Raw genomic sequence first — 111,852 nt, 5'->3', positions numbered from 1 at the left:
TCTCGCGGACCTTCCCGAGGCGGCCGGGGCCCCCTTGCTCGGCACCGTGCCCGAGGGCGCCGGACGGCTGGCGCCCGCCGACTTCCGTACCCGAGCGGCCGGCTGGCTCGCCCCGGCGCTCGGCGGCGTTTGGAGTATCTGATGGCTGTGTTACGGGCCCGCCTCGGGCAGCTCGTCGTGGACTGCGCCGACCCGGGGCGGCTCGCCCGCTTCTGGGCCGGGCTGCTCGGCGGGCGCCCGGTGGTGCGGGACTCCTCGTGGTCGTACGTCGATCCGCCGGGCGCGCCCAGGCTCGCCTTCCAGCGCGTACCGGAGGAGAAGGCGGGCAAGAACCGGCTGCACCTGGACCTCGCGGTCGAGGACGTGCGCCGGGCGCGGGCGGCGGCCGTGCGGCGCGGGGCGCATCCCGTGGGTGCGACCGTGACCGACGCCCAGGGGACCTTCCAGGTGATGCGCGACCCCGAGGGCAACGAGTTCTGCTTGGTGGAGTCCGCGGACGGGTGAGCGGGCGCGGCGCGGGGACAATGCGGGTAACGCGACGGCTGCCCGCCCGCAGGCTCAGGAGGTCCGACATGGCGCAGCGCACCAAGATCGCCCCGGATGCCGTGCACCACCCCGTGTTCGCCCGCTTCTACGCGCGCTACAGCGAGGCGGTCGACCTCAGAGCCGGGATCGCCGAGCACCGCCATGAACTGCTCGACGGGCTCTCGGGGCGCGTCATCGAGATCGGCGCGGGCAACGGGCTCAACTTCGCGCACTATCCGGCGGCCGTCTCCGAGGTGGTGGCCATCGAACCGGAGCGCACGCTGCGGCAGGCGGCGGTCCGCTCGGCGCTCCGGGCGGAGGTTCCGGTGGATGTGGTGCCGGGTGCGGCGGAAGCCCTTCCGGTCAAGAGCGAGGCCTTCGACGCGGCGGTCGCCTCGCTGGTGCTGTGTTCGGTACGGGACCTCTCCAGGGCGCTCGGTGAGATCCGCCGGGTGCTGCGCCCGGGCGGCGAGCTGCGGTTCTTCGAGCACGGCCGGGCGGACGGCCGGGTGCTCGCGACAGTGCAGCGCGGCCTGGACCGCACGGTGTGGCCGCTGCTGTTCGGCGGCTGCCACACGGCGCGCGATCCGCTGGGCGCGATCGAGGCGGCGGGCTTCGAGATCGCCGGCTACCGCCATGTGCGGGTGCCCGCCAAGGGCGTCGCATCCCCGTCCTCGCCGTGCGTGCTCGGGGTGGCGCGGCGCCCGGCGCTCGGCCCGGACGAATAGGAGCCCGGGTCCGAGCGTGGCGCGTGGCCCTTACATCCGCCTCCCCATACCGGGCCCCTCGACGGATGGCGACGGCTCGGCCCCGCCCTCTACTCTCTTATGCGGTACGGGAGTTGGAACGGCCATGACGCCACAATCGGGGAGGCGGCCTTGTCCACACCTGCAACGGCACACGCGTACGGCACGCAGCCCGCGGGGCCGGTCGCCGCGCGGGCGCGCGCACTCACCAAGGCGTACGGCAGCGGCGAGACCACGGTGCTCGCGCTGGACTCGGTCGACGTGGACATCGTGCGGGGCGCCTTCACCGCGGTGATGGGTCCTTCGGGTTCGGGGAAGTCGACGCTGATGCACTGCCTGGCCGGGCTCGACACCGTGTCGGCGGGGCAGGTGTGGCTCGGGGACACCGAGATCACCGGGCTCAGGGACCGGGAGCTGACCCGGCTCAGGCGGGACCGGATCGGCTTCATGTTCCAGTCGTTCAACCTGCTGCCCACGCTCACGGCGGCCGAGAACATCACGCTGCCGATGGACATCGCGGGCCGCACCCCGGACCGGGCGTGGGTGGACCGGGTCGTCGACACGCTGGGCCTGCGCGACCGGCTGGGGCACCGCCCGGCGCAGTTGTCCGGGGGCCAGCAGCAGCGGGTGGCGTGTGCGCGGGCGCTCGCGTCCCGGCCCGAGCTGATCTTCACGGACGAGCCCACCGGCAACCTGGACTCGCGGGCCGGCGCGGAGGTCCTGGCGTTCCTGCGGGAGGCGGTGGACAGCCTGGAGCAGACCGTGGTGATGGTGACCCACGACCCGGGCGCCGCGGGCCACGCCGATCTGGTCCTCTTCCTGGGCGACGGCCGGATCGTGGACCGGATGGAGCGGCCCACCGCGGAGGCCGTCCTGGAGCGGATGCGGCTCTTCTCGGGTGCCCGGGCGAATCCCGGCGGCGCCCCGGACGACATGCTGCGGAAGAGCTGACCGGCCGTGCTGAAGGCGACCCTGCGCGGTTTCCTCGCGCACAAGGGACGGCTCCTCCTGTCCGCTCTCGCGGTGGTGCTCTCGGTGGCGTTCGTGGCCGGTTCGCTGATCTTCTCGGACACCGTGGCGCGCACCTTCGACCGGCTCTTCGCCTCGACGTCGGCCGATGTGACCGTGTCGCCGAAGAAGCAGATCGACACCGCGCTGCCGTCCGGCGAGACACCCACCGTGCCGGCCTCGCTCGCCGCCCAGCTCGCCCACGTCGACGGCGTCGCGGCGGCCCGCATCGACGCGGCCGTCTCCGGCATCACCGTCATCGACGCCCACGACAAGGCCGTGGGGCCGACCACCGGCGGACCCACGATCGCCACCAACTGGTATGTCACCCGGCGCAGTCCGGTGAAACTGACGAGTGGTCACGAACCGCGCGGGCCCCATGAGGCGCTGCTCGACAAGGACACCGCGGACAAGAAGAAGGTGCGGATCGGCGACACCCTCACCGTGCTCGCCGGGCCCGGTTCGTTCAAGGTGGGCGTGGTCGGGATCGCCACGTTCACCACCACCAACCCGGGCGCGGCCCTGGTCTTCCTGGACACCCCGACCGCCCAGTCCCGGCTGCTCGGCAGCGCGGACGCGGCGACCGGCATCTCGGTCGACGCGGCCCCGGGCGTCAGTGACGACGTGCTGAAGCAGCGCATCGCGGACCGGCTCGGCGGACGGTACGAGCTGAAGACGGCGGCCGAGCAGGCGACGTCGGACGCCGCGCGGCTCGGCGGGTTCCTCGATGTCATCAAGTATCTGATGCTGGGGTTCGCGGGCATCGCGGTGCTCGTCGGGATCTTCCTGATCGTCAACACCTTCTCGATGCTGATCGCCCAACGCACCCGTGAACTGGGCCTGTTGAGGGCGCTGGGCGCGGACCGCGGGCAGGTGCGCCGTTCTGTCCTTCTGGAGGCGCTGCTTCTCGGACTGGTCGGTTCGACGCTGGGTCTCGCCGCGGGCGTCGGGCTGGCCGTGGGGCTCATCGCGCTGATGAGCCTGTTCGGGATGAACCTGAGCGCCGCCGAGATGGTGTTCAACTGGCCGACGCCCGTGTCCGCTTACGCGGTGGGTGTCGGCGTGACGTTCGTGGCCGCCTATCTGCCGGCCCGCCGGGCGGCCAAGGTCTCCCCCATGGCCGCGCTCGTCGATGCCGAAGTGGCGGGTGCCGGACGGCCGTTGCGGGTACGGGCCGTGGTGGGTGCGCTGCTCGGCGCCGCCGGAGCGGCGGCCCTGGCGGGCTGCGCGGCCGCCGACAAGGCCTCGACCGCCTCGTCGCTGCTGGGACTTGGCCTGGTGCTCACGCTGATCGCGACCGTCGTCGCGGGTCCGCTTCTGGTGCGGCCGGTGATCCGGGTGCTCGGCGGGGCGTTCCCCACGGTGTTCGGCCCGGTGGGCCGGATGAGCCAGCGCAACGCCCTGCGCAACCCGCGGCGTACCGGAGCGACCGCGTCCGCCCTCATGGTCGGCATCGCCCTGGTCACCGGGCTCTCGGTCGCCAGCACCTCGATGTCCAAGTCCTTCGACCAGCAGATCGACCGGGTCCTCGGCGCGGACTTCGTCGTCCAGAACGCCAATTTCCAGCCGTTCCCGCAGGAGATCACCGAACGGATCCGGGCGACGCAGGGCGTGGGCACGGTGGTGCGCCAGCGGTTCGCGCCCGTGCGGGTCACCCTGCCGGACGGCAAGAAGGCCGACACGACGGCGTCCGGCTACGACCAGCGGCTCGACGACGTGGCCCATCTGACGTACGCGGGCGGCGGCACCGCACAGGCGCTCGCCGCCGACGGCCTCGCGATGGACAAGACGTACGCCCAGGACCACGGCGTGCGGATCGGCGACTCGCTGCCCGTGCTGTTCTCCTCCGGGCAGCAGGCGCGCCTGAACGTCGCGGCTCTGACCGACATGAACGGGGGCAGCGGCGGGTTCGCGACCGAGGGCGCCCTCTTCATGGGCCTGTCCACGCTTGAGCGGTATGTGCCCGGCGGCCAGGACGCCGCCGTGTATGTGAACGCGGCGAGCGGCACGTCCGCCGACCGGCTGCGCGCCGCGCTGAAGACCGCGCTGAACTCGTATCCGCAGGTCCAGGTACGGGACCAGAGCGACTACAAGAAACTGGTGCACGACCAGATCGCGGTGCTGCTCTACCTGGTGTACGCGCTGCTCGGCCTGGCGATCGTGATCGCGGTGCTCGGGGTGGTCAACACCCTTGCCCTGTCGGTGGTCGAGCGGACCAGGGAGATCGGGCTGCTGCGGGCGATCGGGCTCTCGCGGGTGCAGCTGAGGCGGATGATCCGGCTGGAATCCGTCGTGATCGCCGTCTTCGGCGCACTGCTCGGGCTCGTCCTGGGCATGGTGTGGGGGGTGGCGGTGCAGCAGGTGCTCGCGCTCCAGGGCCTCACCGCGTTCGCGGTGCCGTGGTCGACGATCGTCGCGGTCGCGGTGGGCTCGGCGGCCGTCGGCCTGGTGGCGGCGCTGCTGCCCGCCCTGCGGGCCTCGCGGATGAACGTGCTCGCCGCCATCGCTCACGAGTGACTCCCCGTCCATGGAGGAGAGTTGATGATCCGTCCGTTCCGTTTCGCTGTGAACATGGTGACCCCGGCGGTGGGCGGGGAGTGGCGCAAGCGCTGCCGCCGGGCCGAGGAGCTCGGCTACGACGTGATCCAGGTGGCCGACCATCTCGGCATGCCCGCGCCGTTCCCCTCCGTGGTGGCCGCCGCGTACGCCACCGAGCGGCCCCGGGTCGGGCCCTTCGTGCTCAACGCCGCGTTCTGGACGCCGGCGCTGCTTGCCCGCGAGATCGCCACGGTGGACGCGCTGACCGACGGGCGCCTGGAGGTCGGGCTCGGCACCGGATACGTACGCGAGGAGCACGAGCGGGCCGGGGTCGCGTGGCGCACGCCGGGCGGCCGGGTCGACCATCTCGCCCGCACGGTACGTGAGTTGGAGCGCTTGCTGGGCGACGAGGCACACGCCGGGCAGCTCGTGCAGCGGCCCCGGCCTCCGCTGCTCATCGGCGCGAAGGGCGACCGGATGCTGCGGCTGACCGCCGAGCACGCGGACATCGCCGCGTTCACCGGGGCGCGGACCTCGCCCGTCGACGGGACGCTCACCGTCATGAACGCCGACGACCTGGCGGAACGGGTCGCCACCTACCGGAGGTTCGCGGCCGGGCGCGAGACTCCGGCCGAACTCAACCTGCTGATCCAGTGGGTGAACGTCACCCGGGACCGGCGGGCCTCGGTGCGCGAAGCCCTGCACCGCCTTCCCTATCTGACCGAGAACGAGATGCTCGACCTGCCGATGCTGCTCATCGGCACGGTGCCGCAGATGGCCGACCAGCTGCGCGCCCAGCGCGAGCGCTACGGCTTCTCCTACCTCACGGTCCTCGACGCGTACATGGAGGAGTTCGGGGCGGTGATCGAGGAGCTGCGGGGCGAGTGAGCGGACGCCCGCGTCGATCGGGGTCCGTATCGATCGGCGTCCACATCGATCGACCCGCGTCGATCGGGGTCCCTGTCGATCGGCGTCCGTATGGCAAAACGGTTCGCCGCGGGTCGCGGCCCGGTGGTGGGATGAACTCCATGAACGACTTGCGCATCCGGGCCGCCGGGCCCGAGGACCTGGACGCGGTCCTCGCCTTCTGGAAGACGGCCGCCGAGGGCACCAGCATCAGCGACGACCGCGAGGGCGTCGAACGCCTCGTGGCCCGCGACCCCGAGACGCTGATCCTGGCGGAGTCCGACGGCGATCTGGTCGGCACGGTGATCGCGGGCTTCGACGGCTGGCGCTGCCATCTCTACCGCCTCGCCGTCCACCCGGACCACCGCCGCAGGGGCATCGGCGGGGCGCTGCTCGCCGCGGCCGAGGACCGGTTCGTCGCGCTCGGCGGGCGTCGCGCGGACGCCATGGTGCTCGTCCGCAACGAGCTCGCGCAGCACGCCTGGCAGGCCGCCGGCTACGGGCCCGAGGAGCAGTGGCGCCGCTGGGTGAAGCCGCTGGGCTGAGCGGGGTCTGAGCGGCTGGGCCCGCTCCTCTTTGCCAATGCTTTACCATGGGTGAACCTCTACCCATCGACTGAAAGGTGTGAGCGTCCGCCCATGGGCGAGCCTCCCAGTACCAGCACCGCCGCGCGACACCGCGCGCACCGCCTCCCCCTGGCCGATCATGGGACGGAGGTGACCCGATGACCGAAGTGCTCCTCCTCCTGGCGGCCGTACTGCTCTCGCTGGTCTGCGCGGTCTTCGTCGCGGCCGAGTTCTCCCTCACCACCGCCGAGCGCAGCGATCTGGAGCGGGCCGTCGAGCGCGGCGAACGAGGTGCCTCCAGCGCGCTGAAGGCCGTACGGAGCCTCACCTTCCAGCTGTCCGGCGCCCAGCTCGGCATCACCGTCACCGGCCTCGTCATCGGCATGATCGCCAAGCCGTCGATCGCCAAGCTCCTGACCGGCCCGCTCGAAGCGCTCGGCCTGTCCGCGACGACCGCGAGCTCGGTGGCCCTGGTGCTCGGCATGGTGCTCTCCACCGTGTTCCTGATGGTCGTCGGCGAGCTGGTCCCCAAGAACTGGGCGATCTCCTCGCCGCTCGCCGTCGCGAAGGTCGTCTCGGCCCCGCAGCGCGCGTTCAGCGCGGCCTTCCGCCCGCTGATCAGCCACCTCAACACCTCGGCCAACCACCTGGTGCGCCGCTTCGGCCTGGAGCCCGCCGAGGAGCTGGCCTCCGCGCGCAGCCCGCAGGAGCTGGTCGCCCTCGCCCGGCACTCGGCCAAGGAGGGCGCCCTGGAGGCGGACACCGCCGAGCTGTTCGTGCGGACCCTCAGCCTCGCCGAGCTCAACGCGGAGAACGTGATGACGCCCCGCGTGCAGGTCACCGCGCTCGACATCCAGGCCACCGCCGAGGACGTCGCGAACGCGACCCGCGCCACGGGCCTGTCCCGCTTCCCCGTGTACCGGGGCAGCCTCGACTCGGTCGTGGGCATCGCCCACATCAAGGACGTCCTCGCGGTGCCGGCCGAACGCAGGCGCCTGTATCCGGTCACGTCGCTGCTGCGCGAGCCGCTGCTCGTCCCCGAGACGCTCACCGTGGACCGGCTCCTCGACCAGCTGTACGGCAGGCGCACCATGGCCGTCGTCATCGACGAGTACGGCGGCACCGCGGGCGTCGTCACCCTGGAGGACATCGTGGAGGAGGTCGTCGGCGAAGTGCGCGACGAGCACGATCCGCACGAGACCCCCGACCTCGCCCCCGCCGGACAGGACGCCGACGGCCGCACCCTGTACTCCGCCGACGGCGCCGCCCGCGACGACCAGCTCGCCGCGATCGGCCTGCGCGTGCCGGACGGACCGTACGAGACCCTCGCCGGACTGGTCGCGACCGAACTCGGCCGGATTCCGACGGTCGGCGACCGCGTGGACCTGGCCGGCTGGCGCATGGACGTCGTCGACGCGTCCGGCCGGCGCGCGGCCCGCGTCCTGCTGCACGCACCCCTGAACCCCGAGGACGACAACGAGGAGGCCGGCCGGTGATCATCGCGATCCAGATTCTGATCGGCCTGGCGACCCTGGTCGTCAACGCCTTCTTCGTCGGCGCCGAGTTCGCCCTGATCTCGGTGCGCCGCAGCCAGATCGAACCGCTCGCCGAGGACGGCAACCGCCGCGCCCGCAGCGTCATCTGGGGCCTGGAACACGTCTCGGCCCTGATGGCCGCGGCGCAGCTCGGCATCACGCTGTGCACCCTGGTGCTCGGTGTGGTCGCCGAACCCGCCATCGCGCACATGGTCGAGCCGGTCTTCGACGCGGTGGGCGTGCCGACCGGCCTCATCCATCCCGTGTCGTTCGTGCTCGCCCTCGCGGTCGCCACCTATCTGCACATGCTGCTGGGCGAGATGGTGCCGAAGAACATCGCACTGGCCGAGCCCGCGCGCACCGCGCTGCTCCTCGGCCCGCCGCTGGTGACTCTGGCGCGGGCGCTGCGCCCGGCGATCTTCGCGATCAACGCCTTCGCCAACACCCTCCTGAAACTGCTCAGGGTGGACGCCAAGGGCCATGTCACGGCGACCTTCTCGGACGACGAACTGGCCCGCCTGGTGACCGACGCGGGCGATGCCGGGCTCCTCGACGACCGGGCGGCCGAGCGCCTGCACGACGCCCTTGAGCTGGGACGACGGCCCGTTCAGGACGTGGTCGTGCCGCTGGACAAGGTGGTACGGGCCGAGGTCGGCACCACCCCGGAGGAGCTGGAGCGGCTCGCCGCGAGCTCCGGTTTCTCGCGCTTCCCGGTCGTCGACGAGGACAGCCGGATCCTGGGCTATCTGCACGTCAAGGACGCCCTGGACGCGGCGCCGCGCGAGGTGGCCTTCCCCGTCGCAGCGCTGCGCCCGATCGCCCGGGTGCGCGCCGCGACCCCGCTCGACGACGTCCTGACCGCGATGCGGCGCAGCCGTACGCATCTGGCGGCGGTCCTGGGCGAGGAGGGCAAGCTGGCGGGCCTGGTCACCATGGAGGACGTGCTGCGGGAGCTCGTGGGCCCGCCGGCGGCCGCGGCCTAGCCCTGACGGCTGCTTGGTTGTTCGGCTGCCGAGCCGCTCACGCGGCGGGTTTGGCGGGAGCGGCCGGGCTCGTGGTCTCGGTGAGACCCGGGCCCGGCTGCCCCAGCTGCGAGGAGCCGACGGCCATCAGGACGGCGAGCACCGCGGCCATGCCCGCGGTCGCGAAAGCCGCGGTCCAGTGGACGTCGAGGAGGTTGGTCGCGCCGGCCGTCAGGACGGCGGCGAGCGCCTGGGCGAAGGTGCGGATGGCACGCTCGGCGGTGGCCTTCCAGAAGGCCGCGGTGAACAACATCGACGCTCGCTCTCTCGACGGCCGGTTCCGGCCGGGTTCCATAAAAGTTGATGTGTTCCTGGCATACCGCGGAACGGGCCCCGCCGAAAGGGCCTGGTCGGCCTCCTTGTGATCACGGTCCCCACGAGGCATTCGATGCCCCCGGACCGCCGTGGCTACCGCGCGGTACGATCGCTCCGCCATGGAGATGAATGCCTCATACACCAGCTTTGCCGCGATCGGGGACTCCTTCACGGAGGGCATGTCCGACCGGCTTCCCGACGGCTCCTACCGCGGCTGGGCCGATGTGCTCGCCGCCCGCCTCGCGGCCCGCACCCCCGGCTTCCGGTACGCGAACCTGGCCGTGCGCGGCAAGCTCATCGGGCAGATCGTCGAGGAGCAGGTGGCCGCGGCGGCCGCGCTGCGCCCGGACGTCATCACCCTGGTCGGCGGCCTCAACGACACCCTGCGCCCCAAGTGCGACATGGGCCGGGTACGCGGACTCCTCACGGAGGCGGTCGAACAGCTCGCCCCCGCCTGCAAGCACCTGGTCCTGATGCGCAGCCCGGGCCGCAACGGCCCGGTCCTCGACCGCTTCCGCCCCCGCATGGAAGAGCTCTTCTCGTACGTCGACGAACTGGCCGGGCGGCACGGCGCGTTGGTCGTCGACCTGTACGGCGCGCCGGTCCTCGGCGATCAGCGGCTGTGGGACGTGGACCGGCTGCATCTGACCGCGGAGGGGCACCGCAGGGTGGCCGAGGCGGTCTGGCAGACGCTGGGCCTGGACGCCGAGGACGACTGGCGCTCGCCCCTGCCGCCCGCGGTCCGCCCCGGCTGGGCCGCGAGCCGGACGGCCGACCTGCGCTTCGCCCGCCGGCACCTGGTGCCGTGGATCGGGCGCCGCGTCACGGGCCGCTCTTCCGGCGACGGCCGCAGCGGCGCCCACTTCGACGCCGCGCGGGGGCAGGCTTTCTGGGTCACACCGGGGGACACGGCGGCTCGGGGGCCGGTGCCGGAGTGGGTCCGGGCCGAGGACTGAGCCATCGTCAACGGGGCCTCCCCGGGCCGGAGTTGTGGGTTCGGCGGCTTGCGCCGGGCACGACCGGGAGTGCGCAGGCCCGCCGCCCGTCACCCTGCCGCGCTCGGCTCCGGTACCCGGGCCGCGAGGAACCGGGTGGTGCGCCGGAGCCGGAAGCCCAGGGACTCGTACAGCCTGATGGCGGTGGTGTTGGTGGCCGCGGTGTGCAGGAACGGGGTTTCGCCGCGCTCCCTGATGCCGAAGGCGACCGCGCGGACCAGGCGGGAGCCGAGGCCCTGGCCGCGGAACGCGTCGTCGGTGCAGACCGCGCTGATCTCGGTCCAGCCCGGCGGGTGCAGCCGCTCCCCGGCCATCGCGATGAGCCGGCCCTCGCGGCGGATGCCGAGGTAGGTGCCGAGCTCCACGGTGCGGGGCAGGAACGGCCCGGGACGGGTGCGCTCCACGAGGGCGAGCATCTCGGGCACGTCGTCCGCGCCGAGCCGTACCGCCTCCTCGTCGGGGCGGGCGTCCACCGCCTCGTCGACGAGCTGGACGCCCTCCAGGTCGAAGGTGATCTCCCAGCCCTCGGGCAGCGCGACTCGCACCCCGGGGAGCGCCACTTCCGCGCCGGGCCCGGCGAGCGCGGCCAGGTCCGCCCAGTCGCCGGCGTCCGGGTCCGCGGGCAGCCCCAGCCAGGGCGACACGTCGGTCTCGTAGCGCAGCACTCTGCCGCGGACCTGGGCGAACCGCGCGTGCGGCCCGGTCAGCGAGGCGTACGCGGGGTTGTCCAGCGGGTGCGCCGGGGTCTCGGTGCGGACGGACGCGTCGGGCATGATCTCCTCGCTCGGAGTCTCGGGATCGCGGGATCTCGGCACAGGGCAACGCCGGATGCGCCCCTGAACGTCGGGGGCGCCTCTCCATGAAAGATCCGATTCCGGTCACGCATTCCCTGACGAGCCGGATTGTTCACAAGGCGGACATGATCCCGGGTGCGCGTCCAGTGATCGTTCTTGGCATCCTGTGAGCATGTCGTCCCCCGCGCTCATCGACCTCGTCGACCAATTGCTCGCCGGCTCAGGCCCCTTGCCGATCGTCGCCGCCGGCGACCCCGTGCTGCGCCGGCCCGCCGAGCCGGTGGACGGCCGCCTGGACCGCAAGCGCCTCGACCGGCTGATCGAGGCGATGCGCGAGACCATGCTCGCGGCCCCGGGCGTCGGCCTCGCGGCACCCCAGGTGGGCCTGCCGCTGCGGCTCGCGGTCATCGAGGACGCGGCGGAGGTCTCCGAGGAGATCAGGCAGGCCCGCGGCCGCGTCCCGCAGCCGTTCCGGGTCCTGATCAATCCGTCCTACGAGCCCGCCGGCCCCGGCCGGGCCGCGTTCTTCGAGGGCTGCCTGAGCGTGCCGGGCTGGGGCGCGGTCGTGGCCCGGCACGCGAACGTACGCCTGCGTGCGCTCGACGAGCACGGCCGCGCGGTGGACGAGGTGTTCACCGGCTGGCCCGCCCGCATCGTCCAGCACGAGACCGACCACCTCGACGGCACGCTGTACCTGGACCGCGCGGAGCTGCGCTCACTGTCCTCGCGGGAGGCGATGGCCGACCGCTGGGCCCAGCCGACCCCGGCCGCCGCGGCCGAGGCCCTCGGGTTCGAGCTCGGCGACGGCCACGAGGGGTGAGAGCAGCCGTCACCGCGAGCCGACTTCCCGTGCCGCTGTGTGAGCGGCGCCCCCTCCCCCGGCAGCGAGGCATCGTCTCGTAGCAAGGCACAAACCGGGGTGGGGCGCTGGCCTGCAGAAATCGCCAGTAGACTCTGGACACGTGACTGCTGTGTCTGCGAAGCCTCGCATCCCGAACGTTCTGGCCGGCCGCTACGCCTCCGCGGAGCTCGCCGTCCTCTGGTCCCCCGAGCAGAAGGTCAAGCTGGAGCGCCAGCTGTGGCTCGCCGTGCTGCGTGCCCAGAAGGACCTGGGGATCGAGGTGCCCGAGGCCGCACTCGCCGACTACGAGCGCGTCATCGACCAGGTCGACCTCGCCTCCATCGCCGAGCGCGAGAAGGTCACCCGGCACGATGTGAAGGCCCGCATCGAGGAGTTCAACGCGCTCGCCGGCCACGAGCAGGTCCACAAGGGCATGACCTCGCGCGACCTCACCGAGAACGTCGAGCAGCTCCAGATCCGGCTCTCCCTCGAACTGATGCGGGACCGCACGGTGGCGGTCCTCGCGCGCCTCGGCAAGCTGTCCGGCGAGTACGCCGAGCTGGTCATGGCCGGGCGCTCGCACAACGTGGCCGCGCAGGCCACGACGCTGGGCAAGCGCTTCGCGACCGCGGCCGACGAGCTGCTGGTGGCGTACGGCCGCCTCGAGGACCTGCTCGCCCGCTACCCGCTGCGCGGCATCAAGGGCCCGGTCGGCACCGCCCAGGACATGCTGGACCTGCTCGGCGGCGACGCCTCGAAGCTGGCCGACCTGGAGCAGCGCATCGCGGGCCACCTCGGCTTCGCCCACGCCTTCACCTCGGTCGGCCAGGTCTACCCGCGCTCCCTCGACTACGACGTGGTGACCGCGCTTGTGCAGCTGGCCGCCGCACCGTCCTCCGTCGCCAAGACGATCCGCCTGATGGCCGGGCACGAGCTGGTCACCGAGGGCTTCAAGCCCGGCCAGGTCGGCTCGTCCGCGATGCCGCACAAGATGAACACCCGCTCCTGCGAGCGCGTGAACGGACTGATGGTCATCCTGCGCGGCTACGCCTCGATGACCGGCGAGCTGGCGGGCGACCAGTGGAACGAGGGCGACGTCTCCTGCTCGGTGGTCCGCCGGGTCGCGCTGCCCGACGCGTTCTTCGCCTTCGACGGTCTGCTCGAAACCTTCCTCACGGTGCTCGACGAGTTCGGCGCGTTCCCCGCCGTCGTCGCCCGTGAGCTGGACCGCTACCTGCCGTTCCTGGCCACCACGAAGGTCCTGATGGCCGCCGTCCGCGCCGGGGTGGGCCGCGAGGCCGCGCACGAGGTCATCAAGGAGCACGCCGTCGCCTCCGCCCTCGCGATGCGCGAGCAGGGTGCCGAGCGCAACGAGCTCCTCGACAAGCTGGCGGCCGACGAGCGCATGCCGCTCGACCGCGCACAGCTCGACGACCTGATGGCCGACAAGCTGTCCTTCACCGGCGCGGCCGGCGACCAGGTCACCGCCGTGGTCTCCCGCATCGAGGAGATCGTCAAGCAGCACCCCGCGGCCGCCGGCTACGCCCCGGGCTCGATCCTCTGATCCCGCACCCGTGCTGAGCCCCGAGGAACTCCGGGCCGCCCGCGACACCGTCATCCCCGACGTGATCGCGGGCGGTCTGTCCGTGCTGTTCTGCGGCATCAACCCGAGCCTGATGTCGGGCGCCACGGGCCACCACTTCGCCCGCCCGGGCAACCGCTTCTGGCCGGTGCTGCACCTGTCCGGCTTCACCCCCAGGCAGTTGAAGCCCGCCGAGCAGGGCGAGCTCCTCTCGTACGGTCTCGGCATCACCAATGTGGTGGCCCGGGCCACCGCGCGGGCCGACGAACTCGACGCCGAGGAGTTCCGCGAGGGCGGACGCCTGCTGGCTGCGAAGGTCGAGCGGCTCCGGCCCACCTGGCTGGCGGTTGTGGGCGTCACCGCGTACCGCACGGCTTTCGGTGACCGCCGGGCCCAAATCGGCCCGCAGGAGCACACGATCGGCGCGACCAGGGTGTGGGCACTGCCCAATCCCAGCGGGCTGAACGCTCACTGGACCGCGCAGACGATGGCCGAGGAGTACGGGCGGTTGCGCGTGGCTGCCGAGGGGGGCTTCGGCTAGGCCCGTGGCTCCCCCAGCTGCGGTACGGATCTTCGGGTGTGGGCCGTCCGTGGCTGGTCGCGCAGTTCCCCGCGCCCCTTTCGGGGTGCGCCTCCCTGCGAGGGGACTACTGCCCTGCTCGCTAGGGCGGGTCCACCTCCGTCACCGTCACGCTCAGGTCCCAGCCCGGGCCCTCCGCCTCCAGGTCGAGGCCCACGGCTATCCATCTGCCCTCGATCCGCCACAGGTTCAGGAAGTCGAAGCCGACGGCGAACTCCGCCCAGGGCTCCGGTATCTCCTCCCCCGCGACCAGCCGGGCCTGGGCGCTCCAGAGGCTGATCCACTGCGGTTCCTCCCAGCGTCGGGTGAGCTCGGCCACCAGGGCGTCGTGGTCGGCGACGCATTGGGCGCGTTTCTCCAGGCGTTCCGTCAGGTCCTCCCATTCCTCCTCGTCGGCGCTCAGGCATGCGGAGTGATATCCCGGGCCGCTCACTTCCGCGCCGCTTCGGCTGCGCTTCGCGGGGAATTCCCGCGAGCGCAGCCGGTCGATGTGCTGGAGATACAGAGCGGTGGTCATGTCGTCAGTAAACCGCCCGGCACTGACAATTGGCGTCCCGTCAGCCGCTGGACGGCTGCCATCCGGTCAGGCGTCTCGGCGCCGCAGCGCCCACCAGCCGGCGGCCGTCGCAAGCACCGTCCAGGCCGCCAGGACGGCCATCCCGCTCCACGGCCCGAGCGTGCCGGCCGGGTCCTGGAGCAGGATCTGCTGGCCCGCCCGGTCCGGCAGGAAGTCGGCCGCGCCGCCGCCCTGCGACATGTCTCCCACCACGAACGGGAGGATCAGGAATAGTGGCACGAGCAGGCTCAGCGCGCCGGTGACACTGCGCAGGAGGGCGGCGACTCCTGCCGAGAGCAGGCTGATCAGAGCCAGATAGAAGGCGCAGCCGACGACGGCGCGCAGCGCGCCCGGGTCCGCGATGCCTATGCCGAAGCCCCGGTCCATCAGGGCCTGGCCGCCGAGGAAGCTGATCAGGCTGGCCACCAGGCCGACCGCGAGGACGCATCCGCCGATCACCGCGAGCTTGGCGCCGTAGAACAGCGTTCTCTTGGGCACGGCAGCCAGGGATATCCGGATCCCTCCGTTCTTGTATTCACCCGCCATGGCCATGACGCTGAAAATGATCGCTGCCAACTGCCCGAAATTCAGGCCGTAGTAGGAGAACAGCACCGGGTCGAAGTCCGTGCTGTCGGGCTGTGGGCGGCCGAGCGCGGCGCAGATGAGGAGGGAGAGGCCCGCCGTCGCCACGGGGACGGTCAGCAGGGAGCCCACCAGGGAGCGCAGCGAACGGATCTTGATCCACTCGGTGTGGAGTACCGCGGGGAACGACATGGCCTAGGCCTCCTGGGTCTGGGGGGCGCGGGAGGATGCGTACTCCGCCTGGTCGGCGGTCAGATCGAGGTAGGCCTGCTCCAACGTGCCTTCCTCATTGGCGAGTTCGAGAATGGGGATGCCCTCGCGGGCGGCGATCGGGCCGATTTCGTCGACGCGTGCGCCCTCCACCGTCCAGAGTCCGTCCTCTGCCTGGACCGGGTCGAAGCCCTTGCCGAGCAGGAGCGTCCGCAGCCGGGCACCTTCGGTGGTGCGCAGCCGGACCCTGGGCCGGATCCGGGAGTCGATGAAGTCCTGCATCGGGGTGTCGGCGAGGAGCCGGCCGCGGCCGAGGACGACCAGGTGGTCGGCGAACGAGGCCGTCTCGTTCATCAGGTGGCTGGAGACGAGCACCGTCCTCCCCTCCCGCGCGAGGCCACGCATCAACTCCCGTGTCCAGATGATCCCTTCGGGGTCCAGGCCGTTGGACGGCTCGTCCAGGATCACCACCGCCGGGTCGCCGAGCAGGGCGGCCGCGATACCGAGCCGCTGCCGCATCCCGAGCGAGAACGTCTTGATCCGGCGGCCCGCGACCCCCGCGAGCCCGGCTTCCTCCAGGACCTCGGCCACCCGCCGCACCGGTATGCGGTTGCTCGCCGCGAGGGCCAGCAGATGGCTGCGGGCCGTGCGGGAGCCGTGCGCGGCCTGCGCGTCGAGCAGGGCGCCCACTTCGCGCAACGGCTCAGTCAGGTCCGCGTACCGGCGGCCGCCGATCAGTGCGGTGCCGGACGTCGGCCGGTCGAGGCCGAGCAGGATACGCAGGGTGGTGGACTTGCCGGCACCGTTGGGGCCGAGGAAGCCGGTCACCCGGCCCGGCTCGACCGCGAAGGTGAGCCGGTCCACGGCTCGCGTGGTGCCGTACTCCTTGCGGAGCTCTTGGACGTCGATCCTTGTCATGCCCCAAGCGTCGCCGTCCGCGCAGGTCAGCCGCCTCCCCCGGCCGGGGGGAGCTTCTCCCCCGCACGGGGGAGCCGGATCGATCACCGCGCTGGGACGATGAGCGAATGCATCGCTCACTTCGCCCGCTGGCCCGCCCGGTCACCTACACACGCTGGCTGCATCTGCTGATCCCGATCGCGTTCGTGGCGATCTGGCTCTTCATCGACATGCAGCGGGTGTGGGTCCTTGGGCTGCTCGTCGTGCCGCTCGGGCTGATACCGGCGGTGCGTCTCGAAGAGGGCATTCAGGCGCAGCTCCTGCTCACTCCCGGCGAGCGCGGCCGGCCGGACGCCTCGATCGCGGCCGCGCCGTCGGCCACCTGGCGCGACCGCTGGCGGACGGTGCTCTGGCTGGAGGCGCGGCTGATGCTGTCCGGCGTGACGATCGCGGGCACCGTCTGGCTTCCGGCGTTGTCCGTGGACCTGGTCGCGCGGGGTTTCGGTGGGCCGCCGTTGGTGTTCGGACAGATCGCGCCCTGGCTGCCGCCCCACGGCTGGCTCGTGCCGCTCGCCCTGGTGCCGCTCGTCGTCATGCTGGCCTGTCTGGTGGCGGCCGGGAACCTGATCACCTTCATCGCTCGTAAGCTGCTCGGGCCCTCGGCCACGGAGCGGCTCACCGCGCTGGAGGAACGGACCGAGCTGCTCCTCGAACGCAACCGCATGGCCCGCGAGATCCACGACTCGATCGGCCACGCGCTGACCGTCGCCGTGGTGCAGGCGGGCGCAGCCCGTGCGGCCGGGGATCCAGCCTTCACCGATCGGGCGCTGGCGGCGATCGAGGAGACCGGCCGGGCCGCCCTGGAGGACCTGGAGCGGGTGCTGCTCGTCCTGCGCGAGACGGGCCTGCCGGCCAGTCAGCGCCCCACACTGCTGGAGGCCGACCGGCTCATCGAGTCGGCCCGCGGCTCGGGCGCCGCTGTCGACTCGGAGTTCTCCGGCCCGCTGGATCAGGTGCCCGGTCCGGTGTCGCGGGAGGGGTACCGGATCCTGCAGGAGGCACTCACCAATGTGCTGCGGCACTCGGGACCCGTACCCATACGGATCCGAATGGCCGTGCTGGGCAGGCGACTTGAGATGGATGTGACCAATCCGCTGACGGGGGCGGCGCCCGGTGGAAAGGGAGGCAGTGGTCTGCGCGGAATGCGGGAGCGGGCCGCGCTGCTCGGAGGGGAGGCGGAGACGGGGCCGCATGAAGGCGAGTGGCGTGTGCGGGTGCGGCTGCCGCTGGACACACTGATCTGACACCGGGGCGAGGCAGGGCCCGGCACCCGGCCGCGATGGCCCGGCGTCTGGTCCGGCGTTGTCCACAGGCCCCCGGGCCCCCTCTGGCCTGCGGCTAGGCTGGCCGGATGCCGGTAACCGTACTTCTGGTCGACGACGAACCCCTGGTCCGCGCGGGTCTGCGGGCCGTGCTCGAAGCGCAGCCCGACATCGAGGTGGTGGGCGAGGCGGCCGACGGCGCGGCCGTGATCCCGCTGGTGCGGCAGCTGCGGCCGGACGTGGTCGCGATGGATGTGCGGATGCCGCTCCTGGACGGCATAGAGGCGACGCGGGCAGTGCTGCGCACGGTCGAGGACCCGCCGAAGATCCTGGTCGTGACGACCTTCGAGAACGATGAGTACGTGTACGAGGCGCTGCGGGCCGGGGCCGACGGTTTCCTGCTGAAGCGGGCCCGGCCCGCCGAGATCGTCAACGCGATCCGGCTGGTGGCGGAGGGCGACTCGCTGCTGTTCCCGGCGGCGGTGCGCGCGCTCGCCGCCGAGTACGGCAACGGCGCGGCGCGCACGGCGCTCGCCGAGGCGGCGCTGACCGACCGGGAGGCCGCAGTGCTGCGCCTGATGGCGCGGGGACTTTCCAACGCGGAGATCGCCGCCAAGCTCATCGTCGGCTCGGAGACCGTGAAGACGCATGTCAGCGCGGTGCTGGCGAAGTTGGGCGCCCGGGACCGCACGCAGGCGGTCATCGCCGCGTACGAGTCCGGTTTCGTGGCCCCGGGCTGATGCGCCCCCGTTACCGGCCGCCGCTCGCCGTACACCTGACCAGCGAGTACGATCCGGCAGACACGCGCACGAGCTGAGAGGACACACGTTGGGGCGGCTGACCGGCGGGGACCCCTCTCTGCTGCGGAGGATCAATTCCGCGGTGGTGCTGCACGCCCTCAGGGGTGCGGAATCTCCCACGCTGACCGATCTGACCCGGATCACGGGTTTGTCCCGGCCGACGGTCGAAGGCGTGGTCGACGGCCTGATGGAGGCCGGGCTCGTCGTCGAGTCGGCCCCCGAGGAGGGCGAGGCGCGGCGCCAGGGCCGGCCCGCGCGGCGCTTCCGGTTCCGGGCCGAGGCGGGGCATCTGCTCGGCATAGAGATCGGCCCGCACCGGGTGGCTGCGCTGCTTTCCGGTCTGGACGGCCGGATCTTCGGCGCGGGTTCGCGCGAGGTGCCGGAGACGGCATCGGCCGACGAGCGTCTCGAACGGGTCCGGATGACCGTCGCCGATGTGCTGCGCCGGGCCGGTGTGGCGCGCAGTTCGCTGCGTGCGGTCGGCGTCGGCAGCCCGGGCATCGTCGAGGCCGACGGCACCGTGCGCCTCGGTACCGCGCTGCCCGAGTGGACGGGCCTGCCGCTGGGCGAGCGGCTGCGGCGTTCCTTCCGCTGTCCCGTACTGGTCGAGAACGACGCCAACGCCGCGGCCGTCGCCGAGCACTGGAAGGGTGCGGCGGCCGACTCCGACGACGTCGTCTTCGTCATGGCCGGCCTGAGCCCGGGGGCGGGTTCGCTGATCGGCGGCCGGCTGCACCGGGGCTTCGGCGGCGCGGCGGGCGAGATCGGTGCGCTGCATCTGCTCGGCCGCGATGTCACCCCCGAGAAACTGCTCTCGACGACGGACGAGCCACTGCACCCGCTGGACGAACAGGCCGTCGCCGATGTGTTCGCGCTGGCCCGGCAGGGCGATGCGCGGGCCCAGGCCGCGGTGGAGCGGTTCCTTCAGCGCCTGGTGCACGATGTGGCCGCGCTGGTGCTCGCCCTCGATCCGGAACTGGTCGTCGTGGGCGGCTGGGCGGCCGGCATCGACGGCGTACTGGAGCCGCTGCGCAGGGAGTTGGCGCGTTATTGTCTGCGGCCGCCCCGGGTGGTGCTCTCGATGCTGGGCGAGGCGGTGGTGGCGACCGGAGCGCTGCGGCTCGCCCTCGACCACGTGGAGGAAGAGCTGTTCGCCGTCGAGGGAACGGTGACGGCGCGGCGCTGAGGCGCCTCAGGTCCGGTGACCGGCCCGAGGTTCCTCGCGCCGAGCACCGGACGGGGTCAGGAGGCCTGGCGCTGCTGACCGGGGTGGTTGATCTCCACGTCGACCGAGTCGCCGAAGGTGAGGCGGCAGGTGTCCGCGCGGTAGGTGGCGACGGAGACGGCGGCGGTGCGGCCCTCGGCGAAGTACCGGGTGGTCACGACGAGGACGGGGGCGCCGGGCAGCCGGTCGAGTTCCTTGGCGTCGTCGGCGCGCGCCGAGCCGAGTTCGACGGCGCGGTCCTGGCCTTCGAGTTCCAGGCGCTGCAGTTCGCGCAGGACGGCACGGCCGCGGGCCGGGCCCGAGGGCACGTCGATCGCGGAGAGCTCGGGCACGGAGCCGACCGGAACATAGAGGAGCTCGGCGGCGACGGCCTGGCCGTGGGCGACCCGGGTCCGGCGGACGGTGTGCGTCTCCTCGCCGGTGGCGGTGTCGAAGAGGCGGGCGACCGCGGCGGGCGGCACGGCGACCGTGGCATCCGCGGTCTGCCAGGCGTCGCCGGGCGCACCGGGCCAGTCGTGCTGGGCGGTGGAGACCGAGACGGCCGTGCGCGGCGGGGCGACGGTGGTGCCGACGCCGCGGCGGCGCTGGAGCCGGCCTTCCAGTTCGAGCTGTTCCAGTGCCTGGCGGAGCGTGGCGCGCGCGACGCCGAACCGGGCCGCGAGGTCACGCTCGTTGGGCAGGATCTCGCCCACCGCGAAGTCCGAGTCGAGCGCCTCGCTGAGTACCGTCTTGAGGTGCCAGTACTTCGGTTCCGGCACCGATTCCAGCTGCGTGGTCCCCACCCTGATCCTCCGCAATCGCCGTGTCCGCGGCGGCTTTCCGTGCCCTTGTTTATTAAAGGTTCCTGCACTAACTCTGCGACCATAGGGCGGCCCACCCCCTTGGTCAAGACCAATCCTCGTTCCGTTACGGAGCGCGCACGAGGGTTGCCGCAGAGCGTTCACATGACGTTCGCGCCCCGGTGACGACCCCACTGCGCAAGGCCCCGGGGCGACGGCCGGGGCCCGGGAAAAGTCGCCGGCCCACCGAGATGTCCGATATGCCTCTTGAACTCCAAGCTACCGAGCGGTAGTTGTTGCTGACAGGGCGTCTAAGCGTGGATCCCAGGACAGGGAGCAGCCCCATGACCGCAGAGGTCTCGTTCGCGATCGACACTCCCCTGGGGAGCCGCTCCACCTCGGTCACCTACCGGCGCGCGGGCACGGGCGAGCCGCTCCTGCTGCTCCACGGGATAGGCCACCACCTGCAGGCCTGGGATCCGGTCTTCGATCTGCTCACCGCCGACCGCGACGTGATCGCGATCGACCTGCCGGGCTTCGGTGCCTCGCCCGCGCTGCCGGAGGGCACCGCCTACGACCTCTCCACCGTCGTCCCGATCCTCGGCGCGCTGTGCGAGGCCCTCGGCATCGAGCGGCCGCACGTCGCGGGGAATTCCCTGGGCGGCCTGCTCGCCCTGGAGCTGGGGCGCGAGAAGCTCGTGCGGTCCGTGACGGCGCTCTCCCCGGCCGGCTTCTGGACGCCGTCCGAGCGGCAGTACGCCTTCAATGTGCTGCGGACGATGCGGCTGGTGGCGAAGGCGCTGCCGCTCCCGGTCATCGAGCGGATGTCCCGCACGGCCGCCGGGCGCACCGCGCTGACCAGCACCATTTACGCCCGGCCCGGCCGTCGTTCGCCGGAGGCCGTCGTCGCCGAGACGCTGGCGCTGCGCACCGCGCCCGGCTTCGGGCAGACCCTGGCCGCCGGGCAGGACGTCCTGTTCACGGACGACGTGTCCGGGGTGCCCGTGACCGTCGCCTGGGGCAGCGGGGACCGGCTGCTCCTGCGCCGCCAGGGCGTCCGCGCCAAGCACACCATCCCGGGCGCCCGGCTCGTGCGGCTGCCCGGCTGCGGCCACGTCCCCATGAACGACGACCCGGCCCTGGTCGCCCGGGTCATCCTGGACGGAAGCCGCCCGGCCGGCGAGGTTCCGTCCCGCCCGGAGACTCAACTCGCCTGACCTCAGGACGACTTCGGGCTGCGCACCGCGAAAGCGTCAGGCGTTGGACCACGCGCGCTTGCAGAGCACGAGGCGGTACCCGTCCGGGTCGGCGACGGTCACGCCCCATTCGTTCCAGTACGGGTTCGGCGACCGGACGCGTATGCCGCCGTGCTCCACCAGACGGTCGACGAGCTCTGCCGGGACCTCCTCGTCGAGGTAGACGACGAGGAGGTCCTCCTCGGTGGGCCGGGGTTCGACCGGGTGGCCCGCCTCGCGGACCAGCTCCAGGTGCCAGTCGGCGTCCGGCCACCCGAGCATCAGGAGGTCGTGCCCGTCCGCCTCGGCCCGGTAGACGACCTTCAGGCCCAGCCCCTCGACCCAGAAGCGCTCGGCCGCCGCGAGGTCGAGGGACGGCCTGGCGATGCGGATGTGTGAACGGCCGCCGATAGGCATGCGGTGCTCCTCATTCCCTGGTCCGCCCCGTCGGCGTCCCGTACACGCAACCTAGTCAACGAAGATCGACGGGTCGATCGTTCCTTGGTCCCGGTCCGCTCGGCCTAGGCCGGTTGTTCACCCGGAGTTCGCGCCCGCGCCGCAGCCGGGCAGTAGGCATGGCAGGGCACCCAGCGACCAACCTCCCCAGGAGGCGACACCGATGCCCAACCGCCGTACCGTACTGAAGGGTTCGCTCGCCGCGTCGGCGGGTCTCGCCCTGCCGACCGGGCTCGCCGCGGCGCCCGCGTTCGCCCGCGCCGGCCGCCCGAGCGCCTCCTGGGGTGTGCAGGCCGGCGACATCACCGCCTCGTCCGGGCTCATCTGGGCGCGCTCCGACCGCCCGGCCCGGATGGTCGTGGAGACGTCCGCGACGGAGTCCTTCCGGCGCGCCCGCAGATGGCAGGGGCCGCTGCTCGGGCCGGGTACGGACTTCACCGGTACGACGTCGCTGCGCGGGCTCCCGGCCGGGGAGCAGATCCACTACCGGGTCACCCTGTCCGACCCCGACGACCCGCGGCGCACCGGCCGGCCGGTGTGCGGCACCTTCCGCACCGCGCCCGCCAGCCGGCGCGACGACGTGCGGTTCCTGTGGTCCGGGGACATCGCGGGGCAGGGCTGGGGCATCAACCCGGACATCGGCGGCTACCGCGTGTACGACGAAATGCGGCGCCTGGACCCGGACTTCTTCCTGTCCAGCGGCGACAACATCTATGCCGACGGCGTGATCCTGCCGAGCGTGACGCTGCCCGACGGCCGGGTGTGGCGCAACATCACCACCGAGGAGAAGTCCAAGGTCGCCGAGACCCTCGCCGAGTACCGGGGGAACTTCCGCTACAACCTGCTGGACGAGAACGTCCGCGCGTTCAACGCGCAGGTGCCGTCCATCGTGCAGTGGGACGACCATGAAGTTCGGAACAACTGGTACCCCGGACAGATCCTGGACGACGCGCGCTACACGGAGAAGAACCTCGACGTGCTCGCGGCCCGTTCGCGGCGGGCGTTCAGCGAGTACTTCCCGATCTCGACGCTGGGGACCGGCGAGCGCGCGGGGCGGGTGCAGCGCGTGCTGCGGCACGGGCCGCTCCTCGATGTGTTCGTGCTCGACATGCGGACGTACCGCGACGCCAACTCGCCCGGCCGGCAGCCCGACGACCGGGTCGGCATCCTCGGCGCCGAGCAGCTCCAGTGGCTGAAGCGGGAGTTGGCGAGGTCGCGGGCGGTGTGGAAGGTCATCGCCGCGGACATGCCGCTCAGCCTCGTCGTCGTGGACGGCGCCACCGACTTCGAAGCGGTGTCCCAGGGCGACCCCGGTGCGCCGCTCGGGCGCGAGCTGCAGATCGCCGAGCTGCTGCGGTTCATCAAGCACCAACGGATCACCGGCACGCTGTGGCTCACCGCGGACGTGCACTACACGGCCGCCGAGCACTACGACCCGTCGCGCGCCGCGTTCAAGGACTTCGCCCCGTTCTGGGAGTTCGTGTCCGGGCCGCTCGCCGCGGGCGGCTTCCCGCCGGACAAGGTGGACGGCACGTTCGGCCCCCGGCAGGTCTTCGTGCAGGCTCCCACCAAGGCCAACGCCTCGCCCATGGAGGCCCCGCCGAACTTCGGCGAGATCGAGATCGACGGCGGCTCCGGCGAGCTGACCGTACGGCTGCGGGCGCAGGGCGGTTCGGTACTCTTCACCCAAGTGCTGCAGCCCGGGCTCGTAGGTCAGTGATCCCGGACCCGGTGACGGGCAGGCCGGAACGCGGAGACGCACACTCCAGGCCACATCCGGCAGAAAACAGCCAAAAGAGCATCAGAAGCACACTTAACCCGTCAGTCACAAAGCGTTCGTGATCACGCAACAACGCTGAGCCACAGTGATGCCATGACTGATGTGCAAGGACAGCTGTCCCACAAGCAGGCCCGCCGCCGTCACCACTGGCGGCGGGACCTCGTCGAACTCGCCGCGCTGTTCACGGCCGTCGCCGTCGCCGACGGACTCGCGAACATGGTCGCGCACGGCCCCGACGGACCGTTCCTGCTGGTCGCCTCGGCCGTGGCACTGATCGCCACGGCGGCGTTCCACACCTGGTGGGCACGCCGCCACAGCCATGCCCCGCCGCTCCCGGATACCGGCGATACGGGCGATACCGACGGCCCGGCGGCCGGCGGCGACCCGGCGAGCGACAGCGCGCGCCGCGAGACGGCGCTCTGGCGGATGCGGACGACCGTACGGGACGAGCCGGGCAGCCTCGCCGCACTGTGCACCGCGCTCGCCGGGCACCGCGTGGACATCCTCACGCTCCAGACGCACCCGCTCGCGGACGGCACCGTGGACGAGTTCCTGCTGCGTACGCCTGCCGAGCTGTCGGGCGCCGCACTGGCCCGGGCGGTCTCCGCGGCGGGCGGCCACGACACCTGGACAGAGCGGGCCGACGCCCACGACCTCGTGGACGCGCCGACCCGCGTCCTCGGTCTCGCCACCCGCACCGCGCTCGATGCGGCCGAACTCCCGCTCGCGCTGCGCCAGTTGCTCGGCCGCTGCACCATCCACTCGCTGCCCGCGGTCTCCCTGACCGGCCGCCCCACCGGCGAGACGGCCCCGGTCGAGGGCGTACTGGAGTCGACGACCATGCGGCTGCGCGACCCGAACGGCGGGGCGATCACCATCGAGCGGCCCCATCTCCCGTTCACCCCCACCGAGTTCGCCCGCGCCCGGGCGCTCGTGGAGCTGGATGCCCGGCTCGGCCCGCGCGTGCCGCGCAGCGAGGACGTCCTGACGCTGCCCGAGGGCAACGAGATCACGGTGCGGCGTGCGGACCAGAGCGACATCGAGGCCGCCAAGGCCATGCACGAGCGGTGCTCGGACCGCACCCTCGGCCTGCGTTACCACGGCCCCGTCGCCGACGCCGACCGCTACCTCGGGCACCTGCTGAGCCCGCGCTACGGCCGCACCCTCGCCGTACAGACCGCCTCCGGACGCCTGGTCGCGCTCGGCCACCTCCTGTGGGACGGCGACGAGACCGAGGTGGCCGTGCTCGTCGAGGACTCCTGGCAGCGCCGCGGCATCGGCTCCGAACTGCTGCGCCGCCTGGCCGACCTCGCCGTCGAGGCCCGCTGCGACAGCGTGTACGCCGTCACCCAGGCGTCCAACACCGGCATGGTCGCGGCCATGCGCGGGCTCGGGCTGCCCCTGGACTACCAGGTCGAGGAGGGTACCTTGGTCGTGACCGCCCGCCTCGACAAGACGGCCCCGATGAGCTCCGCCGGTCGCCGCGGGGGCTTCGAACAGCGCTGAGCAGTCCGGTTCCCGGCGGCCCGGTCAGGCGTTCCGGCAAGATTGGTGGTGACGCGGAGCCCTCACTTGGAGAGGATGTCCGCATGTCAGTCACTTCCAGCAGCGCGCTGCCCCGCCAGGTCGCCGACGCCTACGTCGACGCACTCATCGAACTCGACCCGATCACCGGGAGCTATCTGGGCGTCAGGGCGAGCCACGCCCTCCTGCCCGACTTCTCCCCCGCAGGACAGTCGGCCGTGGCCGACCTGGCGCGCACCACACTCGCCCGCCTCGACGAGGCCGAGCGGCAGCCCGGCGCCGACAGCGACGCCGAGCGCCGCTGCGGCCGGCTGCTGCGGGAGCGGCTGACCTCCGAACTCGCCGTCCACGAAGCCGACGAGGGCCTGCGTACGATCAGCAATCTGCACTCGCCCGCCCACAGCGTCCGGATGGCGTTCACCATGACGCCGACCGAGACCGAGGAGGACTGGCGGGCGGTCGCCTCCCGCCTTCGCGCGGTGCCCGCAGCCATCGAGGGCTACCGCGCCTCGCTCGAACTCGGCCTGGAACGCAAGCTGTTCGGCGGCCCGCGCGCCACCCACACCGTCATCGGCCAGCTCGGTGAATGGATCGACACCCGCTTCTTCGAGGAGCTCGCCGCGCCCGGCCCCGAGGCCCTGCGTGCCGAGCTCGACTCGGCGGCGGGCGAGGCGTCCGCGGCTCTTGCCGCACTGCGCGACTGGCTGCGCGACGTGTACGCGCCGGCCATCGAGGGATCCGCCGACACGGTGGGCCGCGAGCGGTACCAGCGCTGGTCGCAGTACTACAACGGCACCGCCCTCGACCTGGACGAGGCGTACGCGTACGGCTGGTCCGAGTACCACCGGCTGCTCGGCGAGATGAAGACCGAGGCCGCCAAGATCCTGCCCGGCGCGGGCCCCTGGGAGGCGCTGGCGCACCTCGACGAGCACGGCACGCACATCGAGGGCGTCGACGAGGTCCGCGACTGGCTGCAGTCCCTGATGGACGAGGCCATCGAAGCGCTGGACGGGACGCACTTCGAACTCGCCGAGCGGGTACGGAAGGTGGAGTCCCGCATCGCGCCGCCCGGCGGCGCCGCGGCCCCGTACTACACGGGCCCCTCCGAGGACTTCTCGCGGCCCGGCCGCACCTGGCTGCCCACCATGGGCGAGACCCGATTCCCGGTGTACGACCTGGTGTCGACCTGGTACCACGAGGGCGTGCCGGGCCATCACCTGCAGATCGCGCAGTGGGCGCACGTCGCGGACCAGCTCTCCCGCTACCAGGCCACCGTCGGCCACGTCAGCGCCAACGCCGAAGGCTGGGCGCTGTACGCCGAGCGCCTGATGGACGAGCTGGGCTTCCTCACCGACCCCGAGCGCCGGCTCGGTTACCTGGACGCGCAGATGATGCGCGCCTGCCGGGTGATCATCGACATCGGTATGCACCTGGAGCTGGAGATTCCGGCGGATTCTCCGTTCCACCCGGGCGAGCGCTGGACTCCGGAGCTGGCGCACGAGTTCTTCAGTGGCCACAGCAGCCGTCCGGCGGACTTCGTCCGGAGCGAGCTGATCCGCTATCTGTCGATGCCGGGGCAGGCGATCGGCTACAAGCTGGGCGAGCGCGCCTGGCTGCTTGGCCGCGAGAACGCGCGGGCCCGCCACGGCGACGCCTTCGACCCGAAGGCCTGGCACATGGCGGCCCTCTCGCAGGGCTCGCTCGGTCTCGACGACCTGGTCGACGAGCTGTCCAAGCTCTGAGGCACCGGCGGGGCGGTCCGGTGACCGGGCCGCCCCGCTCCCTCGGTGCCCACGGCGTTCAGCAGCCGCAGTCGTCGGAGTCGACCGGCGCGGTCAGCGGGTCGGCGGCACGCTTCTCGCGCCCCTCCCACGTCTCGAACTCGAAGCCCTCGCGGACCCAGTACTCGAATCCGCCGAGCATCTCCTTGACCTGGAAGCCGAGTTCGGCGAGCGCGAGGGCCGCGCGGGTGGCACCGTTGCAGCCCGGGCCCCAGCAGTACGTGACGACCGGCACGGACTTGTTCAGGAGCTGCTCGGCCTGCTCGGCGATCAGCGCGGTCGGCAGGTGGACGGCGCCGGGCACATGGCCCTGGTCCCAGGACGCGGTGGAGCGGGAGTCCAGGACCACGAATCCCGGGTCGCCCACGACGGCGAGCCCCGAGGCCACGTCGGAGACGTCGGCGTGGAAGACCAGGCTGGCGCGGAAGTAGGCGGCGGCGTCGGCGGGGGCGGCCGGGGCCACGCGCAGGACGGGATTGGCGGGGGCGGTGAGCTGTGTCGTCATGGCTGAAAATCTATGTCCCGATGATCAACTCCGGGAAGGTCCGATCCCCGGAACATCTCTTGATCCGCCGGGGATTTCACGGTTGTGTGGGCGGCATGACCGCGTATTCCCCGGACGCCACCGACTGGCGCATTCTGGAAGCCCTCCAGCAGGAAGGCCGGGCCACGTTCGCCGAGCTGGCCAGGACCGTCTCGATGTCGGCGAGCGCCGTCACCGAGCGGGTACGTCGCCTCGAAGAGGCCGGGGTGATCGCGGGCTACACGGCCGTCGTCGACCAGGAACGCCTCGGCCGGCCGATCCTCGCCTTCGTGCGGCTTCGCTATCCGAACGGCCATTACAAGCCGTTCCACGATCTGGTGGACGCGACGCCGGAAATCATGGAGGCGCACCATGTGACGGGGGACGACTGCTTTGTGATCAAGGTGGGGGCGCGGTCGATGAGCCATCTCGAGGAGATCTCGGGGAAGATCGGGGCGTTGGGGTCGGTGACGACGAGCGTGGTGTATTCGTCCCCGCTCCCGCGGCGGGCGATCGGCCGCTGATCGGGGGGCGGGGGTGCCCCTGGGACTCCGCCCCAGACCCCGGTCGCGCCTCAACGGTGCTCGTCCTCAAACTCCCCCAAGATCTTAAGGGCCTGGGGGTACCCCATGACGGGCTAAAGATGCCGGTGCTGACCAGAATCGACACTGCCAGGGGCGCGGGGAACTGCGCGACCAGCCACGCACGGCCCGCAGCTGAAGCACCACCCATGGCGATCCGCAGCCGAACCCACCCACCCCCGGAGGCCACGCGTCGGAGCCGCAGAATGTCACAGCGGGAAGGGGTGGGGAGGGACCTACGGGGTCTGGGGCCGAGCCCCAGCGGCCACTCCACGCAGCCGCACCGACGACCCCGCGCGGTCCTTCACCACCTCCAGCTGCGCCGGGATGCGGCGCCTCAGGTCACCCACGTGGCTCACGATCCCCACGCTGCGGTCCCGCTCTCGCAGCGAGTCCAGGACGTCCAGCACCTCGTCCAGGGTCTGGTCGTCGAGGCTGCCGAAGCCCTCGTCGATGAACAGCGTGTCGAGCCGCACCCCACCCGCCTCGTCGGTGACGACATCGGCCAGGCCCAGGGCCAGCGCGAGGGAGGCGAAGAACGTCTCGCCGCCCGACAGCGTCGCGGTGTCGCGCTCGCGGCCCGTCCAGGCATCGACCACGTGCAGCCCGAGGCCCGACCGCCCCCGGCCGCCCCTCACGTCGGAGTGGACCAGCGTGTACCGCCCGCCCGACATCCGCTGGAGCCGGGCCGTCGCCGCGGCCGCGACCTGTTCGAGGCGCGCGGCAAGGACGTACGACTCCAGGCGCATCTTGCGCTCGTTGTCGGCGGAGGTGCCCGCGGTGAGCCCGGCGAGGCGGGCGACCCGCTCGTACTCCTCGCGCAGCGGGCCGATCCTGCGGGTCTCCTCGGTGGCCCGGCCGCTCAGAGCGTGCAGTTCCGCACAGCGGGACCGGGCCGCAGAAAGGGCCGAAACGGCTTCCCGCAGGGCCCGTTCGGCCGCCGCGGACTCGGCCTCCGCCTCAGCGGTGCGGGCCGGCGCGGCAAGACCGGCCGCGGCCGTCTCCGGCTCGGCGAGGCGCGCGGTGACCGTGGCCCGCTGGTGCTGCCATTCGTCGAGCCGGTGCTGGATGTCGCGCTGGCCCCGCTCGTCGATCAGGGCGGCCGATGCCGCGGCCGGGGTGTCGAACCCGGCCCGGAACGCCGCCTCCGAGAGCCGTCCGTCGGCCTCCTTGAGCCGCTCGGCGCTGTCCTCGACGGCGCGCACCGCCTCCACGGCCTCGGCGAGGATGGCCGCCCGGTGTTCGAGCAGCCCGGCCTGCTCGGCGACGCTGGCTGCACCCGCCCGGACGTCGCTCAACTCCCGCTCCAGAACTGCCTGTTCGCGATCCAGGGCTTCGCGGCTCGCGGTCCGGGCGGCCATGTTCTGCTGTGCCGTGCGCTGGGCGTTCAGGCGCCTCTCGTACTCTCCCTCCGCCGAGGCAAGCGCCAGCTGAGCCTCGTGCAGCCCGGCCGCCGCGCCCCGCGCCGCACCGTGCGCACGCTGCAACTCCCCCGCAGCATCGGACAGTTCGGCCACGCTCGCCGCGCCCGCCTCGGCCCGCGCACCGGCGAGCTCCTCCCGTACCAAGGACAGGGCGGCCTCAGCTTCGGCGCGGGCCCGGTCGGCGTCCCGGTATGCCTGCTGCGCGGCATCCTCCGTCGCGCGGTCGATCTGGCCGGTGCCGGGGCGGGCGGGCGCGGGGTGGTCGGCCGAGCCGCACACCGTGCACGGCTCCCCCTCGCGCAGCCGCGCCGCAAGCTCGGCCGCGATGCCGCGCAGCCGCTCCTCGCGCAGCGCGAGCCAGTGTTCGTGTGCGGCGTTGGCGGCCTCGCGGGTGTCGGCATGTCGCCGGTCGGCCGCGGTCAGGCGAGCCTGTAGCGCATCGCGTTCGCGGGCGGCCGCGAGCCGCCGCTGGGCCGGTTCGAGCTGTCCGGCGAGCTGTTCCGCGCGGGTCGCCGCTTCGTGGGCGGCATCGATCCGCTTCTGGTGGCCGAGCCGGGCGGCCTCCCAGCCCGCGAGCCATGCCGCGGTGTCGGTGAGGGCGTCCTCGTCGGCGCGGGCCTGCCGGTCGAGGCGGGCGCGCTCGTCATCGATCTCCGCACTGCGGCGCTCGGCCCGGCGGGCGGACTCCAGCGCGCCGAGATCCTGGCGCATCCTCCGCTCCAGGGAGGCGAGTTGATCGGCTCCGGCGTCGGCGAGGTCCGGGTGCAGCCGGGCGCGGGAGCGGTCCCGCTCGGCGGTGGCCGTGCGGTGTGCACGCTGGGCCTGCTCCCGCCATTCGAGCGCGGGCGAGACCAGTTCCGCCTTGCGGGCCGTGTCCAGGCGGGCCCGCAGTGCGTCCTGTTCGGGGCGGCGGGCCGCCAGCTCCTCGGCTCTGCGGGCAGCTTCCGCGTACCGCTCCTGGAGGGCGGCCAGCTGCCGGGCCTCTTCGGCGATGCGGCGGGCCGCGGCCTGCCTGCTTTCGGCGGCGGACACGGCGGCCGAGGCGATGTCGAGGCGTTCGTGTGCGCCGCCGCGCGCGACGGCCGCCCACTGCAGGACGGCCGAGGCCAGGCCCGGGTCGCCGGGCCGTGCGTCGGGCAGCGGCCATGCGCGCGCGTCGGTGCTGTCGCCCGCGGCCTGCGCCATCCGCTGGGCGATGGCGAGCAACTGCTCGTCGCCGTCCTTGACCTGGCGCTCGGCGGTCTTGCGCAGCTCGGCGAGGCGCTCCTCCACGGCGGCGAACCGGCGGGTGTCGAAGAGCCTGCCGAGGAGGCGTCCGCGCGCTTCCGCGTCCGACCTCAGGAACTTGGCGAACTCCCCCTGCGGCAACAGCACGACCTGGCAGAACTGCTCCCGGCTCATCCCGATGAGCCGGCCGAGCTCCTCGCCGACCTCCTGGTGCGAGCGGCTCAGCGCCTGCCAGGCGCGGTCGGCCGGGTCGTACTCGCGCAGCCAGGTCTGCGCCTTCTCGGTGGTGAAGCCGATGCCCTTCTTTTTGGGCCGTTCCTGCTGCGGGCGCCGGGTGATCTCCAACCGCCGCCCGCCGACGGTCAGTTCGAGCAGCACCTCGGTGAAGACGTCCTGCGCGGCATGGTCGCTGCGCAGGGGGGTGCCGGGGCTCTGGCGGGCGCCGGGGACCGCTCCGTACAGGGCGAAGCAGACCGCGTCGAGCACCGAGGTCTTGCCCGCGCCGGTCGGGCCGTGCAGCAGGAACAGGCCCGCGGCGGACAGCGCGTCGAAGTCGACCTCCTGGCTGCCCGCGAAGGGGCCGAAGGCCGTCACGCGCATGCGGTGCAGCCTCACCGGGCCACCTCGCGCACGCCATCGTCCACGCGTACGGCGTCGAGCGCCCCTTGCAGCACGGTGCGTTCCTGGGCGTCCGGGCCGCTGCCGCCGCGTACGTGCGCCACGAAGTCCTCCGCGATCTGCTGGTCGCTGCGACCGCTGAGGCGCTGCGCGTACGAGGCCTGCGGATCGCCGTCGGCCCGCTCGGGGTCGAAGGCGAGGCTCAAGGTGTGCGGGAAGCGCGTGCTGATCCGGGCCATGGCGTCGGCGGGGCGCTGCACGTCGGTCAACGTGGCCTCCACCCATGCCTGTTCGTGGCGGGACAGCGCCGGGTCTTCGAGGAGTTCGTCCAGGTGTCCCCGGATACGGGCGAGGGGGCGGGGCACCGGGCAGTCGATGCGTTCGGCGGTGACCGCTCCGTCGGCGGCGAGGTCCACCAGCCACATGGACTTGCGGTGGGCGGCTTCCGAGAAGGAGTAGGCGAGCGGCGAGCCCGAGTAGCGGACCCGGTCGGTGATCACCTGACTGCCGTGGAGGTGGCCGAGGGCCACGTAGTCGACGCCGTCGAAGACGCCGGCGGGCACTGCGGCGACTCCCCCTACGGTGATGTCGCGCTCGCTGTCGCTCGGCTCGCCCCCGGCCACGAAGGCGTGCGCGAGCACGATGGACCGGGTGTTTTCGGGGCGGGTCGCGAGGTCCGCCCGTACGCGCTCCATGGCCGCGGCGAGCACCGCCTCGTGCCCGGCCTTCGGCGCCGCCAGTTCGTCGCGGACCAGGGCGGGTTCCAGGTAGGGCAGCCCGTAGCAGGCCACGTCGCCGATCATGACCGGTGTACCGCAGCCCGTCGGGTCGGTCCGCAGATGGATCCCGGCCCTCTCGATGAGGCCGGCTCCGACGCCCAGCCTGCGCGCCGAGTCGTGGTTTCCGGAGATCATCACCGTGGGCACACCGAGATCGGCGAGGCTGTGCAGGGCCCGGTCGAACAGGTCGACGGCGGCGAGCGGCGGCACCGCCCTGTCGTACACGTCCCCAGCCACGAGCACCGCGTCCACACCTCGGTCACGTACCGTCGCCACCACGTGGTCGACGAACGCCGCCTGAGCGCCGAGCAGGTCGACCCGGTGGAAGGACCGGCCCAGGTGCCAGTCCGAGGTGTGCAGGAATCTCATGATCCCCGAGGGTAACGGTGGGGTCTGACAACACGGGCGGTAACCGGGACATCCGCCCGCTCCGCCCGCCTCGGCTCTCCCATGCCGCTGCCGCCGGGCTTACGCATCCCCGTACGCCTCTCCGCCCAGCTCAAGGGTCGCGGTGCCGGCGGTGGCGTCGGCGAGCCAGGCGCGGAAGCCCTCGACGTCGGCCTCGGGGAGCCCGATCTCGATGGTCACGGCCTCCGCGTACCGCACCTCGTGCACCGCGCGGCCGGTCGCCCTCAGGTCGTTCTCCAGCTTGCCCGCGCGCTGGTGGTCGACAGTGACGCTGGCGAGCCGGAACCGCCGGCGCACGATCGTGCCGAGCGCGTCCAGGGCCTCGCCGACGACACCCCCGTACGCCCTGATCAGACCGCCCGCGCCGAGCTTGACCCCGCCGTAGTAACGGGTGACCACGGCGACGACGTACCGCACCTCGCGCCGGGTCAGCATCTGGAGCATCGGCACGCCCGCGGTGCCGCCGGGTTCGCCGTCGTCGCTCGCCTTCTGTACGGAGGCGTCGGCTCCGATGACGTACGCGAAACAGTTGTGGCTGGCGGTCGGGTGCTCCTTGCGGATGCGGGCGACGAACGCCTGTGCCTCCTGTTCGGTCGCGGCGGGGGCGAGCGCGCAGATGAAGCGCGACCTGTTGATCTCGCTCTCGTGCACGCCCTCTCGGGCGATGGTGCGGTACTGCTCCTGCATCCGCCCACCCTATGCGCCTGTTCCGCCCCGGCCGACCGGGGCGGAACAGGCAGCGGCGGCTACCGCGTCAGGAGCGCGTCGGCGACCGCGGCCGGCACCGGCGCGAGCGGCGCGGGCCGGGTCGTGAAGGTGCCCCGGCCCTGGGTCCGGCCGCGCAGCCGGGAGGCGTACCCGAAGAACTCGGCCAGCGGGACCGCCGCCGTGATCACCGCGGAACCGGCTCCGGTGGTGGACGCCGACACCTGGCCGCGGCGCGCCGCGAGGTCACCCAGGACGCCGCCGACGCCGTCCTCGGGCACGGTCACCGTGACCTCGACGACCGGTTCGAGCAGCCCCATCACGCTCGCCCGCAGCGCCTCGCGCAGGGCGAAGCGACCGGCCGTGCGGAACGCCATCTCCGAGGAGTCCTTGGAGTGGGTCGCCCCGTCGGTGAGCGTGACGCGCAGGCCCGTGACCGGGTGGCCGCCGAGCGGGCCCTCGGCGAGGGCGTCGCGGCAGCCCGCCTCCACGGCGCGCGCGTACTCCTGCGGCACCCGGCCGCCGACCACCGTCGACCGGAACTCGAATCCCACCCCTTCCATCGGCTCCACATCGAGGACGACCTGCGCGAACTGCCCGGCCCCGCCGTCCTGTTTGACATGCCGGTGGACGAGACCGGTCACGCCGCGCACGACGGTTTCGCGGTACGAGACCTGAGGCCGGCCGACGCCGACCTCCACGCCCTGGTCGCGCCGGATCTTCTCCACCGCGACCTCCAGGTGCAGCTCGCCCATGCCGGAGAGGACGGTCTGACCGGTCTCCGCGTCGGACCGTACGACCAGCGACGGGTCCTCCTCGGCGAGACGTGCCAGCGCCGCGGCGAGCCGGCCGGTGTCGGTGCTGCGCTTGGCCTCGACCGCGACCGACACCACGGGTTCCGCCACCGAGGGCGGTTCGAGGAGCACGGGCGCGTCCGGCGCGCACAGGGTCGCGCCGGGCCGGGCCGACTTGAGACCCACCACGGCGACGATGTCGCCCGCCATCGCTTCCTCCCTCTCCTCGTGCCGGTCGGCCTGGACGCGCAGGATCCGGCCGACGCGTTCGACGCGGCCGGTCGCCGCGTCACGTACGGAGTCACCCTTGAGCAGGGTGCCCGAGTAGACCCGCAGATAGGTCAGGCGCCCGCGCGCGGTGGCCGCCACCTTGAAGGCCAGCGCCGTGAACGGCTCCGCCGGATCGGGCGCCCGCTCCTGCTCGACGCCGTCGACGGTGCCGCGTACGGGCGGCATGTCGGCGGGCGACGGCAGGTAGGCGAGCACCGCGTCCAGGAGGGGCTCGATCCCGCGGTTGCGGTAGGCCGAACCACCGAGCACCACCACGGCGTCCCCGCTCAGGGTCAGCTCGCGCAGGACACGGACCAGGGTCTGCTCGGTCAGCGCCGAAGCCGCGCAGAACTCCTCCAACGCGTCCGGATGGAGCTCCGCCACCGTCTCCTCAAGGAGGCGGCGCCTTCGTGTCGCCTCGTCGAGCAGTGCCCCGTCGACCGGCCCGCTCGTGCAGGTGTCGTCGTGCCACCGCAGAGCGCGCATGCGCACCAGGTCGACGACGCCGGTGAACCCGTCCTCGCGTCCGATGGGCAGCTGGACCACCAGGGGTACGGCGCCGAGCCGCTCCCGGATCGAGGCGACCGCCCTGTCGAGGTCGGCGCCCGCCCGGTCCAGCTTGTTCACGAAGGCGATGCGCGGCACGCCGTGCCGGTCGGCCTGTCGCCAGACCGACTCGCTCTGCGGCTCGACTCCGGCAACGGCGTCGAACACCGCGACGGCCCCGTCGAGCACCCGCAGGGACCGCTCGACCTCGTCGGCGAAGTCGACGTGGCCCGGGGTGTCGATGAGGTTGATGCGATGCCCGTCCCAGCGGCAGCTCACGGCCGCCGCGAAGATGGTGATGCCGCGGTCGCGTTCCTGCGCGTCGTAGTCGGTGACGGTCGTCCCGTCGTGCACCTCGCCCCGCTTGTGGACGGCACCGGTCGCGAACAGGATCCGTTCGGTGACGGTGGTCTTGCCCGCGTCGACGTGGGCGAGGATGCCGAGGTTGCGGACGGCGGAGAGGGACGTGGCGGCGAGAGGTCGCGTGTTGGTGCGCATGGCCTGAGGCCTTTCGAGTGCTTTCGCTGAGGAGCCCAGTGATGAGACGGACTGGGCGAGCCGGCAGCGCGATTCAGGACGACGGGAGCCCGGTCGACTCAGCCGTGACGGCAGGTCACAGCTGTGCCGGAAACAAAGGGATCTGACGTTGCGTCACAGAAATCCGGTGAAGGCCGCGCAGCCGTCACCGAGCGATGCGAGACACCAAAATCACGTCGTAACGGGACGAGGGAGCAATGGCCGCGGTGTGCTGCGTACGCATGGCCCGGCTCCCCTTCTCTTCGCTCGTTCGCTCGCGCACTCGTGTGCACGGGCCTGCTCAACAGCAGAGCGCGTCGCCTTGTCGGCGGCACGCAGAGCGAGTGTAGGGAGGGGGCCGGGGAGGGGGCACCGGGTTTTTCGCGGCGTTGGGCGCGAGCCGTGGTGCACCGGGTGGCGGGCGCGCGTCCGCGCGGGGGCCCGACGCCCGGGGCCCGGTCCAACGGGCCGCGATCGCAGGGGCGTTGACTCCAATGAACCTCCGGACTACCTTGAGCCCGCTCGCAAAGTTCCCGTATCTGAGCAATGTTCAGGTGGTTGAACCAGATAACGAGATCGTGCCCCTCCCCCACCGCCCGCGCACCCTGACGTGAGGACGAGCGATGCCGCTGGATCGCAGAGACGTACTGCGTCTCGGAGCAACTGCCGCTACGACCGCCGCGGTCTCCTTCGGGCTCGGCGAGCCCGCGACGGCCGCGCCCGGGGGCGCGTCGGACGCCCCGGACCACGCAAAGATCGTGGCCGCCTACCGCACGCTCCAGGTCGGCACGGGCCGGGTGTCGTCGAAGCGCGACCGGGCCGTGGCAGCCCTGGACGAAGTGGCGCTCGGCTATCACTCGGCCATGGATGTGACCCGCGACCAGCTCTGGCCCGATCTGCCGACGGGCCCCGGCAGCACCTACTTCCCCATCATGTACTACCGCTTGCGGACGATCGCGGTGGACTGGGCGACGCCGGGCTCCGCCCTCTCCGCCCGCCCGGAGCTGCCCGGGCGCATCGTGACGGCGCTCAACACCCTCTGGCGCACGCAGTACAACGAGCACACGGCCGAGATCGGCAACTGGTACTCGTACGAGATAGGCGTGCCCTACTGGCTGCTCCAGACCGTCGTGGCGCTCGGAGACCGGCTGCCCGCCGCCGACCGGGAAAGGGTCCTGCGCCCCGTGCTGCGCTTCGTCGCCGACCCCAACCGGCGCACCGCGACGGCCGGGTTGGTGGAGACCGGCGCCAACCGCGCGGACAAGGCGCTGATCACCGTGGTGTCCGGGGCCCTCGCGGGCGACGCCGGCCGGGTGGCAGCGGGCCTCGCGGCGGTGACCGACGCCGCGGGGCAGGGAGCGGCGGACCTCACCAAGCGGTCGACCGAGGGCGACGGCTACCGCACCGACGGCTCCTTCATCCAGCACGAGGTGGTGCCGTACCCGGGCCACTACGGCCTGGTGCTGCTGAGCGCGATCGCCGCACTGACGTATGTCACCGACGGAACCGGCACTCAACTGACCCCCCGGGTAAGGGCGATGTTCGAGCAGTCGGTCCCGGATGTGTACGCGCCGTTCCTGTTCGCCGGGTCGATGATGGAGCCGGTCCGCGGCCGGATGCTGTCCCGGCAGGGCGAGACCGGGCATGACGCGGGGCACCAGTTCATCGCCGCGGTGGTGCTGCTCGCCAGGACGGCGGCCGAGCCCGCCCGCTCACGCCTCGCCGGTCTCGCCGCGCGGTGGATCGCCGAGGGCACGTGGGCGCCGTACCTCGATGTGGCGGACCTGGTGCGGTTCTCGGGCGGGCTGCAACCCGTCGGGGTCCCCGAGGTCGAGTTCGCCGAACAGCTCACCGCGCCGTGGCCCGGATCCGCCGCCCCGCTCGCCCATCGGGTGTTCCCGCAGATGGACCGCATGGTGCACAGCACGGGCGGCTGGTCGGCCTCGCTCGGTGTCGCTTCGAAGCGGATCTGCCGGTACGAGTCCATCAACGGCATGAACCTGCACGGCTGGTACACGGGCGACGGCGTCCTGTACACCTTTCTGCCCGGGCAGCAGGGCCATTACAGCGACGCGTACTGGCCCACCATCGACGCCACCCTGCTGCCCGGCACCACCGCGCGGGACGCGGCCCCGCCCCCGCTCCTCTCCGACCCTCCGCGGACCACCACGTCGTACGCGGGCGGGGTGCGCTTCGACGCCCAACACGGCGCGCACGGGCTTGACTTCGTGTCGCAGGACGGCGCCTTGTCCGCGCGGAAGTCGTGGTTCTTCACCCCGGACGCGGTGATCTGTCTCGGCGCCGCGATCACCGACGCCTCGGGCGCCCCGGTGCGGACGGCCATCGAGAACCGGAACCTGGGCGAGGGGGGCGCCGCCCGGCTCCTGGCCGACGGCAGGCCCGACACCTCGCCGCTCGGCACGACCCGGACCGTGACCGGTGCGCGCTGGCTGCATCTGGCGGGCACGGCGGGATACGTCCTGCTCGACGGACCCGGCCGACAGCCGGTCACGCTGCTGCGCGAGGACCGCACCGGCAGCTGGCTCGGCATCGACACCGGCGCCAACACCCATGGCACGCCCGTCCCTTGCACCCGCCGCTACCAGAAGATCGTCCTGGACCACGGGCCCCACCCGGCCGACGCGAGCTACGCCTACGCCGTACTGCCCGGCGCCTCGCCCGCCCAGACCCGCCGGGCGTGCGGCCGCTGGGCCGTCCTCGCCAACACGGCGCTCGTTCAATCGGCGCACCTGGACGGTCAGTTGACGGCGGCGACGTTCTTCGCCGCCGGGGCCGTCGAGCGGGTCCGCGTCTCCGGTCCCGCGGCGATGATGTGGGGCCGCACCGCACACGGGTGGACCTTCACCCTCTCGGACCCCACCCAGACCCAGGACACCGTACGCGTCACCGTCGACGGCCCGGCCCGTCGCATCCTGCACGCCGACGCGTCCGTCACCGTGGTCGCCACCCATCCGCGCCTGGTGGTGGACGTCAAGGTCGCCGGGTCGTTCGGGGCGACGCACACGTTCATGGCGGGCTGAGCGGCACCCGCGTGCGCCCTCGGGGTGTCGTACGTACATCGACGCCGGCCGGCGCCTCGACTTCGTCAACGACCTGGCGGAGGACCTCGCGGACGGCCGGCTCACCATTCCGCGCGAGACGCTCGACCGGTTCGGGGCCCCCGGGCGGCCGGGAAAGGCACGGGCCTCCTGATGGGGGCGGCCCGGCCCTCGGTGCCGGGGGCCTTGGGGGTGCTGCTGCGGGAGTACGTCCAGGCCCGGCGCCTGCGGCAGAGCCTCGGCCTGCGGGAGACCGCGACGACGAAGTAGAAGGAATGCCGTCCACGGCCGCGGGCGTTTCACCCATGACCGTGGACACCCCATCCGAGGAGATCTCCGTGCAGTCCGAGCAGGACACCATCCGCAAGATACTCACCACCACCGGCGACACCTGGGCCATAGTCGGGCTGTCCTCCAATGAGCGGCGCGCCGCGCACGGCGTCGCCGACGTGCTTCAGCGCTACGGCAAGCGGATCGTGCCCGTGCACCCCAAGGCCGAGACCGTGCACGGTGAGCAGGGGTATGCCTCGCTCGACGCCATTCCGTTCCCGGTCGATGTGGTCGACGTGTTCGTCAACAGCGAGCTCGCCGGGGACGTGGCCGATCAGGCCGTGGCCATCGGCGCCAAGGCCGTGTGGTTCCAGCTCGGGGTCATCGACGAGGACGCGTACGAGCGGACCCGGGCCGCCGGGCTCGACATGGTCATGGACCGGTGCCCGGCGATCGAGATCCCCCGACTGGGCTGAGCGAGGAGGAATCCGGCCGCGCATTCGACGAGTGCGGGTATGTACCACTGAATCGCACACGCTCATACTGTCGCCTACCAGACCTACGGGGAGGCACCAGTTGGGGGAGCTGATTCGTACCAGGGACGGGCGCGACTTAGCGGTCGAGAACTACGGGAACCCGCAGGGCAGGCCGGTGTTCCTGTTGCACGGCACCCCGGGGAGCCGGCTCGGTCCGGCGCCCCGCAGTGCGGTGCTCTACCGCCTCGGCGTCCGCCTCATCACGTTCGACCGGCCGGGTTACGGCGATTCGGACCGGCTGCCGGGGCGCCGGGTCGCGCATGCGGCGGCCGATGTGGAGGCGATCGCCGACGCGCTGGACATCGGCGAGTTCGCCGTCGTGGGGCGATCAGGTGGCGCCCCTCACGCACTCGCCTGCGCGGCGCTGCTCCCCGGCCGTACGGCGCGGGCCGCGGCCTTGGTGGGGCTCGCGCCGCGCGATGCGCAGGGGCTCGACTGGTTCGAGGGGATGACCGAGTCCAATGTGCGCGAGTACATCAACGCGGCGGCCGGGAAAGGGCAGTTGACGACGTCCCTGGAGATGCGGTCGATCACGATCAGGGCCGATCCGCGCCGTTCGGTCAACGACATGCGGCCCGGGCTGCCCAAGCCGGACCGGGGCATCGTGGCCGACGCCGGCATCCGGGCGATGCTGGAGCGCAACTTCGAGGAGGGGCTGCGCAGTTCGGCCGACGGCTGGGTGGACGACGTGATGGCGTTCAGCACCGACTGGGACTTCCGCCTGGAGGACATCCACGCGCCGGTCCTGCTGTGGCACGGCGAGCAGGACGTGTTCGCACCCGTGCAGCACACCCGATGGCTGGCCGAGCGGATTCCCGGCGCGCAGATGATCGTCGAGCGCGGAGCGGCACACTTCGGCGCGCTGCGGGCGCTCACCCGCGTGCTGAGCTGGGCCACTCGGTGAGCATGCGGGGATGAACCGGGGAGTGCCCGGGCCCGTGGGCCCGGGCACTCCCCCTCCCGCTCACACCGGCTGCGGCTCCAGGTCCCGGTTGATCCGGCGCCAGGCGCGGGCCGCCTCGGCGATCGGATGGTCCACGCCCAGCTGCTTCGCGGCCGGTTCCAGGATGGAGGAGCGCAGCCGCTGGGCCTCCTCCTCGCGGCCGGCCGACCGCAGGGTGATCGCCAGGTTGGACCGGCAGGCGAGCACATCGGGGTGGGTCGGCGCGAACCGCTCCAACAGGCCCTTGAGCGCGGTCCGTTCCCACCGTTCGGCGAGATCGGGGCGGCCCATGTCGCCGTACGCGTTGGCGAGGTTGATCGCCGCACAGAGCGTGAACGGGTGGCGTGCGCCCAGGACTTCCTCAAGGGCCGCCCGCACGTCCTCGCCGCCCCGCACCGCCTCCTCGGCCGCGCCGAGCCCGCGCTGGTAGATGTAGACGTTGTTGCGGCAGGCCAGGGTGAAGGGGTGCTCCTCGCCCAGCGTGCTCTGGTAGCCCTCCAGCGCCTGGACGGCGAGGTCGAGGGCGGCCTGCTTGTCGCCGGTCGCCGAGAAGTCGGCCGCCAGGTTGAGACAGCAGGCCAGCGCGTCCGGCGCCTTGGTCCCGTACCGTCCGCGGTAGCGGTTGTACGTTTCCTCGGTCAGGCGTTTCGCCTCGTGCGGATGGCCCGCCTTGCGCAGGGACACCGCGAGGCTCTTGGCGGTGCGCAGCGCCTCGGGCACATCGGCGTTGAGGACCCGTTCGAACGCCGACACCACTTCCCGGAGCACCTGCACCGAGGCCGCGTACTCGCCGCTCTCACGCAGGTCACGGGCCAGGTGGCCCTTGGTGGTGAGGGTGAAGGGGTGCTCGTCGCCCAGTAAGGCGCTGCGGCGCTCCACCGTCTCCTCGTCCAGCCTGCGGGCCGCCTCGCTGTCGCCGCTGAGCCGGTAGTCGATGGCGAGGTTGTTGGCGGCGATCAGGGTGCGCGGGTGGTTCTCGCCGAAGATCTGCCGCAGGCCGTGGTAGATCCTGAGGTCGCGGGTGAGGGCCTCGTCGAACCTGCCGAGCGCGCGCAGGTCGGCGGCGAGGCTGCCGGTGGTGATGAGGATGCTGGGGTGGTCGTCGTTCGGGTGGTCCTTGTGCAGGACGCTGATCTGGCGGGCGAGGGTGTCCTCGTCCATCGCCCGGGCCTCCTGGTACTTGCCCTGGGCGCGCAGCGCGTTGGCGAGCTCGAAGCGGATGTTGAGGGTCTGGAGGTCGTTCTCGCCGAGCTCTCGCGTCCAGACCTTGTTGAGCTGGGTGCCGAGCACCCGCGCGCTCTCCAGCTCGCCGCGCTTGAGCAGGTAGCGGATGCGGTCGACCATGAGCTGGCGGACCTTCTCCTCGTCGCAGTCGGCGATGCCGGACGCGCTCAGGTGCGGCCAGATCAGCTCGAAACTGGGCCAGCTCTTCGGGTCGTTGACCGGGTTGTCGCGGTCGACGCCCTCGACCGGCCGGGCCTCGGCGAGGATGCGGTGGACCTCGTGCTTGGCGGTGTCCACCTGCTCGTCGGAGAGGCCGGCCCGCACCGCGGCCTGGACGAGCCGGTGCACCTGGATGCTGCTGTCCGCCGGGTCGACCTTGGCGAGCGCGAACCGGTTCAGGGTCTGGATGACCTTGCCCAGCATGTACCGCTCGCGCAGATCGGGGTCGTACGGCAGAAGGGACTCGAACATCGAGTCGCTGCCGATCAGGCGCATCGAGATGGGCTCCGCGGAGAAGAACGAGCAGAGCTCCAACAGACGTACCGCGGCCTTTGATTCGTCGCGCAGCCGACTGATCGAGATGTTCCAGGTCGCGCCGATCTGCTCCGAGTAGTCCTCCGGCTTGCCGAGCGAGAGGACCTTGGTGCTCTGCTCCTTGAGCTGTTCCACATAGGCGTCGACGGGGGTCGCGGTCTCGGCGAGCCAGGCGGCCGCGACCTCGACCGCGAGCGGCAGGTCGCCCACCGCGTCGGCGACGCGTTCGGCGTCGGCGGTGGGGAGCTTGGTGACCCGGCGGCACAGGTGCTCGACGCTCTCGGCGCGGGTGAAGACCTCCACCTCGATGGCCTCCACCTGCGTCGAGGCGGGCTTGTTGCGGCAGGTGGCGAGGATGTGGCCGTACGTCTCGCCGGAGATCGGCTCGGTCTCCTCCGGGAGGAGCTTCAGCGCCCGGTCCAGATCCTCGACGTTGTCGAAGATCAGCAGCCAGCGGGAGTAGGGCGCGCCCCGCCGCAGCGCCTGCATGGCCGCGCTGGCCGCCTCGGCCACGACGTCACCGGCCCTGAGGTCCATCTCGGCGGCCAGCTCGGCCAGCGAGGACACCACCCGGTCGGGCTGTTCGGCCTCGATCCACCACACCAGGTCGTAGTCGGCGCGGAAGCGGTGCGCGTACTCGCGGGCCACCTGGGTCTTGCCCACGCCGCCGAGCCCGTACAGGACCTGCGGGAAGCGCTGGGCGGAACGGCTGTCGCCGCGCAGCTGGTCGCGCAGCTTCTCCAGGACGGAGGTGCGGCCGGTGAACCAGGCGTGCCGGGGCCGTACGTTCCAGATCTTGGGCACGCTGCCCGGATAGCGCGGCCCGGCAGGCCCGGCGGTCAGCGCGGTGACCGCCTCGGCCCGGTCGAGCGCGTGCAGCACGGCGGCCCCCGCGTCGCTCTCGTCGAGGCGTACGAGGTCGATGAGGCCGCGGCTGCTGAGCGGCGGGCTGAGCCGTACGTCACCGACGCGCACCGGCAGTATCTGGCGCCGCCCGCCGGCCGCGTCGAGCCCCGCGCCGGTCTCCCAGAAGCCGCGGGCGCGCTCGGTGTTGAGGTAGGCCTGCGAGACCACGGGGATGACGCGGTATCCGACGCCCGAGGTGAACTCGGCTTCCACAGCGGCCGCTTGGGGGGTGCGTACATCGATCGGCACGACTTGGAAGCCGCCGATCGTCAGCACGTGCACCAGCCAGTCCGCCCACATCTGGTCCTCGGCGACATGGGTGAGGACCACATTGGACGGCGGCATGGGCCTGCGCCGGGTGTAGGCGGCGACATGGGTGAGCCGGTCGGCCTCGTCGATGGGCGGCAGCGCGTTCACCACACCGCCGGTGAGGACGGAGGTGAGCCGTTCGCAGGCGCTCAGCATGGAGCTGCTGACGTTGGGCGCGTCGCCGAAGGTGGCCAGGATCTCTTCGTAGGCGTAGAAGGGGCGGTAGGGAACCTCCACCGTGCCCCAGTAGTTGCCGAGTTCCTCGGTGCTGAGGCCGCTGGGGAAGCCGGGGAAGCTCTCGCGGGCGAGCGCCCGTCCGGCGTCCGCCTTCTCCTTCTCGCCGTCGTCGATGCGCATCGGGACGGGCAGGATGCGGATGCCCCGCTCGTGGTAGCGCTCCTCGATGTCGCGGGCCACCGCCGAGGCGCCGTCGATGCTCTGGTCGCTCAACGTGAAGCAGACGACGAGGACTTCGGGCATCTGGACGGTGCAGATGTCGGCGATGTCGCTCAGGCCCGTACGGCTGTCGATCAGGGTGTAGTCGTAATGGCGCTGCATGTCGTCGCGCATGGCGTCGAAGAACTGGCCGCCGCCGAACCGCTCGTGGAAGTCGTCCCAGTCCATCTTGCCGACGATGGACGGGTAGTCGCGGTTGCGCCGCCCCGCCGAGAGGAAGTCCAGGCTGCCGCCGTGCGGGAAGTTCCAGTTCAGGGAGGTGGCGTGGGGGCGGACCCGGGCGTAGTCACGGTGCCAGTCGGGGTCGCGGTCGGCGGGGCGCCGGGCCTCGTCCTGGTAGTCGGTGATCAGGTTGATCAGGCCCGGGGTCGCCTCCAGGTCGGCGAGGTCGAGGAAGGGGTGGAAGAACCGGTGCAGGCCCGGCGCCTCCAGGTCCCAGTCGACCGCCAGTACCCGGTATCCGTTGGCCGCCAGGATCCATGCGCAGTTGGCCAGCGCCATGGTCCTTCCGGTGCCGCCCTTGTACGAATAGAACGTGACGACGGTCCCGTTGCGGTTCTCAGTCATCTGATGAGCCCTCCGCCTTATCACCGTTGTTCTTGTCCTGGTCCGTGCTCTGACCGCGGCCACCGGGGCCACTGACGCCGTAGCCGATGCCGCGCGGAAGCACCCGGGGCATCGGCCCACCGCTTCCGGGCGGTGGATAGGTCGGCGCGTTGGCCTCGTAATGTCTGACCGCCGCCTTCACGGCCCCCGGGATCGCCTTGCTGAAGGCTTCCAGTGTGGGCAGTCCGGCGCTCGGCGTGCGGTGTCCGTCGCTCTCGTCGACGCGGGTGGCGAGGGCGGCGTCGGTCTGCCGCGACAGCTCCTCGTCGCGCTCGCGCGTCTGGGGGTCGGCCTCGTTCCCCGGAACCAGGACGCTGATCCACGGCCGGGGCGTGGCACACAGCCGGGTCATCAGGTCGCGGCGGCTCCGGGCGTCCAGGGCCCAGCGGTCGAGCAGCAGGAGACCGGGCCCTCCGGGCGGGTCGGAGTCGAGGAGCCGGTGGGGCTCGGCCTCGAAGTCGCTGAGGTGCACGGTGTATTCGTCCAGGCCGCGTACGACGTCGACGGTGTGGTCGGCCAGCGGTCTGGAGGAGGCCGGATGGTACGGGTTCCAGTCGAGGGCCTCGGATCCGTAGCAGTCCGGGCTGCGTCCGGTCGGGAGGGTGGCGCGCGAGCAGGCCAGGACGGAGACCTCCAGTTCACGGGCGGGCTCGCCGGCCGGACCGAAGGCGGCCGGCACCTTCGCGTAGTCCTGGTGCGGGTCGCCGGGTTCGAGGCGGATCTGCTGGGCGACGCTCACGATGCGTTTGGCGAGCTGGTAGACGGCGCGTTCGTACTGGTCGCGCAGGTAGTTGAGCTTGATGAGCCCGTAGAAGCCCTCGTCGGCGTACTCGTCGCCGAAGGTGGCGTGGTTGAACTGGAGCCGCTCGGCCGGCTGCGGCAGCTGCCTGGTCGGCACGGGCACCCAGAGAGCGGGCACGATTCCGGTGACGGGGTTGCTGTTGTTGTGACTGTTTCGGGTCTGGGCGGCGGCCCGGCTGGAGAAGGCGAACCACTCCCGGCCGCACTGTTCGCTGAGGAAATAGCGCGGCGAATAGAGCGGCACGAACACCTTGCAGAACGCCAGCGCCTCCGAGAGCCGTTCCTGCCATCCCTCGCCGGGCTGCATCTGCTGGTCCATGAAGCCGGCGCTGCCGGCCGGCAGGGACGTCAGCTGCATCACATGGGCGCAGAGGTCCCGGAAGAAGCGCTCCACCCAGAGGTTGGGGTTGCGCTCCTTGGGGTCGCTCTTCGGCGTGTGCGCGTAGCTGAGGAAGAAGTACGGCTTCTGCTCGTCGCCCCCGGCCCCCACTGATCCCTGCACCACTGTCTCCCCCGGTCCAAGTGGATGGGTCCTCAGTGTAGGAACGGAGGATTCTCCGGCGGAACAGAACGAACAAACCCAATGGTTGATCCACTCACGGAGTTCCGATCAGATCATGACCGAAATCATGCGTAGCTCAGTGAGTGGATCAACCAATTAGCGGGAGAATTCGCTCAATTCGAGGGGGAATTCACTCAGCGCGAGGCTTCGACGCGGGCCTTCCACTCGGCCCGATGGCGCTTCGCGGAGCCGGCCGCGGCCGTGAGAGCCGCCCCCGAGACGGGTTCGTCCAGCCAGCCGCGCACCGTGTGCCCCATGCGCCCGACGAAGCGTTGCCCCAGGTCGGTGAGGGTTCCCGAGCCAAGCAGCTCCTCGACGGCCTCCGCCGTCTGCTGCCGCCAACGCGCGAACTGCGCCTCGGCCGCGCCGCGTTCGGAGGTCCCCTCCGCGGTCCGCCGGCGCACCCGCCAGAAGTCGGTCACCGCGATATGGGCGTACGTTCCCTGGAGCAGCCCGCCGATCGGCCGCGGGTCGTCGCGCCAGGGGGCGTAGTACAGGTTCCGGTCGGCCGTGTCGTACAGGTCGACGGCGTCGAGGACCGCGGCGAGCTTCACGTGCTGGAACTCGTGGACGATCAGCAGGGCGAGCAGGTCGGGCGAGGAGGGCCTGGCGGCCCCGATCGCGCCCCAGGCCTCCTTGCAGGCGGCGCTGACGTTGCTGCGCTCCTGTGCGTGCAGCGGGGTGATCAGACGCAGCCCCGCGGCCACGCCGTCGGCGTAGGCGGGCAGTTCGTGCCGGATCAGGGACCAGGCACCGGTCAGGTCCTCGGCCCACAGCTTGGCCTCGTCGGCCGCGAGCCGCCCGGAGACGGGCCACTTGTGGCAGTCCCGCAGCGGGTCGGTGTCCTCGATGGCCACGCTCCAGCCCTCGCCCTCGAAGAGGCGCACGGGGTGCCAGCGCGGCGTCGGCCCGTCCAGGCCTTCGTGCCAGCCGATGTCGAGCCGCCCGGAGCCGGCCCGCACGGTGAACCCGTCGGCGCCCGCGGTCACTTCGGCGTCCTCGGCCCCGCCGTCGAGCCGTACGCTGCCGAGCCCGGGAAGCCGCAGGGCGCCGCCGCGCAGCGGTACCGTGACGCTCCGGCCGAGCCGGGCCCGCAGCACCGTGGCGGCCGCGATCTCGGCGAGCCCGCCCGCGGGCGCCGCCCTGCCTTCGAGCACGCTCAGGGCCCATGGCCTGGTGTAGGGGTGGGCGAGGACCGCGTCGAGTTCGGCGGGCACCTCGGCGTCCAGGTCGGTCAGGAGCTCCCAGGCCCTGGCGCCCTCACGGTCGGAGAGGGCGATGCGTTCGCTGACGGCGGCGAGCAGCTCCTGGTTGATCTCCAGCTGGGCCGCCGCGAGGCGCGCGACGGTGTCCGCGCCGCCGAAACCCGCGGCCAGGGCATCGAAGTCTCCCTGATCCAGGGGCAGTTCGGCGGATGTCGGCGTCGGTGCGGGCACGGCCGCCTCCCGGTCTCGGATGGTGGTGACCAGTGCCAGCAGGTCGGGGCAGAACACGGAGGGGTTGTCGAACTCGTTGCCGGTGCGATAGCGGTGGGCGTAGAGGCCGCCCCCGCAGGACTGGACGACCGGGCAGCTCCGGCACTGCGCGCAGAGCTGCCCGATGCCCTGCTGGCGGGCCAGCATGCCGGGGTGTTGGAGCACGTCGTCGAGCGAGTGCGTGAAGACGTCCATGCCGGTGGCCGGGGCCCCGTCGTACGCCGTCTTGAGGCTGTCGGCCTGCTCGAAGGTGCCGTCGGTCTCGATCACGACGAGGTCGGCCGGGGCGAGCCCGAGCGATTCCGTCAGGCTGCTCTCGCCGCGCAGGGTGCGCAGCACGGAGTCGAAGATGCGGACCGGGACGGGGCGGCCCGCCGCGTCCCAGCGCCGGTAGATCGCGTCGAGCCAGTCCGCGTACGGGGTGGCCGCGCCGCCGGGGCGGGGCGGCGGGGTGTCCCACGTGGCGTGCGGGAGGAGGAAGTCGATGCGGGGCGGCGAGAGTGCGACGAGCGCGTCGTAGACGGCGACCGGGTCGTTCTCGACGTCGATGGTGCAGAGCAGCCCGGCGAACAGGCGCCGGTAGCGCGGGCGGTTGAGGAGCTCAACCGCGCGGATGACCTTGGCGTGGCTGCTGCGGCCGTCGGCGTAGCGGCGGTGGCGGTCGTTGGAGACCTTGTCGCCGTCGAGGGACACCCCGACCTTGATGCCGAGTTCGAGGAAGAGCTCGCAGAACTTCTCGTCGAGGAGCACACCGTTGGTGTGCATGCGCAGATCGAGAGCGCTCACCGTGTGCAGCGCCCGCTGGAGTTCCTCGGCGGCGCGCCGGATCCGGTCGGGTCCGGCGAGCAGGGGCTCGCCTCCGTGCAGAACGACGTGGACGGTGGGGAGTTGGTGACGCCTGGCGTGCTCGGCGATCCGGTCCGCCACTTGCGCCAGGATGTCCTCGGAGACGGCTCGGGGCCGGCCGCGCCAGCTCGTGTCCGCGTGTTCATAGACGTAACAGTGATCGCATGCCAGATCGCAGCGGCTGTGCACCTTCAGCACAAACTGGGACAAGGCAGGCTGAATCGGCCGGTCCATGGGGTGAGTCGTTCCGCCCGTCAGAGCGCCGACTGGAAGGCGGACGTACCGGGGACGCCGGCGCTCCCGCCTGCTGTCATCACCCTGGCCAGGCTCGCCGGAGCTTTCCCGGCGCCCTGCGCCGCTGCCCGCTTCACCAGCGGCAGCCGCCCGCTGGCCGGCCTGTGGGGGGCGGGGCCGGGCCGTTCGGCCGCCGAGACGAGAGCTTCCACGTGAGCGCCTTTCGGATCGTAGCGCCGTTGTCGCAGCAAGGTCTTTCTGGATCACTGCGCAGAAAACGGCTCATAGAACATTGCATGGGCTTTTCACAGGTCGTGCAATTCGGCCGCACGCCGTGCCCATGTGCGCTCATGCGCCACGAGCGACTGGTCCGACCACTGCCGCCTCCCCGGGACACCACAACTGCGTTGGCCCGTGCCCAGGTTCGGCGTTGGCGCCAAAACCACCCACACGAGTGGTTTCGTCCGAGATGAACTCCGCTTTCGTCGCCCCCTCAGTCGCGAGAGTGACGATAGTCAGCCTCCACCCGACTCGGCCCTGAACACCAGATACAAGGCCAAAATCGTCCAGAACCGATCACGGCGCGCGCCCCGGGGGCACACACCGGCTCACGTTCGGGCTCGGTCTCCCCCTCCGCAGCTCTCTTACAAGCGTACGGCCATGAGGCCAACCGGCCGTACCGGCAAAGGGGTTGATCGGCTCAGCGATCAAAGGGAACCGAGATGGCCATCGTCATCACGACCGGCTCGGCACCCCGATTGCCGTATGTGTGCGGCGCGTTGGCCTCGAACGATGCCGAATGGCCCGCCGGGACGGGGTGGTCGACGCCGTCCACGACGAGGGTCAGCGTGCCGTGCGTCACATGCAGCAGTTCAATCGTGCCGGCCGGATGCGGGTCCGACGCACTGGCGTCCCCCGGCATCAGACGCCACTCCCACATCTCCAGCGGGCCGGGCGCCTCGGTCCCGGCGAGCAGCGCGCTGTAGCTCCCCTGCTCCGTGGACCAGAGCCGGACGACCTGCTCGGGCGGCACGATGCGGACCTTGGGCCCGCTCTCGTAGTCGAGCAGGGTGGTGATGCTCACGCCGAGCGCGTCACCGATCTTCACCACGGTGCCCACACTGGGATTCGTCCGGGCCTGCTCGATCTGGATGAGCATGCCGCGGCTGACCCCGGCGCGGGTCGCGAGCGCGTCCAGCGTGAAGCCGCGCTCGGTGCGCCAGCGTTTGACGTTGCGGGCCAGTGACTGGGTCAGCAGTTCGAGGTCCGACACATTCCGTCCATCAGGTGGGCCCCAGAGAGGCCGTCCAATATTTTTGATGACAGGGTTCAATATGGTGCACTACGGTGGAGTGCACCCCACTGAATCCCCTGTGTCACTGCACTGTACTGCGAGGCCCCCGATGACAGCACTGTTCGCCCTGGCCACCAGCCTCCTGTGGGGCTTGGCCGACTTCGGCGGCGGGCTGCTCACCCGGCGCATACCCGCGCTGACCGTCGTGGTCGCCTCCCAGTCGGTCGCCGTGGTCGTCCTCGGCGCGGTCGTCGTCGCGACCGGCGGCTGGCACGAGGCGGGCCCGCAGCTCTGGTTCGCGGTCGCGGCGGGGGCCGTCGGCCCGGTCGCCATGCTCAGCTTCTACAAGGCCCTCGCACTCGGCCCCATGGGCGTCGTCTCGCCGCTCGGCTCGCTGGGCGTGGCGGTGCCGGTCGGCGTCGGGCTCGTCCTCGGGGAGCGCCCCGGCTTCCTGCAGTTCGCCGGGATCGCGGTGGCCGTGGTGGGCATCCTGCTCGCGGGCGGCCCGGAGTTCCGCGGCGCCGCGGTGCGCCGCCAGGCCATCCTGCTCACGCTGCTCGCGGCCTTCGGCTTCGGCGCGGTGATGGCGCTGATCTCCGAGGCGTCCACGACCGTGACCGGGCTCTTCCTCGCGCTGTTCGTGCAGCGCGTCACCAACATCGCCGTCGGCGGCAGCGCCCTGTACATCTCGGTACGGCGCGGCGCCCGCGCCCTGCCCGAGGACGGCGGCCTTCGCCTGGTCCGGCTCTCGCTGCCCGCGCTGGCCTTCGTGGGCCTGGCCGACGTGGCCGCCAACGGCACGTACTCGATCGCCGCACAGCAGGGCCCCGTCACCATGGCGGCCGTGCTCGCCTCGCTCTACCCCGTGGTCACCGCCCTCGCGGCGCGCGGGGTCCTCAAGGAGCGACTGCGCGTGGTGCAGGCGGCGGGCGCAGGTCTGGCCCTGGTCGGCACCGTCCTGCTCGCGACCGGCTGATCAGGCCTCTTCGGGCGTCAACTCCGCGATGGCGAGCAGCTGTTGAGGGGTGACGCCCTCGGGGATGGGCACCGGCGCGGGCGTGCGCAGCGGCGGCTGCCAGCCGTTCTCCTCGTCCCAGGTGCGGACGATCCTCGCGGGGGCCCCGGCCACCACCGCATGGTCGGGCACCTCACCGCGTACGACCGCGCCCGCCGCCACGACCACGTTGCGGCCGAGCCGCGCGCCGGGAAGCACCACGGCGCCCGTGCCGAGCCAGCAGCCGGGGCCGATCTCGACCGGCTCCATGCGCGGCCACTGCTTGCCCACGGGCTGGTGCGGATCGTCGTAGCTGTGATTGGTCGAGGTGATGTAGACGTACGGGCCGCAATACGTGTCCGAGCCGATGGTGACCGTCGTATCGGCGATGACATGGCTGCCCCGGCCGAGCACGACCCCGTTGCCCAGGGTCAGTATCGGATCGGCACCGAGGTCGAGACCGGGCATCATCCCGGCGGTCAGGGTGACCTGTTCGGCGATGATGCAGTGGTCGCCCAGCTCGATCCAGGGCTCGCCGAACACGGTGCCCTGCGGGAAGGCGAGGCGGGTTCCGGTGCCGATCCGGCGGAAGCGCAGCTTCCCCGGGTGTTCGGCGGTGACCGCACCGGCCTCCTTGATCAGGCCCCAACCGCCGTGGACCGCGCGGGAGGCGAGCCTGCGCCGCCAGGCGGTCAGCGATGAGAACGTGTTTCTGTTCTTGGGCACCCGCACACGGTACTCATCGCCGACCCGGCCGATCAGGGCCGACGCCTGTGATCTTCCGCTCAGCGCGGGCTCAGCCGCCGTGCGCCGTGCGGTGGTCCTCGGCCAGGCCCAGGTACATCAGGGCGTTGACCTTGATCCCCTCGCGCTCCTCGTCGGTCAGCTCGCGCCGCACCTTCGCCGGTACGCCCGCGACCAGGGAGCCGGGCGGCACGACCATGCCCTGCGGCACCAGGGCGTGCGCCGCGATCAGCGAACCGGCACCGATCCGGGCCCCGTTGAGGACCGTGGCGCCCATGCCGACCAGGACGTCGTCCTCGACGGTGCAGCCGTGAAGGACCGCGTTGTGCCCGACGGTGACCCGCTCGCCGACGGTGACCGGGAAGCCCGGGTCCACGTGCACGGTGCAGTTGTCCTGGATGTTGCTCTCGGCGCCGATCACGATCGGCCCGCAGTCGGCCCGCAGGACCGCGTGGTACCAGACGCTCGCGCCCGCCCCGAGGCTGACCTCGCCGAGCACCACGGAGGTGGGTGCGGTGAATGCGGTCGGGGCGATCTCGGGTGTCTTGCCGCCCACTGCCACGACCAACGCCTGCTCTGCCATGCGCCACTCCTTGTACGGACCCTGTACGGATTCCATCGCGCCGGGTGTCACGCTAAGCGACCGCGCCTGGGCCCGCGCGGCCGGGGGGCCGCTTACGATCGCGCGATGGCACTCTTGCGGATCGCCCGCCGCACGCACCTCACTCCCGCCGAGGCGTGGCGTCGGCTCACCGACTGGGAACGGCACGGCGACAGCGTCCCGCTGACCCGGATCGTCGTGAGGACCCCGCCACCGACCGGCGTGGGCACGGTCTTCGTGGCCCGCACCGGCCTCGGCCCCGTGGGCTTCGACGACCCGATGGAGATCACCCGCTGGCAGCCACCGACCGAGGCGGGCCCGGGCGTGTGCCGCCTGGAGAAGCACGGCCGCGCGATCACGGGCTGGGCCGAGATCGAGGTGGGTGCGTCAGGGCCGGGATCGTATGTGATCTGGCGGGAGGACCTGCGCGTACGCGGACTTCCGCGCGCGTTCGACGGGTTGACGGCGCGGACCGGCCGGATGGTGTTCGGCCGGGCGGTGAAGGTACTGCTGCGGGACAGAACTCCCTGAGGGGCGCGACTTGTGCGCTTCCGAACCCGCTCAAGGGCGTGGGAACCTGCACGGCGGGCCCAGTGGAACCCCTTGGGAGCGCGGGGCACTGCGTGACCAGTCACGGACAGCCCGCGGCCGATCCACTCCCGGCGGAAGCAATCAGTCCGCGGCCGGAACCTGATCCGGCGCGGAATCGGCCTCGGCCTGAGCCATGGACTTCTTCGCCCGGTTCTTGACCACCAGCATCGACACGACGCCGATAAGGAGCGCAGCGACCAGACCCAGGTACGAGAAGTTCTTCAGCCAGGACTCGGCGACGATGCCGACGTAGTAGATGACGGCCGTCGTACCGCCCGCCCAGCAGATCCCGCCGAGGACGTTGGCGATGAGGAACTTCCAGTACGGCATGTGCAGGACGCCCGCGAGCGGGCCCGCGAAGATGCGGAGCAGGGCGATGAAGCGGCCGAAGAAGACGGCCCACATGCCCCACTTCTGGAAGGACCGTTCCGCCATGGCGACATGGCCCTCGCTGAAGTGCTTGGGGAACTTGCGGCCGAGCCAGGCGAGCAGCGGCCGGCCGCCCTTGCGGCCGATCGCGTAGCCGATCGAGTCGCCGATCACCGCTCCCGCCGTGGCGCAGGCGCCCAGCACGACCGGATTGATGTGGCCCTGTTGTGAGGCGAGCAGTGCCGAACTGACCAGGACGATCTCGCCGGGCAGCGGGATCCCGAGGCTTTCGACCCCGATGACCAGCGCCACCAGAAGATAGACACTGACGGCGGGGATGTTCTCCAGCCACTCCTGGATGTGCAACGCCGCTTCCTCCCGCTCGCACCGGGCCGGAGCCCGGCGTGCGCCCCCCTGGCGCACGCCGGGAAGCCTACCCGGTCAAGGTCGGCCGGCCGCTGAGCGCGATCGGACCCGGCCACGGCCGACGAGCCGCGGTTCGCGCGCCGAGACACCCACGCTCACCTCGCGCGTTCCGGTGCCGAGCACCCAGCCGTGCCGCTCCGGGTCCCACGAGGACAGCGAGCGCGCGGAGATCCGTACGGTCACCCGCTGCTCGCGGCCGGGCTCCAGTTCCAGGCGGCGGTAGCCGGCCAGGGCGCGGCGCGCCTGGTCGAGGCGGAGGTCGGGCGAGGGGCCGAGGTAGACCTGGGCGACCGTGGTGCCGGTGCGGCGGCCGGTGTTGCGGACGGTGAAGCCGACCGCGAGCCCGTCGCCGTCGGGCCGCACGCTCAGGTCCGCGTACTCGAAGGTGGTGTAGGAGAGACCGTGCCCGAAGGGGAAGAGCGGGGTCACGTCCTCGGCGTCGTACCAGCGGTAGCCGAGGTGGATGCCTTCGGAGTACTCCTCGGTGCCGTCCACGCCGGGGTAGCGGCGCGGGTCCCCGGCCATGGGGTGCCGGTCCTCGGAGACGGGGAAGGTCTGGGTGAGCCGCCCGCCGGGGTCGCAGTCCCCGAACAGGACGGCCGCGGTGGCCTCGGCGCCCTCCTGGCCCGGGTAGTACATCTGCAGTACGGCGCCGACGCGGTCCAGCCAGGGCATGGTGGTGCACGACGAGGTGTTGAGCACCACGGTGGTGCGGGAGTTGGCGGCGGCGACCGCTTCGATCAGCTCGCCCTGGTGGCCGGGCAGCGCGAGGGAGGTGCGGTCGGCTCCCTCGGTGGCGTCCTCGTACGCGAAAAGGACCACGCTGTCGGCCGCGCGGGCGGCGCGCACCGCCTCGGCGACGTCGGCGGCCCGGGTGGCTCCGGTGGTGCGGCGGAGCCGGAAGAGCTGGCCCTTGTCGCGGCCCTTGGCGGTGATGGTGAGCCGGTGCGTCCCCGCGGTGAGGTCCAGGGTGCTGCGGCGGACGGTGAGCCCGTCGGGTGCGGCGCCGATGAGTCCGCCGGCGAACAGCTCGCCGAGGCCGGGCGCGGGCGGGAAGAGTTCGGTGCCGTCCAGGAGCACCTTGGGGCGGTCGCCGGAGTAGTGGATGCAGAAGGTCCACTCGTCGGCCTCGTCGACAGTGAGTGTGCCGTCGTACGTCCAGGTGGCGCCCGGGGCGACGCCCTGGCCCTCGAAGTCGGCGCCCGCGGTGGTGCCGGGGAGCGGCTTGCCGAAGAGGTCCTCGCCCAGTGCGTAGCCGACGCGGGCGCCGTGGCCGGCCCGGGCTCCGATGGCGTCGAGGGGGCTCTGCGCGTGGTCGGGCACGACGTGGGCGCTGCCGCCGCCGCTGACGAACGGGATGGTTCCGGTGGGCCCGATGACGGCGATGGTGCGGGCGGAGCGGCCGGTGAGGGGGAGGGTGGCGTGCCGGTTGTGGAGCAGGGTGGCGCCGGCCTTGGCGACCTTGAGCGCGGTGCGTGCTCCGGCCCGCGGGTCGCGGCCCGGCCGTGCGGGAGCGCTCCCGTCGAGCAGCCCGAACCGGTCCATGACGGACAGGATGCGGCGTACGGAGCGGTCGACGAGCGCCTGGGGGACGCTGCCGTCGAGCACGGCCTTCTTGAGTGCGTCGGCGAAGTAGTTGCCGCTGGGCATCTCCATGTCGAGCCCGGCGGTGAGGGCGGCGACCGTGCTGTGGGCGGCGAACCAGTCGGTCATGACCCAGCCGTCGAAGCCCCAGCCGTCGCGCAGGATGTCGCCGAGAATTGGCTTGTTCTCGCAGGCGAAGGTCCCGTTCACCTTGTTGTACGCGCCCATCACGGCGCCCGCTCCGGCGGCGACGGCCGCTTCGAAGCCGCGGAGTTCGAGCTCGCGCAGGGGCTGTTCGGCGATCCGCACGTCGATGGACATGCGGTCCTTCTCCTGGTTGTTCAGGGCGAAGTGCTTGACGGTGGCGACGAGGCCCTGGCTCTGGATGCCGCGGATCTCCTCGGCGACCAGGTCCGCGCCGAGCAGCGGGTCCTCGGAGAAGGTCTCGTAGTTGCGTCCGGCGTACGGGGTCCTGATCAGGTTGACCATGGGCGACAGGAGGACGTCCTGGCCAAGGGCGCGGCCCTCGCGGCCGATGACCTCGCCGTACTCGCGGGCGAGCGCGGGGTCGAAGGCGGAGGCGAGCATGACCGGGGCCGGCAGCGCGGTGGCGTGGGCGGTGACGCGGACGCCGGCCGGTCCGTCGGCGAGTCTGAGCGGGGGGATCGAGAGCCGGGGCACACCGGGGACGTAGCCGGCCTGACCCAGGTTCCCGGGGTCGTCGGCGCCGTGCAGGAGCGCGACCTTCTCGTCCGGGGTGAGGCGGGCGATCAGCGCTTCCACCCTGCGGGAGGCGGGGGTGGTGGAGAGCGCGCGAGCGGGGGCGGCGAGGGTGCCGGTCGCGGCCGCCGCGACCGTGACGGCGCCGCCGAGCAGACGCAGTGCTGACCTTCGGGAAACGGTGTCGGGCATGGACCGTCACTCCTTTGTGTGCGGGCACGACGTGGTGGACCGCGGCACAGCAGGCGGCGGGCCGGCGTTCGACCTGTGAACGCACTATGCGTCACGACCGAGTTGACACCCCGTCAGGCGCCACGAGGCGCCGGGAAACGTAGGACCGTCCGGTGGAAGAGTCAATGAAGGCGACGAGGCGGCCGTCAGGACATGGAAAAAGGCGCCCCGGCCGGAGCCGGGACGCCTTCGGGTTCCGTAGCCCCCGCTACGGGGTGATCAGGAGTTGGGGCGCAGCGTCCACACAACGGTCATCTCGCCGGTCACGGCGCCGTCCGCGCGCTGGATCTCGATGACGACGGGGAACTCGGGGCGCTGTCCCGCGTCGAGTTCGGCCACCACGTCGGCGATCGGGCGGCCAAGGGTCGCGGTCGCGGTGACGACGCCCATGGCGAGCTTCTTGTAGCCGATCTCGGCCTTGACGGCGAGCGGCACGGCCCGGTTCATCTGGTCGCCGAACGCGGCGATGACGATGGCGCCACTGGCGGACTCGGCGAGCGTGAACATCGCTCCGGCGTGCGGTCCGCCCACGTGGTTGTGGTAGTCGGGCTGGTCCGGCAGCTCCACCACGGCGCGCTCGGGGGTGGTCTCCAGGAACTTCAGGTTGAGGGTGCGGGCCATGGGAACGGTCGCGGCGAGCATCTCGCCCACGGACATCTGATCAGCGCTCATGGAGCCGATGTTACCCATGGGTAGCCATCATTGGCCATCCCCTGGCGGGGGCGGCCGTAGCAGGAGCGGGAGTGCACCTCTATGGTTACTGGCCATGTGGCCAGGACAGCAGCCGCCCGGGGGCGAGCAGAACCCGCAGGATCCGAATCAGAACCCGTACCAGCAGCCGGGGTACCAGCAGCCGAACCCCTATGCGCAGCCGGGGCAGCCGCCCACGCAGCCGCCGGGGTACCCGCCGCAGGGTTACCAGACGCCGAACCCGTACCAGCAGCCGACGGTGCCGCAGTACCCGGTGGGCAGCCCGCCCGGGCCGCCTCAGCCGCCGGAGAACAACGACAAGAAGAAGACCACCCTCATCGCCATCATCGCGGCCACCGCCGTGGTCGTGGCCGCCGCCGTGACCGGCGTGGTGGTCCTCAAGGACGACGGCAAGAGCGACACCAAGGCCGATGGCAAGGACAAGAAGTCGCCCGCGGCTTCGTCTCCGGCGGCGCCGTCCTCCCCGGCCGCCAACCCGCGTGGCGCGGGCGCCCAGGTCCAGCCGGTGATCGCGGGCTGGAAGGTCGTGGTGAACCCCACCAAGGGCGACGCCTTCGACGTGCCGCCGGACTGGGAGGTCGACAGCCCCGGCATGAGCGTGGGCTGGTCCGACAAGGCGGACCCCAACGGGTTCGGCGGCATGATGATGTCCTCCCCCGCGTACTACAAGTCGAAGTGGTGCACCGCCAAGAACGGCAGCGGCCGTGATGTGAACACCGCTCTCGCCCAGATCGGCACCAAGGGCGCGAACGGCGCCAAGTCGACCGACGAGGCGGCCGAGCAGGCCGACGACTGGCTGTACTACGCCTACACCCAGCCGGACAAGAACCACATCACCTCCGAGAAGCCGGTCCCCTTCACGACCAAGTCGGGCCTCCAGGGCAGCGTGGTCCGCGCCAAGACGACCGGCGTGAAGAAGACGGACAAGTGCACCACCGAGGGCCAGTCCGTGCTGTTCGGCTTCAAGACCGCCAAGGGCGACCTCGCGGCCTGGAGCTTCATCGCCAACACCGGCGTCCCCGGCGCTGTCGACGAGGACACCATCCAGAAGATCCTCAGCACCATCCGGCTCGTGCCGGTCACCGACTCCGGTTCCTGAGGCGCACGGCTTACGCGATCCGGTCCTGAAAGGGACCGGGTTCCTGCCGCGGGCGAGGCCGCAAAACCGTTTGCCGCCACGGGGTGGCGGCGGCGATAGTCCCTCGGTGACTTCCGCCGCCACCCCTTCGCCTACGCGCCGCCCCTCGTGGGCGGGCCGCAACTACACCCTGCTGACCGCGGCCGCGGTCGTCACCAACCTGGGCAGCCAGGGCGCGCTGATCGCGGCGGCGTTCGCGGTGCTCCAGTCCGGCGGCAGCGGTGGCGACGTGGGCCTGGTCGCGGCGGCCCGCACCGTGCCGCTCGTCCTGTTCCTCCTGGTCGGCGGCGCGCTGGCCGACCGGCTTCCGCGCCACCGGGTGATGGTCGCCGCCAACACCCTCAACTTCCTTTCCCAGGGCGCCTTCGCGCTCCTCGTCCTGACCGGCGACCCGAAGCTCTGGCAGATGATGGCGCTCACCGCGCTCGGCGGCGTGGGCCAGGCGTTCTTCGGCCCCGCCTCCGAGGGCATGCTCATGTCCAGCGTGAGCGGCGTGGAGGCGGGCCGTGCCTTCGCGTTCTACCGGATGGCGATGCACGGCGCGGGCATCGGCGGGGCTGCCCTGGGCGGCGCGTTGATCGCCGTGTTCGGCGCGGGCTGGGTGCTCGCGATCGACGCCGCGGCCTTCGCGGTGGCGGGCGCGCTGCGGGCCTTCCTCGACGTGAGCCACATCCCGCCGCGCGAGGCGGGCAGCGGCATGGTCTCCGATCTCCGCGAGGGCTGGCGGGAGTTCATCACGCGGCCGTGGCTGTGGTCGATCGTGGTGCAGTTCGCGGTGGTCAACGCCGTGGTCGCGGCGGCCGAGGCGGTGTACGGGCCGCTGGTGGCCCGCGACGAGCTGGGCGGGCCGGGCCCGTGGGGGCTCGCACTTGCCGCGTTCGGCGTCGGCACGTTCTGCGGCGCGCTCCTGATGATGCGCTGGAAGCCGCGCCGACTGCTGCTCGCGGGCAGCCTGTGCGTCTTTCCGCTGGCCCTGCCCTCGGCGGCGCTCGCCGTGCCGCTGCCGGTGGGCGCGCTCGCGGCGGTCATGCTCGTGACGGGCGTGTCGATCGAGGTGTTCGGCGTCTCCTGGATGACCGCGCTCAACCAGGAGATCCCGGAGGAGAAGCTCTCGCGCGTCTCCGCCTACGACTGGCTGGGCTCGATCGCCATGGTGCCGCTGGCCACCGCGCTCGCCGGGCCCGCCCAGAGCGCGGTCGGCCGCACGTCCGCGCTGTGGGGCTGCTCGGCGCTGATCGTGCTGCTCACCGCGGCGGTCCTGTGCGTGCCGGACGTACGCCGCCTGACCCGGCGCGCCTCGGAACAGGTGGCCGCGGGCGGGCCGGAGGTGTCAGCCGATGCCGAAGGCACCGTCGGGCGGCTCGGGTGAGGGCTGCGCGTCCGCGTCGCCGACGGGCTGCGCGTCCGCGATGAAGCGGCGCAGCGAGTCGCCGTGCTCGACCCGGGCCGGGAAGGCGTCGCCCGCCGTACGCCGGGCAAGCGCCGCGACATCGAGGGGGCGTGCCGAGGCGAGCAGTACGGCATTCCCGAAACGCCGACCGCGCAGCACCGACGGCTCGGCGATCAGCGCGACCTCCGCGAACACCGCCCGGAACGTGGCCAGTTGGGAACGCAGGAACGCGAAGGGCGCGCCGTCCGCCAGGTTGGCCGCATAGATGCCACCGGGCTTCAGGACGCGCTCGGCGACGCGCGCGTACTCGATCGAGGTGAGGTGGGCGGGCACCCGCGAGCCGCCGAAGACGTCCGCGACGAGCAGGTCGGCCGAGGCGGCCGGCGCGCTCTGGGCCCAGGCCCTGGCGTCCGCCGCGTGCAGGGTGATCCCGGTGCCCGGGGGCAACGGCAGGTGTTCGCGGACGAGTTGGAGGAGCGCGCGGTCGGCGTCCACGACGTCCTGCCGCGAGCCGGGCCGGGTCGCCGCGACGTAGCGGGGCAGGGTGAGCGCCCCTCCGCCGAGGTGCAGCACGTCGAGCGGGGCGCCTTCGCCGGCCGCGCAGTCCACGACATGGGCGAGCCGGCGCACGTACTCGAACTCGATGTACGTGGGGTCGTCGAGGTCCACGTACGACTGAGGGGCGCCGTTCACCGTCAGGAGCCAGGCGCGCTGCCGGTCGACGTCGGGCAGCAGTTTGGCGGTGCCCCAGTCGACCTCCCGGACGACGGGTATCGGTTCGGCGCGCGGGTCGTCGTTCACCGTCCCATTGTGCCTTTGCCCGGCAGATGTCAGGAGTTCGGATCTCCTGGGCGTGCGCCCGGCGAACGGGTAGCGGTTCGCCGGGCGGTGTGCGTCAGGCCCAGAGTGCCTTGACGGCGTCGACGTGGGCGGCGGCCTGGGCGAGGCCGGCCCGGGCGGCCGGGGCACGCCGCGCCGGGTCGAGGCTGCTGCGCCCGAAGGCCTTCTTGGCCGCGGCGTCCGGAGTGATGAGCACGGCCTTCGCGCCCGCCGCGGTGAGCTTCGCGGCCTGGGCCGCGGGGGAATCGAGCGGGCCGCCGCCGGCCGGGCTGGGCGCGATGATCACGACGCGGCTGCAGCCGGCCGCGAGGTGGGCGTTGGCCGTGGAGTGCAGCCCGCCGTCGATCCACTTGCACCCGTCGACGGTGACCGGCGGCCAGACCAGCGGGACCGCACAGCTCGCGGCGACCGCGTCGACGAGCGGAACACCGCTGTCCTTGTCGAAGACCCTCAGCTCGCCGGTGTCCGCGGCGACCGCGGTGAGCTTCAGCGCCCGCTCGGGCCACTCGTGCGTGAGCAGCCGCGCGGCGATGACCGCACGCCGGTCGGCCTCGCTCGGGGTGTCCGCGGCGAGCGCCATCCGGCCCATCTTCGCGCCGTAGTCCTCGGGCGTACGGGAACCGATCACGGCTCGCGCGTACCGGAAGAGCTTGCCCGCACCGAGGTGGCCCGCGATCTCCCCCTTGGGGTCGGCGAGTTGACGCTCGTACAGTTCGGCGAGGGATATCCGGCGCGCGCTCGTGTTCACGCCGACGACCGCGCCCGCCGAGCTTCCGACGATGAGATCCGCGTCGGTCAGGTCTACGCCCGCCACGGCGAGGCCGTGCAGGATGCCGATCTCCCAGCCCACTCCGGTGAGGCCGCCCGAACCGAGTACCAGTGCAGTGTCCGTCATGATCGCAGTGTGCCGGAACGCCGAAGGCCCGCCTCCCCCGGGGTGTTGGGGAAGGCGGGCCCGCTGGTCACAGGACCGAACTCACCGTTCCGGCGCCGACGGTGCGGCCGCCCTCGCGGATGGCGAAGCCGAGGCCCGGCTCCAGGGGCGTGTCGCGGCCGAGCTCGACGGTCATGGTGACCGTGTCGCCGGGCCGGGCGACCGCGAGCTCGCCGAGGTCGACGTCGCCGACCACGTCCGCGGTGCGGATGTAGAACTGCGGCCGGTAGCCGGTCGCGACCGGCGTGGAGCGGCCGCCCTCGCGCGTGGAGAGGACGTACACCTGGGCGGTGAACCTCCGGCTCGGCGAAACGCTGCCGGGCTCGGCGACCACGTGGCCGCGGCGGACCGCGTCGCGTGGCACCCCGCGCAGGAGCAGCGCGACGTTGTCGCCGGCCTGCGCCGACTCCATGGGCTTGCCGAACGTCTCCAGGCCCGTGACCACCGACTCGATGTCCGCGCCCAGGACCTGCACGCGGTCGCCGACCCGCACCGTGCCGCGCTCGACGGCTCCGGTGACGACGGTGCCGCGCCCCGTGATGGTGAGCACGTTCTCGACCGGCAGCAGGAACGGCGCGTCGACATAGCGCTCGGGCATGGGCACATAGGTGTCCACGGCGTCGAGCAGCGCGCCGATCGCCTCGGTCCAACGCGGCTCGCCCTCAAGGGCCTTGAGCCCGGAGACCCGGACGACGGGCACGGAGTCGCCTCCGTATCCGTGCGCGGACAGCAGCTCGCGCACCTCGAGCTCGACGAGGTCGCTCAGCTCGTCGTCCCCCGCGTCGGCCTTGTTGAGCGCGACCACGATGTGGTTCACGCCCACCTGCCGGGCGAGCAGGACGTGCTCCGCGGTCTGCGGCATGATCCCGTCGAGCGCGGACACCACGAGGATCGCCCCGTCGAGCTGGGCGGCGCCGGTGACCATGTTCTTGACGTAGTCGGCGTGGCCCGGCATGTCGACGTGCGCGTAGTGACGGGTGTCGGTCTCGTACTCGACGTGCGCGATGTTGATGGTGATGCCGCGGGCGGCCTCCTCCGGGGCCCGGTCGATCCGGTCGAACGGCACGAACGTGCCGCTGCCGCGCTCGGCGAGCACTTTGGTGATGGCGGCGGTCAGGGTCGTCTTGCCGTGGTCGACGTGGCCCATCGTGCCGATGTTGAGGTGGGGCTTGGTGCGTACGTATGCCGTCTTGGGCATGGCTGAATGTCCCTCGCGTGGTCGCTGAGCGTGCTGGGACCCCTGAATCCGGCCGACCCTCCCCGTACGGGGTCCGCCGGACTTTCCGGGAAGGGTCAGCTTCGGGCGCCGCCGAAGGGCGCTGCGGCCGTGAATGCGCAGGCCGCTGTGAAGACGGCAGCCTTCGGCGCGTCCGCGACTGCGGACGGCGCTGCGAGGAAGGCGTACCTGGACATGTCGCCGATCATCCCTGGTGGGCGACGGCGCGTCGAATGGTTTTCGGTGGGCGGGAGTTGAGGCGCCGGGCGACGCCTACAGGTTCTTCAGCGCCTCGCGCACGGACAGCGGCGACAGGCGTTCCCGCTCTGCGCTCACGAAGGCGCGGACCGCGCCCGGGTCGGTCTTGGCGTACTCGCGCAGGCTCCAGCCGATGGCCTTGCGGATGAAGAAGTCCGGGTGCGTGCCGCGGCGCAGGCAGTACTCGAAGAGCCGGTCGGGGTCGGTGCCGTCCTTGTAGGCGAGCTGGTGGAGCAGGGCGGCGCGGGCGATCCAGAGGTCGTCGTCCTCGATCCACTCGTCCATCACGGCGGCCAGCTCGCCGTCGGCGGCTACGAGCGGGCCGACGACGTGGGCGGCGAGGTGGTCGACGGTGTCCCACCAGGAGGTGGTGGCGACGAGGTGGCGGGCGACCGGCAGGAACCCGGACGAGCAGACCCGGATGTGGCGCCGCAGGTAGTCGACCGCGAAGTAGTGGTACTCACGCTCGGCCAGCTCCCAGCACCGCAGCGCGACAGCTGCGCAGTCCGCTTCGGCGGGCCGGGGGAGCCCGTCGAGCACCGTCCGCGACAGCGCGCGCCGCTCGGGGGTGCGAATGCCGAGGAAGGGGGCGATGCCCTTCATGTACGCGACCATCTCGGCGGCCCGGTGCGGGTCGCCGCCCCCGGGATAGACCCGGACGAGCCGTCCGAGCACGTCGTCGGCGAGCGGGCTGCGGGGCGCGCGAGGGGGCATGGGATCACGGTACGGGGCGAGTGCGCAGGGCTCGCCGCAGGCCGCCGGCGGGGCTCGGGCACAGGCTCTTACGACGGGCAACCGTCCGCGTCGGTTAGTCTCCCCGGATGCTGGAGCCCGCCGTCCGCCCGTCCCCCGGCCTCGCCGCCCGCTGTACGAGAGCAGTGCTCTCGCCGTGGGCCCGGCTCGGGCTGCTCGTCGTGGTGCTCACGGCTGCCGGAAGCGCGGTGCTGGTCCTCCAGCCTCAGCGGCTGCTCGCCGACGGCTGGCCGCCGCAGGTGGGCGGAGCCGGTGCGGTCGTCCTCTTCGCGGTGGCGTACGGGCTGTGCACGGCGGCGTTCGTGCCGCGCCCCATCCTCAATCTGGCCGCCGGGGCACTCTTCACCACCTGGGCCGGATTCGCGTCCTCGCTGGTGGGCACGGTGCTCGGCGCGGGCATCGCGTTCGGGCTCGGCCGGGTGCTCGGGCAGGACGCGCTGCGGCCCCTGTTGCGCGGGCGCTGGCTGAAGGCGGCGGACGGCCAGCTCTCACGGCACGGGTTCCGCTCGATGATGGCGATCCGGCTGTTCCCCGGCGTGCCCTTCGCAGGCGCCAACTACTGCGCTGCGGTCTCGCGCATGGGGTGGACGCCGTTCCTCCTCGCGACGGGCCTCGGCTCGGTGCCCAACACCCTCGCGTACGTCGTCGCGGGCAGCAGCGCCTCGTCGCCGACCTCACCGGCCTTCCTGATCGCGATGGGGTTCATCGTGCTGAGCGGCGCCGCGGCCGCCGCGGTGGCCTGGCGCAAGCGGCACGGGCTGCGGCGGCGGTAGGACACAGGCCCGGCGAGGTTCACCGGAATCCGGAGCGCCACGCTTCCCGCAGTCCTCGCCGCGTCAACCATCCGTTAACCCATGGCCGTTACCGTGCCCCTCGATCCGCGCAAGATCGCCGATGCGGCCGCGCCGCACCGGCGCTCCGGCCGGTCCCCGTCGTGCCGAACGGCCGTGGCCCCGACCCTCTTGGATGGCGCAGTAACCCATGTCTTGGTTCGAATCGTTCATACTCGGGCTCGTCCAGGGGCTTACGGAGTTCCTGCCCGTCTCCTCCAGTGCTCATCTGCGGCTGACCGCGGCCTTCGCGGGCTGGCAGGACCCGGGTCCGGCGTTCACGGCGATCACGCAGATCGGCACCGAGACGGCCGTCCTCATCTACTTCCGTACGGACATCGCGCGGATCGTCTCGACCTGGTTCCGCTCGCTCACCGACCGCTCCCTGCGCCGTGACCAGGACGCGCGGATGGGCTGGCTCGTCATCGTCGGCTCGATCCCGATCGGCGTGCTCGGCATCGTCCTCAAGCACCAGATCGACACCTCCTTCCGCGATCTGCGGGTCATCGCCACCACCCTGGTCGTGATGGGCGTCGTGCTCGGCATCGCCGACCGGCTCGCGGCCCGCGACGAGTCGGGCGGCCGCCACCGGGCCGCCAAGGAGCGCAAGTCGCTGCACGAACTCAGCACCAAGGACGGCCTGATCTACGGCATCTGCCAGGCCATGGCGCTGATTCCGGGCGTCTCGCGCTCCGGCGCCACCATCAGCGGCGGCCTCCTCATGGGCTATACCCGCGAGGCGGCGGCCCGTTACTCCTTCCTGCTCGCAATCCCGGCCGTGCTTGCCTCGGGGGTCTTCGAGCTGAAGGACGCGGGCGGTCCGGGCCAGGCCCCGATGCTTCCGACGCTGTTCGCCGCGGTCATCGCCTTCGGCGTGGGCTATGCGGTCATCGCGTGGTTCATGGCCTTCATCTCCAACAAGAGCTTCATGCCGTTCGTGGTCTACCGCATCGTGCTCGGCATCGCCCTGTTCGCCCTGATCGCCGCCGGCACCCTCAGCCCGGACGCGGGCGGCGGCCTCTGACTCACCTGATGCGTACGGGAGTTGGCGACCTCAGTCCGCCGACTCCCCGGGGCCGCCCCCCTTGACGTCCTCCGCGCGCAGCGCCAGGTCCTGGAGCACATCGGCCGAGGTCACGTCCTGCTCGCCGGAGTCGTGGACCTGGGCGAGGGCCACGAACGCGAGGCTGAACGCGGCCACGAGCTGGCGGATGGCGCCGCCGACCTCCCTCGCCACGAGGGTGGCCATCTCCTGCGGGGTGGCCTCGGCCGGGATCTCGATGTGCGGCATCGTCTCGTTGAGCAGAGCGGTGACGATGCCGATGTCCGTGCCCCCGGCGCCCCGTTCGTCGTCCTGCTCGATGCGGCGGCGGTAGTCCCCGGCCTCGGTGAGAATGCCGATCACTCGCTTGAGAACCTCGCTCTGCTCCATGCCGCGAGGATAGGCGGCGGCGTCCGTCCGGCGGCCGGACAACGCCCCGGCCGCGCCCGGCAATTGCCGCGCCAGGACGCCGCGTGTCCGGATCTCGCCCCCTGGGAACCGCTTGGTTCCGGGCCTCCCGCCTCGCTCAACTGCTTCATGTTGGCTGAGAGTTCCCACTCCGTGGCGGTGGGTCACCTCATGGCCGTAGGGTTGTCCCCATGCCCCCGACTTTCGACCGCCGCTCGCTTCGCCCTGCCGAGGTGGTGAACGCGGAGATCCGCTCGCTGTGGGAGCGGTCCGACGGACGCCTCTCACCCGAAGAGGAGGAGCGCTACCACTGGCTCCTGGTCGAGTGGGCCGCTGCCGTACGCGGAGACGCCGCCCAGGCGGCCTGACTTCGGGCGGGCCAAACGTCCCGGACCCTGTGATCTTGACCACCCCGCACCGCTCCCACCTGGGGTTCGGCGCGTTCGGCGGGGGCGGTTGTCCGACCGGACCCGTAGCCTGGTCGCATGTCTTCCTCCCCCGAGCGGCCCGGCCCCGCGCCGACCGACGCGGATGCCGCCAACGACGCCATCCGTGCGCTCGTCGACGGCGCGGACGAGCACTGGCCCGCGGAGGAGTACGAGCGGCTGCTCGCCGAGTGGGCCGCGGCGGTGGGCGAAAGCGCCCCGGTCGCGGCGGGAGCGTCCTCGCGCCGACGGGCCTGAGCCGTCCGAATTCCGGTTGCTGTGGCCCGCGTCACGGTGTTGGAGTGGCCGGATGGACACCAGTACTTTCGGCACCGATGACGAGTTGCTCGCGGTTTTCGACCGGCAGATGCGGGAGAACGCCCTTCCCGACGGCCCCGGCGCGATCGTCGAGCGGACCGGCGATGTCGTACGGCAGGTGGGTCCCGGCCATGTGTGGAACGGCATCCTCTGGTCGGACCTGACCGCGGCGAACGCGGACGCGGAGATCGCGGCACAGGCCCGCCACTTCGCCTCACTCGGCAACGAGTGCGAGTGGAAGCTGTACGGCCACGACTGCCCCGCCGACCTCGGCCGGCGCCTCCTCGCGGCCGGATTCGAGGCCGAGCCCGAGGAGACCGTGATGATCGCCCGGGTCGCGGACCTCCCCCTCGACGTCGAGCCCGCCGACGGCATCACCCTGCGTCCGGTGACCGACGCGGCCGGAGTCGACCTCATGACGTACGTCCACGAGCGGGCCTTCGACAAGGACGGCGCCCGGTTCCGCGCGCGCCTCCTCACCCAGTTCGCCGAGGCCCCCGACACCGTCACGGCGGTCGTCGCCATGGCCGGGGACATGCCGGTGAGCGCGGCCCGCATGGACTTCCACCCCGGCACGGAGTTCGCCAGTCTGTGGAGCGGCGGCACTCTGCCCGAGTGGCGCGGCAAGGGGATCTACCGCGCCCTGGTCGCCTACCGGGCCCGCATCGCCGCCGAGCGCGGCTACCGCTATCTCCAGGTCGACGCCTCCGACCAGAGCCGCCCCATCCTGCAGCGCCTCGGCTTCACGCCGCTGACCGTGACGACGCCGTACATCCGTCGGCCCTGAAGGCGCTCAGCCCCGGCCCTCGAAGGCGCCGTGCCGACCCGCCCCCGCCGCGAACCTCGCCGCTCCCTCGGCCGCCTCCCCGAGCGCGTGGGCGCCGTGCCGCACCTCGCCCAGCAGGGCTTCCGGTTCGCCGAGGCCCTCCTGTTCGAGCAGCGACATCCGGTCGTGGCGCAGGCACGTCTGCGGGAAGGCGGCGATCTCGGCGGCCAGCTTTTCCGCGGCGGCACGGGCGGTGCCGGCGGGTACGACCCGGTCGGCGAGGCCGATGGCGTGCGCCTCGGCCGAGTCCACCGGCCGCCCGGTGAGGACGAGGTCCATGGCGCGGCCCGCCCCGATGAGCCTCGGCAGCCGTACCGTCCCTCCGTCGATCAGGGGCACGCCCCAGCGGCGGCAGAAGACCCCGAACACGGCGTCCTCCTCCATCACCCGCAGATCGCACCACAGCGCGAGTTCCAGGCCGCCGGCCACCGCGTGCCCGGCTACGGCCGCGATCACCGGCTTGGAGAGCCGGAGGCGGGTGGGGCCCATCGGGCCGTCGCCGTCCTCCGCGACCGTGTTGCCGCGTTCGGTGCCGATCGCCTTGAGGTCGGCACCCGCGCAGAACGTGCCTCCCTCCCCCCAGAGCACCGCCACCGCGGCCCGCTCGTCGGCCTCGAAGGCGCGGAAGGCGTCGGCCAGGGCCTTCGCGGTCGGGCCGTCCACCGCGTTGCGCACGCCGGGCCGCGAAAGGATCACCGTCGTGACCCGGCCGTGCCGTTCGCTGCGTACCACCGGAGCCGTCTCATGAGTCATGGCGCCAGCGGTAGCACGGGGCGCCAACCAGCCACAAGTGCAGGACTCTTGGCGTACCGGGCCCGCTGGCACAGACTGAGCCGATGACGCAGCGCGTGGACCTCGGGACCCTGCTCGACCGTTTGGCCATCGACGAACTCATCACCGCGTACGCCGCGGCCGTCGACGACGCGGACTGGACCGCCTACCGTGCCCTGTTCGCCGCCGACGGCCGCGCGGACTACCGCCCGGCGGGCGGCATCGAGGGCCCGGCCGAGGAGGTGGCCCGCTGGCTCGCCGAGACCATGCGGCTCTTCCCGGTCCGCCAGCACCTGATCACCAACCGCCTGGTGACCCTGCAGGATCTCGGCGGCTACCCGGGCGACCGCGCGGAACTGCGTGCCGACTACCTCAACCCGATGTGCCTGGGCGCCAACGGCGACGGCAGCCCGCCCGCGCCCGACTTCGAGTCCGGCGGGCGCTACACCTTCTCGCTGGTCCGCACGGACGCGGGCTGGCGGCTGAGGTCGGTGACCGTGCACGAGAAATGGCGGCGGATGTCGGGGGCGCTCGCCGGGGGCTGAGCGCGCGGGCCGGACGCGCCGGGCGCCGGGCCGTCTGTGCGCGGCGGCCCCTGACCTGCACACTGGCAGGAGAACCCAACTGATCACGGGGGCGGGCAAGGAGGCGCTGCATGCGGATTCCGGTCGGCCGTCACACACCGCGTCCGAGCGATGCCCGGTGGCGCGGCGCGGCCGCGCTGCTCGCCGGGGCGCTGCCCTCACTGGCCTTCCCGGCGCCCTCGCTGTGGTGGTTCGCGTACGTCGCCCTCGTGCCCTGGCTGCTGCTGATCCGGTCCGCCGGCAGCGTCCGGCGGGCCGCGCTCGACGGGTGGCTCGGCGGCATCGGGTTCATGCTGGCGGTGCATCACTGGCTGCTGCCGAGCCTCAACGTCTTCATCGTGGTCCTGGCCGCTCTGCTCGGGCTGCTCTGGGCGCCGTGGGGCATCCTGGTGCGCTCGACGCTGGGGGGCAGGCCCTCCGTGCCGCGCGCGCTGGCCGCCGTCGCGGTGGTGCCCTCGGGCTGGCTGATGGTGGAGCTCGTCCGGTCGTGGCAGGGGCTCGGCGGGCCGTGGGGGCTGCTCGGCGCGAGCCAGTGGGAGGTCGCTACGGCGCTGCGACTGATGTCGGTGGGCGGGGTGTGGCTGGTGAGCCTGCTGGTGGTGGCGGTCAACATCGCCGTCACGCTCTGTGTGGCCCTCCCCTCTGTGCGTACCGCCATGGTGTCCGCCCTCGTGGTGTGCGCGCTCACCACTGGAGCCGTGTGGATGTGGGCTCCGCACATGCAGCGGGACGGGCAGATCAGGGTCGCCGTGGTGCAGCCCGGTGTGATCGAGAACGGCGACGCCCGGTTCGCCCGCAGCGAGGCGCTGACCCGTGCGCTGGCCGGGCAGCACGTGGACCTCGTCGTGTGGGGCGAGAGCAGCGTCGGGCAGGATCTGGCGGCCCGGCCGGATCTGGCCGCGCGGATCGCGGCGCTGTCCAAGGACCTGCACGCGGACATTCTGGTGAATGTGGACGCCCGCAGGTCCGACAAGCCGGGGATCTTCAAGAGCTCGGTCCTCGTGGGGCCAGAGGGACCGACCGGGCAGCGCTACGACAAGATGCGGCTCGTTCCGTTCGGCGAGTACATCCCGGCGCGTTCGCTGCTCGGCTGGGCGACCTCGGTGGGCAAGGCGGCGGGCGAGGACCGGCAGCGCGGCACGACGCCCGTGGTGATGACGCTGCCGGACGCGGTACGGGTGGGGCCGCTGGTGTGCTTCGAGTCCGCGTTCCCCGACATGAGCCGTCATCTGGTGCGCATGGGCGCCCAGTTGCTCATCGCGCAGTCCTCGACCTCCACGTTCCAGGACACCTGGGCGCCGGCGCAGCACGCCTCGCTGGCCGCGCTGCGCGCCGCCGAGACGGGCCGTCCGACGGTCCATGCGACGCTGACCGGCATCAGCGCGGTCTACGGCCCCGACGGCGGGCGGATCGGCCGGTGGATCGGCACGTCCGCCAGCACCTCCGCCGTGTACGACGTGCCGCTCGCCACCGGCACGACGCCCTATGTGCGGCTCGGCGACTGGGCAGTGTACGGGGCACTGGCCGTGCTCGCCGCCTTCTGCTCGGCCGAGGGCGCGCGAGCCCTCAGGAGGCCTGCTCCAGGGCCTCCCGCACCACCCTCTCGCACAGCTCATGAGTCGCCAGCGCATCCTGCGCACTGAGCGTCTTGCCCGCCCGTACGGCGTCGAGGAAGGCGAGGACGGACTGCTCGATGCCGCGCTGGCGGGCGACCGGCACCCAGTCGCCGCGGCGGCGCACGGTCGGCTGGCCCTTGTGGTCCACGACCTCGGCGAGGTTGAGAACCTGGCGCTTGGTGTCCTGGCCGGAGACCTCCAGGATCTCCTCGGTGGAACCGTTCATCCGGTTCATGGTGCCGATCGCGGTAAACCCGTCGCCGGAGAGCTGGAGGACCACGTGCTCCATCAGCCCTTCGCGCACGCGGGCCCGTACGACGGTGTGCTCGATCGGTCCCGGCACCAGGAAGCGCAGCGTGTCCACGACATGGATGAAGTCGTCGAGCACCAGGGTGCGCGGGTCCTCGGGGAGCCCGACGCGGTTCTTCTGCATGAGGATGAGCTCGCGCGGATGGTCGGCGCACTGCGCGTAGCCGGGCGCGAGCCGCCGGTTGAAGCCGACGGCGAGGCTGACGCCGCGCTCCTCGGCGAGCGCCACGAGCCGCTCGGACTCGGCGAGTTCGTACGCCAGCGGCTTGTCGACATAGGTCGGTACGCCCGCTTCGAGCAGCCGGGCCACGATCTCCGGGTGCACCGCCGTCGGCGCGTGCACGAACGCGGCGTCGAGGTCCTGCGCGAGCAGCGAATCGAGGTCGGTGTGGCGCTGCGCCTGCGGTATGCGATGGGCGGCTGCCACCGCGGCGAGGGTGGCCGGGGTGCGGGTCTGCAGATGCAGCTCCGTGCCCGCCAGCGTGGTCAGAACCGGCAGATAGGCCTTCTGCGCGATGTCCCCGAGTCCGATGCATCCGACCTTCACGGGGTCTCCTTCTGCCGACGGGTGTCCAGCTTCCTTGCCTGGTCAGCATACGTGCGCCGGGGCGGCTGCCAGGTGGCGATATCCGCGAAGGAGCGGAGCGCGAAAGCGGGGCCGAGCGCGGAGACCGCACGGATCAGGGTGTTGCGGACCGCGATGGCGACCGGGTCGCGCAGCATGGTGAGCCGCGCGGTCCGGTCCGCTTTGCGGACGATGCCCATGGTGCGGGGCAGCCGCTCGGCGCTGTAGCGGGCGAGGCCCGTGGCGAGGTCACCGTGCGGGTCCGCGTGGTGGGCGAGCACGATGGCGTCCTCGATGGCCTGATTGCCGCCCTGGCCCAGTGTCGGCGCCATGGCGTGGGCGGCGTCGCCGACGAGCGCGACCCGTCCGCGGTGGTAGGCGGGCAGGGCCTCGGCGATCCGGTGGACGTCGTTGCGCAGCACCGGGACGCCCTCGGCCGCGTCCAGGACGGCCGGGACCGGGTCGTGCCAGGTGCCGAACAGCCGCCGCAGCTCGGCCGGTTCACCGTCCGCGGCGCGTCCGCCCTGCGGCGTCCTGGCCGCCGCATACGCGTAGAGGCGTCCGTCCTTGAGGGGCTGGGTGCCCCAGAGGCGGCCGGGCCCCCAGGTCTCGTGCGGCGCGAAGGGCCGCCCGGGGTCGGGCACCACGACGCGCCAGGCGGTGAACCCGGAGTACACGGTGCCGGGATGGACGGGGAACAGGGCTTTGCGCAGAGCGGAACTGATGCCGTCGGCGCCGACGACCAGGTCCGCCTCGATGTCCCCCTCGGTGGTGCGGACCACCGCAGGGCGGTCGGCCGCCCCGCGGTCGACCAGCTCCGCCGACTCTCCGGTGCGTACGGTCCGTTCGGGGAGCGCGGCGGAGAGGGTGGCGATCAGGGTCGCCCGGTGCAGCAGGACCATCGGGCCGCCGAAGGCATCGGCCGCGGCCTGCGGGTCGGTGCGGGAGAGCCATCGGCCGCTCGGCGTGCGCAGCCCGCCCTCCCCCTGCCAGGCGGCGAGCGCCCGGATGTCGTCGCCCAGGCCGATGACGTCGAGGGCCCGCTGGGCGTTGGGAGCGAGCCCGATGCCCGCGCCGACCGGCTTCAGCTCCGGCGCCCGCTCCAGAACGGTGACCCGCCAGCCGCGCCGGATCAGGGCCACGGCGGCGGTGAGCCCACCGATTCCGCCGCCGACGACCACCGCGCGAGGTGCCCCGTTGCCGCTGTACACGCCCATGACGCCCCCTGTCGACTACGCCTGTAGTGAGATGCTCACGTTACTACAGCTGTAGTCGGCGGGATAGATTGGACCCCATGGCCGCACGTAACCCGGGCACCTCCCGTGCCGAACTCATCGCCGACACCGCGCTCGCCCTCCTCACCGAGCGGGGCATGCGCGGCCTGACACACCGGGCCGTCGACGAGCTGGCGGGGCTGCCGCAGGGCTCGACCTCCAACCAGGCCAGGACCCGCCGGGCACTGCTCGAAGCGGCGGTCGGGCGGCAGGCCGAACGCGAGGCCAAGGTGCTCGTCCCGGCCGAGATGCCGGCACCCGGGAGCGGTCTCGACGAGCTGGCCGGCGCGCTGGCCCTGTCTTTGCACCGCTACCTCACCGACCACCGCGAACTACTCGTCTCCCGCTACGAGTTGGCCCTGGAGGCGACCCGGCGTCCGGAGCTGCGCGCGTACTACGACGCGGCCGGGCGGCAGTTCAGGGCACCTCTGGTGGCGCTGATGAAGGCCGCGGGATCGAGCGCGCCCGAACGCCACGCGCTCTCCCTGATCTCGTTCAGCGAGGGCCTGATGTTCTCCTGTGCGGCTGGTTCCTACCACGCCGAGGTGCCGTCCGAGCCGGAGATCCGGCTCGGCTTCGCCGAGCTGCTCCGCGGGATGCTGGCGGGACCGCCGCTGCGATAACCGTTGGCCGTGGGTCGAGGCCGTCCGCGAGGATGACGCCATGACGACCTCCGAAGTACCGCCGGCCGAGACCGCCGAGCGCAATGAGCCCGCACTGGACGCCACCGAGCGGGCGATGCTCGACGGCTGGCTGGAATACCACCGCGAGACGCTGGTGTGGAAGTGTTCCGGGCTCACCGACGAGCAGCTCAAGCAGGCCGCCGTGCCGAGCTCGACGCTCACCCTGCTCGGCCTGCTGCGTCACCTGACCGAGGTCGAACGCTGGTGGTTCACCACGGTGTTCGGCGGCGAGCCCGATGTCTGGGTGTACGGGACCGAGGAGGACCCGGACGCCGACTTCCACTTCGGCCCCGACGACACCTACGCGGACGCCCTCGCCGGCTGGCAGCGCGAGGTCGCGACCGCCCGCTCGCATGCGGCGAAGCACGACCTGGACGACCTCAGCGTCGGCACCGCCCGGGGCGGCCAGCACTTCAATCTCCGCTGGATCTACACCCACATGATCGAGGAGTACGCCCGCCACAACGGCCACGCCGACCTGATCCGCGAGGCGGTCGACGGCTCGACGGGCGAATGAGTCCGGGGAAACATGGAGGCGGCCGGGTCACTCGTGCGGGCCATTTGTAGGCCCGTACTATCGCCCAACTGCCGCCACAGCCAGCAGAGTTGCCAGATGCACCGAACCAGGAACGCGCTGAAGCTCATGACGGCCGTGGCGGCTCTCACCGTCTGCGGATGCGTCTCGGGCTGTGTCTCCGTCGACGCCCGGACCACGCCCACCCAGCCATCCGCCGCCCCGCCCGCCCGGCCGCCGGGCGGGGGCGCCCCGCAGACGCAGATCGTCCAGGCCCCGGCCCGCGAAGCCCTGGACTCGGCCATGCCGCCGGACGCCCCCTCCCCTTCGCCGCCCCCTCCGCCGAAGGCGGAGCAGCCGGACGCGCCCCGCCCTCACCGCCACCCCCGGACCGATCAGCCCAGGCGCCACCCCGCCGCCCCCAGGAAGAGGCACCCCCGGCCGGCCCCCGCGCCGCCCTCCTCGGGCGACATCTGCGCGCTGGGCGAGGGGTACGGCGGCTGGCAGCCGGACAGCCCCGAGGCCCGCATCTGCCATGAGGCATACGGCAATTGACGGACCGTCATCCGGCGCGCCACCGGCGGCCCGTCACACGGCGTCCAACTGCCTTTCGAGCCGCCGCAGCGCCTCGCGGATGCCGTTGCCGTACGCGTCGTCGGACAGCGCGTCCAGGGCCGCGTGGGCCCGGTCGAGGTGGAGCCGGGCCTCCTCCGGGCGGTGCAGCTTCAGATAGTCGGCGGCGAGATTGAGGTGGAGCGAGGGGTAGAAGGCCCGCACCGCGAGCGAGGCGTGGTGCTCGGTCAGACGCTCCTGGCTCAGGCCGTCGGCCGCCGCCAACGCCCTGAGGTCCCAGGCCAGTTCGTCCCCGGCGTCGTCCTGGGCGTCCGCCATGTAGTGGGCCAGGGTGCAGCGGTGGAGCGCGTCGCCGTCCTCGCCGAGCTCCGTCCACAGGGCGCCGAAGCGGTTGCGGGCCTCCTCGCGGTCCCCGCCGTGCAGCAGCATCATCGCTTGCCCGATCCGGGTCATCACGATGTCCCCCGGGGCTTCCTGCATGTCCGTCACCGCTGTCTCCACCCGTCGTCACGAAAGCCGATCGTCTTCGACGCTAGCCGCCGCCACTGACAATGGGCCTCAGGCTCGGGCGGGGACCCGGGCCTGTCAGCCGGACGCCGTCACCACGCCCGGCCGATGGTCCCCCTCGACCGGTCCCCCTCAGCCCAGGTTCGGCACGCGCCAGTCGATCGGGGCGTGGCCCTGGGCCGCGACGGCCTCGTTGATCTGCGTGAACGGGTGCGAGCCGAAGAACTTCTTGGCCGAGAGCGGGGAGGGGTGCGCGCCCTTGACCACGACGTGGCGCTCCTCGTCGATCAGCGGGAGCTTCTTCTGCGCGTAGTTGCCCCACAGCACGAAGACCGCCGGGTCGGGCCGCGAGGCGACGGCGCGGATCACCGCGTCGGTGAACTTCTCCCAGCCCTTGCCCTTGTGCGAGTTGGCCTCGCCGGAGCGCACGGTGAGCACCGCGTTGAGCAACAGCACGCCCTGCTGCGCCCACGGCATCAGATAGCCGTTGTCCGGGATGTCCAGGCCGAGCTCGTCGCGCATCTCCTTGTAGATGTTGCGCAGCGACGGCGGCGTCCTGACGCCGGGCCGCACCGAGAAGCACAGGCCGTGTCCCTGGCCCTCGCCGTGGTACGGGTCCTGGCCGAGGATCAGGACCTTCACCTTGTCGTACGGCGTCGCGTCGAGGGCCGCGAAGACCTCCTCGCGGGGCGGGAAGACGGGGCCCTTCGCCCGCTCCTCCTCGACGAACGCGGTGAGCTCCTTGAAGTACGGCTTCTGGAGCTCCTCGCCGAGGACGCCCTGCCAGGATTCGGGCAGCATGGCGATATCGGTCACGTCAACAACCTCCGTGGGACATTCGGTTACCGCACCCTCGGTGCGGATTTCCGAACCTACCGGGAGCCACTGACAACGCCGTCCGCGCCCGCCCCTACCAGCTGGTCTTGCGGTGCAGCTCCCACATCTGCATGACGGTCTGCGGGTCCATGGCGCGCTCGCCGCCCGCGATGTCGTCGCTCGCGGCGATGTAGAGCTTGCCCTGCCACAGGGGCAGCAGCCGTACGTCGTCGACGAGGATGTCCTGGGCGCGCTCGAACTGCTTGCTCACGGCGCCCCGGTCGGAGATCTCGCGGGACTGCGGGATCAGCTGCGTGGTGATCTCGCGCGGCTCGTACGGCGTGCCGACCGCGTTCTCCTTGCCGACGAACGGAGCGATGAAGTTGTCCGGGTCGGGGAAGTCGGGGAACCAGCCGCGCCCGAAGACGGGGAATTCGCCGGCCTGGAAGCCCTCGGTGTACGTCTTCCAGGGGCGGCTGTCGAGCGTGATCTCGAAGAGGCCCGAGGCGTCGAGCTGCCGCTTGAGTTCCTGGAACTCCGCCGCCATCGAGGAGCCGTAGCGGTCGGTGGTGTACCAGAACGTGAGCGGGACCGGGGCGGTGATGCCGGCCTTGCGCAGGATCTGCTTCGCCTTGTCGACGCTGGGCGAGCCGAAGGTGTCGAAGAAGCTGGTGGTGTGCCCGTTCACGCCGGTCGGGACCATCGAGTACAGCGGTTCGGCGGTGCCCTTGTAGACCTTGGCGACCAGGGCGTCGCGGTCGACGAGCTGGGCGACCGCGCGGCGTACCGCAGGGTTCGCGGCCTCGGGGTCCTTGGGGTTGAACACCAGGAAGCGGATCTCGGTGCCGGTGTTCTCGACCAGTTCGAGCGGCTTGCCCGCGGCCTTCTCGTTGCGTACGTCCTCGACCTCGTCCGCGGTGATGCCGCGGTAGGTGACGTCGATCTGCTTGTTCTTGAGGGCGTCCACCATGGTCTTGGAGTCGCGGAAGTAGCGGATGGTGACGCCGTCGTTCTTGAGCTGCGCGAAGCCCTGGTAGCTGTCGTTCTTCTTCAGGACCGCGCGGTCGCCCGCCTTGTACGAGTCGAGCGTGTACGGGCCGGAGCCGGTGAGCCCGCCGTCGTCGCGGAGCTTGTCGGCCGGGTAGGCCTTGGGGTCCACGATCGACATCGCGGGCGCGCCGAGCACGTAGGGGAAGGTCGCGTCGGGTTTGTTGAGGTGGAAGGTGACGGTCAGATCGTTGTCGACGCTGACGTGGTCCAGGCTGCTGAGCAGCCCCTTCGGACCCGCCTTCACGTTGATCTTCACGATCCGGTCGATGGAGTACTTGACGGCGTTCGCGTCGAGCGTGGCTCCGTCGGAGAAGGTCATTCCCTTGCGCAATGTGCAGGTGAACGTGCGGCTCGACTTGTCCTGGAACTCGCAGGACTTCGCGGCATCGGGCTGCGGGGCGCTGCTGCCGGTCGGGAAGGCCACGAGCGTCTGGAAGACATTCCGGTACAACTCCCACGATCCGTCCCAGGACGCGGCCGGGTCGAGCGTGCTCGGTTCGCTCGTCGTACCCACTGTTATCTCCTGCTGCGCCTGCGAACCGCCCCCCGAGAGCAGTCCGCAGCCGCCGAGCAGGGATATGGACGCAAGGGCCGCCATGGTGCGCCGGCAGATGGTCCGCTTGAACACGTGCACGCTCCTCGATCGGCCATGGGTCGGCAGACCATACCGCAGTGCCCCGCCGAGTCGACCGACCGTCTCAGCAGGGCACTTTGGAATATTCAGGAGCAAATCCGCTCAGGGTTCGCGGACTCCTCGTGTCAGTGGACTCCGGCGTTGAGGAACAGCCCGCCGTCGACGACCAGCGTCTGTCCGGTGACCCAGTCCGACTGCTCGGAGGTGAGGAAGGCCGCCGCCCCGCCGATGTCGGCGGGCACGCCGAGCCGGCCCAGCGGGTAGGCCGCGGCGGCCTCCGCCTCGCGGCCCTCGTAGAGCGCCTGGGCGAACTTGGTCTTGATCACGGCCGGGGCGATCGCGTTGACCCGGACCACCGGCGCGAACTCGTGCGCCAGCTGGAGGGTCAGGTTGACCATGGCCGCCTTGCTCATGCCGTACGCGCCGATGAAGGGCGAGGCGGAGACGCCGGCGATGGAGGCGATGTTGACGATCGCGCCGCCGTTGTCCTTCTGCCAGGCCTTCCAGGTCTGCTGCGCGAAGCCGAGCGCGGAGATCACGTTCGTCTCGTAGACCTTGCGCGCGACGTTCAGGTCGAGCTCGGCGATCGGGCCGAACACCGGGTTCGTACCGGCGTTGTTGACCAGGAAGTCGACCCGGCCGAAGGCCTCCATGGTGCGCTCGACGACGGCCGCCTGGTGGGCCTCGTCGGCGGCCTTGCCCGCCACCGCGATGACCCGGTCGGAGCCGAGCTTCTCGACGGCCTCCTTGAGGGCGTCCTCGCCGCGTCCGGTGATGCACACCCGGTCGCCGCGGGCGACGAGCGCCTCGGCGATGCCGTAGCCGATGCCGCGGCTGGCTCCGGTGACCAGGGCCACCTTGCCCGACAGTTCAGGAAGTTCAGTCATGTCCCTTGCCCCTGGCCCTAGTTGAGCGGTCCGCCGGCCACGTACATGACCTGGCCGGAGACGAAGCCGGCGGCGTCGCCCGAGAAGAAGGCGATCGCGTTGGCGATGTCCTCGGGGAAGCCGACGCGCTGGACGGGGATCTGGGTGGCGGCCGCGGCCTGGAACTCCTCGAAGCCCATGCCCACCCGGGCGGCGGTCTGCGCGGTCATCTCGGTGACGATGAAGCCGGGGGCGACCGCGTTGGCGGTGATGCCGAACTTGCCGAGCTCCTTGGCGAGGGTCTTGGTGAAGCCCTGCAGGCCGGCCTTGACGGCGGAGTAGTTGGCCTGGCCGCGGTTGCCGAGCGCGGAGGACGAGGAGAGCGAGACGATGCGGCCCCACTTGGCGTCCACCATGTGCTTCTGACAGGCCTTGGCCATCAGGAACGCGCCCTTGAGGTGCACGTTCATCACGGTGTCCCAGTCCGACTCGCTCATCTTGAAGAGGAGGTTGTCGCGCAGCACGCCCGCGTTGTTGACGAGGATGGTCGGCGCGCCGAGCTCGGCCGCCACACGCTCGACGGCCGCCTCCACCTGGGCGCTGTCCGACACGTCGCAGCCGACGGCGATGGCCCGGCCGCCCGCCGCGGTGATCTTGTCGACGGTGTCCTTGCAGGCCGCCTCGTCGAGGTCGAGTACGGCGACGGCCCGGCCCTCGGCCGCAAGCCGGACGGCGGTCGCGGCGCCAATGCCCCGCGCCGCCCCGGTCACGATGGCGACACGCTGCTCGGTGGTGGACATGCTGTTCTCCTCGCCCTGGGATCCGCGGCCCTCAGTCACTGAGCAACCGCTTAGTAGCTTCAGCAGACGAGACGCTAGAAGCCCTGGCACCCGGTGTCAACGGCCCACGGATCCCCCGGCGCATGTCACACCCCCGCCGGGGCGGAATTCAGCGCACCAGGAGGTCGAGCAGCCGCTCGGCCTCGGCCGCCGGATCGGCGGTCAGGCCGGTGTGCACGGGGCCCGGCTGGACGACCGTGGAGCGCGGCGCGATCAGCCAGCGGAACCGGCGGCCCGCGTCGTCGCCCGCCGCCTGCCCGGCACCCTCGCCGCCGCCGCAGACGCCCTCGACGGCGCGCAGCGCGGCCCGTACGCCCACCACGTCCGCGGCCGGGTCGAGCGCCTTCAGCTTCGCCTCGTCCAGATGGGTGCGCGCGGCGACGAAGGAGTGGGCGCGGCAATAGACCAGCACGCCCGCGTTGAAACATTCACCGCGCTCGACACGTGGCACCACGCGCAGCAGCGCGTACTCGAAGACATCGCGCTTGCTCAACGGTCGTCGTCCTTCGTGCTGTTCTCGGCGTTCTGGGCGTTCTTTGTGGGGTGCGGCCACGGCTTGATGTGGTCGGTGAGCCAGCCGGGAGGCTGCGGCGCCTTTGTCTTCACCGGCGTGTCAAACGTGATCCGCTCGTGGATGTCGGCGGCTCGGGCGAGCAGCGGCTCGACATAGGCGCGCCGCAGCGCGTCGGTGGTGTCGAACCCGGGCTCGTCGACCAGCCACTCGCACGGCACGAGGGCCGCGACCTCGGTCAGGAGCTGTTCGGTCACCAGCGGCGCGAGCTCGGCGGCAGCGGCGGCGATGTCGGGGCCGAACGGCGCGAGCGCGTGGTCGGAGGCGTTGTACGGCTTGGCCGCCGAGGCAGCGGCGCCCGGCCAGCTGTGGTGCCAGATCATCGTGGCGCCGTGGTCGATGAGCCACAGGTCGCCGTGCCAGACCAGCATGTTGGGGTTGCGCCACGACCGGTCGACGTTGTTGATCAGCGCGTCGAACCAGACGACCTTCCCGGCCTCGGCCGCGTCCACCTGGTAGGCGAGCGGGTCGAAGCCGAGCGAGCCGGGCAGGTAGTCCATCCCCAGGTTGAGGCCGCCACTCGCCTTGAGCAGCTCCTGCACCTCCTGGTCGGGCTCGGACAGGCCGATGACCGGGTCGAGCTGGATGGTGACCAGTTCCGGGACGCGCAGCCCGAGCCGCCGGCCGAGCTCCCCGCAGATGACCTCCGCGACGAGCGTCTTGCGGCCCTGGCCGGCCCCGGTGAACTTCATGACATACGTTCCGAGATCGTCGGCCTCGACGATGCCCGGAAGCGATCCGCCCTCACGCAACGGCGTGACGTACCGGGTCGCGGTGACTTCAGTGAGCATGGGCACAGGCTACTTCGCGGCAATCGGGCGCTCGCTCCCTTTTCCTCCCGGCCCGGCCCCGCCCGGTTCATGAGAAGTGGCCGGATCGCTGAACGCCCCGCGCGCCCCTCCCGTACACCCTCACGCAGCTAGGCGTCGTACATCGAGAGGACAGTCAGCATGAGCACCGAATCGCAGTCCGTACCCGTGCAGGTTCCGGCGCGCCGCACCGTCATCGCGTGCGTCGGGGCGGCCGGGCTCGCCGCCGCGCTCACCGCGTGCGGGGGCGGCGGCTCGGACGACGCGAAGCCCGCCGGGGACGGGGCCGGCAAGGACGCCGGGGGCGTGCTCGGCAAGACGTCGGACATTCCGCAGGGCGGCGGGAAGATCTTCGCCGCGCAGGGCGTCGTGGTCACCCAGCCCACCGCCGGCCAGTTCAAGGCGTTCTCGGCGAAGTGCACCCATCAGGGCTGTGCCGTGTCGTCGGTGTCGGGCGGGACCATCAACTGCCCCTGCCACGGCAGCAAGTTCGACGTCGCGGACGGCAGCGTCAAGGGCGGCCCCGCGCCGTCCCCGCTGCCCGCCGCCGCGATCTCCGTCGAGGGGGATTCGATCAAGCTCGCGTGACGCGGCGGGCCACCCTGAGGCAGCCCAGGATGTCGTCGGTGGCGGCCACCGTGGCGACCAGGGCGAGGGTGTTGCGGATCATCGCGGGGGTGTAGTCGGCCGGCACCCCCGCGATCGCGTCGGCCGCGACGACCGCCGTGTAGCCGAGGTTGACCGCGTCGAAGACCGCGTTGGGGATCGCCACGTTCGCCGAGACGCCGGTGACGATCAGGGTGCGGCAGCCGAGGTTGCGCAGGAGCGGGTCCACGTCCGTTCCGGCCACCGGTGAGAGGCCGTGCAGGCGGCGTACGACGATGTCCTCGTCGGCCACCTCGATCGGTTCGGCGATCCGCACCGCCCGTGAGCCGGAGTACTGCTGCACGGGCAGCCGTTCGGCGGCCCGGAACAGGCGCGCGTTGCGGTTGGCCCCGCGCCCGTCGGGGCGGCGCTCCGCGACCGCGTGCAGCACCTGGACGCCCGCTTCGTGCGCGCCCGCCACAAGGCGGGCCACGTTGTGCAGCGCTCCCGACTCCCGCGCCACCTTGGCGAGTTCGGGCAGCGCACTGTCCGCGCCGACCACGCCCTGCTGGCACTCCACGGTCATCAGGACCGTGGAGGACGGGTCGAGCTGTTCCGCGAGGAGTTCCTTCGTCGCCATGGCGCCGGAGGCTAACCGCCATTGCGCAACGAGGGAAGAGCGCGCCATGATTCCTGACGGACCGTCAGAATGCCTGCACGCAACCGTGGAAGGGATGGCGCGGATGACCGTCACACAGCGCCGGGGCCGCCGGATCATGATGACCGACGAGGAGCGTGACGCCTTCCTCGGCGAGCAGCGCACCTGCCGGGTCGCCACCGTCTCGGCCGACGGGAGGCCGCACGTCGCGCCGCTCTGGTACGTCTGGCACGGCGGCTCGCTCTGGCTGTACTCGATCACCCGCAGCCGCCGCTGGACCCAGCTCGGCAAGGACCCGCGCGTCGCGGTGGTGGTGGACGACGGCACGGAGTACGGGGAACTGCGCGGGGTGGAGCTGAGCGGCAGCGTCGTCCCGGTCGGCGAGGCCCCGCGCACCGGCGAGCCGTGTCCTGAACTCGCCGATGTGGAGCGGCTGTTCGCGGCGAAGAACTTCGGCCTCGAGGAGATGGTCCACGACGGGCGGCACGCCTGGCTGCGGCTGACCCCGGACACGGTGGTGTCGTGGGACTTCCGCAAGCTGGGCGGCGACTTCGCGCGGTAGCCCTCAGGCGAGCCGCTCCCCCGCCGCCGCCAGCGCGTCGACGGCCGCCCGGATCGAGGGCCTGCGGTCGGCGTCGGCGCGCCACACCGCGTACACATGGCGGCTCATCGCGTCGCGCACCGGAACCACCCGCACCCCGTCGGGGATCGGGCCACGGCCCAGGCGCGGGGCGATGCTGACGCCCAACCCGGCTTCCACCAGGGCGAGCTGGGTGGCGTGTTCGCGGGCCACGTGGGCGATTCTCGGCTCGATGCCCTTGCCCCGCAGCGTGAACATGAGCCACTCGTTGCAGAACTCGCCCTCGGGCCAGGTGATCCACTCGTCGTCGGCGAACTCCTCCAGGTCCACCGCCTCGCGGCCGGCCAGCGGATGCCCGGCGGACAGGGCGACGTCCGCGAGGTCGTCGAGGACCGCCCGCTTGGCGAGCCCGTCGGGCAGCGGCAGCGGCTTGTTGTACCAGTCGAGTACGAGCGCGAGGTCGAGGTCGCCGAGCAGCACGCCCCGCACCGACTCGTCGGCCTCCAGTTCGTCGGAGCGGACGGCGAGCTGCGGATGCTCGGCGCGCAGCGAGGCGAGCGCGGCGGGGAAAAGACCCCGGGCGGCGGTGGCGAACCCGGCGATCCTGAGCTCGCCGACGACCCGGCCGCGCTGGGCCTCCAACTCGGCCTGGGCGACCTGGACTTGGGACAGGATGCGCGAGGCGTGATCGGCAAGCAGCCGGCCGGCGTCGGTGAGCCGCACGCCCCGCCCGTTCTTGGCGAGCAGCGGCTGGCCGGCCTCCCGCTCCAGCTTGGCGAGCTGCTGGGAGACGGCGGAGGTGGTCACGTGCAGGGTGTCGGCCGCGCCGCCCACCGAGCCGTGCCGGGCCACCGCGTCGAGGGTGCGCAGGCGCTCCAGATTCAACATGTAAGCGATGCTAACCGATCGTCCGCATACTTTCTCGCTTGTGCTACGTAGTTCTCGGCCTCATCCTGGTCGTCATGAGCACCACCGCCCCGTCCCGGGCCACCTCCCCCGCACCGACCTCGACAACGGTCCCGCGCCGTCCCGCCCTCGACTGGCGCATCCGGTTCGCGGCGCTCTCGCTGATCTGGGGCTTCAGCTTTCTGCTGATCAAGGTCGGCACGGACGGCTACGCGCCGTTCCAGGTCACCTTCGGACGGCTGCTGTTCGGCACGCTGGTGCTCGCCGTGGCGATGGCCGTCAAGCGCGAGCGGCTGCCGCGCGGGCGCCGCACCTGGCTGCACCTCACGGTGGCGGCGCTGCTCCTCAACGCGGCGCCGTTCTCGCTCTTCGCGTACTCGGAACTGACGATCCCCTCGACGCTGGCCGGCATCTGCAACGCGACCTCGCCGCTGTGGGGCATGGCGCTGTCCATGGTGGCGCTCTCCGAGGACCGGCCGACCCGCCGCCGGGTCGCGGGGCTCGGCCTCGGCTTCCTCGGGGTGCTCACCGTGCTCGGCGCCTGGCAGGGCTTCCACGGTCTGGACGTCACGGGCACCGCGATGGCGCTGCTCGCCTCGCTCTGCTACCCGGTCGGCTGGATCTACGTCCGGCGCACGCTGGCGGGCAGCGGCCACTCCAATCTGTCCCTGATCGGCTCGCAGCTCGGCGTCGCCACGCTCCAACTGGCCCTGGTCACCCCGCTGTTCGCCGGGTTCCCGAGCTCCTTCCCGCTCGTCCCGCTGCTCGCGGTCGCGGCGCTCGGCGCGCTCGGCACGGGCCTCGCGGTGCTCGTCCAGTACGGGCTCGTCAACGAGGTGGGCCCGACGACCGCGCAGATGGTCACCTACTTCATCCCGGTGATCGCCACGGCCGCCGGTGTCGCGGTCCTCGGCGAGAGCCTCAGCTGGAACACCCCGGTCGGCGCGGTCGTCGTCCTCGCGGGCGCGGCCCTCACCCAGAGCCGCGCCCGCGCGAAGCCGAAGGCTCAGTAGACGTAGCGCGTCCCGGGGCCCGGGCCGATCGCGGAGGCGATCGCGTCCGCGAGCGGCCCGATCTCGTCCAGGGCCAGGCTCGACACCGTGAGCCGCACGCCGGGCGCCGACGCCATCCGGAAGCGGGCGCCGGGCGCCACCGCCCAGCCCGCGTGCAGCAGCCGGGACACCGCACCCGTCTCGTCCGGCACCGGCACCCACACCACGAAGCCGCTGCGGCCGTGCGCCTCGACGCCCCGCTCGCGCAGTGCCCGCAGCAGGCCCTCGCGCCGTTCGCGGTACGAGCACGCGACCTTCGCCGGGTCGACGGCGCCCGATGTCCACAGCTCGACGACGGCCCGCTGGAGCAGCCGGCTGACCCAGCCGGGCCCGAGCCGCTGGCGCCCGCGCACCCGGTCGAGTGTGACGGCGTCCCCGGTCAGCACGGCGAGCCGCAGATCCGGCCCGTACGCCTTGGCCACGGACCGTACGAAAGCCCAGTGCTCGGTGACCGGGGTGACGGGATGGAGCGGCAGATCGACCATGCCGTGGCCGTGGTCGTCCTCGATGAGCAGCACCCCGGGGTGCCCGGCGAGGACCTTGCGCAGGGCCCGGGCGCGGGCCGCGCTCACGGCCGCGCCCGTCGGGTTCTGCGCCCGGCAGGTGATCACGACGGCCTTGGCGCCCGCGGCCAGGGCGCGTTCGAGCCCCTCGGGCAGCGGGCCCTCGTCGTCGAGCGCCATGGGTTCGGGCCGCAGCCCGAGCGCCGGTACGAGGTCGAGCAGCGCGCCCCAGCCGGGATCCTCGATCGCCACCGCGTCACCGGGGCGCAGGTGGGAGGTGAGCACCCGCTCGATGGCGTCGAGCGAACCCGACAGCACGCCGACCGGCCCGTCCGGCACGCCCCCTTCGTCGAACCCGGCGCGGGCCAGGCGCGCGAGATCCTCGTCCACGGGCTCCTGCCCGTACATGTACCGCCCGGGCCGTTCGGCATTGCTGCGGGCGGCGGCGGCCAGCGCCTCGCCGAGCGGCGGGAGCAGCGTCGCGTCCGGATTGCCGTCGGCGATGTTGCGTACGCCTTCGGGCACGTCCACGCGGATGAGGTCGCGGGCGGTGCTCGCGGGCCTCGGGCGCACGCGGCTGCCGCGCCGGCCCGCCGTCTCGATCACCCCGCGGTCGCGCAGCAATCGGTAGGCGGCCGCGACGGTGTTGGGGTTCACGCCGAGCTCGGTCGCCAACTCCCGCAGCGGGGGCAGCAGTTGACCCGGTTCGAGCCCCCCGGAGCCCACTGCGCGCTCCACACTCTCGGCGATCTCCGATGCGCGGCGCCCCACAATCCGATATTCTCCTAGCACAAACCACATTATGCACTAGTGCAATGGAGATCGCAATGTCGGACACCGCGACCGCAGCCCCCTATCAGGCGACCGACCGCACCGTACCGACCCGCTCGCGCGAGCGGGCCTCGTACGACCGCGAGCTGGTGCACGGCCTCCTCGACGAGGCGTACGTCTGCCACCTGGGCTTCGTCCGCGACGGCGCGCCCGTGGTGCTGCCGACGCTCTTCGCCCGGGTCGGCGAGCGGCTCTACATACACGGCTCGACGGGCTCGCGTCCGCTGCGCGCGGCGGGCCAGGCCGATCCCGGGCTTGCGGTGTGCCTGACCGTGACCCACGTCGACGGCCTGGTCCTGGCCAAGTCCGCCTTCCACCACTCGATCAACTACCGCTCGGTCGTGGTGCACGGCATCGCGCACGAGGTCACCGACCCCGGGGAGAAGCGCGCCGCGCTCGACGCGCTGGTGGACCACGTCGTCCCGGGCCGCTCCCTCGACTCGCGCCCGGCGAACGCGAAGGAACTGGCCGCGACCGCGGTGATCAGCCTCGACCTGAACGAGGTCTCGGCGAAGCTGCGCACCGGCGGCCCGAACGACGACCCTGAGGACCTCGCGCTCCCCCACTGGTCCGGCGTCCTGCCGCTCACCCCGGGCTACGGCGCCCCCGTCCCGGCGGAGGGCCTGGACCCGGCGCTGCCCGTGCCGGACTACCTGTCGGCGCTCTGAGGCAGCCGCGCCTCGTTCGCGCTTCACGGGAAGGGTGGGCCCCCGCCCGGGGGCCCACCGCTCGCTACAGCACCACCGGCTCTCGGCGGGACCTGGCCGCCTGCCTCGTCTCGGCCGCGGCGAGCCCGATCACCGCGAGAAGCAGCAGCGCGGTGCCCGCCGCGGTCGCCGCCGTGATGCGTTCACCGAGCACCGACACCGCGATCACGGCCGCGCTGACCGGTTCGAGCAGCATGATCACGGACACGGTCGCGGCCCGGACGACCGCCGCCCCGGCGAAGTAGAGCGCGTACGCGAGCGCGGTGGGCACGGCCGCCACGTAAAGGAGCAGGAAGACCACCCGCATCGGTTCCACGGTGTGCGGAAGCAGGCCCTCCGTGCCCGCGAACGGGAGCAGGCACAGGGCCGCGACGCCGAAGGCCCAGGCCGTGGTGGCCGACGGGTCGGCGGCGCCGCCCTCGCGGCCGAGCCACCTGGTCAGCAGGGTGATGGCCGCGTACCCGGCAGCCGACACCAGCGAGAGGACGACCCCGGCGGGCCGGACCGTGCCGCCGCCGTTTCCGATCCACAGGACCGCGAGCCCGGCGAGCGCTCCGGCCACGGCCGCGCTGCCGGCCCAGCCGATCCGCTCGCCCAGGGCGACGCGGGCGCCGAGCGCGATGAGGACGGGCCCCGCGCCGAGGGTCACCACGGTGGCGACCGCGAGTCCGGTGGCCTCCACAGCCGCGAAGTACGCGCTCTGGAAGATCATCAGGCCGATGCCGTTGCCGAGGATGCGCAGCAGCCGGCGGCCGCGCGGTTCGGCGGCCTTGGGCGCGGGGCGGCGGCGCAGCGCCATCGCGCCGAGCAGCAGGACAAGGCCGCCCGCGCAGCGCCAGAAGGACAGGGCGAGCGGCCCGAGGTCGCTCGCCCCGAAGACCAGGGCCGCGGCGCCGCCCGCCGTGCCCCAGGCGACTCCGGCGAAGGCGAGGTAGAGCAGACCGCGCCCGACGGGCAGGGTGGCGGAGGGGCCCATGGCAAGGCCCGTTGAAGAGTTCGACACGTACGTACTCCGAAGAGGAAGACAGCTGGCTGGACGCTGGCGTGGAGTACGCGGGCAGCGACGAGCCGCTCGGCGACTGCCCGAGCCGGGTCTTCGTCAGGAGTGCGGCCGCCCGCGTTACGCGGCGGGAGGCGGCAGTACGGTCGCATGCATGAGCGTCACCCTAGGCGGCTGACTGCCCGGCCGACAACTCCCCTTCGGCGGGCGCGGGACCGCCTGAGGCGACCGGCCCCGAGGCGGCTCTGGGGGCGGAGGACTGGGCGATGAACGCGCCGGTCAGGACCACCGCGCCGCCGATGATCTGCGGCGCGGAGAGGTGCTCGCCGAGCAGCACCCAGGCGAAGACGGTCGCGAGCACGGCCTCCAGGCAGGCGACCACGCCGGCCACCTGCGGCGAGAGCTTGCGCACCGAGATGACCCCGGTGACGTACGCGACGACGGTCGCGATCAGCACGATCCAGCAGAGCAGCAGCACGGCGGGCACCTGGGAGCCGTTCATGTCGGCGCTGCCGCCGAGCACCGACCACTTCATGTCCCAGGGCCTGGCCACGACGGTCAGGACGAGCGCGCCGATGAGCAGCCCGTAGGCGATGACACCGAGCGGGTCGGCGGCGTCATCGCCCTCGCCGCCCTGGTCGGACAGGACGAAGTAGCCGACCTGGCAGCAGGCCGCGCCGAGCGCCAGCAGCAGTCCGACCGCGTCGAAGCTCAGCCCGGACCAGACCTCGACGACACAGGCGAGCCCGCCGACGGCGAGCACCACACCGAGCGCGGCGGCACGGCTCACTGGCCTGCGCTGCACGAACCGGACCCAGCCGAGGACGAGCGCGGGCGCCAGGTATTCGACGAGGAGGGCGACGCCGACGGGTATGCGCGATATGGAGGCGAAGTAGCAGGCCTGGACGCCGGCGACGGCAAGCAGCCCGAACCCGGCGAGCAGCGCGGGTTTGCGCAGCACCAGGCGGCGGTGGCGCCAGGCCACCGGGAGCATGACGAGCGCGGCCCCGGTCACCCGCAGCCACACCACGTGCAGCGGGTCGAGCCCTGCCTCGATGAGCGGCTTGGCCGCCACACCTGAACCACCGAATGCGAAGGCCGACACCAGGGCGAGTCCCAGGCCGACGCTTCTTCCCTGAGACGCGTGCATCGGCACATCATGGCAGCCCGGGTCAGGACCGTCATCCGCGTGACACCTGTCGAGACGGGGAGCGCATTCCGGCCCGCCGGCAGGGCCTCGGCTCGGCACGGTACGGGGGCCTTCGGGCCTGCCGCGCGGCTTGGCCGGCCACCCGGCCAAGGGGGCTTTCAGCCCCGCCGGGAGGGCTCTCCCACGCGGTCGGCCGGCCCCCGGTCGGACGGCTCTCCCAAGCCGTCGGCCAGCGCGGCCGCGTCCACTCCCGCGTGCTGGAAGACCTGGACGGCCCGGCACTCCGGGTCGGCGGCGAGCGCGGCCAGCAGGTCCCGCCCAGTGACCTGGTCACCGCCGCGCGCGGCGGCCCGGCGCAGCGCGTACTCCATCGCCGCCAGGGCGCTGGGCGACCAGCCGGGCTGCGTCATCAGCGGCACCGCCCCCGAGTCCTCGACGGATCCCTGCCAGCGCAGCCCGTACCCGATGCTGCGCTGCACCAGGTACCCGAGCACGCGCGCCACCTGTGGTCCGTCCTCGAACGCGGCCCGCACCTCGGGGTCGCTCTCCATCAGCGAGTGCAGCAGATGTGCGGTGTCCAGCTGCCGGTCCCCGTCGCGCAGAGCACGCCTGCGGGCGCCCGCGACCACCGAGGCCAGCTCCGCGGTGAGTCGGGCTTCGATGTCTGCGGGGGACGGGACCTGGTGAGGGGCCTCTGGGGCAGGACGGTGCACCCCTCAACCTCATCAGCCGACGGCACGGAGAACATCCCCGAGGAGGAGCATTCGTCCTCCCGCGAAAGTTGGGCACGGATGACCGGGTTCTCCTCCTTACGGATGAGATCTCGGAAATCTCCCCCACGAGGGCAACCCTCCGGCGCGTGGCGTACTGCCCCGCGCCCCCGGCGCAACCACGCCGCCGCCCGGACTCGTCCTTCCCGCATGACACAGCCGTCCCCACCGCCCGCCGAGGGAGCGCCGATGTGCTGGATGGTCGCCCTCCTGGCCCAGAACGGACTGCAGTACGTGTACCGGGTGTACGCGCCGCGCGAGGCGCTGCCGGGCGATCTGTTCTGGGCCGCCTTCCACTGCCACGACGAGTCCGCGCGCCCGCGCGCCTCGGACCTGTTCGACTCCGCGCAGATCTGGGCGCTGGAGACCCAGAGGATCTGAGCGCGGCGCGCGGGGCGGGGTACGGGACAGCCTCCTGGCGCAGGGCATCGGGACCGCGGCAATCTGACGGTTCATCAGTATTGAATGTTCGACCGCCTCCCGCTACGTTCCGCGCACGTCCCCGTCACAGTCCCACGAAGGAGTGGTCGCATGGCCGAGGTCAGCGCGGAGGCACGTATCGAGGCTCCGGCCGAGAAGGTCTGGGCACAGCTCACCGACTTCTCCTCGTACGGCGAGTGGAACGCCACGCACACCAGCTTCCCCTCGGGCGGCCCCGAGAAGCTGGAGCTGGGCGCGACCTACGCGGAGAACATGAAGCTCATGGGCTTCCCCGCCGAAGTGGCATGGACGGTGGACGAGTTCGAGGCCGGCCGGGTGTTCGGCATCCGGGGCAAGGGCCCGATGGGCGTGAACGTCGCCAACCGCTACACGGTCGTCCCCGACGGCGCGGCCACCACGGTCCGCATCGACGGCGAGTTCACGGGCGCCGCGGTCTCACTCATGGCAGGCAAGCTCAAGGACTCGGCGACGGCCGCCCTGAACGAGTCACTGCGCAAGCTCGGGGGGCTGTGCGCCTGAGCGGGCGAACGCCCCGCGGCCGACCACGCGGAACGCTCGGCCGGGAAAACCCGGCCGAGCGCCGATCAGGTCACTTCCGGTCCGCTCAGGCGGCTACGTGCCGCGATGCCCTCCCGGATTCACCCGGCACCGATGTCACCGGGAGTCGCCCAGCAGGCACCCGCCCCCTCCCGGAGTGTTGGGAATGTCGGCCGAGGTGTAGGCGACGTAGGCCATCTCCCGGCCCAGTTCCGCCGCCTCTTCCTTCGTCAGGTACCGGGGGCCTTCGACGCAGCGGCCGGAGTCGGCGTCCCAGACGCCCCCCACTCGGGCGACCTTGGTGTACTCGGGTCCGGGGTCGGCCTGCGCGGAGGCGGCGGACGTCGCCAGCAGCGCGGCCGCGGCGAGGACGCCGAGGACCTGGACAGAGCTTCGAATGTTCATACCCGACATAACGGCCATATCGAGGAAGCGTCACCCATGAATGCCGGGGCGACGGCTCAAGGCGATGCCGCCGACCGGAAAGCCCGGCCGCCGGCATCGCCCGGCCCCCTCGCGACCCCATCCGCCGACCACATGCCGCAGCGCCCCCTCGAATTCACCGAGGGGGCGCCTGGCGTTGCTCTGCGCGAGGTTCAGTCCTCGTCGGCAAGGATCAGATAGAGCTTCTTACGGGCGTCGTTGATGACGGCGAGGGCCTTCTGGCGCTGGTCGGCGGAGCCGGTCTTCCAGACCTGGCCGAAAGCCTCCATCAGGCCGAAGCCGGCCTGCCGGATCTCGTGCATGGCCTCCCAGTCGACTCCGCGCCCGGCGTCCTCCCAGGGAGCCTCGGCTCCCGATTCGGCCTCCGTGCGCCCGGCGTCGGTGAGCGTGAACAGCTTCTTGCCGCCCTCGCTCTCGCTGGTGATCAGGCCCTCGTCCTCCAGGAGCTGGAGGGTGGGGTAGACCGAGCCCGGGCTGGGCTTCCAGGCCCCGCCACTGCGCTCGCCGATCTCCTGGATCATCTCGTAGCCGTGCATCGGCCGGTCCTTGAGCAGGGCCAGGATCGACGCGCGGACATCACCGCGCCGCGCCCTGCCCCGGGGACCTCCCCGGCCGCCACGGCCGCCGGGACCGAACGGTCCGCCCCACGGTCCCCCGCCGAAGCCGGGACCGAAGGGCCCGAAGGCGGAACGCCGCCCCTCGAAGTCGCCCCGACCGCGATGGCCGGGTCCTTGCTGTCCGTATCCATGTGAACGCATGGTTCGCTTCCTTCCATCGTTGATCTGTCGCGATGCGTCAACGATATATCGGTGACAGTCGCTTGACAACCCCCTCCCGAACAAGAGCCGCCCCCAGAACCGGTCCAGCCACCGCGAATTGGCCTTGGCCTGCGTGTTTTCCCCTCCCGTACGGTGCCGCCATGCGCATTCGAATCGTCGACGCCTTCACCGACCGCCCCTTCGCCGGCAACCCCGCCGGCGTCCTGCTGCTCGACGCCTTCCCGGCTGACGACTGGCTCCAGGACGTGGCCCGCGAGGTCAACCACGCCGAGACCGCCTTCGCGCACCCCCTGCCGCCGGGCGGGGACGCGGACTGGGCGCTGCGCTGGTTCACCCCGGCCACCGAGGTCGACATGTGCGGCCACGCCACGCTGGCCACCGCACACGTCCTGCACTCCACGGGCGCCGCGACCGGCACGGTGCGGTTCGCCGCGCGCTGCGGCATCCTCAGGGCGACCGCCGACGAGGACGGCACCATCACCCTGGACTTCCCGACCTCGTCCCTCCAGGAGGAAGCCGTCCCCGACGGCCTCGCCGAGGCGCTCGGCGCCCCGGTCGTCTCGGTCCACGACACCTCGGCCGACATCGGCGACCTCCTGGTGGAGCTGCCCGACGAGGCGGCCGTACGCGGCCTGGCGCCCGACGCCCGCACGCTGGGGCGGCACTCCCGGCGCGGCATCATCGCGACGGCCGCGGCCGCGGACCCCGCCGCCGGGTACGACTACATCTCGCGCTGTTTCTTCCCCAACGTCGGCATCGACGAGGACCCGGTCACGGGCAGCGCCCACACCGCGCTCGCGCCGTTCTGGTCGGGGCGCCTGGGCCGGGCCGAGCTGACCGGCCTCCAGGCCTCGGCCCGCGCCGGCCTCGTCCGTACAGAGGTACGCGGCGAGCGCACCCTGCTCACCGGCCGTGCGGTGACGGTCATCGACGGCCGGCTGCTGACCGCGCCCTAGGCACACGCCTCAAGACGCGCCCCGGGCACCGGCTCATCGACGCGCGCCCCCGGCGCCCGCCTCAAACGATGTAAGGGGCGTACGCAATAGACGTATGCCCCTTACTTCTCGCACTCCCGACCGCTCACATCGTCGGCAGCCAGCTCACCTTCCCAGCGAGCAGCGCATACCCGACGAAGGCCCCGATGTCGAGCAGCGCATGCGCCACCACGAGCGGGCCGACGCGCTGCCAGCGCCGGTAGAGCAGGACGAAGACCACGCCCATCACCATGTTGCCGATGAAGCCGCCGATGCCCTGGTAGAGGTGGTAGGAGCCACGGAGCACCGAGCTCGCGACGAGCGCGGCCATCGGTGTCCACCCCAACTGGCCGAGCCTGCGCAGCAGATACCCGACGACGATCACTTCTTCGAGCACGGAGTTCTGCAGCGCCGAGAGAATGAGTACGGGGTACTTCCACCACACGTCGGGCAACGACTCGGGGACGACGGTCAGATTGCCGCCCGCCGCCCGCGCCACCAGATAGAACGCGAGCCCCGCGCTGCCGATCCCGGCGGCGATCAGTACGCCCCGGCCGAGGTCGGACCAGGGCCGCGTCCGGTCGAAGCCGAGCACCCGCAGGCCACCGGTCCGCTCGCGGAGAAGCAGGTGCGCGACGAGCGCGACCGGCACGAGCGCCGTCGCGATGCCGAACAGTTGCCAGGCGAGATCGAGCCACGGCCGCCCGGGGGCGTACGAGGTGTTGAGATTGGCCGCCTGGTGCTTGAGACCGCCCGGCTTGGTGAGCGATCCGATGAAGCTGATCAGCGCCGACACTCCGCTCGCGCCGAGCGAGAGCGCGAGTACGAGCCCGGTCTCGGACCGCAGGATCCCCGGTGAAGTCCCCTCTTCGGGAAGAGAATCAGCCACGCGCTCGGCCTCCACCTGCACACCTGCCTCCAGTTGACGAATCCCGTTCCATCCCCACCGCCGCCCCGCTAGGGTCTCGAAAGAAATTACGAAGATCGCGCGCGACAGGCCGGGGGACAGGCGCCATTGCGATGGTGCGGTCTCCCTTTTTCCTTGTTCAGGATTCAAGGAGGGGCACCACCGCCATGGGACGTCACAGCTTGCCCGACGACGCCGCGACCGGAAGCACCGGGGAGGGCAGGGGCTCCGCGCGGCGGCGCACGGTCGCCCTCGCGACCGCTCTCGTCCTGGCCGTGGCCGGGGGCACGGCCATCGCCGTACAACGCGGGCTGCTCACCTTCAGCCACTCCTGCGCTGCCTCCGCCGTGCGGCTCGATCTGGTCGCCTCCCCCGATGTGGCCCCCGCCGTGAAGACCGTCGCGGACCGGGCCCGCAAGGAGAAGATCACTTCGGACGGCTCGTGCATGGACGTCCGGGTGACCGCCCGGGACTCCTACCAAGTCGCGGCTTCGTTCACTTCGGGCGCCAAACCCGACTTCTCGGTGTGGATTCCCGACGCCTCGCTGTGGGTGGACCGGGCGAAGGACACCAGCGGCTCGGCCTCCGTCGTCACCGCGGGCCACGTCGCCGACTCGCCCGTCGCCCTCGCCGCGGTACCGGCCGCCGCAAAATCGCTCGGCTGGCCTCAAAAGACCTACACCTGGGCCGAGTTGACCGAGGCGGCCGCCCAGGACGGCAAGGTGCGCCTCGGCGCGGCCGATCCGGCGCACAGCGCCGCCGGGCTGCTCGCCCTGAGCAGCATCGGCAGGTCGGCGGCCGGCCGGGGACCCGACGGCAGCACCCGGACCGCGGCCCTCGCCAAGCTGCTCTCGCAGCGGGTCTCCGACAGCGACGGCCAGGTGGCGGGCACCCTCGCCCGCGACAGCTCGGCCGCCGAGACCGGCAATGCGCACCGCAACCAGGCGGTGGTCCTGTCCGAGCAGGCGGCCTTCGCCTACAACGCCTCGCGCGGTCCGGGTGAGGGACTGCGGCTCTTCTACCCCAAGGACGGCGCCGCCCAGCTCGACTATCCGTACACGATGGTGCGCGAGACGGGCATGAGCACCGATGCGAGCCGGGCCGCGATGCGTTTCCTGACGCTGCTCGGCGACCCCGAGTCCGTCCGGGTCCTTGCCGGGCAGGGCTTCCGTACGCCGGGCAAGCCCGCCGCCGGCCCGGTCGCCTCGGCCGCCGGGGGCCGTTCGCCGCAGCCGTACGCGAGCGCCACCGCCGACCCGCCGTCGGCCCAGGAGCTGCAGGACACGCTGGGCATGTGGACGATCACCGTGCAGAGCGCACGGCTGACGACGGTGGTGGACGCCTCGGGTTCGATGGCGGCCACGGTGCCCGGCTCGGGCGGGCGCTCGCGCATGGAGGTCACCAAGGCCTCGCTGCTCCAGGCGCTTGCACAGTTCACGCCCGAGGACGAGATCGGGCTGTGGGACTTCTCAACGCACCTCGACGGCTCACGCGACTATCGCCGCCTGGTGCCGACCGTCCGGCTCGGCGACACCGGGGCTGGCGGTCGCACCCAGCGCGACAGGCTGTCGGCTGCGTTCGCCGCGCTGCAGCCGGTGCCCGGCGGTGCAACCGGGCTCTTCGACACGACGCTGGCCGCGTACAAGGAGGCGACTTCCACGTACGCGAGCGGCAAGTTCAACGCGGTGGTGCTGCTGACCGACGGCGCCAACGAAGATCCCGGCAGCATCTCGCGGGCCGACCTCGTCACGCAGTTGCAGAAGCTCACCGATCCCTCGAAGCCGGTGCCGCTGATCGCCATCGCGGTCGGCCCGGAGGCCGACAAGGACGAGGTGCAGCAGATCGCGAAGGCGACCGGCGGCGCCGGGTACCAGGTGAACGACCCGGCCGACATCCAGGCCGTGATCCTCCAGGCGATCATGGCCCTGGGCCAGGCCCAGCACCGCGGTTAGCCCGTCGACCGGCCGGGAAAGCCGGTCGGCCAGGTGTGCACCGGCTCGCCCCCGAGCATCAGCTCCCGGTAGCGCCGGGTGGTGGCCGCGAGGGCCGCGTCCCGGCCCAGCCCGGCTGCCAGCGCCCGGTGATAGGTGTCGACCTGCCAGGACGCCCCGTTCACGCGGCGCCGACACCGCTCCTCAATGATGCCGAGGTAGTGGTCCCGGTCGGCCGGCTCGACCCCCCACGCGTCGAGGCCGGCCGCCGCAAGGGGCAGCAGCTCATCGCGTACGAGCTTGACCGCGGGCACCCGGGCGAGCCCGCCGCCACGCCGGGGCACCGGCCAGAGCAGCTCGGCGTCGATGCCGTACCGGCACGCCGTGTCGAAGTTGGCGGCGGCCGACTCGAAGGGCAGCCGCGTCCACACCGGCCGGGACTCCTCCGCCAGCGCCCGCACCAGGCCGTAGTAGAAGGCCGCGTTGGCCAGGACGTCGGTGACGGTGGGCCCGGCCGGGAGCACCCGGTTCTCCACCCTCAGGTGGGGCACGCCGTCGGCGATCCCGTACACGGGCCGGTTCCAGCGGTAGATCGTGCCGTTGTGCAGGATCAGCTCCTTCAGGCGCGGCACGCCGCCGTCCGCGATGACCCGCAGCGGCTCCTCCTCGTCGCAGATGGGAAGGAGCGGCGGGAAGAAACGCAGGTTCTCCTCGAAGAGTTCGTACGCGGACGTCACCCAGCGCTCCCCGAACCAGGTGCGCGGGCGCACCCCTTGGGCACGCAGCTCGGCCGGTCTGGTGTCGGTGGCCTGCTCGAAGAGCGGCGGCCGCGACTCGCGCCACAGCTCCCGCCCGAACAGGAAGGGCGCGTTGGCGCCCAGCACGATCTGCACGGCCGTGACCACCTGTGCCGCGTTCCACACCGCGGCGAACCGTGCGGGCGTCACCTGGAGATGCAACTGCACGGAGGTGCAGGCCGCTTCGGGGGTGATCGAGGCGGAGGTGCAGACGAGCCGTTCCACCCCCTGGATGTCGAGGGTGAAATCCTCCCCGCGGGCCGCCACTATTTGATCGTTGAGCAGGGCGTAGCGGTCGACGTCGGAAAGATTCCCGGGTACGAGATCGTCCTGGGTCAGGGTTGGCAGAATTCCGATCATGATGATGCCGGCGTCGACCTCGGCGGCTTTGCGATCGGCATACCCGAGCCCGGTCCTCAACTCCTCGGCGAGCTGATCGAATACGCGGCCGCCGAGCCGGTGCGGGGCTATGTTCACTTCCAGGTTGAACATTCCGAGTTCGGTCTGGAAATCCCTGCTCGCGATGCGTTCGAGCACCTCGGCATTCATCATGCGCGGCATACCGTCGCGACCCGCGAGATTCAGTTCCAGCTCCAGCCCCATCATGTTCCTGGGGCGGTCGAACCGCTTCTGGGCCAGGAGCCTCCCGAGCCCCTCCAGGCACTGTTGTAGCTTGTCCCGGTAGCGGTGCCGATCGGACAGGTCGAATCCGCCTGCCACGACCTTCTCCCCCATCGAAGGGTCCCTCCTCGAATGGGCAGCCAGCGACACCGGCCGCTCGCGTCACGGTCGATAATGCCCAGCCTTACTGATCCATAACGCCTGCGCGGGCAGCACCGGAGGAGTAGTCTCACAAGCGGCGGCATCCGGCACATTCAGCGGGCATACGGCAACGGGCAGTTACCACCGTCGCGGCAATGGTGAAAAACACCGACGAGATTCGGCCGACCCCCGGCGGGGCACCTTTCCAGGTGGGGGCCTCGTACACGACATTTCCCCGGGTAAATCGCCCGCGCAGAAGGACCTGATACCGACTTGCGGGCAATATCGACGACAGCTAGACGAAACACTGCGTGAACACGTGTCGTATAAACTCCGCAAACGAGGCAGAGAGTTGGCGCCCCGGCCATCGATCGTCGGCCCCCCTCTGACCCCGCACCGCAGACAGCGCCGTCCGCACCGCCCACGCATCACCGTGTCTCCGAAGTGAGAGGCGACCCACCATGCCGCTGCATGTCCCCCCGGCCCCCGCGCCCGCCCTGCGCAGCGTCCTCGCGGCACTCGGTTCCCCCACCGCCGTCCGCGAGGCCCGCACCCCGGCCCTCCGCTCCGCCCCAGGTCCGCTCACCCCCGAACTCCCGCTCCCGCTCCACGTCCTGGACGGAATCACCCCGGGCGGCCGGACCCCGCGCACCCGCCTGGCCGGCTGGCGTTTCCTCATCAGCGACCCCGACCGCCCGGTCGCCGCAGCGGACACCCGGCTCACTCCGGACGGCTGGGCCTTCTCGCACTTCTTCGAGGGCCCCTACATCGCCTCGACCGCGCGCGCCCTGCACCAGGCCGAACTGCTCACCACGCACTACCAGCCCCGGCTGCTCTCGGTCCCCGAGCTGTACATGCTGACGCTGTGGCTGCACGGCGCCACCACCGCCGACGGCGCCACGGGCACGCCCGCGCCCAACGACCTGCTGGTGCCGCTCGCGCCCGCCCCGCCCGGCATCTGCGCCCACCGCCCGCTGCGGGTCAGCGAACTGCTGCCGGTCCTGACCCTGCGGCTGGCTCCCGCGCCGCTGCTCGGCCAGCCCGTCTGACCTCGCCTTCGGCGACGCGCGGAAAAGTGCCCCGCGACCGGTGTGGCCGCGGGGCACCGGTGTGTCTATGCTGCGTACGCGCCGCCTCCGCCAGACGGGCTAGTCCGGCCGGGCCACTGCGAACCACCCGAAAAGACAAGCCAGTTGAGCTGAACCGTCCGTGCGGGTGATACGTCATTAAGCAGTAGGAAGCGCTGCCGCGAAATCCCTGCGGATTGACGCCCGTGGGGCAACACTGGGATCGGACCGACCGACTTACTACGGGGGGCGGCCATGAACAACCAAGCATCGAGCCGCAGCACACTCACCACGACGCAGCGAAAGAACGCATCCATGTGCCAGCACCAGCCAGCCTGCCCGACAGCCTTCTCCGCCGACCGGGAAGCCGCGAAGCCCGTGGCACACCACCCGGAGCAGGGCTGGAGCCTGCTGTGCAACGGTGTCCTGCTCTTCGAGGACACCGGTGAGCTGCTGCCGGACGGGCAGATCATCGCCCCGCACCGGTCGCTCACGGCCGAGCAGGTGGCGACCGCCGCCTAGCGCGGCCTCGTACGGACAGCTCTCGTACGGACGCATCCCCAGCGGACTCGTCCCGTACGGAAACACAAGGGCCGGCCCGGGGAACACCCCCGAACCGGCCCTTACGCATGTGTCGGTCAGTTGTCGTACTCGTCCAGCGGCGGGCAGGAGCAGACCAGGTTGCGGTCGCCGAAGGCGCCGTCGATGCGGCGGACCGGCGGCCAGTACTTGTCGGCGGCCGACACACCGGCCGGGAAGACGGCGTCCTCACGGCTGTAGGCGTGGTTCCACTCGCCGCCGAGCGCGGCCGCGGTGTGCGGAGCGTTGGCGAGCGGGTTGTCGTCGGCCGGCCAGGCGCCGGACGCGACCTTCTCGATCTCGCCGCGGATCGCGATCATCGTGTCGCAGAACCGGTCGATCTCGGCCAGGTCCTCGGACTCGGTGGGCTCGATCATCAGCGTGCCGGCCACCGGGAACGACATGGTCGGCGCGTGGAAGCCGTAGTCGATCAGGCGCTTGGCGATGTCGTCGACGCTGACGCCGGTCGCCTTCGACAGCGGCCGCAGGTCCACGATGCACTCGTGCGCGACGAGTCCGTTGGGGCCCGTGTAAAGCACCGGGTAGTGCGGCTCCAGGCGCTTGGCGATGTAGTTGGCGGCGAGCACGGCCACCTGGGTCGCGCGCTTGAGGCCCTCGCCGCCCATGAGACGTACGTACGCCCACGAGATCGGCAGGATGCCGGCCGAACCCCACGGGGCGGCCGAGATCGGGCCGACGCCCGTCTCCGGACCGGCGCTGGGCTGCAGCGGGTGGTTCGGCAGGTACGGCGCGAGGTGCGCGCGCACACCGACCGGGCCGACGCCGGGGCCGCCGCCGCCGTGCGGGATGCAGAACGTCTTGTGCAGGTTGAGGTGCGAGACGTCGCCGCCGAACTTGCCCGGCTTGGCGAGCCCGACCAGGGCGTTGAGGTTGGCGCCGTCGACGTAGACCTGGCCGCCCGCCTCGTGGACCAGGCCGCAGATCTCGGCGACGTGCTCCTCGAACACGCCGTGCGTGGACGGGTAGGTGATCATCAGGACCGAGAGCTCGTCGCGGTACTGCTCGATCTTGGCGCGCAGGTCCGCGGCGTCGACCTCGCCGTCGTCCGCGGTCTTGACGACGACGACCTTCATGCCCGCCATCACGGCGCTGGCGGCGTTGGTGCCGTGCGCGGAGGACGGGATGAGGCAGATGGTGCGCTGGGTGTCGCCGTTGGCGCGGTGGTAGGCGCGGACCGCGAGCAGACCAGCGAGCTCGCCCTGCGAACCGGCGTTGGGCTGGATGGACACCGCGTCGTACCCGGTGACCTCGGCGAGCCGCTCCTCCAGCTCACGGATGAGCGTGAGGTAGCCGGCGGCCTGCTCGACCGGTGCGAAGGGGTGCATCTGGCCGAACTCGGGCCAGGTCACCGGCTCCATCTCGGTGGTCGCGTTCAGCTTCATGGTGCAGGAGCCGAGCGGGATCATGCCGCGGTCGAGTGCGTAGTCGCGGTCGGCGAGCTTGCGCAGGTAGCGCAGCATCGCCGTCTCGGAGCGGTGCTGGTGGAACACCGGGTGGGTCAGGAAGTCGTCGCCGCGCAGCAGGGCGGTCGGCAGGGTGTCGGCGGCCGTGGCATCCAGCGCCTCGACGTCGGCGTCGGCCCCGAATGCGGCCCAGACGGCGGCCAGTTGGGCCCGGGTGGTGGTCTCGTCGCAGGCGATGGTGACGGTGTCCGCGTCGACCAGGTGCAGGTTGACCCCGCCCTCGCGGGCGGCGGCTACGGCCGCCGCGGCCTTGCCCGGGACCCGCACGGTGAGGGTGTCGAAGTAGGCGCCGTGGGCGACGTCGACACCGGCGGCCTTCAGGCCCTCGGCGAGCACGACGGCGTAGCGGTGGGTGCGCTGCGCGATCTGCTTCAGCCCGTCCGGGCCGTGGTAGACGGCGTACATGCCGGCCATGACGGCGAGCAGCACCTGGGCGGTGCAGATGTTGCTGGTGGCCTTCTCCCGGCGGATGTGCTGCTCGCGGGTCTGCAGGGCCAGTCGGTACGCCTTGTTGCCGTCGGCGTCGACGGAGACGCCGACGAGGCGGCCGGGCAGGGAGCGGGCGAACTTCTCCTGGACGGCCATGAAGCCGGCGTGCGGGCCGCCGAAGCCCATCGGGACGCCGAAGCGCTGGGTGGTGCCGACGGCGATGTCCGCGCCGAGCGAGCCGGGCGAGGCGAGCAGGGTGAGGGCGAGCAGGTCGGCGGCGACGGTGACGATCGCGCCGAGCTCGTGGGCCGCGTCGATGACCGGCTTGAGGTCGCGGACCTGGCCGGAGGCGCCCGGGTACTGGAGCAGCACGCCGAAGACGCCGCGCTCGGCGACCTCGGCCGGGATGCCCTCGCTCAGGTCGGCGACGACGACCTCGACACCGGTCGGCTCGGCGCGCGTCTGGATCACGGCGACGGTCTGCGGCAGGGTGTCGGCGTCGACGAGGAAGACCCCGCCCTTGACCTTGCCCACACGCCGCGAAAGGGCGAGCGCCTCGGCGGCGGCGGTGCCCTCGTCGAGCAGCGAGGCGCCCGACGTCGGCAGGCCGGTCAGCTCGGCGACCATGGTCTGGAAGTTGAGCAGCGCTTCAAGGCGGCCCTGCGAGATCTCCGGCTGGTAGGGCGTGTACGCCGTGTACCAGGCCGGGTTCTCCATGACGTTGCGCAGGATCACCGGCGGCGTGAAGGTGCCGTAGTAGCCGAGGCCGATCATCGGGGCGAGCACCTGGTTGCGGTCCGCGAGCTGACGCAGCTCGGCGAGCACCTCGGCCTCGGTCCGCGCCTCGGGCAGCCCCAGCGCCCCGGCGCTCTTGATGACGTCGGGAACGGCGGCGGCGGTCAGCTCGTCGAGCGAGCCGTAGCCGACCTGCGCGAGCATCTTCGCCTGAGCCTCGGCATCGGGCCCGATGTGGCGCTGCTCGAACGGGATGCCACGCTCCAGCTGGCTGAGCGGAATGCGGTTGGCGGTCATTACGGAGGCCTCCTGGTCGCACGACCTGCGAGGGGCACCACGGCGCGGGTACCCGGACGGCCTCCCCCTCTGTCATCTCAACCTGAGAGCTTCACCGGGGCGCGTGGGGGCGACCCGGTTTTCACCGTCGGTGAGGAAAGGTTCCGCCCGGGCCGAAGTGCCCGCGCATCCCCCGTCCTGCTTTCCAGAGTGACCTCGTCCGTGCGGTCCGTGGGCCTGAGAGATTCCGGGGAGGAGTTGCTCCTTCGGCGCCCGCCGAGCACTCAAGGAGCACTTCGGAGGACTCTCCCGCGCGGGGTCAGCAGCCGTTTGCCAGCCTACCAGCGAGGTCCGAGCCCGAATCTTTGTTCAACTGCTCAAGTGGCCAACACCCACGATGTGCACTTTCGTAGTGCTTATGGAGCAGTTGTAACCGGTTGCGACCAGTTGGAGGGACCGTGCAGACCGATATCGATCCGCGCAGCCTGATCGGCCGCAAGGCGTACGACCGCAGTGGACGCAAGATCGGAACGGTGGACGAGGTCTACCTCGACGACGCGACCGGCGTACCGGAGTGGGCGGCGGTGCGGACCGGCCTGTTCAGCCGTGATGCCTTCGTCCCTCTCGAACCGAGCACCCTGGTCGACGAGGCGCTGCACGTCCCGTACGAGCGCGCCCTGATCAAGGACGCCCCCGACTTCGGCGTCGGCCGCCATCTCTCCCCGGAGCAGGAGATCCAGCTCTACCACCACTACGGTCTGGACATCGCGGCCCCCGATCCCGGCCCGCCGCCCTCCGACCGCGACTTCGGCCGCCTCGCCAACGGCGACTCCTGACCGGCCGGGGTCCCGCCCCGGGCCTGCCTCTCGGCCGTCCCGTCCGTCCTCATCCCGATCCCCATCCCCGTCTCGGCCTCGATCTCGATCTCGGTCTTCTCGACCAGAGGCAGCGGCTCCGTCGTCTCGACCAGGGGCAGTGGCTCCGACGGCTCCAGGCCGGGGTCGTCCACCCTGAAGGTCCGCACCCGCCCCGGCACCAGCGACGTCGGCGTCTCGAAGCGCACCGTGACCCGCCCGACGCCGCTGCCCTGCACCCATCCCGGCCCGTACTCGGCGTGCGTCACGTCGTGCCCGGCCAGCCACCGCCGCTGAGCCGGGTCCTCGACCGGCTCAGCCTCCGCGGCGGCCACCGCGCTGTCCTCGCCCTCGGGCTCCTCCTCTGCACGCTCCCCCGAGGCCCGTCCCTCCGCGGCCCGCTCCTCCGCCGCCTGCGCGAACAGGTCCTCCTGCGTGTAGTCGGCGAGTCCGCTGACGCCCACGCCGAGCAGCCGTACGCCGCCTGTGGTGTCCACGGAGTCGAGCAGCCGCCCGGCGGCCTCCCGCACCACCCCCGGGTCGTCCGTGGGCCCGCGCAGCGTCTCGGAACGCGTCAGCGTCGAGAAGTCGTAGCGACGGACCTTGAGCACGATGGTGCGTCCCGAGTGCCCGGACGCCCGCAGCCGCTGCACACACCGGTCGGCGAGCCGCCCGACCTCGGTCATGATCCGCACCCGGTCGTGCAGGTCCACGTCGAAGGTGTCCTCCACCGACACCGACTTCGTGTCCCGCTCGGCCACCACGGGCCGGTCGTCGTGCCCGGCCGCCATCCGGTAGAGCGACGCCCCGTGCGACTTCCCGAGCAGCCTCACGAGCTCGTCCTCTCCCGCCTCGGCGAGGTCGGCCACGGTCGTCATCCCGGCTCGCCGCAGATGCTCCCCGGTGGCCGGGCCCACGCCCGGCAGGATGCGCACCGGCATCGGGGCGAGGAGGCCCTGCTCCGTGCCGGGTTCTATGAGCACGAGCCCGTCCGGCTTCGCCTGCTCGGAGGCGATCTTGGCCAGCATCTTGGATCCGGCGAGCCCGACCGACCCGCTCAGCCCCGTGACCGCCCTGATGTCCCTGCGCAGCCGCTCACCGGCCTCCCGCGCGGCTGCCGACCCGAAGGCCACCCCGCCGGCTTCCAGGTCCACGAAGGCCTCGTCCAGGCTCAGCGGCTCGACCAGCGGTGAAAGGCGGCCGAGCAGCTCCATCACCTGCTCGCTGATCGTGCGGTACAGCTGGAAGCGCGGCACCAGATAGGCCGCGTTCGGGCAGAGCCGCCTTGCCTGCGCCATCGGCATCGCCGATCGCACCCCGAAGCGCCTGGCCTCGTACGACGCCGTCGAGACCACCCCGCGCGGGCCGAGGCCGCCCACGATGACCGGTTTTCCGCGCAGGCTGGGCTTCGACGCCTGCTCTGCGGCGGCGAAGAAGGCATCCATGTCCAGATGCAGGATGGTCGGCGCGGCTCTCACATCACCGATGCTGCCGCACGCCACTGACAATCGGCCCCCACGCGGCCGCCGGGCCGCTCAGACCGCGCGGTTGCGGCGCCTGGCCAGCTCGTCGGCCGGGTTGTGCCCGACCAGGGTCTCACCGGTGTCGACGCGCTCGCCGTGCAGTTGCGAGAGTGCCGCCTCGACGTCCCGCCACACCACGCCCACGGCGATTCCGAAGATCCCCTGGCCGCCCTGGAGCAGGTTCACGACCTCGTCCGGGGACGAGCATTCGTACACCGTGGCCCCGTCGCTCATCAGCGTCATCCGCTCCAGGTCGCAAAAGCCCCGCTCACGCAGGTGCTGGACCGCGGCGCGGATGTTCTGGAGCGCGACACCGGTGTCGAGGAAGCGCTTGACGATCTTCAGGACGACGACGTCCCGGAAGCTGTAGAGACGTTGGGTGCCCGATCCGTAGGCCGGACGGACACTGGGCTCGACCAGGCCGGTGCGGGCCCAGTAGTCGAGCTGTCGATAGGTGATCCCCGCCGCCGCGCACGCGGTCGGCCCCCGGTATCCGATCGTTTCGGTACTCGGGTCGGCCGCACTGCTGTGAAGCGGGTACGGCCCGCTCTCCCCCGGACTTCGTCCGGGAGCGCCCCCTGCCGTACCGTCGCCGCTCATTCTCACGCCGACCCTCCGTCCTTGACCTGCCCACTCGACGGTAGGCAGTCACTCGGGGTGCGTCAACGATCGCCACACTCGGCACGCCGAGTGATAATCACCCTGAGAGTGGTTTCCCGTGTCTCTCTTGCGGGAAAGGCTACTCGAATGCGCCGAAACTCCCCCGGCGTACGCGCCGCGCACGGCACCCCTGGGACGGCCCCCGGATCACTCGTATCCGGTGCTCACTGGCTGTTGGTGCCGAAGTCCTCGGGCGAGATCTGGTCGAGGAACTCACGGAACTTCTCGACCTCGTCCTCCTGCTCGTCCGGGATGGCGATCCCCGCGTCGTCGAGGACCCCGTCACTGCCGTAGATCGGCGTTCCGGTGCGCAGGGCAAGCGCTATGGCGTCGGACGGCCTGGCGCTCACCTCCACACCACTGGCAAAGACCAGCTCCGCGTAGAAGACGCCTTCGCGCAGGTCCGTGATGCGGACTTCGGTCAGCTCCTGGCCGACGGCCTCCAGCACGTCCTTGAAAAGGTCGTGCGTCAGCGGCCGCGCCGGTGCCATCCCCTGCTGGGCGAAGGCGATCGCGGTCGCCTCCCCTGGACCGATCCAGATGGGGAGGTACCTATCGCCTCCCACTTCACGCAGGAGCACGATCGGTTGGTTGGAGGGCATTTCCACCCGGACACCCACGACGTCGAGCTCGTTCACACAGCAACCCTAGGACGTGCTCGGCAGGTTTGGGTAGTCGGGCACCTACAAGATCAGTGAAGCCGGACACCCAGGGCGGTCTGCACCAGTGCCGCGTGGAGCCGCACGGACAGCGCCGCGAGCTCCTTCGTGGTGGCCTCCGCATGGGCCCTGGTCTGCGGATTGCGGTGCAGCCGCAGTGGTGCCACCACCTGCTCGACCAGACCGGCCTCCCGGTCGGCGGCGGCCTTCATGGCGCGCAGATGGCGCGGTTCGAGGCCGAATCGCCCCAGATCCGCCACAAGTCGCGCCACATTCACCGACTCCGCGTCGAATCCGCCCTCGGGCCCGGGCGTGACCAGCCCGTACGACTCCCATTCGACCAGCTCCGCCTCGGTCACCTCGGCGGCTGCTATGAGCTCCGCCCGGCCCACCCGGGCGGCCGTGGGCCGGTCCGCCCCCGGCCCGCCGAAGCCGTCGAGCAGCTCCCGGGGACCCCCGGGAGCCGGCACGGAGGGCCTCTCGCCCCGGCTGAGCGCGTCCAGGTACTCGCGGATGACCTTGAGCGGCAGATAGTGGTCCCGCTGCATGCGCAGCACCTGGGCGAGACGTTCGACGTCCCCGTCACTGAACTTGCGGTACCCCGACGGCGTACGCCGGGGCTCCACGAGGCCCTCGGACTCGAGGAACCGGATCTTCGAGATCGTCACTTCGGGAAATTCGTCGCGCAGCTGGTTGAGCACCCCGCCGATACTCATCAGCCGACCGCCCGCGGCGGCGGTACCGGATCCGGCACCGCCCGTCGGTGTCTGCAGCATGAACGTTCCCCGGCCGCGTCTCAGAGAGCGCGCTGGCTCGCGTAGAAGACCAGCCGGTACTTCCCGATCTGGACCTCGTCGCCATTGGCCAGGTCGACGGAGTCGATCCGCTCGCGGTTCACGTACGTGCCGTTGAGGCTGCCGACGTCGGAGACGGTGAAGCGGCCGTCGGGGCCGCGCCGGAACTCGACGTGGCGGCGCGAGACCGTCACGTCGTCCAGGAAGATGTCGCTCTGCGGGTGACGGCCCGCCGTGGTCAGCTCGCCGTCCAGGAGGAAGCGGCTTCCCGAGTTCGGCCCGCGGCGCACCACCAGGAGCGCCGAGCCCTGCGGCAGGGCGTCGACCGCGGCCTGCGCCTCCGGGGAGAGCGACGGCAACTGCGTCTGGCCGGTCACCTCGGAGTCGTACGCCTCGAGGCCGGAGATCGAGATGGTCGAGGTGGTCTCGGAAGCGCGCTCCGGAACGACACCCGGCCGCAACGGGGCACCGCAGTTGGAGCAGAAGCGGCTGGCGGCGGCATTGCTGTGCCCGCACCTCGTACAAACAGGCATGCCCGACATCGACGGATCCTCCTGCCGCGGCGGCACCGCGTGGGCACTGGTGGCATACGGGTCGGAGTCAAACCCTCCACCCGTACTTGAGGTTGACGGTTCCCCGAAACCTATGCGCCCTGCACCCGCAGGGTCAACAGACGACGCGCCCGGAATGTCACCACCGGAACCGGCCACCTCGTCGCGGAACAGCGGACGCTCGCCGCCCTGCTCCTCCACCCCTCCGGGGCGCTGAGCACGGTGCCTGGCGGCGCTGCCGCCGTCCTGGCGTGCGCTCTTGCCGAACAACTTCGCAAACAACTTCACGGGCGATTCCCCTTGACCGAAATAGACCCGCCCGTGGGGCAGGACGAACCCAGAATCAACACACCTGCCGACCCGGACATTCTCACAACGTCCGTATCCGCCAAACAGTTTCCACCACGCACCACTGTTACGGAGCGGCGACCCCCCGCAACCTCCTGCCCTTGTGCGGCAGGTCTCACGCCCACTGTCATCAGTGCGGGGACGACTGAGCGTAGTCAGGCCGCTTCGCGGCTCGCAAGGCGTTCACAACGATCTTCTCCGAGCGGGCCACTGTGGCGGTGGCCTGCTCCTTCTCCAGAGTCTGCACGACTCCACCAGGGATGTTCAGCGCCGGCTCCAGATCCTGCGGCCTGCCGATCACCTTGAAGACGTACGGCGCGGCGACCTTCTTGCCATCGACACCGATGCCGCCGGTCTCGTCCGAGAAGTACGTATTGGCCACCACGCGGACGTCGTTGATCTGAATCGCCTCGGCCCCTGCTGCGCGCAGCTCCTGCACCGTGTCAAGTACCTTGTCGGACTCGACAGCGCCCTTCGGGTCGCTGATCGTCAACGTGATGCCGGGCCCCTGCGCCGCGACCGTGCCGGCCAGGATGCCGAGCTGCTGTTCCTTCTCCACGGTCTGCTTGCGCGCCTCCTCCGCCTGGTTCGAGCTGGTCTCCAGCTCGGTGCGCTGGCCCTCCAGACGCTGCTTCTCATCCTCAAGACGCTTCGTACGCGAGTCGAGTTCATCCAGGATGCGCACCAGATCCTCCTGGCGGGCGCCACGCAGCGCGCTGTTGTCGCTGTTCGAGCGGACCTGGATGGCGAGACCGAGGCCGAGGACGAACAGCAGCAGCGCCACGATGAGCTGCGCCCGGCTGGCCCGCGGCGGCCACAGGCTCGCGGCAAGCCGTTGGCGCCCCGTCAGCTGTGCCTTCGCCTCGCCCGGTTCGTCCGGCGTCTCGACGGGCTTCTCCTCGTCGCCGTCACCCTGATCGGTGTTCTTCACGTCGCTCATCGGCCTCAGGCCCTGAAGACGTGCCGTCGGATGGCGGCCGCGTTGGAGAAGATCCGGATGCCGAGCACCACGACCACGCCGGTCGAAAGCTGCGCACCGACCCCCAGCTTGTCGCCGAGGAAGACGATCAGCGCCGCGACCACCACGTTCGACAGGAAGGAGACGACGAAGACCTTGTCGACAAAGATGCCGTCGAGCATGGCACGGAGCCCGCCGAAGACCGCGTCGAGTGCCGCCACGACGGCGATCGGCAGATACGGCTCGACCACCGCAGGCACCTCGGGCCGGACGAAAAGTCCGACCACGACTCCCACGACGAGGCCAAGTACGGCGATCACGATGTGCCCTTCCCTGTGTCGGCCGCGCCCTTGCCGGCGCCCGTGGCCATTGGCTTTGCTGTGCGTACGGTCAGGCTCGGCGCCGCCGGGAGACGCACGTCGCCCTCGGCCGAAATGCTGGCCCTGATCCCGTAGTTCTGCTGCAGCACATGCAGGTACTGACCGTCCGCACTGTCCTGGAAGTCGGTACTCAGCTTCTTGCCGTCCCCCACCGCGAGCACCGTGTACGGCGGCACCAGTGGCCTGTTGTCGACCAGTATGGCGTCGCCCGCGGCCCGGATCGCCGAAAACGATGTCAGGCGCTGCCCGTTGATGGCGATGGCTTCCGCGCCCGACTGCCACAGCCCGTTGACCACGCGCTGCATGTCGCGGTCCCGCACCCGGCCGGTGTCGGCGAACGTCGTGCTCTCGCGCGGCTGGCTGCCGTCGCCCTGGGCGGTGTCCTTGGCGTCGTCCACGACCAGTTTCACACCCGGACCGTGCACCTCGGTGGCGCCGGACAGCAGCGCCACGAGCTCGCCCTGGTCGCCGCCGTGCTTCTCCAGTGCCTTGCGCTGCTGGTCCCCGACCTCGGTCCGCAGCCCGTCGACATCGCTCTGCAGCTTGTCCGCGGCTTTGGTCTCCGACTCGACCCTGTTGATCAGCTCCTGGCGCTCCTTGGCGACCACGGGAGCGGTGATGCGGGCCTGCGCGGCTCCGACCGTCACCACCAGGGCGGCGAGCACCAGACCGGCCGCGAGACCGAGCTTGGCCTTCAGCGGCCGCGGCACGCCGGCGTCGCCCTCCGCCTTGCGGCGCGCGGTCGCCTCCGCATAGCCGTCGTCCAGCGCGTGGTCCGTGACATTGGTCAGCAGCGACATCGACGCGTCGAGACGCGGAGGCGGAGACGGCGTGCTCCGAACGGGGGGCTGCTGCGGCATGCCGCACATCGTCGCACGTCGGCACCGCTACCACCGAATGGCCCCACCGGTGCGCCGGGCCGCACGTTCCAGCCCAGCCCAGCACACCCTTACGACGTCAGTGACCTGCGCTGTCGACCACCGCGGCCCATTCGTCGAGCAGCGCCTGCGCAGACACGTCGTCCGGTCCCTCGGCCCACAGATGGGTGACGGCCTCGGCCGGATCGGGCAGCACCATCACCCAACGGCCGTCGGCCTCGACCACCCGCACACCGTCCGTCGTGTCCACGAACCGGCCGCCCGCAGCCTCCACGACCCGGCGCATCACCATGCCCTTGACCGCCCACGGCGTCTGGATGTCCCGCTTCAGGACATGTGCCTGCGGTATCCGCGCATCAATCTGGCTCAGCGTGAGCTGCGTGCGCGCGACCAGCCCGATGAGCCGCACGAACGCGGCAGCTCCGTCGAAGACGCTGCTGAACTCGGGCACGATGAACCCGCCGCGCCCGTCACCGCCGAAGATCGTGGACTCCTCGCGGCCCACCCTCGTCAGATCGTCCGGCGACGTGGTCGTCCACTCCACCTGAGTGCCGTGGTACGCCGCGACCTGCTCGGCGATCCTGGTGGTCGTGACCGGCAGAGCCACCCGCCCGCTGCGCCGCTCGGCGGCGACCAGGTCCAGCATCACGAGCAGCGCCCGGTCGTCCTCGACGATCCGCCCGCGCTCGTCCACCAGCGAGAGCCGCTCGCCGACCGGGTCGAACCGCACCCCGAACGCGGCCCGCGCCGACGCGACGATCTCCCCGAGCCGCACGAGCCCGGCCCGCCGGCTCTCCGCGGACTCGGTGGGCCGCGACTCGTCCAGACCCGGATTGATGGTCAGCGAGTCCACCTTGAGCCGGCCGAGCAGGCTCGGCAGCACCAGGCCGGCACTCCCGTTGGATGCGTCCACGACAACCTTGAGCCCGGCCTCCGCGATGCCGGTGGTGTCGGCCTTGCGCAGCAGGGACCCGGTGTACGAGTCGAAGACGCTGGAGGGGAACTGCAGATCGCCGATCTCCCCGGGGAAGGCCCGCCGGTACTCCTGGCGCGCGTAGACCCGGTCGAGCTTGCGCTGCCCGGCCTGCGAGAGGTCGGCGCCCCGCTCGTCGAAGAACATGATGTCGACGGAGTCCGGCACACCCGGCGACGTACGGATCATGATCCCGCCTGCGCTGCCCCGAGCGGTCTGCTGCCGCGCGACCGGCAGCGGCACGTTCTCCAGATCCCGTACGTCTATGGCACTGGCCTGCAGCGCCGAGATGACGGCCCGCTTCAGCGCCCGCGCGCCACGGGAGTGGTCGCGTGCCGTGGTGACGGTCGACCCCTTCTTGAGCGTGGTCGCGTACGCACCCGCGAGGCGTACGGCCAGCTCCGGTGTGATCTCGACATTGAGGATTCCGGAAACGCCGCGGGCTCCGAAGAGGTGAGCCTGACCCCGCGACTCCCAGATCACCGAGGTATTGACGAAAGCGCCGGCCTCGATGGTCTTGAAGGGGTAGACCCTGACATTCCCCTGGACGATCGATTCCTCGCCGACAAGGCATTCGTCCCCGATGACGGCGCCGTCCTCGATCCGGGCGGCTCGCATGATGTCGGTGTTCTTGCCGATCACGCAGCCGCGCAGATTGCTGTGCTGACCGATGTACACGTTGTCGTGCACCACAGCCTTGTGCAGGAACGCGCCGCTCTTGACGACCACGTTCGATCCCACGACGGTGTGCTCGCGGATCTCCACATCCGCTTCGACCTTCGCGTAGTCCCCGATATAGAGAGGCCCACGCAGCACGGCGTCCGGATGCACCTCCGCGCCTTCCGCGACCCACACACCGGGGGAGATCTCGAAGCCGTCGATCTCCACGTCGACCTTGCCTTCGAGCACGTCGGCCTGCGCCTTGACGTAGCTCTCGTGCGTGCCGACGTCCTCCCAGTAGCCCTCGGCGACATAGCCGTAGATCGGCTTGCCTTCCTTCATGAGCTGCGGGAAGACATCACCGGACCAGTCGACGGACTTGTCTGCCTCGACATAGTCGAATACCTCGGGCTCCATCACGTAGATGCCGGTATTCACGGTGTCGGAGAAAACCTGACCCCATGTCGGCTTCTCCAGAAAGCGCTCGACCTTGCCCTCCTCGTCGACAATGGTGATGCCGAATTCGAGGGGATTGGGTACACGGGTCAGGCACACCGTGACGAGTGCGCCCTTCTCCTTGTGGAAATTGATGAGGTCGGTCAGGTCGAAGTCGGTGAGGGCATCACCCGAGATGACCAGGAAGGCATCGTCCTTGAGGGCTGCCTCGGCATTCTTGACGCTGCCCGCGGTACCGAGGGGCTTCTCCTCGTTGGCATAGGTGAGCTCCATACCGAGCTCTTCCCCGTCACCGAAATAGTTCCTGACGAGAGACGCCAGAAACTGCAGGGTCACGACAGTCTCGTTGAGCCCATGCCGCTTGAGCAGCCGCAGCACATGCTCCATGATCGGCCGGTTGACCACCGGCAGGAGCGGCTTGGGCATGCTCGAGGTCATGGGGCGAAGGCGTGTGCCCTCGCCACCAGCCATTACGACGGCCTTCATGTCGGAAACGTCCTCCTCGAAGAGACGACGGTTTGGCCGACTTCGCCCGAGCGGGCAGGACTCTGGCGTCACACACGGTTGCCGACTCGCCGCCGGGCCCCGCTGGTCGCCGAGCTCAATCGGCCGCTACGTCCGCCTTCACCAGCCGGCGGACCTGAACCACATACAGGATCCCTGCCCACCAATACAGAGTTGTACCCCATCCTGCGAACGCCCATCCGAAAATCGCCGCAAGGGAGGCAAGCCATCCACTTCCGTCACTGAGCAGGAGCAGCGGGAAGGCGTACATCAAGTTGAACGTCGCGGCCTTACCCAAGAAGTTCACCTGGGGCGGCGGATAGCCATGCCGGCGAAGGATTCCCACCATCACCAGAAGCATCAACTCACGGGCCACAAGGGCAGCGGTCAACCAAATCGGCAGGATCTCCCGCCAGGTGAGGCCGACCAGCGTGGAAAGAATGTACAACCGGTCAGCGGCCGGGTCGAGCAGTCGCCCCAGATTGCTGATCTGGTTCCACCGCCGGGCCAGCTTCCCGTCCAAGTAGTCGCTGACACCGCTCAGCGCCAACACCAGCAGGGCCCAGCCATCGCTGTTCGGCCCGCCAAAGACGGGGCGGAGAATCAGCCACAGGAAGAGCGGTACGCCGACGAGGCGCGCCATGCTGAGAATATTGGGGATGGTGAGCACCCGGTCCGTCTGAACGCGAGTCTCCTGGACCTCCACCCGGGGGCCTCCTGTGGGAAATGTGCCAACGATGCCCCCTGACCCTACCGTCAGCCGGGCCGACGGATGCACTGGGGTACGGGCACGGGCTCTCAGGGCCGTAAAACGCCGACCCCAAATCCCCTGAAACGCGAAAAAGCCCCGCACCGTGATCCGTTGATACGGACCTGGTGCGGGGCTTTCCCCAC

Annotated in this window: 106 protein-coding genes and 1 riboswitch (1 of these 107 only partly in view); of the genes, 49 read left to right on the top strand and 57 right to left on the bottom strand. The window is 71.7% G+C overall.

Annotated features, from left to right (window positions below):
• From bioD to ABD346_RS08325, 9 genes are all read left to right on the top strand, one after another.
• On the top strand, nt 1-142 hold the 3' end of the coding sequence (gene bioD, locus ABD346_RS08365; protein WP_344373458.1) for a dethiobiotin synthase. It extends 551 nt beyond the left edge of the window; the window shows 142 of its 693 coding nt (coding positions 552-693); its start codon lies beyond the left edge, outside the window; the stop codon is at nt 140-142.
• The gene (locus tag ABD346_RS08360; RefSeq protein WP_344373456.1) at nt 142-504 is read left to right on the top strand and encodes a VOC family protein; all 363 of its coding nucleotides are present in this window, start codon (nt 142-144) and stop codon (nt 502-504) included. The genes bioD and ABD346_RS08360 overlap by 1 nt, the downstream gene beginning before the upstream one ends.
• A gap of 68 nt (nt 505-572) precedes the next feature.
• A complete protein-coding gene (locus ABD346_RS08355; RefSeq protein ID WP_344373455.1) occupies nt 573-1,253 on the top strand; it encodes a class I SAM-dependent methyltransferase in 681 nt (226 codons plus the stop codon).
• A 150-nt stretch (nt 1,254-1,403) separates the two neighbouring features.
• Entirely contained in the window at nt 1,404-2,222 is an 819-nt protein-coding gene (locus ABD346_RS08350) for an ABC transporter ATP-binding protein (RefSeq protein WP_344373453.1), read from the top strand.
• Between the two features lie 6 nt (nt 2,223-2,228).
• A complete protein-coding gene (locus ABD346_RS08345; protein WP_344373452.1) occupies nt 2,229-4,796 on the top strand; it encodes an FtsX-like permease family protein in 2,568 nt (855 codons plus the stop codon).
• 24 nt (nt 4,797-4,820) lie between these two features.
• Nucleotides 4,821-5,705, top strand: a complete 885-nt coding sequence (locus ABD346_RS08340; RefSeq protein WP_344373451.1) for an LLM class F420-dependent oxidoreductase — start codon at nt 4,821-4,823, stop codon at nt 5,703-5,705.
• Complete coding sequence (locus ABD346_RS08335; protein WP_344373449.1) at nt 5,702-6,268, top strand: GNAT family N-acetyltransferase; 567 nt, start codon at nt 5,702-5,704, stop codon at nt 6,266-6,268. Before ABD346_RS08340 ends, ABD346_RS08335 begins: the two co-directional genes overlap by 4 nt.
• Before the next feature lie 179 nt (nt 6,269-6,447).
• Nucleotides 6,448-7,785, top strand: coding sequence for a hemolysin family protein (locus ABD346_RS08330; protein ID WP_344373447.1), 1,338 nt, complete (start codon nt 6,448-6,450; stop codon nt 7,783-7,785).
• Entirely contained in the window at nt 7,785-8,807 is a 1,023-nt protein-coding gene (locus ABD346_RS08325) for a hemolysin family protein (RefSeq protein ID WP_344374432.1), read from the top strand. The genes ABD346_RS08330 and ABD346_RS08325 overlap by 1 nt, the downstream gene beginning before the upstream one ends.
• 37 nt (nt 8,808-8,844) lie before the next feature.
• On the opposite strand, the gene ABD346_RS08320 is transcribed toward ABD346_RS08325, so the two are convergent.
• The gene (locus tag ABD346_RS08320; RefSeq protein WP_226598724.1) at nt 8,845-9,099 is read right to left on the bottom strand and encodes a holin; all 255 of its coding nucleotides are present in this window, start codon (nt 9,097-9,099) and stop codon (nt 8,845-8,847) included.
• Between the two features lie 181 nt (nt 9,100-9,280).
• Here ABD346_RS08320 and ABD346_RS08315 point away from each other — a divergent pair, with 181 nt between their 5' ends.
• Nucleotides 9,281-10,117 (top strand): SGNH/GDSL hydrolase family protein, encoded by an 837-nt coding sequence (locus tag ABD346_RS08315; protein WP_344373444.1) that lies wholly within the window; start codon nt 9,281-9,283, stop codon nt 10,115-10,117.
• Nucleotides 10,118-10,206: 89 nt separating this feature from the next.
• On the opposite strand, the gene ABD346_RS08310 is transcribed toward ABD346_RS08315, so the two are convergent.
• A complete protein-coding gene (locus ABD346_RS08310; RefSeq protein ID WP_344373442.1) occupies nt 10,207-10,929 on the bottom strand; it encodes a GNAT family N-acetyltransferase in 723 nt (240 codons plus the stop codon).
• 193 nt (nt 10,930-11,122) lie between these two features.
• Between ABD346_RS08310 and def the strand changes: the two genes are divergently transcribed.
• The 3 genes from def (at nt 11,123) to mug (ending at nt 13,914) form a co-directional block, all read left to right on the top strand.
• Complete coding sequence (gene def / locus ABD346_RS08305; RefSeq protein WP_344373441.1) at nt 11,123-11,770, top strand: peptide deformylase; 648 nt, start codon at nt 11,123-11,125, stop codon at nt 11,768-11,770.
• Between the two features lie 142 nt (nt 11,771-11,912).
• Nucleotides 11,913-13,355: an adenylosuccinate lyase gene (gene purB / locus ABD346_RS08300; RefSeq protein ID WP_344373440.1), complete on the top strand. Its 1,443-nt coding sequence runs from the start codon at nt 11,913-11,915 to the stop codon at nt 13,353-13,355.
• A 13-nt stretch (nt 13,356-13,368) separates the two neighbouring features.
• Nucleotides 13,369-13,914 carry a G/U mismatch-specific DNA glycosylase gene (gene mug, locus ABD346_RS08295; RefSeq protein ID WP_344374431.1) on the top strand — a complete coding sequence of 182 codons (546 nt, stop codon included), beginning with the start codon at nt 13,369-13,371 and terminating at the stop codon, nt 13,912-13,914.
• A 121-nt stretch (nt 13,915-14,035) separates the two neighbouring features.
• Here mug and ABD346_RS08290 read toward each other — a convergent pair whose 3' ends face one another.
• The 3 genes from ABD346_RS08290 to ABD346_RS08280 form a co-directional block, all read right to left on the bottom strand.
• Nucleotides 14,036-14,470, bottom strand: a complete 435-nt coding sequence (locus ABD346_RS08290) for a hypothetical protein (RefSeq protein WP_344373438.1) — start codon at nt 14,468-14,470, stop codon at nt 14,036-14,038.
• A 66-nt stretch (nt 14,471-14,536) separates the two neighbouring features.
• Nucleotides 14,537-15,283, bottom strand: a complete 747-nt coding sequence (locus tag ABD346_RS08285; protein ID WP_344373436.1) for an ABC transporter permease — start codon at nt 15,281-15,283, stop codon at nt 14,537-14,539.
• A gap of 3 nt (nt 15,284-15,286) precedes the next feature.
• Complete coding sequence (locus tag ABD346_RS08280) at nt 15,287-16,219, bottom strand: ATP-binding cassette domain-containing protein (RefSeq protein WP_344373435.1); 933 nt, start codon at nt 16,217-16,219, stop codon at nt 15,287-15,289.
• A gap of 107 nt (nt 16,220-16,326) precedes the next feature.
• Between ABD346_RS08280 and ABD346_RS08275 the strand changes: the two genes are divergently transcribed.
• The 3 genes from ABD346_RS08275 (at nt 16,327) to ABD346_RS08265 (ending at nt 19,506) form a co-directional block, all read left to right on the top strand.
• The gene (locus tag ABD346_RS08275; protein ID WP_344373433.1) at nt 16,327-17,502 is read left to right on the top strand and encodes a sensor histidine kinase; all 1,176 of its coding nucleotides are present in this window, start codon (nt 16,327-16,329) and stop codon (nt 17,500-17,502) included.
• A 107-nt stretch (nt 17,503-17,609) separates the two neighbouring features.
• Nucleotides 17,610-18,260 (top strand): response regulator, encoded by a 651-nt coding sequence (locus ABD346_RS08270; RefSeq protein ID WP_344373431.1) that lies wholly within the window; start codon nt 17,610-17,612, stop codon nt 18,258-18,260.
• Between the two features lie 88 nt (nt 18,261-18,348).
• On the top strand, nt 18,349-19,506 hold the full coding sequence (locus tag ABD346_RS08265; RefSeq protein WP_344373430.1) for an ROK family transcriptional regulator: 1,158 nt from the start codon (nt 18,349-18,351) through the stop codon (nt 19,504-19,506).
• A 56-nt stretch (nt 19,507-19,562) separates the two neighbouring features.
• On the opposite strand, the gene ABD346_RS08260 is transcribed toward ABD346_RS08265, so the two are convergent.
• A complete protein-coding gene (locus tag ABD346_RS08260) occupies nt 19,563-20,327 on the bottom strand; it encodes a GntR family transcriptional regulator (protein ID WP_344373428.1) in 765 nt (254 codons plus the stop codon).
• Nucleotides 20,328-20,668: 341 nt separating this feature from the next.
• Between ABD346_RS08260 and ABD346_RS08255 the strand changes: the two genes are divergently transcribed.
• Entirely contained in the window at nt 20,669-21,541 is an 873-nt protein-coding gene (locus tag ABD346_RS08255; RefSeq protein ID WP_344373427.1) for an alpha/beta fold hydrolase, read from the top strand.
• 36 nt (nt 21,542-21,577) lie between these two features.
• Here ABD346_RS08255 and ABD346_RS08250 read toward each other — a convergent pair whose 3' ends face one another.
• Nucleotides 21,578-21,976, bottom strand: a complete 399-nt coding sequence (locus ABD346_RS08250; protein ID WP_344373425.1) for a VOC family protein — start codon at nt 21,974-21,976, stop codon at nt 21,578-21,580.
• Nucleotides 21,977-22,178: 202 nt separating this feature from the next.
• Between ABD346_RS08250 and ABD346_RS08245 the strand changes: the two genes are divergently transcribed.
• The 3 genes from ABD346_RS08245 (at nt 22,179) to ABD346_RS08235 (ending at nt 27,061) form a co-directional block, all read left to right on the top strand.
• Nucleotides 22,179-23,735 carry an alkaline phosphatase D family protein gene (locus tag ABD346_RS08245; protein WP_344373423.1) on the top strand — a complete coding sequence of 519 codons (1,557 nt, stop codon included), beginning with the start codon at nt 22,179-22,181 and terminating at the stop codon, nt 23,733-23,735.
• Nucleotides 23,736-23,888: 153 nt separating this feature from the next.
• The gene (locus ABD346_RS08240; RefSeq protein WP_344373421.1) at nt 23,889-25,301 is read left to right on the top strand and encodes a GNAT family N-acetyltransferase; all 1,413 of its coding nucleotides are present in this window, start codon (nt 23,889-23,891) and stop codon (nt 25,299-25,301) included.
• 83 nt (nt 25,302-25,384) lie between these two features.
• Nucleotides 25,385-27,061 (top strand): DUF885 domain-containing protein, encoded by a 1,677-nt coding sequence (locus tag ABD346_RS08235; protein WP_344373419.1) that lies wholly within the window; start codon nt 25,385-25,387, stop codon nt 27,059-27,061.
• 58 nt (nt 27,062-27,119) lie between these two features.
• Here ABD346_RS08235 and ABD346_RS08230 read toward each other — a convergent pair whose 3' ends face one another.
• Nucleotides 27,120-27,605, bottom strand: coding sequence for a rhodanese-like domain-containing protein (locus ABD346_RS08230; RefSeq protein WP_344373417.1), 486 nt, complete (start codon nt 27,603-27,605; stop codon nt 27,120-27,122).
• 95 nt (nt 27,606-27,700) lie between these two features.
• Here ABD346_RS08230 and ABD346_RS08225 point away from each other — a divergent pair, with 95 nt between their 5' ends.
• Nucleotides 27,701-28,147: an Lrp/AsnC family transcriptional regulator gene (locus ABD346_RS08225; protein WP_189960599.1), complete on the top strand. Its 447-nt coding sequence runs from the start codon at nt 27,701-27,703 to the stop codon at nt 28,145-28,147.
• A 293-nt stretch (nt 28,148-28,440) separates the two neighbouring features.
• Here the strand turns inward: ABD346_RS08225 and ABD346_RS08220 are convergent, their stop codons facing one another.
• The 4 genes from ABD346_RS08220 to fusA all read right to left on the bottom strand — a co-directional run bounded on the left by ABD346_RS08220 (nt 28,441) and on the right by fusA (nt 35,473).
• Nucleotides 28,441-31,470 (bottom strand): AAA family ATPase, encoded by a 3,030-nt coding sequence (locus tag ABD346_RS08220; protein ID WP_344373414.1) that lies wholly within the window; start codon nt 31,468-31,470, stop codon nt 28,441-28,443.
• Complete coding sequence (locus ABD346_RS08215; protein ID WP_344373412.1) at nt 31,467-32,621, bottom strand: exonuclease SbcCD subunit D; 1,155 nt, start codon at nt 32,619-32,621, stop codon at nt 31,467-31,469. The genes ABD346_RS08220 and ABD346_RS08215 overlap by 4 nt, the downstream gene beginning before the upstream one ends.
• Nucleotides 32,622-32,720: 99 nt before the next feature.
• A complete protein-coding gene (locus ABD346_RS08210; RefSeq protein WP_344373410.1) occupies nt 32,721-33,347 on the bottom strand; it encodes a YigZ family protein in 627 nt (208 codons plus the stop codon).
• 59 nt (nt 33,348-33,406) lie between these two features.
• Nucleotides 33,407-35,473, bottom strand: coding sequence for an elongation factor G (gene fusA, locus ABD346_RS08205; RefSeq protein WP_344373408.1), 2,067 nt, complete (start codon nt 35,471-35,473; stop codon nt 33,407-33,409).
• A gap of 641 nt (nt 35,474-36,114) precedes the next feature.
• Between fusA and ABD346_RS08200 the strand changes: the two genes are divergently transcribed.
• The 3 genes from ABD346_RS08200 to ABD346_RS08190 all read left to right on the top strand — a co-directional run bounded on the left by ABD346_RS08200 (nt 36,115) and on the right by ABD346_RS08190 (nt 40,260).
• Complete coding sequence (locus tag ABD346_RS08200) at nt 36,115-38,532, top strand: polysaccharide lyase 8 family protein (protein WP_344373406.1); 2,418 nt, start codon at nt 36,115-36,117, stop codon at nt 38,530-38,532.
• Nucleotides 38,533-38,855: 323 nt separating this feature from the next.
• A complete protein-coding gene (locus ABD346_RS08195) occupies nt 38,856-39,296 on the top strand; it encodes a CoA-binding protein (protein WP_344373405.1) in 441 nt (146 codons plus the stop codon).
• A 100-nt stretch (nt 39,297-39,396) separates the two neighbouring features.
• Nucleotides 39,397-40,260 carry an alpha/beta fold hydrolase gene (locus tag ABD346_RS08190; protein ID WP_344373403.1) on the top strand — a complete coding sequence of 288 codons (864 nt, stop codon included), beginning with the start codon at nt 39,397-39,399 and terminating at the stop codon, nt 40,258-40,260.
• A 60-nt stretch (nt 40,261-40,320) separates the two neighbouring features.
• Here ABD346_RS08190 and fxsT read toward each other — a convergent pair whose 3' ends face one another.
• The 4 genes from fxsT to ABD346_RS08170 form a co-directional block, all read right to left on the bottom strand.
• Nucleotides 40,321-44,295, bottom strand: coding sequence for an FxSxx-COOH system tetratricopeptide repeat protein (gene fxsT / locus ABD346_RS08185; RefSeq protein ID WP_344373401.1), 3,975 nt, complete (start codon nt 44,293-44,295; stop codon nt 40,321-40,323).
• Complete coding sequence (locus ABD346_RS08180; RefSeq protein WP_344373399.1) at nt 44,288-45,637, bottom strand: TIR-like protein FxsC; 1,350 nt, start codon at nt 45,635-45,637, stop codon at nt 44,288-44,290. Before ABD346_RS08180 ends, fxsT begins: the two co-directional genes overlap by 8 nt.
• Before the next feature lie 194 nt (nt 45,638-45,831).
• A complete protein-coding gene (locus ABD346_RS08175) occupies nt 45,832-48,252 on the bottom strand; it encodes an FxsB family cyclophane-forming radical SAM/SPASM peptide maturase (RefSeq protein WP_381228312.1) in 2,421 nt (806 codons plus the stop codon).
• Nucleotides 48,253-48,952: 700 nt separating this feature from the next.
• Nucleotides 48,953-49,525, bottom strand: coding sequence for a helix-turn-helix domain-containing protein (locus ABD346_RS08170; RefSeq protein ID WP_344373395.1), 573 nt, complete (start codon nt 49,523-49,525; stop codon nt 48,953-48,955).
• 130 nt (nt 49,526-49,655) lie between these two features.
• On the opposite strand from ABD346_RS08170, the gene ABD346_RS08165 reads away from it, so the two are divergent.
• A complete protein-coding gene (locus ABD346_RS08165) occupies nt 49,656-50,522 on the top strand; it encodes an EamA family transporter (protein ID WP_344373393.1) in 867 nt (288 codons plus the stop codon).
• On the opposite strand, the gene ABD346_RS08160 is transcribed toward ABD346_RS08165, so the two are convergent.
• Nucleotides 50,523-51,266 carry an acyltransferase gene (locus ABD346_RS08160; protein ID WP_344373391.1) on the bottom strand — a complete coding sequence of 248 codons (744 nt, stop codon included), beginning with the start codon at nt 51,264-51,266 and terminating at the stop codon, nt 50,523-50,525.
• 70 nt (nt 51,267-51,336) lie between these two features.
• The gene (locus ABD346_RS08155) at nt 51,337-51,867 is read right to left on the bottom strand and encodes a gamma carbonic anhydrase family protein (RefSeq protein WP_344373389.1); all 531 of its coding nucleotides are present in this window, start codon (nt 51,865-51,867) and stop codon (nt 51,337-51,339) included.
• A gap of 105 nt (nt 51,868-51,972) precedes the next feature.
• On the opposite strand from ABD346_RS08155, the gene ABD346_RS08150 reads away from it, so the two are divergent.
• A complete protein-coding gene (locus ABD346_RS08150) occupies nt 51,973-52,416 on the top strand; it encodes an SRPBCC family protein (RefSeq protein ID WP_344373387.1) in 444 nt (147 codons plus the stop codon).
• Between the two features lie 141 nt (nt 52,417-52,557).
• Here ABD346_RS08150 and ABD346_RS08145 read toward each other — a convergent pair whose 3' ends face one another.
• The 3 genes from ABD346_RS08145 to ABD346_RS08135 form a co-directional block, all read right to left on the bottom strand.
• On the bottom strand, nt 52,558-53,211 hold the full coding sequence (locus tag ABD346_RS08145) for a DedA family protein (RefSeq protein WP_344374430.1): 654 nt from the start codon (nt 53,209-53,211) through the stop codon (nt 52,558-52,560).
• Between the two features lie 75 nt (nt 53,212-53,286).
• Complete coding sequence (locus tag ABD346_RS08140) at nt 53,287-55,767, bottom strand: beta-glucosidase family protein (RefSeq protein WP_344373385.1); 2,481 nt, start codon at nt 55,765-55,767, stop codon at nt 53,287-53,289.
• A 258-nt stretch (nt 55,768-56,025) separates the two neighbouring features.
• Nucleotides 56,026-56,463 (bottom strand): DUF4442 domain-containing protein, encoded by a 438-nt coding sequence (locus ABD346_RS08135; RefSeq protein WP_344374429.1) that lies wholly within the window; start codon nt 56,461-56,463, stop codon nt 56,026-56,028.
• A gap of 109 nt (nt 56,464-56,572) precedes the next feature.
• Between ABD346_RS08135 and ABD346_RS08130 the strand changes: the two genes are divergently transcribed.
• Nucleotides 56,573-57,616 carry a DUF8017 domain-containing protein gene (locus ABD346_RS08130; RefSeq protein ID WP_344373383.1) on the top strand — a complete coding sequence of 348 codons (1,044 nt, stop codon included), beginning with the start codon at nt 56,573-56,575 and terminating at the stop codon, nt 57,614-57,616.
• A gap of 106 nt (nt 57,617-57,722) precedes the next feature.
• Nucleotides 57,723-59,024: an MFS transporter gene (locus ABD346_RS08125; protein ID WP_344373382.1), complete on the top strand. Its 1,302-nt coding sequence runs from the start codon at nt 57,723-57,725 to the stop codon at nt 59,022-59,024.
• On the opposite strand, the gene ABD346_RS08120 is transcribed toward ABD346_RS08125, so the two are convergent.
• From ABD346_RS08120 to ABD346_RS08105, 4 genes are all read right to left on the bottom strand, one after another.
• The gene (locus ABD346_RS08120; protein ID WP_344373380.1) at nt 58,986-59,846 is read right to left on the bottom strand and encodes a spermidine synthase; all 861 of its coding nucleotides are present in this window, start codon (nt 59,844-59,846) and stop codon (nt 58,986-58,988) included. The two genes, ABD346_RS08125 and ABD346_RS08120, sit on opposite strands and share 39 nt — an antisense overlap.
• 94 nt (nt 59,847-59,940) lie before the next feature.
• On the bottom strand, nt 59,941-60,780 hold the full coding sequence (locus tag ABD346_RS08115) for a patatin-like phospholipase family protein (RefSeq protein WP_344373378.1): 840 nt from the start codon (nt 60,778-60,780) through the stop codon (nt 59,941-59,943).
• A 67-nt stretch (nt 60,781-60,847) separates the two neighbouring features.
• Nucleotides 60,848-62,017 (bottom strand): elongation factor Tu, encoded by a 1,170-nt coding sequence (gene tuf / locus ABD346_RS08110; RefSeq protein ID WP_344373377.1) that lies wholly within the window; start codon nt 62,015-62,017, stop codon nt 60,848-60,850.
• 291 nt (nt 62,018-62,308) lie between these two features.
• On the bottom strand, nt 62,309-63,007 hold the full coding sequence (locus ABD346_RS08105; protein ID WP_344373376.1) for a DNA alkylation repair protein: 699 nt from the start codon (nt 63,005-63,007) through the stop codon (nt 62,309-62,311).
• A gap of 107 nt (nt 63,008-63,114) precedes the next feature.
• On the opposite strand from ABD346_RS08105, the gene ABD346_RS08100 reads away from it, so the two are divergent.
• Both ABD346_RS08100 and ABD346_RS08095 read left to right on the top strand, forming a co-directional pair.
• Nucleotides 63,115-63,819 (top strand): TVP38/TMEM64 family protein, encoded by a 705-nt coding sequence (locus ABD346_RS08100; protein ID WP_344373375.1) that lies wholly within the window; start codon nt 63,115-63,117, stop codon nt 63,817-63,819.
• Between the two features lie 208 nt (nt 63,820-64,027).
• The gene (locus ABD346_RS08095; protein ID WP_344373374.1) at nt 64,028-64,900 is read left to right on the top strand and encodes an undecaprenyl-diphosphate phosphatase; all 873 of its coding nucleotides are present in this window, start codon (nt 64,028-64,030) and stop codon (nt 64,898-64,900) included.
• A gap of 30 nt (nt 64,901-64,930) precedes the next feature.
• Here the strand turns inward: ABD346_RS08095 and ABD346_RS08090 are convergent, their stop codons facing one another.
• Entirely contained in the window at nt 64,931-65,308 is a 378-nt protein-coding gene (locus ABD346_RS08090) for a hypothetical protein (protein ID WP_344373373.1), read from the bottom strand.
• A 209-nt stretch (nt 65,309-65,517) separates the two neighbouring features.
• Here ABD346_RS08090 and ABD346_RS08085 point away from each other — a divergent pair, with 209 nt between their 5' ends.
• From ABD346_RS08085 to ABD346_RS08075, 3 genes are all read left to right on the top strand, one after another.
• Complete coding sequence (locus tag ABD346_RS08085; RefSeq protein WP_344373372.1) at nt 65,518-65,694, top strand: hypothetical protein; 177 nt, start codon at nt 65,518-65,520, stop codon at nt 65,692-65,694.
• Between the two features lie 117 nt (nt 65,695-65,811).
• Complete coding sequence (locus ABD346_RS08080; RefSeq protein WP_189960653.1) at nt 65,812-66,009, top strand: hypothetical protein; 198 nt, start codon at nt 65,812-65,814, stop codon at nt 66,007-66,009.
• Between the two features lie 52 nt (nt 66,010-66,061).
• On the top strand, nt 66,062-66,856 hold the full coding sequence (locus ABD346_RS08075) for a GNAT family N-acetyltransferase (RefSeq protein WP_344373371.1): 795 nt from the start codon (nt 66,062-66,064) through the stop codon (nt 66,854-66,856).
• Between the two features lie 6 nt (nt 66,857-66,862).
• Here ABD346_RS08075 and ABD346_RS08070 read toward each other — a convergent pair whose 3' ends face one another.
• Nucleotides 66,863-67,648: a crotonase/enoyl-CoA hydratase family protein gene (locus ABD346_RS08070; protein WP_344373370.1), complete on the bottom strand. Its 786-nt coding sequence runs from the start codon at nt 67,646-67,648 to the stop codon at nt 66,863-66,865.
• A gap of 83 nt (nt 67,649-67,731) precedes the next feature.
• On the opposite strand from ABD346_RS08070, the gene ABD346_RS08065 reads away from it, so the two are divergent.
• Nucleotides 67,732-68,211 carry a nuclear transport factor 2 family protein gene (locus ABD346_RS08065; RefSeq protein ID WP_344373369.1) on the top strand — a complete coding sequence of 160 codons (480 nt, stop codon included), beginning with the start codon at nt 67,732-67,734 and terminating at the stop codon, nt 68,209-68,211.
• A 110-nt stretch (nt 68,212-68,321) separates the two neighbouring features.
• Nucleotides 68,322-69,893 carry an apolipoprotein N-acyltransferase gene (gene lnt, locus ABD346_RS08060; protein WP_344373368.1) on the top strand — a complete coding sequence of 524 codons (1,572 nt, stop codon included), beginning with the start codon at nt 68,322-68,324 and terminating at the stop codon, nt 69,891-69,893.
• On the opposite strand, the gene ABD346_RS08055 is transcribed toward lnt, so the two are convergent.
• Nucleotides 69,817-70,722 (bottom strand): Gfo/Idh/MocA family protein, encoded by a 906-nt coding sequence (locus ABD346_RS08055; protein ID WP_344373367.1) that lies wholly within the window; start codon nt 70,720-70,722, stop codon nt 69,817-69,819. The genes lnt and ABD346_RS08055 overlap by 77 nt on opposite strands.
• The gene (locus ABD346_RS08050; RefSeq protein WP_344373366.1) at nt 70,719-71,957 is read right to left on the bottom strand and encodes an FAD-dependent oxidoreductase; all 1,239 of its coding nucleotides are present in this window, start codon (nt 71,955-71,957) and stop codon (nt 70,719-70,721) included. The genes ABD346_RS08055 and ABD346_RS08050 overlap by 4 nt, the downstream gene beginning before the upstream one ends.
• A gap of 77 nt (nt 71,958-72,034) precedes the next feature.
• On the opposite strand from ABD346_RS08050, the gene ABD346_RS08045 reads away from it, so the two are divergent.
• The 3 genes from ABD346_RS08045 to ABD346_RS08035 all read left to right on the top strand — a co-directional run bounded on the left by ABD346_RS08045 (nt 72,035) and on the right by ABD346_RS08035 (nt 73,766).
• Nucleotides 72,035-72,637, top strand: coding sequence for a TetR/AcrR family transcriptional regulator (locus ABD346_RS08045; protein WP_344373365.1), 603 nt, complete (start codon nt 72,035-72,037; stop codon nt 72,635-72,637).
• A 40-nt stretch (nt 72,638-72,677) separates the two neighbouring features.
• Nucleotides 72,678-73,214: a DinB family protein gene (locus ABD346_RS08040; RefSeq protein WP_344373364.1), complete on the top strand. Its 537-nt coding sequence runs from the start codon at nt 72,678-72,680 to the stop codon at nt 73,212-73,214.
• A 96-nt stretch (nt 73,215-73,310) separates the two neighbouring features.
• The gene (locus ABD346_RS08035; protein WP_344373363.1) at nt 73,311-73,766 is read left to right on the top strand and encodes a hypothetical protein; all 456 of its coding nucleotides are present in this window, start codon (nt 73,311-73,313) and stop codon (nt 73,764-73,766) included.
• A 33-nt stretch (nt 73,767-73,799) separates the two neighbouring features.
• Here ABD346_RS08035 and ABD346_RS08030 read toward each other — a convergent pair whose 3' ends face one another.
• The 7 genes from ABD346_RS08030 to ABD346_RS08000 form a co-directional block, all read right to left on the bottom strand.
• Complete coding sequence (locus ABD346_RS08030; RefSeq protein WP_344373362.1) at nt 73,800-74,273, bottom strand: hypothetical protein; 474 nt, start codon at nt 74,271-74,273, stop codon at nt 73,800-73,802.
• 150 nt (nt 74,274-74,423) lie between these two features.
• Nucleotides 74,424-75,107 (bottom strand): uracil-DNA glycosylase, encoded by a 684-nt coding sequence (locus ABD346_RS08025; protein ID WP_344373361.1) that lies wholly within the window; start codon nt 75,105-75,107, stop codon nt 74,424-74,426.
• A gap of 94 nt (nt 75,108-75,201) precedes the next feature.
• Entirely contained in the window at nt 75,202-76,755 is a 1,554-nt protein-coding gene (locus tag ABD346_RS08020; protein WP_344374428.1) for an ABC transporter substrate-binding protein, read from the bottom strand.
• Between the two features lie 161 nt (nt 76,756-76,916).
• Nucleotides 76,917-77,678: an SDR family oxidoreductase gene (locus ABD346_RS08015; protein ID WP_344373360.1), complete on the bottom strand. Its 762-nt coding sequence runs from the start codon at nt 77,676-77,678 to the stop codon at nt 76,917-76,919.
• 17 nt (nt 77,679-77,695) lie between these two features.
• A complete protein-coding gene (gene fabG / locus ABD346_RS08010; protein ID WP_344373359.1) occupies nt 77,696-78,457 on the bottom strand; it encodes a 3-oxoacyl-ACP reductase FabG in 762 nt (253 codons plus the stop codon).
• A 148-nt stretch (nt 78,458-78,605) separates the two neighbouring features.
• Nucleotides 78,606-78,989 (bottom strand): DUF3037 domain-containing protein, encoded by a 384-nt coding sequence (locus tag ABD346_RS08005; protein WP_053724272.1) that lies wholly within the window; start codon nt 78,987-78,989, stop codon nt 78,606-78,608.
• Nucleotides 78,986-79,858 carry a HipA family kinase gene (locus ABD346_RS08000; protein WP_344373358.1) on the bottom strand — a complete coding sequence of 291 codons (873 nt, stop codon included), beginning with the start codon at nt 79,856-79,858 and terminating at the stop codon, nt 78,986-78,988. The genes ABD346_RS08005 and ABD346_RS08000 overlap by 4 nt, the downstream gene beginning before the upstream one ends.
• Nucleotides 79,859-80,017: 159 nt before the next feature.
• Here ABD346_RS08000 and ABD346_RS07995 point away from each other — a divergent pair, with 159 nt between their 5' ends.
• Complete coding sequence (locus ABD346_RS07995; RefSeq protein ID WP_344373357.1) at nt 80,018-80,464, top strand: Rieske (2Fe-2S) protein; 447 nt, start codon at nt 80,018-80,020, stop codon at nt 80,462-80,464.
• Here the strand turns inward: ABD346_RS07995 and ABD346_RS07990 are convergent.
• Nucleotides 80,451-81,101, bottom strand: coding sequence for an isochorismatase family protein (locus ABD346_RS07990; RefSeq protein ID WP_344373356.1), 651 nt, complete (start codon nt 81,099-81,101; stop codon nt 80,451-80,453). The two genes, ABD346_RS07995 and ABD346_RS07990, sit on opposite strands and share 14 nt — an antisense overlap.
• Before the next feature lie 103 nt (nt 81,102-81,204).
• Here ABD346_RS07990 and ABD346_RS07985 point away from each other — a divergent pair, with 103 nt between their 5' ends.
• On the top strand, nt 81,205-81,681 hold the full coding sequence (locus tag ABD346_RS07985) for a pyridoxamine 5'-phosphate oxidase family protein (protein WP_344373355.1): 477 nt from the start codon (nt 81,205-81,207) through the stop codon (nt 81,679-81,681).
• A 3-nt stretch (nt 81,682-81,684) separates the two neighbouring features.
• On the opposite strand, the gene ABD346_RS07980 is transcribed toward ABD346_RS07985, so the two are convergent.
• The gene (locus tag ABD346_RS07980; protein WP_344373354.1) at nt 81,685-82,587 is read right to left on the bottom strand and encodes a LysR family transcriptional regulator; all 903 of its coding nucleotides are present in this window, start codon (nt 82,585-82,587) and stop codon (nt 81,685-81,687) included.
• Between the two features lie 74 nt (nt 82,588-82,661).
• Between ABD346_RS07980 and ABD346_RS07975 the strand changes: the two genes are divergently transcribed.
• Nucleotides 82,662-83,618: a DMT family transporter gene (locus ABD346_RS07975; protein ID WP_344373353.1), complete on the top strand. Its 957-nt coding sequence runs from the start codon at nt 82,662-82,664 to the stop codon at nt 83,616-83,618.
• Here ABD346_RS07975 and ABD346_RS07970 read toward each other — a convergent pair.
• Nucleotides 83,612-84,952 carry an aminotransferase class I/II-fold pyridoxal phosphate-dependent enzyme gene (locus tag ABD346_RS07970; protein WP_344373352.1) on the bottom strand — a complete coding sequence of 447 codons (1,341 nt, stop codon included), beginning with the start codon at nt 84,950-84,952 and terminating at the stop codon, nt 83,612-83,614. The two genes, ABD346_RS07975 and ABD346_RS07970, sit on opposite strands and share 7 nt — an antisense overlap.
• A gap of 23 nt (nt 84,953-84,975) precedes the next feature.
• Here ABD346_RS07970 and ABD346_RS07965 point away from each other — a divergent pair, with 23 nt between their 5' ends.
• Nucleotides 84,976-85,659: a pyridoxamine 5'-phosphate oxidase family protein gene (locus ABD346_RS07965; RefSeq protein ID WP_381228283.1), complete on the top strand. Its 684-nt coding sequence runs from the start codon at nt 84,976-84,978 to the stop codon at nt 85,657-85,659.
• Between the two features lie 64 nt (nt 85,660-85,723).
• Here the strand turns inward: ABD346_RS07965 and ABD346_RS07960 are convergent, their stop codons facing one another.
• The 3 genes from ABD346_RS07960 to ABD346_RS07950 all read right to left on the bottom strand — a co-directional run bounded on the left by ABD346_RS07960 (nt 85,724) and on the right by ABD346_RS07950 (nt 88,561).
• Complete coding sequence (locus ABD346_RS07960) at nt 85,724-86,674, bottom strand: DMT family transporter (RefSeq protein ID WP_344374427.1); 951 nt, start codon at nt 86,672-86,674, stop codon at nt 85,724-85,726.
• Between the two features lie 190 nt (nt 86,675-86,864).
• Nucleotides 86,865-87,848 (bottom strand): EamA family transporter, encoded by a 984-nt coding sequence (locus ABD346_RS07955; protein WP_189960676.1) that lies wholly within the window; start codon nt 87,846-87,848, stop codon nt 86,865-86,867.
• Between the two features lie 158 nt (nt 87,849-88,006).
• On the bottom strand, nt 88,007-88,561 hold the full coding sequence (locus ABD346_RS07950; RefSeq protein WP_344373350.1) for a Clp protease N-terminal domain-containing protein: 555 nt from the start codon (nt 88,559-88,561) through the stop codon (nt 88,007-88,009).
• A 246-nt stretch (nt 88,562-88,807) separates the two neighbouring features.
• On the opposite strand from ABD346_RS07950, the gene ABD346_RS07945 reads away from it, so the two are divergent.
• Nucleotides 88,808-88,999, top strand: a complete 192-nt coding sequence (locus ABD346_RS07945; RefSeq protein WP_344374426.1) for a hypothetical protein — start codon at nt 88,808-88,810, stop codon at nt 88,997-88,999.
• A gap of 150 nt (nt 89,000-89,149) precedes the next feature.
• A complete protein-coding gene (locus tag ABD346_RS07940; RefSeq protein WP_344373349.1) occupies nt 89,150-89,578 on the top strand; it encodes a type II toxin-antitoxin system Rv0910 family toxin in 429 nt (142 codons plus the stop codon).
• A gap of 135 nt (nt 89,579-89,713) precedes the next feature.
• Here the strand turns inward: ABD346_RS07940 and ABD346_RS07935 are convergent, their stop codons facing one another.
• On the bottom strand, nt 89,714-90,001 hold the full coding sequence (locus ABD346_RS07935; RefSeq protein WP_344373348.1) for a hypothetical protein: 288 nt from the start codon (nt 89,999-90,001) through the stop codon (nt 89,714-89,716).
• A 191-nt stretch (nt 90,002-90,192) separates the two neighbouring features.
• A complete protein-coding gene (locus ABD346_RS07930) occupies nt 90,193-90,798 on the bottom strand; it encodes a PadR family transcriptional regulator (protein WP_344373347.1) in 606 nt (201 codons plus the stop codon).
• A gap of 161 nt (nt 90,799-90,959) precedes the next feature.
• Between ABD346_RS07930 and ABD346_RS07925 the strand changes: the two genes are divergently transcribed.
• A complete protein-coding gene (locus ABD346_RS07925) occupies nt 90,960-91,775 on the top strand; it encodes a PhzF family phenazine biosynthesis protein (RefSeq protein ID WP_344373346.1) in 816 nt (271 codons plus the stop codon).
• Between the two features lie 124 nt (nt 91,776-91,899).
• On the opposite strand, the gene ABD346_RS07920 is transcribed toward ABD346_RS07925, so the two are convergent.
• Nucleotides 91,900-92,682, bottom strand: a complete 783-nt coding sequence (locus tag ABD346_RS07920) for a CPBP family intramembrane glutamic endopeptidase (RefSeq protein ID WP_344373345.1) — start codon at nt 92,680-92,682, stop codon at nt 91,900-91,902.
• 185 nt (nt 92,683-92,867) lie between these two features.
• Between ABD346_RS07920 and ABD346_RS07915 the strand changes: the two genes are divergently transcribed.
• Nucleotides 92,868-94,652 carry a VWA domain-containing protein gene (locus ABD346_RS07915; RefSeq protein WP_344373344.1) on the top strand — a complete coding sequence of 595 codons (1,785 nt, stop codon included), beginning with the start codon at nt 92,868-92,870 and terminating at the stop codon, nt 94,650-94,652.
• Here the strand turns inward: ABD346_RS07915 and ABD346_RS07910 are convergent.
• Nucleotides 94,649-96,163 (bottom strand): glutamate-cysteine ligase family protein, encoded by a 1,515-nt coding sequence (locus ABD346_RS07910; protein WP_344373343.1) that lies wholly within the window; start codon nt 96,161-96,163, stop codon nt 94,649-94,651. The genes ABD346_RS07915 and ABD346_RS07910 overlap by 4 nt on opposite strands.
• Nucleotides 96,164-96,651: 488 nt before the next feature.
• Between ABD346_RS07910 and ABD346_RS07905 the strand changes: the two genes are divergently transcribed.
• Together ABD346_RS07905 and ABD346_RS07900 are read left to right on the top strand one after the other, a co-directional pair.
• A complete protein-coding gene (locus ABD346_RS07905; protein ID WP_344373342.1) occupies nt 96,652-97,239 on the top strand; it encodes a hypothetical protein in 588 nt (195 codons plus the stop codon).
• A gap of 333 nt (nt 97,240-97,572) precedes the next feature.
• Nucleotides 97,573-97,779 (top strand): DUF5999 family protein, encoded by a 207-nt coding sequence (locus tag ABD346_RS07900; RefSeq protein WP_053729707.1) that lies wholly within the window; start codon nt 97,573-97,575, stop codon nt 97,777-97,779.
• Nucleotides 97,780-97,895: 116 nt separating this feature from the next.
• On the opposite strand, the gene gcvP is transcribed toward ABD346_RS07900, so the two are convergent.
• Entirely contained in the window at nt 97,896-100,781 is a 2,886-nt protein-coding gene (gcvP, locus tag ABD346_RS07895; RefSeq protein WP_344373341.1) for an aminomethyl-transferring glycine dehydrogenase, read from the bottom strand.
• A 194-nt stretch (nt 100,782-100,975) separates the two neighbouring features.
• Nucleotides 100,976-101,082, bottom strand: a riboswitch (glycine riboswitch).
• Between the two features lie 136 nt (nt 101,083-101,218).
• Here gcvP and ABD346_RS07890 point away from each other — a divergent pair.
• Nucleotides 101,219-101,596 carry a PRC-barrel domain-containing protein gene (locus ABD346_RS07890; RefSeq protein WP_189960687.1) on the top strand — a complete coding sequence of 126 codons (378 nt, stop codon included), beginning with the start codon at nt 101,219-101,221 and terminating at the stop codon, nt 101,594-101,596.
• On the opposite strand, the gene ABD346_RS07885 is transcribed toward ABD346_RS07890, so the two are convergent.
• From ABD346_RS07885 to clsA, 10 genes are all read right to left on the bottom strand, one after another.
• Nucleotides 101,512-103,092 carry a DNA polymerase IV gene (locus ABD346_RS07885; RefSeq protein ID WP_344373340.1) on the bottom strand — a complete coding sequence of 527 codons (1,581 nt, stop codon included), beginning with the start codon at nt 103,090-103,092 and terminating at the stop codon, nt 101,512-101,514. The genes ABD346_RS07890 and ABD346_RS07885 overlap by 85 nt on opposite strands.
• 57 nt (nt 103,093-103,149) lie before the next feature.
• The gene (locus ABD346_RS07880) at nt 103,150-103,737 is read right to left on the bottom strand and encodes a MerR family transcriptional regulator (protein WP_344374425.1); all 588 of its coding nucleotides are present in this window, start codon (nt 103,735-103,737) and stop codon (nt 103,150-103,152) included.
• Between the two features lie 224 nt (nt 103,738-103,961).
• Complete coding sequence (locus tag ABD346_RS07875) at nt 103,962-104,435, bottom strand: bifunctional nuclease family protein (RefSeq protein ID WP_006123076.1); 474 nt, start codon at nt 104,433-104,435, stop codon at nt 103,962-103,964.
• A gap of 53 nt (nt 104,436-104,488) precedes the next feature.
• Nucleotides 104,489-105,232, bottom strand: coding sequence for a transcriptional regulator FtsR (ftsR, locus tag ABD346_RS07870; RefSeq protein ID WP_344373339.1), 744 nt, complete (start codon nt 105,230-105,232; stop codon nt 104,489-104,491).
• 20 nt (nt 105,233-105,252) lie between these two features.
• On the bottom strand, nt 105,253-106,197 hold the full coding sequence (locus tag ABD346_RS07865) for a double zinc ribbon and FHA domain-containing protein (RefSeq protein WP_344374424.1): 945 nt from the start codon (nt 106,195-106,197) through the stop codon (nt 105,253-105,255).
• Between the two features lie 82 nt (nt 106,198-106,279).
• Nucleotides 106,280-107,089: a DUF881 domain-containing protein gene (locus ABD346_RS07860; RefSeq protein ID WP_344373338.1), complete on the bottom strand. Its 810-nt coding sequence runs from the start codon at nt 107,087-107,089 to the stop codon at nt 106,280-106,282.
• A 5-nt stretch (nt 107,090-107,094) separates the two neighbouring features.
• Nucleotides 107,095-107,427, bottom strand: a complete 333-nt coding sequence (locus ABD346_RS07855) for a small basic family protein (protein ID WP_031069011.1) — start codon at nt 107,425-107,427, stop codon at nt 107,095-107,097.
• A complete protein-coding gene (locus ABD346_RS07850; RefSeq protein ID WP_344373337.1) occupies nt 107,424-108,356 on the bottom strand; it encodes a DUF881 domain-containing protein in 933 nt (310 codons plus the stop codon). Before ABD346_RS07850 ends, ABD346_RS07855 begins: the two co-directional genes overlap by 4 nt.
• 88 nt (nt 108,357-108,444) lie before the next feature.
• On the bottom strand, nt 108,445-110,940 hold the full coding sequence (locus ABD346_RS07845) for a sugar phosphate nucleotidyltransferase (RefSeq protein ID WP_344373336.1): 2,496 nt from the start codon (nt 110,938-110,940) through the stop codon (nt 108,445-108,447).
• Nucleotides 110,941-111,055: 115 nt separating this feature from the next.
• A complete protein-coding gene (gene clsA / locus ABD346_RS07840) occupies nt 111,056-111,664 on the bottom strand; it encodes a cardiolipin synthase ClsA (RefSeq protein WP_189960694.1) in 609 nt (202 codons plus the stop codon).
• Between the last annotated feature and the right edge of the window lie 188 nt (nt 111,665-111,852).

The organism is Streptomyces mauvecolor (assembly GCF_039532965.1).
Lineage (GTDB): Bacteria > Actinomycetota > Actinomycetes > Streptomycetales > Streptomycetaceae > Streptomyces > Streptomyces violascens.
This window is presented reverse-complemented; position numbering and strand designations above follow the sequence as displayed.

Bases quoted from the DNA above. Each gene is read 5' to 3' on its own strand.
- ABD346_RS08015 (WP_344373360.1), bottom strand. From the start codon at position 77,678: ATGACTGAACTTCCTGAACTGTCGGGCAAGGTGGCCCTGGTCACCGGA.
- ABD346_RS07900 (WP_053729707.1), top strand. From the start codon at position 97,573: ATGTGCCAGCACCAGCCAGCCTGCCCGACAGCCTTCTCCGCCGACCGG.
- ABD346_RS08320 (WP_226598724.1), bottom strand. From the start codon at position 9,099: ATGTTGTTCACCGCGGCCTTCTGGAAGGCCACCGCCGAGCGTGCCATC.
- ABD346_RS08330 (WP_344373447.1), top strand. From the start codon at position 6,448: ATGACCGAAGTGCTCCTCCTCCTGGCGGCCGTACTGCTCTCGCTGGTC.
- ABD346_RS08140 (WP_344373385.1), bottom strand. From the start codon at position 55,767: ATGCCCGACACCGTTTCCCGAAGGTCAGCACTGCGTCTGCTCGGCGGC.
- ABD346_RS08135 (WP_344374429.1), bottom strand. From the start codon at position 56,463: ATGTCCGTGGGCGAGATGCTCGCCGCGACCGTTCCCATGGCCCGCACC.
- ABD346_RS07985 (WP_344373355.1), top strand. From the start codon at position 81,205: ATGACCGTCACACAGCGCCGGGGCCGCCGGATCATGATGACCGACGAG.
- ABD346_RS07945 (WP_344374426.1), top strand. From the start codon at position 88,808: ATGTGCTGGATGGTCGCCCTCCTGGCCCAGAACGGACTGCAGTACGTG.
- ABD346_RS08225 (WP_189960599.1), top strand. From the start codon at position 27,701: ATGACCGCGTATTCCCCGGACGCCACCGACTGGCGCATTCTGGAAGCC.
- ABD346_RS07845 (WP_344373336.1), bottom strand. From the start codon at position 110,940: ATGAAGGCCGTCGTAATGGCTGGTGGCGAGGGCACACGCCTTCGCCCC.
- ABD346_RS08090 (WP_344373373.1), bottom strand. From the start codon at position 65,308: ATGGAGCAGAGCGAGGTTCTCAAGCGAGTGATCGGCATTCTCACCGAG.
- ABD346_RS08360 (WP_344373456.1), top strand. From the start codon at position 142: ATGGCTGTGTTACGGGCCCGCCTCGGGCAGCTCGTCGTGGACTGCGCC.
- ABD346_RS07990 (WP_344373356.1), bottom strand. From the start codon at position 81,101: ATGGCGACGAAGGAACTCCTCGCGGAACAGCTCGACCCGTCCTCCACG.
- ABD346_RS08275 (WP_344373433.1), top strand. From the start codon at position 16,327: ATGCATCGCTCACTTCGCCCGCTGGCCCGCCCGGTCACCTACACACGC.
- ABD346_RS08095 (WP_344373374.1), top strand. From the start codon at position 64,028: ATGTCTTGGTTCGAATCGTTCATACTCGGGCTCGTCCAGGGGCTTACG.
- def (WP_344373441.1), top strand. From the start codon at position 11,123: ATGTCGTCCCCCGCGCTCATCGACCTCGTCGACCAATTGCTCGCCGGC.
- ABD346_RS08080 (WP_189960653.1), top strand. From the start codon at position 65,812: ATGTCTTCCTCCCCCGAGCGGCCCGGCCCCGCGCCGACCGACGCGGAT.
- ABD346_RS07960 (WP_344374427.1), bottom strand. From the start codon at position 86,674: ATGGGCCCCTCCGCCACCCTGCCCGTCGGGCGCGGTCTGCTCTACCTC.
- ABD346_RS07995 (WP_344373357.1), top strand. From the start codon at position 80,018: ATGAGCACCGAATCGCAGTCCGTACCCGTGCAGGTTCCGGCGCGCCGC.
- ABD346_RS08075 (WP_344373371.1), top strand. From the start codon at position 66,062: ATGGACACCAGTACTTTCGGCACCGATGACGAGTTGCTCGCGGTTTTC.
- ABD346_RS07930 (WP_344373347.1), bottom strand. From the start codon at position 90,798: ATGCGTTCACATGGATACGGACAGCAAGGACCCGGCCATCGCGGTCGG.
- ABD346_RS08020 (WP_344374428.1), bottom strand. From the start codon at position 76,755: ATGGCGGCCCTTGCGTCCATATCCCTGCTCGGCGGCTGCGGACTGCTC.
- ABD346_RS07965 (WP_381228283.1), top strand. From the start codon at position 84,976: ATGGAGATCGCAATGTCGGACACCGCGACCGCAGCCCCCTATCAGGCG.
- ABD346_RS07935 (WP_344373348.1), bottom strand. From the start codon at position 90,001: ATGAACATTCGAAGCTCTGTCCAGGTCCTCGGCGTCCTCGCCGCGGCC.
- ABD346_RS08175 (WP_381228312.1), bottom strand. From the start codon at position 48,252: ATGGACCGGCCGATTCAGCCTGCCTTGTCCCAGTTTGTGCTGAAGGTG.
- ABD346_RS08105 (WP_344373376.1), bottom strand. From the start codon at position 63,007: ATGCCCCCTCGCGCGCCCCGCAGCCCGCTCGCCGACGACGTGCTCGGA.
- ABD346_RS08255 (WP_344373427.1), top strand. From the start codon at position 20,669: ATGACCGCAGAGGTCTCGTTCGCGATCGACACTCCCCTGGGGAGCCGC.
- ABD346_RS08100 (WP_344373375.1), top strand. From the start codon at position 63,115: ATGCTGGAGCCCGCCGTCCGCCCGTCCCCCGGCCTCGCCGCCCGCTGT.
- ABD346_RS08195 (WP_344373405.1), top strand. From the start codon at position 38,856: ATGACCGTGGACACCCCATCCGAGGAGATCTCCGTGCAGTCCGAGCAG.
- ABD346_RS07940 (WP_344373349.1), top strand. From the start codon at position 89,150: ATGGCCGAGGTCAGCGCGGAGGCACGTATCGAGGCTCCGGCCGAGAAG.
- ABD346_RS08210 (WP_344373410.1), bottom strand. From the start codon at position 33,347: ATGCAGGAGCAGTACCGCACCATCGCCCGAGAGGGCGTGCACGAGAGC.
- ABD346_RS07955 (WP_189960676.1), bottom strand. From the start codon at position 87,848: ATGCACGCGTCTCAGGGAAGAAGCGTCGGCCTGGGACTCGCCCTGGTG.
- ABD346_RS08165 (WP_344373393.1), top strand. From the start codon at position 49,656: ATGACAGCACTGTTCGCCCTGGCCACCAGCCTCCTGTGGGGCTTGGCC.
- ABD346_RS08310 (WP_344373442.1), bottom strand. From the start codon at position 10,929: ATGCCCGACGCGTCCGTCCGCACCGAGACCCCGGCGCACCCGCTGGAC.
- ABD346_RS08230 (WP_344373417.1), bottom strand. From the start codon at position 27,605: ATGACGACACAGCTCACCGCCCCCGCCAATCCCGTCCTGCGCGTGGCC.
- fusA (WP_344373408.1), bottom strand. From the start codon at position 35,473: ATGCGCACCAACACGCGACCTCTCGCCGCCACGTCCCTCTCCGCCGTC.
- ABD346_RS08290 (WP_344373438.1), bottom strand. From the start codon at position 14,470: ATGACCACCGCTCTGTATCTCCAGCACATCGACCGGCTGCGCTCGCGG.
- gcvP (WP_344373341.1), bottom strand. From the start codon at position 100,781: ATGACCGCCAACCGCATTCCGCTCAGCCAGCTGGAGCGTGGCATCCCG.
- ABD346_RS08130 (WP_344373383.1), top strand. From the start codon at position 56,573: ATGTGGCCAGGACAGCAGCCGCCCGGGGGCGAGCAGAACCCGCAGGAT.
- ABD346_RS08315 (WP_344373444.1), top strand. From the start codon at position 9,281: ATGGAGATGAATGCCTCATACACCAGCTTTGCCGCGATCGGGGACTCC.
- ABD346_RS08240 (WP_344373421.1), top strand. From the start codon at position 23,889: ATGACTGATGTGCAAGGACAGCTGTCCCACAAGCAGGCCCGCCGCCGT.
- ABD346_RS08250 (WP_344373425.1), bottom strand. From the start codon at position 21,976: ATGCCTATCGGCGGCCGTTCACACATCCGCATCGCCAGGCCGTCCCTC.
- ABD346_RS07860 (WP_344373338.1), bottom strand. From the start codon at position 107,089: ATGAGCGACGTGAAGAACACCGATCAGGGTGACGGCGACGAGGAGAAG.
- ABD346_RS08070 (WP_344373370.1), bottom strand. From the start codon at position 67,648: ATGACTCATGAGACGGCTCCGGTGGTACGCAGCGAACGGCACGGCCGG.
- ftsR (WP_344373339.1), bottom strand. From the start codon at position 105,232: ATGCTGCAGACACCGACGGGCGGTGCCGGATCCGGTACCGCCGCCGCG.
- ABD346_RS07880 (WP_344374425.1), bottom strand. From the start codon at position 103,737: ATGAGCGGCGACGGTACGGCAGGGGGCGCTCCCGGACGAAGTCCGGGG.
- ABD346_RS08045 (WP_344373365.1), top strand. From the start codon at position 72,035: ATGGCCGCACGTAACCCGGGCACCTCCCGTGCCGAACTCATCGCCGAC.
- ABD346_RS08040 (WP_344373364.1), top strand. From the start codon at position 72,678: ATGACGACCTCCGAAGTACCGCCGGCCGAGACCGCCGAGCGCAATGAG.
- ABD346_RS07905 (WP_344373342.1), top strand. From the start codon at position 96,652: ATGCCGCTGCATGTCCCCCCGGCCCCCGCGCCCGCCCTGCGCAGCGTC.
- ABD346_RS08280 (WP_344373435.1), bottom strand. From the start codon at position 16,219: ATGACAAGGATCGACGTCCAAGAGCTCCGCAAGGAGTACGGCACCACG.
- lnt (WP_344373368.1), top strand. From the start codon at position 68,322: ATGCGGATTCCGGTCGGCCGTCACACACCGCGTCCGAGCGATGCCCGG.
- ABD346_RS08355 (WP_344373455.1), top strand. From the start codon at position 573: ATGGCGCAGCGCACCAAGATCGCCCCGGATGCCGTGCACCACCCCGTG.
- ABD346_RS08115 (WP_344373378.1), bottom strand. From the start codon at position 60,780: ATGACGGACACTGCACTGGTACTCGGTTCGGGCGGCCTCACCGGAGTG.
- fxsT (WP_344373401.1), bottom strand. From the start codon at position 44,295: ATGACTGAGAACCGCAACGGGACCGTCGTCACGTTCTATTCGTACAAG.
- ABD346_RS07850 (WP_344373337.1), bottom strand. From the start codon at position 108,356: ATGTGCGGCATGCCGCAGCAGCCCCCCGTTCGGAGCACGCCGTCTCCG.
- ABD346_RS07925 (WP_344373346.1), top strand. From the start codon at position 90,960: ATGCGCATTCGAATCGTCGACGCCTTCACCGACCGCCCCTTCGCCGGC.
- ABD346_RS08200 (WP_344373406.1), top strand. From the start codon at position 36,115: ATGCCGCTGGATCGCAGAGACGTACTGCGTCTCGGAGCAACTGCCGCT.
- ABD346_RS08035 (WP_344373363.1), top strand. From the start codon at position 73,311: ATGCACCGAACCAGGAACGCGCTGAAGCTCATGACGGCCGTGGCGGCT.
- ABD346_RS08085 (WP_344373372.1), top strand. From the start codon at position 65,518: ATGCCCCCGACTTTCGACCGCCGCTCGCTTCGCCCTGCCGAGGTGGTG.
- ABD346_RS08000 (WP_344373358.1), bottom strand. From the start codon at position 79,858: ATGCTCACTGAAGTCACCGCGACCCGGTACGTCACGCCGTTGCGTGAG.
- tuf (WP_344373377.1), bottom strand. From the start codon at position 62,017: ATGCCCAAGACGGCATACGTACGCACCAAGCCCCACCTCAACATCGGC.
- ABD346_RS08215 (WP_344373412.1), bottom strand. From the start codon at position 32,621: ATGAGATTCCTGCACACCTCGGACTGGCACCTGGGCCGGTCCTTCCAC.
- ABD346_RS08270 (WP_344373431.1), top strand. From the start codon at position 17,610: ATGCCGGTAACCGTACTTCTGGTCGACGACGAACCCCTGGTCCGCGCG.
- ABD346_RS07975 (WP_344373353.1), top strand. From the start codon at position 82,662: ATGAGCACCACCGCCCCGTCCCGGGCCACCTCCCCCGCACCGACCTCG.
- ABD346_RS08340 (WP_344373451.1), top strand. From the start codon at position 4,821: ATGATCCGTCCGTTCCGTTTCGCTGTGAACATGGTGACCCCGGCGGTG.
- ABD346_RS07915 (WP_344373344.1), top strand. From the start codon at position 92,868: ATGGGACGTCACAGCTTGCCCGACGACGCCGCGACCGGAAGCACCGGG.
- ABD346_RS08150 (WP_344373387.1), top strand. From the start codon at position 51,973: ATGGCACTCTTGCGGATCGCCCGCCGCACGCACCTCACTCCCGCCGAG.
- ABD346_RS08155 (WP_344373389.1), bottom strand. From the start codon at position 51,867: ATGGCAGAGCAGGCGTTGGTCGTGGCAGTGGGCGGCAAGACACCCGAG.
- ABD346_RS08235 (WP_344373419.1), top strand. From the start codon at position 25,385: ATGTCAGTCACTTCCAGCAGCGCGCTGCCCCGCCAGGTCGCCGACGCC.
- ABD346_RS08050 (WP_344373366.1), bottom strand. From the start codon at position 71,957: ATGGGCGTGTACAGCGGCAACGGGGCACCTCGCGCGGTGGTCGTCGGC.
- fabG (WP_344373359.1), bottom strand. From the start codon at position 78,457: ATGTCCACCACCGAGCAGCGTGTCGCCATCGTGACCGGGGCGGCGCGG.
- ABD346_RS08245 (WP_344373423.1), top strand. From the start codon at position 22,179: ATGCCCAACCGCCGTACCGTACTGAAGGGTTCGCTCGCCGCGTCGGCG.
- ABD346_RS08285 (WP_344373436.1), bottom strand. From the start codon at position 15,283: ATGTCGTTCCCCGCGGTACTCCACACCGAGTGGATCAAGATCCGTTCG.
- ABD346_RS08065 (WP_344373369.1), top strand. From the start codon at position 67,732: ATGACGCAGCGCGTGGACCTCGGGACCCTGCTCGACCGTTTGGCCATC.
- ABD346_RS07980 (WP_344373354.1), bottom strand. From the start codon at position 82,587: ATGTTGAATCTGGAGCGCCTGCGCACCCTCGACGCGGTGGCCCGGCAC.
- ABD346_RS07910 (WP_344373343.1), bottom strand. From the start codon at position 96,163: ATGGGGGAGAAGGTCGTGGCAGGCGGATTCGACCTGTCCGATCGGCAC.